Genomic DNA, 113,384 nt, shown 5'->3' on the forward strand with positions numbered 1-113,384 from the left:
GGCCTGAACCAGGCCCGCCCCCTCCGGGCGTCCCCCCGGACGCCCGGCCCGTACCACCCCTGACCGCGGTCAGGGACTCCCGCACCAGAGCAGAGAGAAGAGCCCCATGACCACGTTCGTCGACCGCGTCGTGCTGCACGTCGCCGCCGGCGACGGTGGCCACGGTGTCGCCTCGGTCAAGCGCGAGAAGTTCAAGCCCCTCGGTGGCCCCGACGGTGGCAACGGCGGTCGCGGCGGTGACGTGATCCTGCGGGTGGACCCCCAGGCCACGACGCTGCTCGACTACCACCACCACCCCCACCGCAAGGCGACGAACGGCAAGCCCGGCGCCGGTGACGAGCGCAACGGCGCCGACGGCACCGACCTCGTGCTGCCGGTCCCGGCCGGCACCGTGGTCAAGGACGGCTCCGGCGAGGTCCTCGCCGACCTGGTGGGCCAGGACGCGGAGTTCGTCGCCGCCCGAGGTGGCCGTGGTGGCCTGGGCAACAAGGCCCTGGCCTCAGCCCGCCGCAAGGCCCCCGGCTTCGCCCTGCTCGGCGAGCCCGGCGACGCCCTCGACATCGTGCTCGAGCTCAAGTCGCTCGCCGACGTCGCGCTGATCGGGTTCCCCTCGGCAGGCAAGTCCTCGCTGGTGTCGGTGCTGTCCGCCGCCCGGCCCAAGATCGCCGACTACCCGTTCACGACGCTGGTGCCCAACCTCGGCGTCGTGCAGGCGGGGGAGTTCCGCTTCACCGTCGCCGACGTGCCAGGGCTCATCCCGGGCGCCAGCCAGGGCAAGGGCCTCGGGCTGGAGTTCCTGCGCCACGTCGAGCGCTGCTCGGTGCTCGTGCACGTCATCGACTGCGCGACCCTCGAGCCCGGCCGCGACCCCATGACCGACCTCGAGGTGATCGAGCAGGAGCTGGCGCAGTACGTGCCGGACGAGAGCCTCGGTGGCCGCCCGCTCGCCGAGCGCACCCGCATCGTGGTCCTCAACAAGGCCGACGTGCCGGAGGCCCACGAGCTGGCCGAGATGGTCAAGCCCGACCTGGAGGCCCGCGGCATCGAGGTGTTCATCGTGTCCGCGGTGGCGCACACCGGGCTGCGTGAGCTCACCTTCGCCCTGGCCCGCCACGTCGGCGAGGCCCGAGCCGAGGTCGAGGCCGCCACCGCTGTCCCGCAGCGCATCGTCATCCGGCCCCGGTCGGTCGACGACAGCGGCTTCAAGGTCGTCAGGGAGAACACCGCCGACGGCGAGGTCTTCCGCATCGAGGGCGAGCGGCCCACCCGCTGGGTCCGCCAGACCGACTTCTCCAACGACGAGGCCGTCGGCTACCTCGCCGACCGCCTCGGGCGCCTCGGCGTCGAGGACGCCCTCTTCGCCGCGGGTGCGGTCGCCGGTGCGACGGTCCTCATCGGGCCGAAGGACAACGCCGTGGTCTTCGACTGGGAGCCCACCCTCGTCGCCGGCGCCGAGCTGCTCGGCCAGCGCGGTACGGACCTGCGCCTGGAGGAGTCCTCCCGGCCCACCCGCGAGGACAAGCGCGCCGACTACGCCGACCGCCGCGCCGCGCGCACCGCTGCCCGCGACGAGCTCGCCGCAGAGCGGCGCGCGGGCCACTGGGCCACGGCGAAGGACGAGGACGCCGACGCATGAGCGCGGCAGACCGCCGGCGCGACGTGGCTCGCGCCCGTCGCCTGGTGGTCAAGGTCGGGTCCTCGTCCCTGACCGCCCCGGGCGGGGGCTCGCTCGACGAGCACCGGCTGGTCGAGCTCGTCGACGCGCTCGCCGCGAGGCGTCTCGCCGGCCAGCAGGTCGTGCTCGTCTCGTCGGGCGCGATCGCCGCCGGTCTCGGACCGCTCGGCCTCGTACGGCGCCCGGGTGACCTCGCCACCCAGCAGGCCGCGGCCAGCGTGGGTCAGGGCGCTCTCGTGGCCGCCTACCAGCGAGCCTTCGGCGCCCACGGGCTCACCGTGGGGCAGGTGCTGCTGACAGCCGACGACGTGACGCGGCGGACGCACTACACCAACGCCAAGCGCACCCTCGACCGCCTGCTCGAGCTCGGCATCGTGCCCATCGTCAACGAGAACGACACCGTCGCGACGCAGGAGATCCGGTTCGGCGACAACGACCGGCTCGCCGCCCTCGTCGCCCACCTCGTGCACGCCAACGGGCTGCTCCTGCTCACCGACGTCGACGCCCTGTACGACGGCCCCCCGAGCCGGGCCGGCTCGGCCCGGGTGCCCTCGGTCGTCGGGGGACACGGGCTCGACCAGCTCGACATCGGCGGCACCGGGTCGAGCGTGGGCAGCGGCGGCATGCTGACCAAGGTCGAGGCCGCCACCATCGCCAACGCCGCCGGCATCACCACCGTCCTCACGAGCGCCGACCGCATCGGGCAGGCCCTGGCCGGCGAGGACGTCGGCACCGTCTTCGTGCCGGCCGGGGGGCGGCGGACGTCGCGCAAGCTGTGGCTGGCGCACGCCACCACGCCCCGGGGCCGGCTGCTGCTCGACCCGGGCGCGGTGCGGGCGGTGACCGAGCGCCGCACCTCGCTGCTGCCCGCGGGCATCACCGCCGTGGAGGGCACGTTCGCCGACGGCGACCCGGTCGACCTGTGCGGCCCTGAGGGGCACGTCATCGCCCGGGGCCTGGTCAACTACACCTCGGCCGAGCTGCCCGGCATGCTCGGGCGCTCCACGCGCGACCTGGCCCGGGAGCTCGGGCCCGGGTACGAGCGGGAGGTCGTCCACCGCGACGACCTCGTCATGCTCTAGCAAGACCGGTCAGCGCCACCACCAGCGCCGCCGCCCGGCGCCACGCTCAGCGGAGGCGGGTCACCTCGAACTGCATCCGCGGCTCGGCCAGCGCCTGCTGCGACTGCACCAGCTGGAGCTCGCGCTCGCCGGACTCCAGGGTGGTCTGCAGCAGGTCGAACACGCTGCTGGCCGTGCGGCCCAGGGCCACCCCGGGGTCGCCGGTCTCGAGCAGGTGGGCGGTGAACAGCGCCGCCGTCACGTCACCGGAACCGTTGGCCTTCATGGGAAGTCGCGGGGTCTGCACGATCCAGGCGCCGTCGCCCGTGACCGCCATCATCTCGATGGTGTCCTCTGCCGCGTCCGGCCGCTCGACGCTGGTGACCAGGACCGTGGACGGCCCCATGGCGCGGGCGAGCTCGACCGACTCGAGGGTCTCCTCGATGCTGCGGGGCTCGGTGCCGGTGAGGAACCCGAGCTCGAACTGGTTGGGCGTGATGAGGTCGGCCGCCGGCACGACGCGCTCGCGCAGCAGCACCGGGATGGCCGGGTGCACGAAGCAACCGCTCTTGGCGTTGCCCATCACCGGGTCGCAGGCGTAGATCGCGTCGGGGTTGGCCGCCTTGACCCGTGCCACCGCGTCGAGGATGACGTCCCCGATCTCCTCGCCGCCCTGGTAGCCGGACAGCACCGCGTCGACGGCCGGGAACGCGCCACGCTCCTCGACCCCCTGGATCACGGCCCGCACGTCGTCGGCCGGCATCAGCGGTCCGCGCCACTCGCCGTACCCGGTGTGGTTGGAGAAGTGCACGGTGTGCACCGGCCAGACCTCGACCCCGAGGCGCTGGAGGGGGAAGACCGCGGCGCTGTTGCCGACGTGGCCGTACGCGACGGATGACTGGATCGACAGGATGCTCACCCGCCCCATTCAACCAGTGCCCCGGAGACGGCGCCCCGGGGCGGCGGTGGCGCGGAATACGCTTGAGGCATGGCTGAGATCGACCCTGCTGCCGTCGCCCAGGTGGCCACGGCGGCCCGCGCTGCCCGTGGTGCCTCGCGCCGGCTGGCGCTGCTCACCCGCGCCGACAAGGACGCCGCCCTCACCGGGCTCGCGGACGCGCTCGACGCGGCCACCGACCGCATCGTGGCCGCCAACGCGCAGGACCTCGAGCGCGGGCGGGAGTCGGGTATGGCGCAGGGCCTGCTCGACCGGTTGGCCCTGGACCCGGCGCGCGTCGCCGCCGTCGCCCGGGCCCTGCGCGACGTCGCGGCCCTGCCGGACCCGGTGGGTGAGGTGGTCCGCGGCTCGACCCTTGCCAACGGCCTGCAGATCAGGCAGGTGCGGGTGCCGATGGGGGTGGTCGGGATGGTCTACGAGGCCCGCCCCAACGTCACCGTCGACGCCGCCGGGCTCGGCCTGAAGTCGGGCAACGCCGTCATCCTGCGCGGTGGCTCGGCAGCCGAGGCGACCAACCGCGCGCTGGTCGACGTGCTGCGTGAAGCCCTTGCCGCGCAAGGACTCCCGGCCGACGCGGTGACCCTCCTCGAGGGCGGCCGTGACGTGGTGCGGGCGCTGCTCACCGCCCGCGGGCTCGTCGACCTCATCATCCCGCGAGGGGGAGCGGGGCTCATCCAGACCGTCGTCACCGAGTCCACGGTGCCCGTCATCGAGACCGGTGTCGGCAACTGCCACGTCTACGTGGACGCGGCCGCCGACCTCGACGAGGCGCTCGCGATCGTGGTGAACTCCAAGGTCCACCGACCCAGCGTCTGCAACGCGGCCGAGTCGCTGCTGGTGCACGAGGCGGTCGCTGCCGACTTCCTGCCCAAGGTGCTGGCCGAGCTGTCCGGCGCCGGCGTCGTCCTGCACACCGACGACACCGCGGGCGCGGCGGCGGAGGGCGCCGGTGTCCCGCACGAGCGCGCGACGGACGAGGACTGGGCCACCGAGTACCTCGCCCTGGAGATGAGCGTGCGCGTGGTGCCGGACCTCGACACCGCGATGGAGCACATCCGCACCTACGGGTCCGGCCACACCGAGGCGATCGTCACCGAGGACCGCGCCGCGGCCCGCCGGTTCACCTCGGAGGTCGACGCCGCCGTCGTGATGGTCAACGCCTCCACGCGGTTCACCGACGGCGGCGAGTTCGGGTTCGGGGCGGAGATCGGCATCTCGACCCAGAAGCTGCACGCCCGCGGGCCCATGGCGCTGCCGGAGCTGACCACCACCAAGTGGGTCGTCGAGGGCGACGGCCAGGTGCGCGGCTGAACCCTCGCCTGAGGCGCACCTGAAGCGCGCCGTGGGCACCTCCGCGTATGGCGCGGCGGGCGCCTCGTCCCGTGGCAGGATGGGCGCTCGTGGAAGGCACTGAGGTCCGCAAGCTGGCCGCGCTCGAGGACGCCCACTGGTGGTACCGCGAGCGCCGGCACCTGCTGTCGCGCATGGTCGACGGCGTCACCCCCGGCACCGCGCTGGACATCGGGGCCGCCGGCGGCGGCAACACCCGGGTCCTGCAGGCGGCCGGCTGGTCGGTGGCCGCCCTGGAGTACGGCGCGGACGGTGCGGAGGTCGCGGCCGACCGGGGCCTCGCGGTGCTGCGCGCCGACGCGACCGCCCTGCCGGTCGCGGACGCGAGCCTCGACCTGGTCGTGGCGTTCGACGTGCTGGAGCACATCCTCGACGACGACGCCGCCGTGCGGGAGGTGCTGCGCGTGCTGCGCCCGGGCGGCCGGTTCCTCGTCGCCGTCCCCGCCGACCCGCGGCTGTGGTCCGAGCACGACGTCGCGGTCGACCACGTCCGTCGCTACACCCGCACCACGCTCGGCGGTGTCCTGGTGCGCAACGGCTTCGAGGTGACCCGGATGAGGTCGTGGAACGTCCTGCTGCGGCCCGTGGTCGCCGTGCGCCGCCGGACCTCGAGCGGCTCGGACCTCGACACCGTGCACCCGCTGGTCAACCTGGCCCTGCGCGGGGTCGTGGCGGTCGAGCGGGTGCTGCCGGTGAAGGCTATGCCTGGCGTGACTCTGCTGGCAGAGGCTCGTCCGCGGCGGTGACCGGCCCCGTCAGGGAGTCGTAGGCGACGAAGTAGGTGGGCCGGGCCTGCAGGTGGGCGTACATGCGCCCGACGTACTCGCCCAGGATGCCCAGGCAGAGCAGCTGCACCGCACCCACCCCGGCCACGGCCACCACCGTCGAGGTCCAGCCCGGCAGGGCCTGGCCGAGGGCGCTGGCGATGAGCGCGTAGGCCAGCAGCCCGAACGCGGCGGCACCACCGAGCAGCCCCAGCCAGGTCGCGAACCGCAGCGGGGCCGTCGAGAACCCCGTGACGCTGTCGAGCGAGAGGCGGATCATCGCCGCGAGGGGGTACTTCGAGCGGCCCGCGGCCCGCTCGTCGCGGCGGTAGGTGACCGAGTCCGAGGGGAACCCGAGCGCAGGCACGACGAACCGCAGCACACGGTGGTGCTCGGGCAGCGCGTTGACGGCGTCGACCGTGGCGCGGGACATGAGGCGGTAGTCGCCGGCGTCCACCTGGGCGCCGGTGCCCGACAGCAGTCGGATCACCCGGTAGAAGGCACGGGCGCTGGCCCGCTTGAAGGGGGAGTCGGTCGACCGGTCGGACCGCACGCCGTACACGACGTCGACACCCTGGCGGGCCCGCGCGAGCATCTCCGGGATGACCTCCGGCGGGTCCTGCAGGTCGGCGTCGAGGGTCACGACGTAGGCGCCGCGCGCGGTCGCGAGGCCGGCCGAGATGGCGGCCTGGTGGCCGGCGTTGGCGCGCAGCCGCACCACCCGCAGCTCCGGCCACTCGCGCAGCAGGCGCTGCAGGACGACGGGGGAGGAGTCGGTGCTGCCGTCGTCGACCGTGACGACCTCGTAGGTGGCGTCGAGGCCGTCCGCCACGGGGCGCAGCCGCTGGGCGAGCAGGGGCAGCACGTCCTCCTCGTTGTACACGGGGACGACGATGCTGAGCTCGGGACGCATGGGGCCAAGACTAGGCCGTGCGCCTGTGCCGGAGGTGTGGAGCGGAGAGGGGTCCCGCGAACGGGTGAGGGCCCGTCGAAGTATGAGTTCGACGGGCCCTCTCGGTGCTCCTCCGTGCCGGCGGACCGGCGGTGGAGGGGTACCGGGTGTGGGTCCGGCCACCGCCGGAGCGGGGGTGGTGCCCACAGGTGCAGCTCTGGTGCCGGCGAACCGGCGCCCTCCCTGCCCCTGGTCGACCGCGCACTCACCCGTTGGACGAGGTCGTGCCCACTGCGACGGTGGCTCCCCGGGAGCCGGCGGACCGGTGCCCGGGTCGTTGCGATCTGGTCAGTGGTCTCGGTGTTCCTCCGCGGCGTCGCCCGCGGACCCGGGGCCCGGAGGCCGTCAGGACCCCAGCCGGGCGAGCCCGGTCGGGGCGGTCCACCGTTATCCGGCTGACCTGTACTCCAGTTCTCGGGCCGGTCCGGGTCTCCCCGTACCAAGCCCTCCGAACCGGAGTGCGTGAGAGATGTCTAGCGACTGGATCGGTTGCGCCGCAAGGGTTTCGGAAAACCCGTCTTCGTCCACCGGTTGCCCACACCGTTGTCCACATGGCCCCCTGCTCAAAGACCGGGTTGTGCACACCCCTGTGCACAACATCCGTGGAGGAACTCACGGGCTGGTGACCGGTAGGCTGGGGCCCATGACGTCGTCTCTGTCCAACCTGTTCGCCGTTGCCGAGGAGCAGACCCGCGAGCTGCCCATGCCTCCCCAGGCGTTCGGGGCGCTGGCGTTCATCGGCTTCCTCGCGCTCCTCGGGGTCCTGTGGGGGTTCCGCAACACCGCCCAGAAGCTCGCCGGGCCGGCCCACCACGGCGACCACGCGGGTCACCAGGGCGGCCACCACTGAGCATGCGTCTCGGGGTGATGGGCGGGACGTTCGACCCGATCCACCACGGCCACCTCGTGGCCGCCTCCGAGGTGCAGGCCCTCTTCGGGCTCGACGAGGTCGTCTTCGTCCCCACGGGCCAGCCGTGGCAGAAGGACACCCGCGAGGTCAGCCCCGCGGAGGACCGTTACCTCATGACGGTCGTCGCGACGGCGTCCAACCCCCGGTTCACCGTCAGCCGCGTCGACATCGACCGGCCGGGGCCGACCTACACGATCGACACCCTGCGCGACCTGCACGCCCAGCGTCCCGATGACGAGCTGTTCTTCATCACGGGCGCCGATGCGCTCGCGCAGATCCTGTCGTGGAAGGACGCCGACGAGCTCTTCGAGCTGGCGCACTTCATCGGCGTCACCCGCCCCGGGTACGTCCTGTCCGAGTCCGGCCTGCCGGCCGACCGGGTCACGCTCCAGGAGGTGCCTGCCATGGCCATCAGCTCGACGGACTGCCGTGCGCGGGTCGAGCGTTCCGAGCCGGTCTGGTACCTCGTGCCCGACGGCGTCGTCCAGTACATCAACAAATACCGCCTGTACGCGGCCGGCACCCCCGCCGCCGCGACGGCACGAACGTAGGAGTGCAGTGCCTGCCACCGAACGATCCCTCGAGCTGGCCAAGACGGCCGCCGTCGCCGCCGACGACAAGCTCGCGACCACCATCGCCGGCATCGACGTCAGCGAGCAGCTCGCCCTCACCGACGTCTTCGTCATCGTCTCCGCGGGCACCGACCGCCAGGTCGGCGCCATCGTCGACGAGGTCGAGGACAAGCTCCGCGAGAAGGGCGCCAAGCCGATCCGCCGCGAGGGCGAGCGTGACGGCCGCTGGGTCCTGCTCGACTTCGGCGACATCGTCGTCCACGTCCAGCACGACGAGGAGCGTGACTTCTACGAGCTCGAGCGGCTCTGGAAGGACTGCCCCGAGATCGACCTGGGCGTGCCCAAGCGCCGCGACGCGTGAGCGGGGAGGGCGCGCAGGCGGCGTCCCCCGGGCGGCGCCGCGTGGTGCTGCTGCGGCACGGCCAGACCGGCCACAACGCCGCCGGCATCTGGCAGGGACAGCTCGACAGCGACCTGTCCGACCTCGGGCGTGAGCAGGCCCGGGTCGCGGGGAAGGCCCTGGCCGACCTCGGGCCCGTGGTCGTGGTCGCCTCCGACCTCACCCGTGCCGCCCACACCGGCGCGGAGGTCGCCTCGGCTGCCGGTGTCGAGCTCACGCTCGACCCCCGGTGGCGCGAGATCAACGTCGGTCGCTGGGAGGGCCTGACCGCCGAGGAGGTGCTCACGCAGTACCCCGAGGAGCGGCAGCGGCACTTCCGCGGCGAGGACTTCCCTCGCGGTGTGGACGGTGAGTCGCTGTCGGACGTGACCGCCCGCGTGCGGGCCGCGCTGGACGACCTCCTCGGCCGCCTCGTGCCGGGGGAGACGGCCGTCGTCGCGACGCACGGCGTCACCGCCCGCGTGGTGGCGGCAGCACTCGTCGAGCTCGACGTCGCGACGGTCTGGCGGGTGCTCGGCGGGTTCGGCAACTGCCACTGGGCCGAGCTCGTGGAGGGCCCCGGCGGGTGGCGGATCGCGACCTGGAACGCCTCGGCCTGAGGCCGCGGGAGCAGCGGCAGCACCCGATTTGGTGAAACGGGTGGGTCACTGGGTAAACTTCCGCAGTCGCCTCCGGGGGACACCCCCTCGGGGAGACTCGGGGCTGTGGCGCAGTTGGTAGCGCACTTCCATGGCATGGAAGGGGTCAGGGGTTCGAATCCCCTCAGCTCCACAACGCGAAGAAGGACCGGACACGCTTTTCGTCCGGTCCTTCTCCGCGTTCTGGATGTGTATGGGGGGATTCGGGAGGAGCGCCTCCCCGGCGCGCAGCGCCCCGCGGCCGACGGGTCCCCTCAGCTCCACCGGCGAGCACCGCGCGGAGCAGCGCGGTTGTTTGTCCCGAGAGCAGCCGGGTAGCAGCCACCCATGACGACCGACCTGCCGCTCAAGGCCCTGGCGATCACCTGCAGCCTGAAGCCGTCGCCCGCCCCGTCGAGCAGCGACCTGCTGACCCAGCAGCTGCTCGACGCCATGGCGGGCCACGGAGTCCAGACCGAGCTCGTGCGGGCTGTGGACCACGACATCCGGCCGGGTGTGGAGGCCGACATGGGCGACGGCGACGCGTGGCCGGCCCTGCGCGAGAAGCTGCTCGCGGCCGACATCCTCGTCCTGGCCACGCCGACGTGGTTGGGACAGCACTCCAGCGTCGCCCAGCGGGTGCTCGAGCGCCTTGACGCCGAGCTGTCCGACACCAACGACGACGGGCAGCCGCGGACCTACGGCAAGGTCGCGGCCGCCGTGGTGGTGGGCAACGAGGACGGCGCCCACCACATCAGCGCGGTCCTCTTCCAGGCGCTCAACGACGTCGGGTTCACCATCCCGGCCGGTGGGGTGACCTACTGGAACGGTGAGGCGATGCAGGGCACCGACTACAACGACCTCGAGAAGACCCCGGAGTCGACGGCCTCGACCACGGCGACGCTGGCGGCCAACACGGCGCACCTCGCGCGCCTGCTCCGCGACGCGGCATACCCGCCTGCCTGAGTGGACCCCGTTCCGTTGCGCCCGGCGCCGGGCGTGCCAGAGTGGGCCGGCGGGTATGCCGCTCCACCCACGTCCTCGAAGGAGCCCTGAGTGATCAACGCGGATGCCGTCGTCGTCGGCGCGGGACCGAACGGGCTCGTAGCCGCCAACGCCCTTGCGGACGCCGGATGGGACGTCGTCCTCGTCGAGGCCAACGACCAGGTCGGGGGCGCCGTGCGCAGCGCGGAGGTGACGGCGCCCGGCTACGTCAGCGACCTGTTCAGCGCGTTCTACCCCCTGGCCGCGGCGAGCCCGATCATCCGGGACCTCCACCTCGAGGAGCACGGCCTCGTGTGGCGCCGGGCCCCGCACGTGCTCGCCCACGCGCTCGAGGACGGCAGCGCCGCGGTGCTCTGCTCACGGGCCGAGGACACCGCCGAGGGGCTCGAGGCGCAGGCCGCCGGGGACGGCGACGCCTGGCTCGAGCTGGTCGCCGGCTGGGACCGCGTGCGCGACCCCCTGCTCGACGCCCTGTTCACGCCGTTCCCGCCGGTCACCTCGGGCGCCCGGATGCTGCGCCGGCTCGGCGCCGCGGGCACGCTCGACTTCGCCCGCCTCGGCGTGATGCCCGTCCGCCGGCTCGGTGAGGAGCGGTTCTCCGGCCGCGCGCCGGGGCTGCTGCTCACGGGCAACGCCATGCACTCAGACCTGGCGCCCGACGCCGCGGGCAGCGCGTTGTTCGGCTGGCTGCTGTGCATGCTCGGTCAGGACGTGGGCTTCCCGGTGCCCGAGGGAGGCGCAGGAGAGCTCGCAGCGGCCCTGCGGCGACGGGCCGAGAGCCTCGGCGTGCGCGTGCTCACCGGCACCCCGGTCACCACCGTGACCACCGCTGCCGGCCGGGCCACCGGGGTCCGGCTCGCCGACGGCACCGAGGTGCGCGCGCGCCGCGGGGTCCTTGCGGACGTCCCCGCCCCGGCGCTGTACGAGAAGCTCCTCGCCGACCACCCGCTGCCGCGACGGCTGCGCCGGGACATCGGCAGGTTCCAGTGGGACAACGCCACGATCAAGGTCAACTGGGCGCTCGACCGCCCGGTCCCGTGGACGGCGCCCGGGGCCCACGGCGCCGGCACGGTGCACCTCGGCGTCGACCAGGACGGGTTCGTCGACTTCTCCGCCGACCTCACCGTGGGGCGGGTCCCGCAGCGGCCGTTCATGCTGTTCGGCCAGATGACCACCTCCGACCCCACGCGCTCGCCCGCGGGCACCGAGTCCGCGTGGGCCTACACCCACGTGCCGCACGGCATCGACTGGAGCGGCCAGCAGCTGGCCGACCACGTCGACCGCATCGAGGCGGCGGTCGAACGCGTCGCCCCCGGCTTCCGCGACAGCGCCGTGGCGCGACACGTGCAGTCGCCGAGCGACCTCGAGTCGGAGAACCCGAGCCTGGTCGGCGGGGCGATCAACGCCGGCACGTCCGGGCTGCACCAGCAGCTCGTGCTCCGTCCCACTCCCGGCCTGGGCCGGCCTGAGACCCCTGTGCCCGGGCTCTACCTCGCCAGCGCCTCGGCCCACCCGGGCGGTGGCGTCCATGGGGCCTGCGGGTGGAACGCCGCGCGCGCGGCGATCGGGGCGAACGGCGCCACCGGGGGCGTGCGCCGGGCGCTCACCCGTACGGCGTGGGCCCGGCTCCTCAAGGACTGAGGCGGCCGAGCCGACCGGCTCGCCCGCCTCGAGTGGTGTGTCCGCTGGGGCCGGTCAGCCCTGGGCGACCCGCTCGCGGTGGCGCCCCTCGGCCAGGTAGGCGAGGCGGCGCAGCGCCTCGACGTTGCGCGGGCGGATCATGAGCTGCCGCAGGGGTTTCGGCACGAGCGTGCCTGGCCCGCGGACCGCATCCTCCTCGATGGTGACGGTGCAGCCGCTGCCCCGGGGAGTGATGGTCAGGACGACTCGCGCCTCGCCAGCCGGCCAGCCGCGCGCGGTCAGGACCAGCTCGGTGTCGGGCACCGAGCGCTCGACGTGCGTGGTGTCGCTGATGACCACCGGCCACAGGCCGAAGGAGTGGTGGATGCGCGCGCCCTCGCCGGGCCACGAGTGGTCGACGTCGCGGACCCTGGACGCACCGACGACCCACGTCGCGTAGGCCCACCCGTCCGAGAGCACCTCCCACACGGCCTCGCTCGGTGCGTCCACCTCGCGGGTCACGCTCACCACGCCGTCGTGGGCGCTCTGGCTGGTCTGCTCGTCCATGTCAGGTCCTTCGCTTCGTGGTGCTGCGGATGGCGCTGGAGGCCAGGCCGGCCCCGGCGGCGGCCAGGCCGGCTGCAGCGGCAACCGGTCGCAACCAGTGTCGTCCCCATCGCCCGTGCACCGCCTCACCCGCGGGGGTGGGGGTGAGGACGTTGCCGGGGGAGTCGACGGCCTCGTCGCGGGACAAGCCGCCCGCCTTCATCAGTGGTGTCACCAGCACGTCGAACACTGCCGGCAGCAGCCGGAACCCGGCCACGACGACCTGGTTGGCGATGCCGACCGAGGTCTCCCGGCGCGGACGCCACAGCGCCTCCACCACCGCCCGGGCCACCTTCTCCGGGGGGTCGACCGGAGGCGGGGGACGGCCGTGGCGCTTGAGGTAGGTGCCTGCCTGGAGGTAGACGGGGGTGTCGACGCCGCCCGGCCAGATGAGGCTGACCTCGGTGCCCGGGGTGCTCCTGGCCTCGATCTGCAGGGTGCGCACGAGCCCGTGCACGCCCCACTTCGGTGTGACGTAGGAGCTCATGTAGGGCGTGCTGATCTTGCCCAGCAGGGAGCCGAGCACGACGAGGCTGCCGCCGCCGGAGGCGGCGAACGAGGCCAGCGCGCAGCGGGCGACGTTCGCGGTGCCGCCCAGGGTGGTCAGGACCGCCTGGTCGAACACCTCGGGCGGCACGTCCTCGAACCGTCCGTAGGCCAGCGCGGCGGCCGAGTGCACGACGCCGTCGAGGGCGCCGAGCTGTCGCTCGGCCTCCTCGAACGCCGCCTCGACCGAGGCGCGGTCGCTGACGTCGGCGACGACCACGACGGCCCGCGCACCGCGCGCCTCGCACATCGCCTGCACCTCGGCCAGCGCCTGCGCCGACCGGGAGAGCAGCGCCACGGCTGCACCCTCCTCGGCCAACATCAGGGCGGTCGCACGCCCGATGCCGCTCGATGCTCCCGTGACCAGGACGGCCCTGCCGGAGGACTCCGTCACGGCTGCAGGACCACCTTCACGCAGCCGTCCTCCTTGGCCTGGAACATCTCGTAGCCACGGGGAGCCTCGTCCAGCGGGAGCAGGTGCGTCGCCAGGTCCTCGGTGCCGAGCGGGTCCGCGGGGTCGAGCACCAGCGGCAGGATCTCGTCGACCCAGCGCTTCACGTGGCACTGGCCCATCCGCATCGTGATGCCGCGGTCGAACATCTCCATCATCGGCATCGGGTCCACCTCGCCACCGTAGACGCCGCTCACCGAGACCGTGCCGGCCCGGCGGACGGCCTTGAGGCAGGTGTTCAGCGCATCGAGCCGGTCGATGGCCGCCCGGTCGATGAGGGGCTTGGCCAGGGCGTCGGGCAGGAGCCCGACCGCGGCCTGGGCCGCCTTGGCGCCGGGGGAGCCGTGGGCTTCCATGCCGACGGCCTCGAGGACGCCGTCCGGTCCGCGGCCACCGGTCATCTCGATCAGCGCAGAGGGCACGTCGTCGACCTCGCGCAGGTCCAGGGTCTCGATGCCGTGGCGCGCCGCGAGGGCGAGCCGCTCGGGCACGAGGTCCACACCGATGACGCGTCCGGCGCCGAGCTGCTTGGCGATGCGGGTCGCGAACTGGCCGACGGGCCCCAGGCCGATCACGGCCAGGGTGCCCCCGGGCTCGACGTCGGCGTACTTCACGCCCTGCCAGGCGGTCGGCAGGATGTCCGAGAGGTAGAGGAAGCGGGTGTCCGGCCCCTCGTCCGGCACCTTGACCGGGCCGAACTGGGCCTGCGGCACGCGCAGGTACTCCGCCTGCCCACCCGGCACCGCGCCGTACAGGCTCGTGTAGCCGAAGAGGGTCGCGCCCTTGCCCTGCTCGCGGACCTGGGTGGTCTCGCACTGGGCGTAGAAGCCGCGCTCGCACATCCAGCACGAGCCGCAGGAGATGTTGAAGGGGATGACGACGCGGTCACCGGGCTTGATGTGGGTGACCTCGGAGCCGACCTCCTCGACGATGCCCATCGTCTCGTGGCCGAGGATGTCCCCCGGCGTGAGGTAGGCGCCGAGGACCTCGTACAGGTGCAGGTCGGAGCCGCAGATGGCCGTCGACGTCACCTTGATGATCGCGTCGGTGGGTTCCTGGATCGTCGGGTCGGGGACCTCCTCCACCCGTACGTCGCGCTTGCCCTGCCACGTCAGTGCCTTCACGTGCGGTCCTCCCTGTCGCGGCCGCACTTCGGTGGGGGCGGCCGTCGTCTGTGGAGCCCCTGCCCCGTGGCCGGCCGTGCCAAACCCCCGCGCCGGGTGCCTCCCCTACGTGGGGACCGACACGGTGGCCACCGACGCGGGCGGCTGCCCGAGATGGGCCAGCAGCTCGTCGGCCGACTCGAACCGCCGGGTGCGGGGCAGGACGGACAGGTGCCAGAGGAGATGGCTCGGCGCGTGCTGGCGCAGCAGCGCCGCGACCAGGTCGTCGTGGGTGCCGGGGAAACAGGCGGCCGGGAGGTGGTCGACGAGGTCCTCCAGCCACGCCGGCGGCGGAACCGTGCCGGGTGCCGGGGAGCAGGGAGGGCGGAGCACGGTGTCGGTGGGCATGTGGCCTCGCTCGGGTCGTCGCGTCGTGACGCGGTCCGCGCGACCCCGTCGTCGCGCGCAAGAGGACCTCTACCCCGCATCGCCGCAGGTCAAACAGCCACGGCAGCACGCCACCCGGCCCACGCTTTTGGAGCCGGGTGACGTGCCGAGGGCTGACTACCCGGTGACGGCACGCGGAAACGGACAGTCCGGGCGTACCGGGCGCGATGTCCGGGGAGCGTCAAGAAAGCGTCAGACAAGCCTCAGGGGAGCTGGTGGCGGTGGCTGCTGTTCACCTTGCCGGCGACGTCGGCCAGCTTGGTGTTGGTGCGCGTCGAGGCGCTGCGCAGGATCTCGAAGGCCTCCTCGTCGCTCACCGAGTGCGCGGCCATGATCAGGCCCATCGCCTTGCCGATCTCGCGGTTGCTCGTCAGGCCCTTGCGGAGGTTCTCGGCGCTCGCCTTCTGCTCCGCGGCGGTCAGGGCGACGGAGGTGAAGGCCGCGAGGACGGCTCCGATGTCGGCCGACTGCTGGGTCAGGGCGCCCGGGGTGTCGGAGAACACGTTGAACGCCGACCGTGCGTCGCTGCCCTGCTGGAGGCGGTAGCCGATCATCCCGCGGACCGGGGTGCGCTCGAGGGTGAGCCGGGCCAGCTGCGGCCACGTGCAGCCGCGCGTGATGTCGGCGTCGCGCTGGACCGAGTCCTCCAGGATGCTGTCCAGGCAAGGGCCCTCGCCGGCTTCCGTCTCCAGCTCGTCCATGGTGCGGGCCACGTCGTCGCTGGCGGCCCGGCTCCGGAGTGATCGGTCCGGCTGCAGGGTCGAGATGGAGGTGTGGTCCGCACCGGGGATGATCTCCAGGGCTCGGCGGCAGATGGCGTCGAGGACCTCCTGGGCGTCCGACCCGGCATACACGAGCTGGGCGAGCGCCGCGAAGGCCTCGGTGGCCTCGGGCGGGATCGTCTCGGTCATGCCCACCAGTATCGCCGCCCGCCACGGGTGTGCGCACCGGTGCCCTGGCGCGAGATGCTGGACGGCGCGTAGGGCCGTGTCCCCTCGTGGACGGGCGGTGGCGGCGGGTCAGCCGACGTCGTCCACGCGGTAGTCGATGGGCTTGCACACGCCGCCGTTGGACTTCTCCGCGGAGCAGGCGGTGAGCCCCACGTGAAGGTCCATCTCGGCCCGGACCACGAACCGGTCACCGGCGACGGAGGTCGGCGGGTCGATGTGCAGCTCGCCGCCCGGCTCGGGCCAGACGTTCATGAAGATGTTGAGCGTCGTGCCGATCTGGTCGGCGACCGCCCCGAACGGCGCGAGGCCCGTCGCGAGGTTCTCCAGGCAGCTGGGGTGGTAGGCGCCCTCGAACTCTGGGTAGAGCAGGTCGAAGGTGTCCTGGCTGCACGGGGTGAGCAGGAAGTCGTGCCGGCCGCAGGTGTCCTCGACGATGGTGAGCATCGGCCGGCTGCGGTTGCTGTAGAGCGTGTGGCCGGTGGTGACGTAGATCGAGTTGGCGTAGTCGATGGTGCGCCCGCTCGACAGGCGCTCGTCGTGGTTGTCGGCCGCGAAGCAGTACAGGTCGCTGACCTGCCCACCGGTGGGGTCGAGGACGGTGAGCTGCTGGCCGGCGCGCAGCAGGAACCCCGTGCCCGTCTGCGGGGCCAGCGTCATCGTGCCTGCGGGTGCCTCGGTCGTGCTCATGCCGTCTCCTCGTCGTCGAAGCTCACCGGAGCCGTCCAGCTCTCCGGCACCAGGCGGCCGGAGTACTGGCGAGCCTCCGAGCTGCGCCCGTGGTCGGCGACCATGGGGTTCACCGAGCCCTGGAGGGCCTGGTCGCGCCGTCGGATCGTGTCACGCATGCGCTCGAAGCGCTCGGACTGCCGGAGCTCCTCGAACTGCTCGTGCAGGTTGAACACCAGTGTGGGCAGCGGCGTACGGCGTGCGATCCGGGAGGCCGCGGGGTGCAGGCCCACGACGAAGTACGCGGTGCCGGCGAGGCTGAACGCGAAGTGCGGGTCGGCCGGGTCCGGAGAAACGTCCGGGTTCCACTCGGCGGCGTCCGCCTCGTGCAGGAGCCCGAGCTGCTGCCAGAGCCGTCGCTCGAACTGCGCCTCGTCGGTCGTCGAGGCGCCGCGGAACACCGCCACCAGCGAGGCGAACCCCGCCGAGCGGTCGGTGGTGGCGGCGAAGGCGGTCAGGGCCTCGACCAGGGCGCTCGTCGACTCCGGGGTCGCGAGCTCGTCGAGGACCACGACCGTGGCGCGGTCGCGGTTGAACACCGACCGCGCCCCGAGGCACGGGTAGTCGGGGTGCAGCACCATCGCCTCGACCGCGGCGGCCACGTCGTCGGCGCTGCTGTCACGGCCCTGCTCCCCGGCCAGCCGGGAGAGCAGCTCCGGCAGCTCGGGGAGGTGGGGCGCCTCGGAGGGGCGGGGGAGCTCGGTGGTGCTCACGCTCAGGACACGACCGCGTCGACGGCCTTCTTGAGGGCGCTGGGCTGGGCCGGGGACCGCGGCGCGCGCTCCTTGGCCTCGAGCAGCTGGACGCCCAGGTCCCGCAGCTGGGTGCGGCTGAGCCCGTCGCGCACCTTGGGGAACCAGTCCTGCTCCTCCTCGTCCATGTGGTGCCGGACGTTCTCGATGAGCACCGTGGTCTTGGCGGTGAAGCGCTCGTCGGAGGGCTTCATCGCCGCGAGCTCCATGACCAGGACGTCGGCGACGTGGTGCTCCTCGTAGGACTCGAGCACGTCGTCCTCGAGGTTGGGCAGCAGCCGCCGCACCTCCGGGTACATGACCTCGTTCTCGATGTAGGTGTGGACCGTCAGCAGCTCGATGACCTTGGACACGATGGAGCCCTTGCGGGACTCGGTCGTCGTCGACTTCTCGAACTCGCGGAACAGCGCGCGAACCTCCTTGTGGTCCTCGCGGAGGATGACGATGGCGTCCTGGGACATGGGTTCTCCTGGGGGTCACGAAATGGCCCTGTGCGGGCGGAGTGAGATCGGTGGGATGCACGGGGCCTACCCGCTCTGGGGATGCGCCAAACGCCCCTGCGCGGGCCTTTGCAGCGGTTGCGGGTCCGGTATGGGGGTGGTTGTGTGGGTCAGGAACACGTGGTCCAGCAGCGGTGCCACCGTCTTCTCCTTCACGAGACGGGACCACCATGGGAACCCTTGCACCGCCGACCACCCGGCCGAACTTCACCGCCGTCCCCACCGTCCACGAGACCACCGTCCACGAGACCACCGTCCACGAGACCACTGTCCACGAGAGCACTGTCCACGAGGCCGAGCCGCACGCCCGGGCCGACGCGCTCCTGGCCGAGGCGCAGGAGTGCGCGGACCGCGACACGGCCCTCCGGCTCCGCCAGCAGGCCGTCGTCCTGACCCTCGACCTCGCCGACCGCATCGCCCGGCGCTACGCCGGCCGGGGCATCGACCTCGAGGACCTGGTCCAGGTCGGCCGGATGGCGTTGGTCAAGGCCGCGAACGGGTACCGCACCGGCTGCGGGCACGGCTTCGTGGCCTACGCGGGACCCACCATCGCCGGCGAGATCAAGCGTCATTTCCGCGACTGCGGCTGGGCCGTGCGACCGCCCCGCCGTCTTCAGGAGGTCAGGGCCGACCTGTCCTCAGAGCAGGAGCGGCTCACCCACGACCTGCACCGCGACCCGACCACCGCCGAGCTCGCCGAGGCGCTCGGCGTGGCCCCTGAGGAGGTCGTCCGCGCGCGTGAGTGCAGCGCCGCGTACCGCGCGGTGTCCCTCGACCTGCCGGTCGACCACGACAGCCACGCGGTGGAGGTCGTGGCGCGCGAGAGCCTGGACATCGACCGGATGCTGCGAGTGGACTCGGTGCTGCACGCCCTGCACGCGCTGACCGAGCGGGAGCGCCGCATCGTGCACCTGCGCTTCGTCGAGGACCGCACGCAGTCGGAGATCGGCGAGGTGCTGGGGGTCAGCCAGATGCAGGTGTCGAGGCTGCTCAGCTCGATCCTCGCCAAGCTGCGGCACGGCCTCGACGAGACCGAGCGCGCGGCCTGACGTTTGGGCCGACAGCCGCCGGGGCACGGTGGTCGCAAGGAGGTTCACCATGATCATGCACGACTCCCACCTGCGCCCCGACGGGACCACCTTCCCGCCGGTGACTCCCGACCCGCCCCCGCCGCCCGGCTACCGGTCTCCGGAGGTGGGCGACGCGCTTCCCGGGGAGGAGCCTGCCGCGTCGGACGAACCTGCCGCCGCGCAGGAGGCAGCCGACGAGGAGTCGGGCGCGCAGCCCGGCGAACGCACCGACGAGCCGGAGGCCGAGGAGCCGCCGGACTGACCCCGTGCCTGTCCGGCGGGCTGTTTTCACGAGGGTCGGAATACACCCCCAGGGGGTATGGTTGGACACGCCATGAGCGACTCAACGCACGCGCACCCCAACGGACTCACCGGCGTCTCCTGGCAGCAGGCCATGGCCGCGACCCTCCACTGCCTCACCGGCTGTGCCATCGGTGAGGTCCTCGGCATGGTCGTCGGGACGGCGTTCGGTCTGCACAACCTGGCGACCGTGGTGCTGTCCGTGGCGCTCGCCTTCGTCTTCGGCTACAGCCTGACCATGCGGTCGGTCCTGCGGTCGGGGCTCGACCTGCGGGCCGCGTTCGGGGTGGCGCTCGCCGCCGACACCGTGTCCATCGTCGTGATGGAGGTCGTCGACAACGGGTTCATGCTCGTCGTGCCCGGCGCCCTCGACGCCGGCCTCGCGACGACGCTGTTCTGGGTGTCGCTGGTCGTGTCCCTGGCCCTGGCCTTTGTGGTGACCGTGCCCGTGAACCGCTGGCTGATGTCCCGCGGCCGGGGCCACGCCGTGGTGCACGCCCACCACCACTGACCTGCAACCCGGTGCCGGGTCGTCAGCCCCTGCCCCGGGGTGGGCCACCGCCCCGGAGCGGGGGCGCTGCGCTACCGTAGGGGCCATGGCACGGCAGCTCCTCCTTCCCTAGCCGCGTCGGCCCCCGGACCACCGAGGCCGCCGCGGCCAGCCCCTCCCGCGCGAGGGGCTTTGTCATGAGCAGGCCCGGCCGGTGGACCGGCCCGGCGAGAGCAGCCACCGTCCCCCACGACGCACGACGACCCGAGGACACCATGAGCGAGACGCCGCACCGCTACACCGCCCAGATGGCCCAGCAGATCGAGCTGGCCTGGCAGGACCGCTGGCAGGAGGAGGGCACCTTCCACGCGCCCAACCCCGCCGGCCCGTGGGCTGAGCCGGAGAAGGTCGGCGACCGCGAGAAGCTGCTCGTGCTCGACATGTTCCCCTACCCCAGCGGGGCGGGCCTGCACGTCGGGCACCCCCTGGGCTACATCGCGACCGACGTGTTCGCGCGCTACCACCGCATGACGGGCAAGAACGTCCTGCACTGCCTGGGCTACGACGCCTTCGGCCTGCCTGCGGAGCAGTACGCCGTGCAGACCGGGCAGCACCCCCGCAAGACCACCGAGGCCAACATGGTCGTGATGAAGCGCCAGCTGCGCCGGCTGGGGCTGGGGCACGACGACCGTCGCACGATCGCCACGATCGACCCCGACTACTACACCTGGACGCAGTGGATCTTCCTGCAGGTCTTCAACTCCTGGTACGACGCGGACGCCGTCCGTCCGGACGGCGGCGTCGGCCGTGCGCGCCCCATCGACGAGCTGGTGCAGGAGTTCGCCTCCGGGGCCCGTCCGGTGCCCGGTGGTGCCGACTGGGTGTCGCTGAGCCCGCTCGAGCGGTCCGCGGTCCTCGACGACTTCCGCCTGGCCTACACCTCGGAGGCGCCGGTCAACTGGGCCCCCGGCCTGGGCACGGTGCTGTCCAACGAGGAGGTCACCAACGACGGGCGGTCCGAGCGCGGCAACTACCCGGTCTTCAAGACCAACCTGCGCCAGTGGATGATGCGCATCACCGCGTATGCCGACCGGCTGGCCGACGACCTCGATCGCGTGGACTGGCCGGACAAGGTCAAGGCCATGCAGCGCAACTGGATCGGGCGCAGCCAGGGAGCGCGCGTCGCGTTCCCCGTGGTCGGTCACGACGCCTCCATCGAGGTCTTCACCACGCGTCCCGACACCCTGTTCGGCGCGACCTTCATGGTCCTGGCGCCGGAGCACCCGCTCGTCGAGTCACTGGTCCCGGCGGGCGGCTGGCCCGAGGGCACCAACGCGGCGTGGACGGCGGGGGAGCCGTCGCCGCAGGCGGCAGTCGCGGCATACCGGCTCGCAGCCTCGCGCAAGAGCGAGATCGAGCGGCAGACCGAGGGCAAGGACAAGACCGGTGTGTTCACCGGCGCGTTCGCCACCAACCCGGTCAACGGCCAGCAGGTGCCGGTGTTCGTCGCCGACTACGTGCTCATGGGCTACGGCACCGGCGCGATCATGGCCGTGCCGGCGCAGGACGAGCGCGACTGGGACTTCGCCGCGAAGTACGAGCTGCCGGTGGTGCGCACCGTACAGCCGTCCGAGGGGCACCCGGAGGACCAGGCGTTCACCGGCGAGGGCGCGGCGATCAACTCCTCCAACGACGAGGTGTCGCTGGACGGGATGGCGGTCGCCGAGGCCAAGGCGACGATCATCGACTGGCTGTCGGCCAAGGGGCTCGGCGAGGGCACCGTGAGCTACAAGCTGCGCGACTGGCTGTTCAGCCGGCAGCGCTACTGGGGTGAGCCCTTCCCGATCGTCTTCGACGAGGACGGGGTCGCCCACGCGGTCCCGGACTCGATGCTGCCGGTCGAGCTGCCGGACGTCCCTGACTACTCTCCCAAGACCTTTGACCCCGACGACTCGTCCTCGCAGCCCGAGCCGCCGCTGGGCCGGGTGCAGGAGTGGGTGGACGTCGAGCTCGACCTGGGTGACGGGCGCGGCGTGCGCAAGTACCGCCGCGAGACCAACACCATGCCCAACTGGGCGGGGTCCTGCTGGTACTACCTGCGCTACCTCGACCCGGCGAACCACGACGCGTTCGTCGACCCGGCCAACGAGGCCTACTGGATGGGCCCGCAGGCCGCGCCCGTGGCCGGTGCACCCGAGGGGGCCAAGGACCCCGGCGGCGTCGACCTCTACATCGGCGGCGTCGAGCACGCCGTGCTGCACCTGCTCTACGCCCGCTTCTGGCACAAGGTGCTGCACGACCTGGGCCACGTCAGCAGCGAGGAGCCGTTCCGGAAGTACTTCTCGCAGGGCTACATCCAGGCGCCCGCCTACCGCGACCACCGCGGCCAGCCGGTCGAGGCGTCCGAGGTCGTCGAGGTACCGGACCACTCCGGTGGCGAGTCGTCGTACACCTGGCAGGGCCAGCCGGTCACGCGCGAGTTCGGCAAGATCGGCAAGTCGCTGAAGAACGTCGTCAGCCCCGACGAGATGTGCGAGCAGTACGGCGCCGACACCCTGCGTGTCTACGAGATGTCGATGGGCCCGCTCGAGCTGAGCAAGCCCTGGGAGACGCGTGCCGTCGTCGGAGCCCAGCGGTTCCTGCAGCGGTTGTGGCGCAACGTGGTCGACGAGGAGACCGGTGAGGTGCGGGTCGTCGACGCACCCCTGGGCGACGCGACGGCCCGGGCGCTGCACCGGACGATCGACGCGGTGTCACGCGACTTCCCGACGCTGGGGTTCAACACCGCCATCGCCCGGCTCATCGAGCTCAACAACGCGCTGACCAAGCTCGACGCCGTGCCCCGTGAGGCCGCCGAGAAGCTGGTCGTCATGGTCGCGCCGCTGGCCCCGCACATCGCGGAGGAGCTGTGGTCGCGGCTCGGCCACGAGGAGACGGTGACCTACGCACCGTTCCCCGTCGCCGACCCGGCGCTGCTCGTCGAGGACACCGTCACCTGTGTCGTGCAGGTCAAGGGCAAGGTGCGCGACCGGCTCGAGGTGCCGGCCGACATCAGCGAGGACGCGCTGCGCGAGCAGGTCCTGGCGCTGCCCAAGATCCAGGCAGCCACCGAAGGTGGCATCCGGACCGTCATCGTCCGGGCGCCCAAGCTGGTCAACGTGGTGCCGCTGTAGGTCTGGGCGGCTCGGTCGGGTGGCCGCGGAGTGGTGCCGCTCCGCGGCGCCGGCGACCGGTAGCCTGCGCTCGTGAACGTCGCGATCGTCACCGACTCCACGGCGTACCTGCCGCAGTCCGTCGTGGCCGAGCACGGCATCGAGGTCGTGCCGCTGCACGTCGTGATCGGCGGCACCGAGTTCAGCGAGGGCGTCGACGTCACGACCGCCGAGGTCGCGGTGGCGCTGCGCTCCTTCCGGCCGGTGTCGACGTCACGGCCGTCGCCGCAGGCGTTCCTGGAGGCCTACGAGCGGGCGGCCGCCGCCGGGGCGGAGGCCATCGTCTCGGTCCACATCTCGGCCGACATGTCCTCCACCGTCGAGTCGGCCCACCTCGCCGCACAGCAGTCGCCGGTCCCCGTGACCGTGGTCGACTCGAGGTCGCTCGGCATGGCGATGGGGTACGGCGTGGTGTCCGGCGCCGAGGCCGCGGCCAGTGGCGCATCCGCGGAAGACGTTGCGGGAGTAGTGCTCTCGCGCTCGGTGGCATCGAAGGTGGTGTTCTACGTCGACACCCTGGAGCACCTGAGGCGCGGTGGCCGGATCGGGTCGGCATCCGCGTTCCTCGGCTCGGCGCTGGCCATCAAGCCGATCCTCGAGCTCGCCGACGGGCACATCCGCCCGCTGGAGAAGGTGCGCACCTCCTCGCGCGCGCTGGCCCGGCTCGAGGAGATCGCGGTCGGTGCTGCGGAGGCCGCGGAGCACGGTGTCGACATCGCCGTGCACCACCTCGACTCGGCCACGCGCGCCGAGGATCTCGCCGCCAGACTGCGCGACCGCGTCCCGACGGCGCACGAGGTGACGGTCGTGGAGCTCGGTGCCGTCGTCGGCGCCCACGTCGGGCCCGGGACGCTGGCGGTCGCCGTGTCGCCACGGACGGCCTGAGGCGGGCGTGGTGAGCGTCGGTCACGCGTCGTTCTGGGAGCTGGCCGAGGTGCCCGTGGCATCGGCGGTCGCGTTCGTCGTCGGGGCGGTCAACCCCGCCACGATCCTCGCCCGGATCCTCGGCAAGGACCTGCGCCACACCGGCTCCGGCAACCCGGGCGCGACCAACGCCGGCCGGGTCCTCGGCCCTCGCTGGGGAGTCGTCGTCGGTGTCCTCGACGTCCTCAAGGGCCTGCTGCCCGTGGTCCTCGCGCAGCACCTCTTCGGCACCGTCACCGCCCTGTGCGTCGGGCTCGCGGTGGTGCTGGGACATATCTGGTCGCCGTTCCTCAAGGGCCAGGGCGGCAAGGGCGTGGCCACCTCGCTCGGGGCGATCCTGGCGGTCGAGCCGTGGTTCGGCCTGGTCATGGTGGTCGTCTTCGTGCTGCTCGTCTGGCGGCTGCGGTGGGTGGCTGGGGCGTCGGTGTCGGCGTGCGTGCTGCTGTTCGTGCTGGGGCTGCTCTCGTGGGCGCGGTGGGTGCCCTTCGGGTCCCGCGACACCGGGGCGTGGTGCGTCGTGGTGGCCCTGCTCGTGATCTACCGCCACCGGCGCAACATCGAGCTGTGGGTCTCCGCCCGGCGAGGGAGCTCCTCGGCCGCCTGATCGGTTCGCTCGCGCGGTGAGTCGACGCGGGGCCGGGGCCGTCCACAGCCGGCGCTGCGGGCGTTCGTCGTCCACAACGCCGGTCGGCGTCGTCGTTCGCCGGCGAGACCCTTTCCTAGCGTGCCGGTATGCCGTTGCGTCGTCGTCCGCCCGAGCCCTCACCCCGCGTCCGCCGCCTGCTCGACGGCTCGGCGACGGCACCCCCGACGCCACAGGTGGCCCAGCCGGGGCCGGGCGCCGCGGACTCGTCGCGCACGCAGCCCTCGCCCTCGCCCTTGCCCTCGCCACGTTCCGTCCCCGAACCGGGGTCGCCACGGCTCGTCCCCGAGCCGGGTGCGGAGGTGGTCCCGTGGCAGCCGGCTCGGTCATGGATCGAGGCGGTCGACCCGGTGGGGGAGGGCCCGAGCTCGGGCCCCCACCCGTCGCCCGGCCGCGGTCGACCCACCGCCCCGACCGAGCGACCACGTGACACGCGTTCGGGCCGCCACCGCCGGCCGATGCCGCCCGGGCCACGACTGCTCACCCTGCCGTCGTCGCTCGTCGGCGCCCGCCTCAGCGCACCGAGGGCCGCCGTGCTCGGCCTCGTGGTCGTCGTGGCGGTGGCGGCTGCCGGGTTCGGCGTCCGCGTCGCCTGGGCACGGGCAGCCAGTGCACCGCAGGTGGTGGCTCCTGCCCAGCCGGGATCCGCCCTGGTCAGCCACTCCGCGGGTGGCAGCACGGCGTTCGCGTCCTCGGCGACGGCGTCGGGAGGTGGCGGGCCGCCTGCAGGGTCCACCGGGTCCACGGGGTCCGCAGCTGGCGGCGTCACGGTGCACGTGGTGGGTCAGGTCAAGGAGCCGGGGGTGTTCCGGCTGGCCGTCGGAGCGCGGGTGGCCGATGCGGTGGCGAAGGCGGGTGGGGCACTCAAGGGTGCAGACCTGGCGTCCGTCAACCTCGCTCGGGTGCTCGCTGACGGCGAGCAGGTCCGTATACCCAAGCCGGGCGAGGTGGTGGCTTCTGCACCGGGCGCGGGTGGGCCGGGAGCAGGCTCCGCCGGAGGAGGCGGCTCCGCCGGCGGTCCTGCTGCAGCCGGTGGCGTGGGCGGCAGGCTCGACCTCAACTCGGCCACTGCCGCCCAGCTCGAGGAGCTGCCCGGAGTGGGTCCGGTGCTGGCCCAGCGCATCGTCGACTGGCGCACCGAGCACGGACGCTTCGCCTCGGTCGACGAGCTGGGTGAGGTGAGCGGGATCGGGGAGAAGATCTTCGCCGAGCTGCAACCGAAGGTGAGCGTCTGATGCCACCCGACGTCGCTCCCACCTCTGCGACATCCGGCACGGCGGCCGCCGACGGCCTGCCCGCCCCGGTCCTCGACCTGCGTCTGCTCCTGCCCGCCCTGGTCGCCTGGTCGGTGTCCGCCCTGACCCTCGGGCTGCGTCCACTGCTCCTCGTGGGACTCGCCGGCGTCTCGATGCTGGTGTCCGTCAGCGCGTTCGTGGTCGGGCCTCGCGTGCCCCGCCGCAGTCGTCCCGGATCGCAGCACCCGGGTGTGGTCGTTGCCCTGTCGGCGGGCACGGTCGCGCTGGCGCTGCTGGCCACGGCTGGGCACCAGGCCGTGCGGAGGGCAGGGCCGCTGGAGGACCTCGCGCACCGCCATGCCGCGGTTGTGGTGCGGGGCGTCGTCGCGAGCGACCCGGTGGTGCTGACCCAGGCCGGTCGCGACGGGGTCACCGTGCGCTTCCGGATGGAGGTGCACCAGGTCACCGCACGGGGCGCCACGGCCCGCGTGTCGACGCCCGTCCTGGTCGTCGGGGACGAGCGTTGGCGCTCGGTGGCCTGGCGGTCGGGTCTCGAGCTGCACGGCAAGCTCGTCGTGGCCGAACCCGGCGACGACGTCGTCGCGGTAGTTCACCCGTCAGGCAGCCCCGCCACGACCTCGCGGCCCGGGTGGGTCGCCCGAGGGGCCGAGCACCTGCGCGCCGGATTGCGATCCGCTGCGTCACCACTGCCTGCGGACGCGCGAGGACTGTTGCCGGCCCTGGTGATCGGTGACACGAGCCGTACGCCGCCCGAGCTCACGGAGGCCATGCTGACGACGGGGATGACCCACCTGGCGGCGGTGTCCGGGAGCAACGTCGCCATCATCCTGGCGTTCGCGCTCGGGGGTGCTGGTCTGCTCGGCGTACGTCGCCGGTGGCGACCGGTCGTGGCCGTGGTCGTCCTCGCCGGGTTCGTGGTGCTCGCCCGACCCGAACCGAGCGTCATCAGGGCGGCGACGATGGGAGCCATCGGGCTCATCGGGCTGAGCCGGTCGCGGCGGGCGGCGGGGATCCCGGTGCTGTCGGCGGCTGTCGTCGTGCTGCTGGTCGTCGACCCGTGGCTGAGCCGCTCGTTCGGTTTCGCCCTCTCGACACTCGCCACCCTCGGGCTGCTGCTCTTCACGCGCAGCTGGGGCGAGGCGATCGGACGACACCTGCCGGCGCGGATCCGTTCGTGGGGCCCGGCGTTCGCGATTCCCGTTGCAGCACAGGCGATGTGCGCGCCGGTGGTCGTGCTCCTGCAGGGGAGCGTCTCGGTGGTGGGCGTGCTGGCCAACCTGCTGGCAGCCCCCATGGTGGCTCCGGCCACGGTGTCAGGTGTCGCCGCGGCCGTGGTGGCTCCGGTGTGGCCGGGGGGCGCGACCGCTCTGTGCTGGGTCGGCGCGTTGCCGGCCCTGGGGATCGCCTGGGTGGCCCGGTCCTGTGCCACCCTGCCCGGTGGGACGCTGCCGTGGCCGGATGGTGCGCCTGGTGCCTTCCTGCTCACCGGCGTGACGGTGTTCGTCATCGCGTCCGGACGGTGGTGGGTGCACCGGGTGCGGTTGCGCCCCGTCGCCTCCTTGGCCGCCTGCGTGCTCATTGTGGCGGCCGCCGCGCCCACCTCGTCCGCGACGTGGCCCGCACCCGGTTGGCGCTTCGTGGCCTGCGACGTGGGCCAGGGCGACGGCCTCGTCCTCGCGACGCAGCCCCGCCACGCGGTGCTGGTCGACGCAGGGCCCGACCCGGCAGCGATCAACGCCTGCCTTCGCCGCCTCCACATCGCGGTGCTGGACTCGGTGGTGCTCACCCACCTGCACGCCGACCACGTCGACGGCCTGCCGGGCGCCATCGCCGGACGCGAGGTGCGTGAGGTGCTCACCACCCCCGTCCACGAACCCGACTACCAGTGGGAGGAGGTGCAGCGGTGGGCAGGGGCTCGCGGCATACCCGTCCGTGCGGTGTCCGCCGGCGACCACCTCGCCTGGACCGGTGTGACGGCCGACGTCTGGTGGCCGCAGCGGCGCATCTCGAGCGGGTCGGTACCCAACAACGCGAGCGTGGTCCTGGCGGTGCGGTCGGGCCCGGTCGACCTGCTGCTCCTCGGCGACGTGGAGCACGAGGCCGCCCACGCGGTCCTGCTCGAGCTGCGGCGCGACCCCGCGATGGAGTCCGAGGCGGGACGGTTCGACGTCGTGAAGGTGGCTCACCACGGCTCGGGCAACCTCGACGAGGACCTGCTCGCCGAGGTTGCTGCGCCCGTCGCCGTCATCAGCGTCGGCAAGGACAACGACTACGGCCATCCGTCACCGAAGGCGCTGGAGGTGTTGCGCCGCAACGGGTATGCCGTGTTCCGCACCGACCAGCGTGGCGACGTGGCCGTCGTGTCGCAGGACCAGGACGTGGGGGTGACCTGGCGACGACGGTGAACGGCGATCAGCGCCTGTGAAGGAGGGTTGGCGGTGTCCGGTCGGTCAGTTGCTGGCGAGGACCCGGGGCGTGGCCTTGGCCGCTTCGCAGAGCGCCTCGATGGTGGCCTGGACTGCGGGCACCCGCTGGAGGTCGGCGGTGGTGACGACGCTGATCGTGCGCCGGGAGGCGGGCGTCACGGGGAGTGTCACGACGTCGTGGTGGTGGGCAGTGCGCAGGATCAGGTCGGGGATCAGCGCCACGCCCAGGCCCTCGGCGACCAGGCCCAGCACTGCCACGTAGTCCTCGGTCTCGAACCCCACGTGCGGCGAGAAGCCCTCGTTGGCGCACATCTGCAGGAGGTGGCCACGACAGCGGGGACAGCCGGCGATCCAGTTCTCCTGCGCCAGGGCGGAGAGCTCGAGGCTGTCGCGGTCGGCCAGCGGGTGCGAACGCGGGAGCGCGAGCCGCACCTCGTCGTCGAGCAGCTTGTGGGTCACGAAGAGGTCCATGTCCTCCTCGCCACGACCCACGTCGGTGCCCTCGTAGGCGAACGCGACTGCGAGGTCGCACTCGCCGGCCTTGAGTGCGGCGAGGGACTCCGGGGGCTCGGCTTCGGTGAAGGTGACCTGCACGTCGGGGAAACGCTGCTTGACCAGGGCCAGGGCGCGTGGGACGAGGGTGGCCGAGCTCGACGGGAACGCCATCAGCCGCACCCGTCCGGCGCGCAGGCCCGCGATGGCGGCGACCTCCTCCTCGGCTGCGTCGAGGGCGGAGAGGACGGCCACGGCGTGGCGCGCGAGGACCTGACCGGCTTCGGTGAGCCGGACGTTGCGGCCGACCCGCTCGACGAGGACGGTGCCGGTGCGCTGCTCGAGGCGGCGCACCATCTGCGAGATGGCGGGCTGGGAGTAGCCCAGGGCCAGGGCCGCGCCGGTGAAGCTCCCCTCGTCGGAGATCGCCTTCATCACGCGGAGACCAGCAGCGTCGATCATGAGGCCAAGCATAACGGCCGGTTATCGCTGCACCTAGATCTCGCTGCAACCGTGATGGATCCGCTGCGAACGAGACGCCCCGGGCTCGGTCGCCGGTGGGCGGCTCGCCGGGCCACCTGCGTGAGGCCCACGTAACCTGTGCTGGTGACCGACGTGACGCAGGCGCACCCTCCGCAGCCCGGGTACGCGCTCGACGGCACCACCAGCCCGGCCGCCCTCGGTGCCGTCGCCGACCTCATCGAACGCCGTCGTGTCATGACGCTCACGGGCGCCGGCATCTCCACCGAGTCCGGCATCCCCGACTACCGCGGCCCCGACGGCAAGCGCCGGGTGACTCCGATGCAGTACGCCGAGTTCGTCCGCTCCTCCCAGGCCCGGCAGCGCTACTGGGCCCGAAGCTACGTCGGCTGGCAGCGCTTCAACCTGGCCCGGCCCAACGCCGGACACGAGGCCGTCGCCGCCCTGCAGCGAGCCGGCGCGCTGGGCCCGGTCATCACCCAGAACGTCGACGGGCTTCACCAGTCCGCCGGTGCCACCGACGTCACCGAGCTCCACGGCGCACTCGCCCGCGTGGTCTGCCTGACGTGTGGTGACCGCTCGAGCCGGTGGGACCTCGACGAGCGGATGCGGCTCACCAACCCGACCTTCGAGGTGACCAGCAACGAGATCCGGCCCGACGGCGACATCGCCCTCAACGAGCTCGACGTCGCCGACTTCGTGGTGCCGCGGTGCCTCGTCTGCGGGCAGGACACCCTCAAGCCCGACGTGGTGTTCTTCGGCGAGTCAGTGCCGAAACCGTTGGTGGAACACTGTTTTCGCCTCACCGAGGAGGCTGAGGTGCTGCTCGTCCTCGGGTCGAGCCTCAAGGTCATGAGCGGCTACCGGTTCGTGCGGCGGGCAGCCGCCCGGGGCATCCCGGTCGTCATCATCACCCGGGGGGCGACCCGCGGCGACGGCGAGGCGACCCTGCAGCTCGACGCCCCGCTCGGTCCGACGCTCACCGAGCTGGTCAGGCTGCTGGCCGCCTAGCGACGAGGACGGCGTCGATCGCGTCACCGCCCTCCGTGTGCCGCACGAGCTCCTCGCAGCGCTCGACGTGCAGGCCCTCGGACGCGGCACGCAGTTCGTCGAGGGTGTGGAGGAGTGCCGGGTCCTGAGGACCACCGACGCCGTCGGTGAGGTTCCGCAAGGCATGACCGACGACGACGAGGGCGCCGCCCGGCGCGAGCCAGCGCCGGCACCGACCGAGGACGTCCTCGGGCAGGTGGAGGTAGGCGACCAGCACCAGGTCGTAGAGAACGCCCGGCGACGGTTGCCACGAACGCGCGTCCGCGACCGCCCAGTCGACCGCGAGCCCGCGACGGGTCGCCTCGGCCTCGCCCTTGCCGAGCCCCACCGCGGAGAAGTCGACCGCCGTCACCCGCCAGCCCAGCGAAGCTAGCCAGATGGCGTGCCGCCCCTCACCGGCCCCGAGGTCCAGGGCTCGACCCGGCGGCCAGGGGGAGACGATCCGCTCGACCTCCGCGTTGGGGCCGGCGCTCCACACCCGGTCGCTGGCTGCATACCGCTCGTCCCACATCCGCTGCCGGTCCGTCATCCCCCTAGCATCGCCGATATGAGCCCGGCCGCCACCGCGATCACCGTCCGCGACGCCCTCGACACCGACGTGCCGGCGATGGCCGCGATCTACGACGAGCAGGCGCGCACCACGGTGGCGACGTTCGACACCGAACCGCGCGGCGCGGCATACCTGGGGGAGAAGGTCGCGGGCGCGGGGAGTGCGATCTCGTCCTCGTCGCGACTCGTGACGAGGAGGTGCTCGGCTACGCCTTCTCCGGGCCGTTCCGCCCTCGCCCCGCGTACGACGGGACCAAGGAGGTGTCGGTCTACCTCGCGGAGGGCGCGCGTGGCCTGGGCGTCGCGTCGCAGCTGTACTCCGCGCTGCTCGGCCGGCTCGACGCGCACCCCGGCGTGCACACCCAGGTCGCGGTCATCGCGCTGCCCAACGACGCGAGCATCGCGCTGCACCGCCGGTTCGGGTTCGAGCAGGTGGGGGTGCTGCGCGAGGTGGGGCACAAGTTCGGCCGCTACGTCGACACCGCCTGGTACCAGCGCCTGCTGCCTGAGGAGGGCGCCGGGCACACCGTGTCGGGGACCAGCGGCGAGGGCTGACAAAGGTCCACCTTGCCTCGGCCGAACGACCACTGGCGTGTCGCGGCGGGCCTTGGCACGCTCGTAGCAACCGAGCACACAGGGAGGCCGGTATGGGAGCTGCCGGAACAGGACCGTTCGAGAACGACGACGCGCTCGACTTCCTCGACACCCTCGAGGAGGCCGGACCCGACGAGCGCCGCGCCCAGGTGGAGCGAGCCATGGGGCGCGTGGTGCGGTCGGACGGCTACATCGAGGCGCCGGAGATGGCCGAGGCCATCGCGGCCGCGGTCGTCGTAGCCGCCTGCGACGACCCGGAGAGCGTCGTCGCAGAGCGCTACGTGCCGCGTTGGGTGGAGGAGGAGCCGCTCGAGGTCGACGAGCGCCTCGAGGACCTCGCCACCGCGGCGCTGCACCGGGCGCTGCGGCCGGATGACAACGAGTGGTGGGAGCTGTGGGACGAGGCCCGCGCCACCGACGACATCACCCAGCGCCTGAGCAGGTACCTCGAGACGCTGGGCGACTGACGCTGCTCAGACGCGGCGCAGGACCGCGGTGACCTTGCCCAGGATGGTGGCGTGGTCGCCGTCGATGGGCTCGAACGCCGCGTTGTGCGGCATGAGCCAGACCTTGCCGTCCTTCCGCTTGAACGTCTTGACGGTCGCCTCGTTGTCGAGCATGGCAGCCACGATGTCGCCGTTGTCGGCTGTCGGTTGCTGCCGCACGACGACCCAGTCACCGTCGCAGATCGCCGCGTCGATCATCGACTCGCCGACGACCTGGAGCAGGAACAGCTGGCCTTCGCCGACGATCTGGCGGGGGAGCGGGAAGACGTCCTCGACGGTCTCCTCGGCGAGGATCGGCACGCCGGCAGCGATGCGTCCGAGCACGGGGACGTAGGAGGCCTCCGGGCGCTGGTCGCCGATCCCGGTCTCGTCGTAGACGGCCGTCTCGTCGTCGACGCTCGCGCCGCCGCGGTAGCCGCGCATGTCGGCGGGGGAGTCGGGGGAGACGACCTCGATGGCGCGAGGGCGGTTGGGGTCGCGGCGCAGGAACCCCTTGCGCTCGAGGGTCGAGAGCTGGTGGGCCACCGAGCTCGGGGAGGTGAGCCCGACGGCCTCGCCGATCTCGCGCAGGCTCGGCGGGTAGCCGCGCCGGTCCACCGAGTTGCGGATGACCTCGAGGACCCGGCGCTGGCGGACGGTGAGCCCGTCGCCGTGGTCGCGGTCGGGGAGCTCCTTGACGTTGTCCTCGCTCATGCCGGTTCCTCGTTTCCGCAGGTCAGGTGCCGTGAGCCGGTCCTCCAGGGGTGGTCCGGCGACGGTGGTACGGGTGCGTTGTCAGTGGCCTCTGATGTGCTTGAGGCATGAACACAGCGTATGGCGTTCGAACGCCTGTGCCAAACATGTGTTCGACGCGTGTCTTGCCGCATTCGAACACGCGTGCTAGAAATCAGTCCAGAGGAAGTTCGCACACCCGTTCGAACGACCGCCAGACCCTGACCACCACGGAGGACCAGATGAGTGCAGCAGTCGCTTGGGACGTCGCCCCCGCACCTTTGCGGATGCCGACGCGACCGACCCGTCCGCAGCTCGTCTCCGTGCCCACGGGCGAGGACGTCGTCATCCGCCCCGTGGCGCCGGTGCACCTCACCCGCGCAGGTCGCCTCGCCATCACCCTGACGGTCCTCGTGGCCGCGGTGGTGCTCGCGACCACCCTGCTGTCCGGCGGGGCGTCGGCGACGGTCGTCGACCACGCCACGACCGTGCAGTCGGGCCAGACGCTCTCCGAGGTCGCGGCCACGCAGCTGCCGCAGCTCCCGCTGGCCGACGCCGTCGCCCGCATCCAGGTCGCCAACGACCTGGCCGGCTCGGACGTCCACGCCGGCCAGACGCTGCTCATCCCCGCCGTCGGCTGACGCGCCACGGCTCACCGGGGTGAGCCGGCCAGGGCCCTCAGAGAACCTGCTTGTCCTTGATGTGGGTCCAGTAGAGCGGGCTCGACGTCCCGGCCTTGTCGACGGCGACCTGGTCCACGAGCGTCGTGGGCTGCACGGTCCCGCCGACCTGGTCCCAGGAGTAGACGTAGTGGGCGATGCCGCCCTTCATCAGGTAGACCTTCTTGGTCGTGTACCCGCGCACGTACGACCCGTCCACCGGCCGGAACGACAGGTGGTTGTAGCGGGTGGCGCTCCCGGCCTTGTCGATCGCGTACTGGTCGACCGTCATCGAGGTCCGCTTGCCGCCCACGTTGTCCCAGTCGGTGACGATGACCGGCGCCCCACCGGCGACCTTGTAGACCTCACCGCGCTGGCCGCCCCGGATGAGGGTGCCCTCGGCGGGTCGTGACCGCAGGTGGTTCCAGTGGCCGCCCATCCCCGCCTTGTCGATGGCGTACTGGTCGACCTTGGTGGTTGCCTGCGTCCCCCCGAACGCCGCCCACGTGTAGACGTAGACCGGCGCTCCACCGATGACGCGGTAGACCTCGTTGCGCTGGGCGCCGCGGATGAAGGTGCCCTCCGCCAGCCGCGCCGGCATCGACGCCAGAGTCGCGGAGGAGATGAGGTGGGTCGGCTGGGTGCCCCCGAGACCGGTCCATGTCGAGGTGTAGATCGGCGCAGAGCCGACGAGGCGGTAGACCTCGTTGGTCTCGCGCACGCGCAGGAACGAGCCAGACCTCGGCGGCTGGTAGGCTTGGTCCTTGAAGTGGATGAAGTTGCTGGGCCAGTTGCGGTCACCCTTGTAGACGCGCCAGCGCGAGGAGTAGCCGCCACCCCAGGAGCTGTCGGAGATGGCGATGTAGGACGACGTCGCCTCCTCGACGTAGCCGACGTGCCCGGCGCTCGGGGCGTAGGCGCTGCCGTAGTTCCACTGCGCGATGGAGCCGGTGCGCGGCGTCCTGTCGACGACGTAGCCGCGCGACTTGGCGCTGGTGGCCCACTGACCGCCGTTGCCCATCCCGCTCTGCTGCTTCACCCCGTTGCGCGCCAGCCGGTAGGCCACGTAGTTGACGCAGTTGTTGCCGGAGGAGTTCACGGGGTAGCCCCACACGGACTTCCCGGCGTACCCGCTGAACGAGATGCAGGCGGTCGAGTAGGCCTTGCACTCGCTCACCAGCCCGGCGGCCTGGGCCGTCCGGGGGGCGACGGCGACCAGGGCGGTCGCCACGAGCGTCAGGGCGAGCAGGCGGAGTACGGCGTGGGCGGCGGCGCGGTGGAGGCGTGAACGCATGACTTCCTGGGGGTGGGGGGCAGGAACGGCGCCGAGGGCGCAGGCGGCGGTCCCCGGGGGACGCGCAACCTGGAACAGGTTGGACGTCCGGTGTCCGCTTTGTCATGCAGATCCGGATAAGTCCAACCGTGTAATTCATCAACCGGTCAGGGCGAGGTCATGACCTGTTAAAAGCAGACGGCCCGCATGGGTCCGCCGGGGCTCGGGCCAGGCGGTCGCGCTACCCCCACCAGATGTGCGGGGTGTGGTGGTCCTCGAGGTAGCGCAGCTCCAGCTCGAGGAAGCCGGCAAGCCGCTGTGCGGCCAGGCGTACTGCTTCGCGGCCCCGGTCGTCGACGCTGCGCGCGAGCCGCACGTCCACCTCCACCTCGCCCCCGCGGACCGTGCGCTTCCACAGCCCGACGTTCTGCTGGTCGAGGACGACCCGGGCCCAGAACGGATCAGGGTGCTTGGCGAAGGGATGGTCGGGCGCCGTGGGGAAGTTCACCGTGGGGTAGGTGAGGACCGCCTCGTCGTAGACGGGAAAGGGGTAGGCCGCGGGCGCGGCAGGGCTGCGCCGTGGCACCACCGAGGGGTCGAACCAGTGCGGGGTGCCGTCGACGTCCTCGCAGGCGAGCTCGCCGCCGAGCTGGGCCAGGGCCTCCTTGGTGCCGGCGACGGTCAGCGACGACCACCGGGTGAAGTCCTTGATGGTCGCGGGTCCGTGGCTGGTGAAGAAGCGGCGCACCAGCTCGACCAGCGCCTCGTCCTCGTCGCGCGCACGGGTGGGCGGGACGACCTCGTCGACCAGGGCGTAGGAGTGGTGGACGCCCTTCTGCGGTCCGGAGCAGACCAGCCCCTGGAGCTCGGCGACGATGAGCAGGTGCCCGAACTGCTGGCCGGGCTCGATGCTCGACCCACGCCCGACGAACGCCTCGCCGATCTCGGCCCGGGTCAGGTGGTTTCGTCCGGCGAGCAGCTCGGCCAGCAGCGACAGTCCCGAGTCGAGCCGGCTGGCGTCGTCGAGCCCGAGCTGGCGGTGGCGGCCAGCCATCGACGACAGCAGGCGCGGTGAGGTGAGCGCCAGGATCCAGCGCAGGTCCTCGGGCGCCACGAAGTGCCACGTCGGCCGCAGGATGTGGGTGCGCAGGAAGGTGCCGCTGTCGTGCTCGCGACGCACGGCGGCATACGTGCTCCGCCGGGTGCGCAGGCCGAGGGAGAAGAAGGCGTGGTCGCGCTCCTGGCTCTGGACGCAGGTGAGCAGGCGGACGGCGTCGGCAGCGCGGGGCAGCGGCGCCGAGCTGAGTCGCTGGGTGGCCAGCCGCTGGGCGAGGACGCGCGCGGAATCCATGCCCCGCATCCTCTCGAACTGCACCGACAGCAGGAGGACGATGTCGTGATGGAGCAGCACGCCACCGTCGACATCGCCGCCCCACCGGCTCGGGTGTGGGAGGTGATGACCGACGTCGAGCGCTGGCCGGAGTGGACCGCCTCGATGCGGTGGGCGCGCAGGCTCGACGAGGGACCGCTGCGCCCGGGCTCGAGCGCGAAACTGAGCCAGCCCCGCATACCCACCTCCGATTGGGTGGTCACCGAGCTGGAGCCGGGCGCGTCGTTCACGTGGGTGATGCGCGGGCCGGCGATCCTCACCAAGGCCCGCCACGTCGTGGAGCCGCTGCCCGGCGGCGGCAGCCGGGTGACCCTGAGCATCGAGCCGCACGGATGGCTGGGGGAGCTGTTCGGGCGGGTGTACCGCGCGACGACCGACCGCTACCTCGCGATGGAGGCGGCGGGACTGAAGACCCGCAGCGAGGAGGCTCAGCGGGCCAGGTAGCCGCCGTCGATCGGGTAGTAGGTGCCGGTCGCGAACGATGCGCCGTCGCTGGCCAGCCAGGCGACGAGCTCGGCGACCTCCTCGGGCTCACCGATCCGCTGCAGCGCGTGCTGGGTCGCGAGGAAGTCCAGCGTCGGCTGGTCCAGGTGGGCGTCCAGCAGGGGAGTGCGGATGAAGCCCGGGCCCACCGCGTTGACGCGGATCTTGTCGGCGGCGTGCTCCCAGGCGGCGGCCTGCGTCATGCCGACGACGCCGTGCTTGGCGGCGGTGTAGGCGCTCGCGGTCGCGAAACCGACAGCGCCGAGGATCGAGGCCATGTTGATGATCGAGCCCCCGCGACCGCTGGCCTTCATGGCGCGGATCGCCGCGCGCTGGGTGTAGAAGACGCCGTCGAGGTTGATGCCGATGACCTTGTGCCAGGCCTCGTCGGTGTAGTCGCCGCTGGCGAGGACGTCGCCGCCGATGCCGGCGTTGCAGACCGCGATGTCGACGTGGCCGAGGTGCTCGACCGCAGCGTCCATCGCCGCGTCGACCGCCCCGGAGTCGCTGACGTCGACCACGGCGCCGTGCGTCCGGCACTCGAACGCCTCGAGCTCCTTGAGCACCACGTCGATCGCGGCCTGGTCGAGGTCCCAGATCGAGACGTCCGCGCCGGAGCGCGCGAGGATGTGGGCGCAGGCGCGGCCGATGCCGGAGGCCCCGCCGGTGATGACGGCGACCCTGCCGCCGAGTCCGTAGCTGTTCATCTCTTCCTGCCTTTGTGTGTGCCTTCGTGGTGGCCCTGAGGGGTTCCCCGGGAAGGTCCCGCGGTCGTGCTCCCACTCTCGGGCGGCCGCCCACCGCCGGGTAGGGCCCAAGGGCCCGGTGCGGTACGGCGCAGGACCGGCCCGCATCAGCGGGACCGGTCCTGCGTGGTGGTCAGGGCGCGCGGTGGTCAGGGCTCTTGGGGTCGGTGCCCGTGGGGTCAGGGCTCGATGCGCGTGCCGGTGAACGTGCCCGTGGCGCTGAACAGCTGGGCGCCGGTCGCGTCGTACCCCGTGACCGCGAAGGTGCCGACGAGCTTGCCGCTGCGCAGGCGCCCACGCACCCGGATGCGTGCGCTGCCGGTATCCATGTTCGGGCCGACGTCGGTGCTGCCCCAGAACGTCGCCTTGAACCGGTCGCCGTCCATGGCCCACACACCGTTGCTGACCGAGCCGGCGGGACGGATGTCGTTGCTGACGATGATGCCGCCGGCGCCGATGCTGACGACGGTGATGCCGGGCTCCGGGTCGGCGGGTGGGTCGTTGGTGTGCTCGATCCACCAGGCGCCCAGGACGCCGCTGCTCGCGTCGGTCGCTGAGGCTGACGCGACCCCCGTCCCCGCGACCAGGACTCCACCTGCCGCCACCCCTGCCGCCGTGCGCACGAGCTGTCGACGGTCGATCCTTGCTGCTCCGCTCATGAGAACCTCCTCTGTTCCGGGTTCCCTGCGTCCTCGATCGTCCCGCCGGCGCGCCGGGGCCGGGTCACGCAGACGGCCTAGTCCTGTGCCCCAGCCCCCGACCTGCCTCAGTCCGACCCGGCGGTTACGGTGGGGAAGTGCTGGAAGCAGGGTTCTGGGGATTCGTCGGAGGAGTGGCTCTGCTGGTCGGCGCGGCGGCCGGGATCTGGCTGCCGACGTCCAAGCGCGTCATCGGCTGGGTCATGGCCGTCGGCTCGGGGGTGCTGGTCAGCGCCCTGACGTTCGAGCTGGCCGGCGAGGCCTACGACAAGGCCGGGGGAGTCTCGACCGTGCTCGGCCTGCTCGGCGGGTCGGTCGTGTTCTTCCTCGGCGACTGGTGGATCGACAACCGTGGCGGCCACCGGCGCAAGAGCCCCAACGGTCCCCAGGCCGGCGCGGCCGGGACCGCGCTCGCGCTCGGCGCGCTGCTCGACGGCATACCGGAGAGTGCCGCGATCGGCGTCTCCACCATCGGCGGGGGAGGCGTGGGGGTGGCCGTGGTCGCCGCCGTGTTCCTCTCCAACATCCCCGAGGGCCTGTCCTCCTCGGCGGGTATGCGTTCGGCCGGGCACAGCGCTCGCTCGATCATGGCGCTGTGGCTGGGTGTCACCGCCGCGGCGACCGTGGCGGCCGCGCTGGGTCGGGTCCTGCTCGACGGAGCGGACCCGTCGGTGGTGGCGACGATCCAGGCGTTCGCCGCCGGAGCCATCCTCACGATGCTGGCCGACACCATGGTCCCTGAGGCCGTGGAGCACGCCGGGCGGCTCGTCGGGCTGCTCACCGTGGTCGGGTTCAGCGCGGCGTTCCTGCTCTCCATGGCCTGAGCTCCCGCCCGCTCCCGCACACCCGCGCCGCGCGCCCCCGCTGTCCACAAGATGTGGGTGCGCGTGGGTCGTCCCGCACCAGATATGGTCGGCTCTCGAGTCACTCCAGCCACACCTGTACCACTTCGGGCGTGTCGGCCAGGTGCTTCGCAAGGCGCTGACCTGCGGCGATGCACACTCCACTACGGAGTTTGGAGGAGTTTCCGGGACTCGCTTGCGCCCTGGGTCACAGCGAGGCAGACTATCCCTACATCTAGTGGTTACACCGCTGTAGTTCGTCCACATGTAGTGCACAGGGCGAGGCTGGTTCTCCACACGTTGTCCCCAGCAGGTCCACAGTCTCGTCCCCAGCTCATCCCTGGACGGCGGGGCAACACCCCCTCGGAAGGAGCGCCGCCATGCACTGTCCGTTCTGCCGGCACACCGACTCCAGGGTCATGGACTCGCGCACGACCGACGACGGCAGCTCCATCCGCCGGCGTCGCCAGTGCCCGGAGTGCGGCCGCCGTTTCACCACGATCGAGACGGCCAGCCTCACGGTCACCAAGCGCTCCGGCGCGAGCGAGCCGTTCAGCCGGGGCAAGGTCCTCGCCGGCGTCCGCAAGGCCTGCCAGGGCCGCCCGGTCACCGAGGACGACCTCGCCCTCCTCGCCCAGCGCGTCGAGGAGTGCATCCGCCAGCAGGGGCAGGCCGAGGTCGAGGCCCACGAGGTGGGCCTGGCGATCCTCGGGCCGCTGCGCGAGCTCGACGAGGTCGCCTACCTGCGGTTCGCGAGCGTCTACCAGGCGTTCGAGTCGCTCGAGGACTTCGAGTCCGCGATCACCCTGCTGCGCGCCGAGCGCGAGGCCACCGGCACCGAGCCGGACTCACGCAGCACCGCCGGTTTGCCGCCGGGCTGAGCCCGCGCCGTACGGCACCACCGCACCATCCCGGCACTGTCAGTGCCAACACCCAGAATTGACACCAGAGCATCACCAGGGGCTAGGGAGGCCACCAGACATGACTGAAACCGCAGGCGCACGTGCAGGTGCCCGCAAGAACGCCGGCAAGGGCGCGTCCGGCGTCACCGTCGAGCGCATCTACACCACTCCTGGTGTGCACCCCTATGACGAGGTGACCTGGGAGAAGCGCGACGTCGTCCAGCAGAACTGGAAGACCGGCGAGACGATCTTCGAGCAGCGCGGTGTCGAGTTCCCCGACTTCTGGTCGGTCAACGCCTCCACCATCGTCACCACCAAGTACTTCCGCGGCGCCGTGGGCACCGAGGCCCGTGAGCAGGGCCTCAAGCAGCTCATCGACCGCGTCGTCCTGACCTACGTCAAGGCCGGCAAGGACCACGGTTACTTCGCCACCGCCGAGGACGCCGAGATCTTCGAGCACGAGCTGACCTACGCCCTGCTGCACCAGGTGTTCAGCTTCAACTCCCCGGTCTGGTTCAACGTCGGCACCAAGAGCCCGCAGCAGGTCAGCGCCTGCTTCATCCTCGCCGTCGACGACTCGATGGACTCGATCCTCAACTGGTACAAGGAGGAGGGGAAGATCTTCCAGGGCGGCTCCGGCGCCGGCCTCAACCTCTCCCGCATCCGCTCCTCCAAGGAGCTGCTGTCCTCCGGTGGCACCGCCTCCGGCCCGGTCTCCTTCATGCGTGGCGCCGACGCGTCCGCGGGGACGATCAAGTCCGGTGGCGCGACCCGTCGTGCGGCCAAGATGGTCGTGCTCGACGTCGACCACCCCGACATCATGGAGTTCGTCGAGACCAAGGCGCGCGAGGAGGACAAGATCCGCGCGCTGCGTGACGCCGGGTTCGACATGGACCTCGGTGGCAAGGACATCACCTCCGTCCAGTACCAGAACGCGAACAACTCGGTCCGAGTCTCGGACGAGTTCATGAAGGCCGTCGAGGCCGGCACCGACTTCGGGCTGCGCTCGCGCACCACCGGTGAGGTCATCGAGAAGGTCGACGCGCGTGACCTGTTCCGCAAGCTCGCCGAGGCCGCGTGGGAGTGCGCCGACCCGGGCATCCAGTACGACGACGTGATCAACGACTGGCACACCAACCCCGAGAGCGGCCGCATCACCGCGTCCAACCCGTGCTCGGAGTACATGTCGCTCGACAACTCCTCGTGCAACCTGGCCTCACTGAACCTGCTCAAGTTCCTCAAGGACGACGACACGTTCGACGCGGTCACGTTCCAGAAGGTCGCTGAGCTCGTCATCACCGCGATGGACATCTCCATCTGCTTCGCCGACTTCCCGACCGAGGCCATCGGCGACACCACGCGTGACTACCGCCAGCTCGGCATCGGCTACGCCAACCTCGGCGCCCTGCTCATGGCCACCGGCCACGGCTACGACTCCGAGGGTGGGCGCTCGCTCGCCGCGGCGATCACCTCGCTGCTCACCGGTGCCGCCTACAAGCGCTCGGCCGAGATGGCCGGGGTCGTCGGCGCCTACGCCGGCTACGCCCGCAACGCCGACGCCCACAAGCGCGTCATGCGCAAGCACCAGAGCGCCAACGACGCGATCCGTCCGCTCGACTCGATGGACACCTCGATCCACCGTGCGGCCACCAAGGCCTGGGACGACGTCGTCAAGCTCGGCGAGAAGAACGGCTACCGCAACGCTCAGGCCTCGGTGCTCGCGCCGACCGGCACCATCGGCTTCATGATGGACTGCGACACCACCGGCATCGAGCCCGACTTCTCCCTGGTGAAGTTCAAGAAGCTCGTGGGTGGCGGGTCGATGCAGATCGTCAACCTCACCATCCCGCGCGCGCTGAAGAAGCTCGGCTACACCGGCGAGACCATCGAGGCGATCGTCGAGTACATCGCCGACAAGGGCCACGTCATCGACGCCCCCGGCCTCAAGCCGGAGCACTACGAGGTCTTCGACACCGCCATGGGTGCGCGCTCGATCTCGGCCATGGGCCACGTGCGCATGATGGCCGCGGTCCAGCCGTTCCTGTCCGGTGCGATCTCCAAGACGGTGAACCTGCCCGAGACGGCCACGGTCGAGGAGATCGAGGACGTCCACATGCAGGGCTGGAAGCTCGGCCTCAAGGCGATCGCGGTCTACCGCGACAACTGCAAGGTCGGCCAGCCGCTGTCCGACGGTGGCTCCACCGCCAAGGACGCTGCCGCTGACAAGGCCGCCGGCGCTGCCGAGGCCAAGGTCGAAAAGGTCATCGAGTACCGCCCGGTGCGCAAGCGCCTGCCGAAGCGCCGGACCTCGCAGACCACGTCGTTCGCCGTGGGTGGCGCCGAGGGCTACCTCACCGCCGGCACCTACGAGTCGGGCGACCTGGGCGAGATCTTCCTCAAGTTCGGCAAGCAGGGCTCGACCCTGGCCGGCGTGATGGACGCCTTCTCGATCGCGGTCAGCATCGGCCTGCAGTACGGCGTGCCGCTGGAGACCTTCGTGGAGAAGTTCACCAACCTGCGCTTCGAGCCTGCTGGTTTGACCGACGACCCCGACGTGCGGATGGCGCAGTCGATCATGGACTACGTGTTCCGTCGCCTGGCGCTGGACCACATGGACTTCGACACCCGTTCGTTCATGGGCATCCACACCGCCGAGGAGCGCGCCCGCCAGCTCGAGACCGGCTCCTACGCCGCGATCGAGGCGGACAACGAGTCCGACGAGGAGCTCGAGGACGAGCTGGAGAACTTCAGCCAGTCCGCCCCGGTCTCCAAGCCCGCCGCGGCTGCCACCAAGGCGGAGCCTGCCCCGTCGGCTGCTGCCGAGGTGAAGTCCGGTGCTGGTGCCGCTTCGGCTCGGGAGATCTCGGTCGACGTGCACTCGTCCGCGGAGCTCATGGAGAAGTTCCAGGGCATCTCCGCTGACGCCCCGATGTGCATGACCTGCGGGACGAAGATGCGCCCCGCCGGCTCCTGCTACGTCTGCGAGGGCTGCGGCAGCACCAGCGGCTGCAGCTGATCTAGCCAGTGGGACGACGGTGGGCCCGGAGCGAATCTCGCTCCGGGCCCACCGTCGCTGCTCTCATGACAAGCGGACCCAACCGGCTGCCGATTAGGGCCAGCGACCACCGCGAGTCTGATTCACTGTGTCCATGGACGCGCTGGAGTTGGGGCAGCGCATCGTGGCGATTCTCGAGACTGGCCGGCGGACGGCAACGTATAAGTTCGCGCTGCTCATGTCGCTTGTCGACTATTGCGTCGAGAACTTGCCAGCTGAGGACGTGCCGCTCAGCGTGCCTCTTGAGGAGTTGGGCGAACGCGTTATCGCCCTCTACTGGCGACAGGTCCTCCCGTTGGCCGGAATCGGAGAGCTCAAGCAGTCTTCCCAGCCTCGGGTCCGCATCCTTGCTGCAGTCAGCCGGCTTCGTGAGTCCGCTTACCAGGCGAGGACCACGTCCCTCGATGTTGCCCGAGAACGCGTGCCCAATGACTACCGCAGAGCCGTAACCAACGTTGTGTTGACCCTGGTCCGCCAGCCACTCGCCCGCCTTCAACACTTACCTGGGCGGGAGCCGGGCCAGACGTTTCTCTATGACGACTCCTGGATGGGGGAAGGCGTCAACCAGAGCAAGATCGACCGGCACGGCGCAGTCGTCACGCTCTATCCAGGGGTCGCAACGAACCTCGCCAGACTGTCGGGTCTCCTGCGCCCGACGCTTGAGCTTCTGTGGGTTGAGGACGTCGTCCGACTGAACGCGAGCCTGCGGAACGAGCGCATCGACGTCGCTTCCCACCTCTTCGGTCAAGAACGCGTGGGACTCGCAAGAGTGCGCGCGGCCTACTTCGATGAGTTCGGCGCTAGCTGCTTCTACTGTGGTGCCAAGCTGGACGGTGCCAGCCCGATTGACCACCTACTGCCATGGTCGCGGGTGGGGCTCGATGGCTTAGCAAACCTCGTGCCGGCTTGCCGACCGTGCAACTCCTCTAAGTCGAGCGCCCTCCCCGTTCATAGGCACGTCACTCGGGCGCTTGACCGCGACATCGCACAGCTAGCACGGATCGGCGCTGAAATCGGTTGGCCGGTTCAGCGGGAACGCACGGTTGGCGCCGCCCGCGGCCTCTATCTATCCGCGCCCCAGGGCACACCACTTTGGGAGTCGCGGAGCGGATACTCCGTAGTGGACCTCAGGTGGGCTGAAACGCCGTGGTTGATGGAACCGGTCAGTCACAGATGAAACGCGCAGAAGCGCCCTTGTGCTACGGGGACCAAAGGCAGGAGATGGGCACCTCAGTCGATTGAGTCGCATGCCTTCGGGCAGGACAACGCTTCCGAGGACTCGCTCTCGTTGACAGAGGATCCCGCGCGTTCGCGAGGTTAGGCGCGGGTGAAGCCGTCTGGCCCCACTCTCGGCCCTCACGGGCTCCCGGCGGCGAGAGTCCGGCGCGGAGCTACGCCACAACGCTGGCCACAGCGAAGTCGGCCGCTGGCATGGGTGTGCGAAGCCGCCAGGTGATTGCGATCGGCCGCTCGCCACGGTGCTCGACGTAGTCCGCCTCACCGAGGCACAGGTACGGCGCTCCCGAACCAAACTCGCTGACCTTGTTGGCCCTCGTGAACAGGAGCACATGGCTTCCTTGCTCGCGGTGGTTGAGGTAGCGCTGACCCGTCCTGGATGCCACCGTCGTTCCTGACTGCGACTCCCAGTGGAAGAGCTCAGCGTTGATCGCATAGTCCTGGTACATGGTCGTGGGGGAGTAGTCAGCCTCAGACTTGTGCAAGGTGACCAGGAATGCGTCGGCGTTTGCGGCCGGCGCGAACAGCACGCCTTCGCGGAAGCTGTTGGGCTTGCGACCCTCGATGGACACGTAATCGAGCGCGGCGACCAGTTCCTCGCGGCTGTAGCGAGCATGAACCCGAAGCGGCCGAAGACCGAGCTCGCCGCCCAAACGCGAACTGAGCCTCTCTGCCCCAGCAAGGCCGAGAGCCACCACCTGGCGCAGGTCGTCGCGCGCAGCTGGTTCCGCTGCGAGCGACGCCAGGCCCGCTTCATAGGAGTCGAAACCTCCGCCGTCGGGCCAAAGGGAGAAGAAGAGCATGCGTCCGAACGCCTGGAGAGCGGGGTCGGCCTCGGCATAGCGAGGTGCGTCGTCACCCAACCACGCGAGATAGGCCGTAGCGCGGTCCGGATCATCGACGTGGGCGAACGCACGAACCCGTTTGAGAATCCCGTCCTCTCGGGGTCCCGGGGCGGCCAACGACAGTCCTGCGTCCCGGCGCAGACGCGACCACGACCGGTCTCCGCGGACAACATCTGCAAGGTCGACACCTGAATCGCCAAGGAAGGTGCCGAGGTCGTCTGTCGGGTGGGCCCGAAGCTCTGACGCGATGCTGGCCCACCGCTTCGCCACCTGGCTTCGGACGTTCTCAAGCACCAGCTCCTGACTTTGGCGGTCCAGTACGATCTGGGTCCCAGCAGGCAGGAATGGGAAGTCGTGCTCGATGTCGCGGACTAGCTCTGCGCGAGTGCTGCCCGTCATGGCACGGAACCGCTGGTCGAAGCGGAACTCCTTACGGTGGTGGCCGACAAAGTCGAGGGCGGTCAAGACTGCCTTGTTCTTGGCGCGACGCAGACCCCGACCAAGCTGTTGGAGGAAGACGGTTGAGCTTTCGGTCGGACGAAGGAAGAGCACCGTGTTGATGGCGGGCACGTCCACGCCTTCGTTGAAGACGTCCACCGTGAAGATCGCTTGAATCTCCCCTGTCCGCAGCCGGACGATGGCGGCGTCGCGGTCGTCTGACCGCGTGTCACCCAGGACCGCAGCGGCACGAATTCCCGCCTCGTTGAAGACCCGAGTCATGTAGTGCGCGTGATCACGTGAGACGCAGAAGCCGAGCGCCTTCATGGCGGACACGTCAGCGACCTTGTCTTGCACGGCGGTGAGGACGATGCGGGCTCGGGCGTCGTTGCCCGTGAACAGTGTCGAAAGCTCCGATGGGTCGTAGGCGCCCGACTTCCAGTCGACTCGGGTGAGATCCACACCATCTGCGATGGCGAAATAGTGGAAGGGCGTGAGGAGGTCGGCCTTCAGCGCATCCCACAGCCTGAGCTCGGCTGCCACCCTCCCGTCGAAGAAGGTTCGCACGTCGAGCCCATCGCCGCGCTCGGGGGTTGCCGTGAGGCCGAGCAGCTCGCGAGGGTTCAGATGGTCGAGGATGCGTCGATAGGTGCTGGCCTGCGCGTGGTGAAACTCGTCGACCACGACGATCTGGAACGAGCCAGGAGGGATGGTGCGGACGTCGTAGGCGGTGAGCGACTGCACTGAGGCGAAGACGTGTTCCCATCGCTCAGGTCGTGTGCCGCCGACGTACAGTTCGCCAAAGTCGGCATCGTTGAGCACCTCGCGATAGGTACGCAAGGACTGTTCGAGGATTTCGCGACGGTGAGCGACGAAGAGCAGGCGTGGACGCGTAGGGGCTGCCTCGGCAAGACGTCGGTAGTCCAGCGCCGCAATGACCGTCTTGCCCGTGCCCGTCGCTGCGACGACCAGGTTTCGATGGCGCCCGTGGAGAGCGCGCTCGACCTCGAGCTGGTCCAGCATCTCCTGTTGATAGGGATAGGGACGTACTTCGAGCCCTGACAACGTGAGCGTCACGCGATCGTGAGCCTTGGTGCCCCTGGCTTCGGCGAGTGCGTCATCCAGACGGTCACCGTCGGTGTCCGGGTGATAGCTCTCGAAGGTGGGATCGTTCCAGTAGCTGTCGAAAGTGGCGCTGAACTTCTGCAGGAGGGCAGGAGTCGCCACCGCCGACAGCCGAACATTCCACTCGACCCCGTCGAGCATCGCGGCACGCGAGAGGTTGCTGCTGCCGACGTACGCCGTGTCAAACCCCGTGTTGCGGCGGAAGAGCCACGCCTTCGCGTGCAGGCGAGTCCGTTGCGCGTCGTATTGAACCTTCACGTCGGCACCGAAATTGCGGACCAACCGATCAAGTGCCTGCCGTTCAGTCGCTCCCATGTACGTCGTCGTGATGACGCGCAGCGACACCCCGCGCTCGTGCAGGGCCACGAGCCGATCCTCGAACAGCCGTAACCCGTACCACTTGACGAAAGCCATGATCACGTCGACCTGGTCGGCGCTAGCGAGCTCGGCTCGGATCTCATGACCCATCCCGGGCTCGCCCTGGGCGTTCGTCAGGAGGGCAGCATCGGACAGGGGCGTGGAGGGCCGTTCCGAGAACTGCCGAGCGGGGTTTCCCGGACGTGCCACGTGCGCGACTGACAGCAGCTGGCTCGCAGCGGTGACGTGATCGCGTGGCGACTTAACGCGGGCGACCAGATCATTGACCAGTGCGAGCCGCTTCTCGGAGCTTCGTTCGCTTCTTAGCGTCCGAAGAACCACGTCACGGACGTGCCGCGCCAGGATCTCAGGTGCATCGGCGTCGTCGACCAGCCCGCTGTCTGCTGTCACGCTGCGCGCGGCGGCGAGCTGTGCCGCGAGTTCGGCCGTGATCAGTCGCTCGTACAGCCCCTCCAACAAGCTGTCGTCCGTCCCAGTCACGCGATGCAGCTTGCCAGGTCGAGGCGAGCGCTGGTGCCGATTCGGACAAACGTTGCGTAAGCGTGCGGGCTACGGCGCGGACGCGTCAGCTAACCAAGGTGCGCAGGAACTTCTGCGTCTCAGCGTCGGTGGAATAGAGGGTGACCCCGCGCATGCCCCGCGTCAGAAGCACCTTGTAGACGTTGCGCACGAGGCGTTCAAAGTCGGCGTCACTGACCTTCGCTGGGTTCTTGAAGTCCGGATCTCTGTTGGCGCTACGAATGGCGACCCAGCGGTCCTCACGCCACACGAGGTCTGGGCCAATGATGACGCCCGAGTAGTCGTACTCGAATCCTTGAGCGGTGTAGACGCAGCCCACTTGACCGAAGCCGGCCGGGTCGGTGGCCCAGAGCGCAGCGGCAGGAGCCCCACCCACCGAACGGTCGCCCTTGAGGTTCCATGGTTTGGCCCAGTCGCCCACCTGCACATCGGAAACGAGCGTGCCGTCGGGCCGCGGGTCGCTCCACGGCCAGCAATAGCCAGCGGCGATCCGCGTCGAGTAGCCGCCCTCGAGTTTGGTGGACAGGTAGGCCTCCATTTCGTAGGGAGAGTCAACCACCTCGACGTCGAAGTGAGGGTCACCGGTCCACTCCATAGGGCCGCCAGGCTCCAGGCCTAGAAGTCGCTTGGCCCAAAGCACATACTCTTCAGAACCGCCGCAACGGAACTGCGCGTCCAGGTCGATCTTCACGATGTCAATGCCGCGGTTGGCGGCATGTTTCTCAATATCCTCCACTGTGCCCTGCTCTCCGGGCCGCACGACCTGGAACTCGTCGAGCAGGAACACCGGAACGCGAGCGGCATCCAAGAGCTCTTCGACCTGTGGCTTTCCGGTGCGGTGTTCGGCCCGCGTCCACCGGGATGCCGAGGTCTCACGAATGCGATGGGCCTCGTCCAGGATCAGCGCGTCGAGGTCGTTGGGCTCCGAGGCGACGAACGAGTTGAAATACTGGAACATCTTCTGGACTCGGGGCGCGCGCTTGCCTGCGACCTTTCGCAGCGTCTGCGTAAAGGACCGCGAACCCGTGGCATGCAGCACCGAGCGGCCTTGGCGTGACAGCTCACCTAGTAGAGACAGGGCAATGACGCTCTTGCCGCTGCCTGGACCACCGGACACGATGACAGCCGTTTTGGTGTTGGCCCGACGTGCGCGCTCCACGGCGTGCAGAACGTAGTTGTAGGCGTCCCGCTGCTCATCGAGCAGCACGAACATCTCGCGATGCTGCACCTCGTCGGCCGCCACGGCCAGCAGTTGGCGCGATGGGGCGATACGACTGGAAAGCAGCTGGTCGGCATACGCTGCGCCGCTGACCCCCGGGGTAAACCGAGACTTGAGGAATGCCTGGAACTCGCCGCGCCGCTGTCCGCTGAAGACTGAGCCCAGCCGGTCAGCAGGTATGCGATAGAGGTCCTCGACGGCGGAGTCGGTGGCGTTGTGCAGGTATGCCGTCCCCGCGAGGGCCTCCGGCTGATCGGCCAGCACCGTTGTGAAGCCGAGCATGTAGTCGCAGTAGTCACGAACCTGCAGGGCTGGATGAGTCACGGGGCGACGGCCGTATTGCTCAATCTGGATGAGGCTGTCGCTGTCCTCGAATCGCTCTGCGTGACTCCATTGCTTGAGCTCGACCACCAGGTAGGAGGGCCCACCAGTCTGAGGATGCTGGCCGACGAGCACGACGTCGGCGCGCTTGCTGGTGAGCGGAAGCTGATACTCGAAGAGCATTTCCACCTCGTGGAGACCCGCAGCGACGAGGTCGGCGTGCAGTGCAGGCAGGCTGCGTTCCCACGAGCGGTACTCACCCGCGGAGGGCTTACGACCGGTGCGGTACGTCATCTGCTCAGCGAGAAGCGTGGCGAGTTGATTCTCGAGCGAGGAAAAGCCGGCAACCGATTGACGATACAGCGTCACAGAACAGAACCCCAGGCAGCACGAAGTGATCCGTGCGGGTGGGGGCTTGTCCTGAAGCGGAAGCCTGTCGGGCCGCAATTACGTCGGCGACTCTATCCCCGGGCAGTTGTCGTGTCCGGTTGTGGCGACATACTCGTAGCGTGTCTGATTTGACGGAGATCCGCGATGCGGCGAGGGCGTTCATCGCCGAGCGCGAATGGCAGCAATTCCAGGACCCCAAGTCGGTGATGCTGGCCCTGGTCGGTGAGGTGGGGGAGCTGGCTGAGCTGCTCCAATGGTTGCCAGCCGACGAAGCGCGCGCCCTCTCGCGCGAGGAGCCACTGCATACACGCCTGGCTGAGGAGATGTCGGACGTCCTGGTCTATCTCGTGGGGTTGGCGGACCAGTGCGGCGTGGATCTCGGCGAGTCTGCCTTGGCGAAGATCGAGGCTTCGGCTGCCAAGCACCCGGCTGAGGAGACTCGGGGCGTTGCGCCTCAGAAGTAGCCTGCGCAGGAACTCACTTGCATTGGGCCAGCGTGGCTGCCGAGACGACCTTGCTGTCAGCAACGCACCCGGCCGGAGGGCAACGCGTGAATTCATCTGTTCTTGTCGCTGCGGCATACGCGGTGAAATGCCCAGATCCTCCTCAGGGTCGTCCCTGAACTGCCCCTGAACGCCCACCTAACGCTGCCGAAATCCGTTGTCCCGACAGCCCCGCGCTCCCTACCGTCGTCCTGATGGGTGCCGTGCAGGGTGCGCACACCCGACCACGGTGAGAGGCAAGAGCGATGAGCGAGACACGGATCGGCGACGTCGGACGGCTGGCGTGGTTCCCCAGCGGCAAGGTGACGAAGTGGTTCGTCGTCGTCTTCTGGCTGGCGATCCTCGCGGCAGCGTTCGGCCCGGCCGGCAAGCTGCAGGGCGTCCTCAACAACGAGGCCGTCGCCTGGCTGCCCAAGGACGCCCAGTCGACCCAGGTCGTCACCCAGATCGAGGCGTTCCAGAGCAAGAACGAGTTCCCGGCCGTCCTCGTCTACGAACGCCCGGCCGGCATCACCCCAGCAGACCAACAAGCCGTCGCCGCCCAGGTCGCCAGGTTCGACGCGCTGGCCCCGGTCAAGAGCAAGACCGTCGGCCCGATCCCCGCGAGGGACGGCAAGGCACTGGAGGTCATCATCCCGGTGGACGCCGGCGACGGCGGCTGGGACACCCTGGGGGCGACGGTCGACGACCTGCGCTCGATAGCGAAGGAGCGCCCCGCCGGCCTGTCCATGCAGGTCACCGGCCCTGTGGGCTACGCCGCCGACTCGTCGGGGGCGTTCTCCGGCATCGACGGCAAGCTGCTCTACTCGGCGATGACGGTCGTGATCGTCATCCTCCTGCTGACCTACCGCAGCCCCCTCCTCTGGCTCATCCCCGTGGTCTCCGCCGGCACCGCGCTGTTCGTCGCTCAGGCGGTCATCTACTTCCTCGCCAAGGACGACACCCTCACCGTCAACGCCCAGAGCTCCGGCATCCTCACGGTCATCGTGTTCGGCGCGGGCACCGACTACGCCTTGCTGCTCGTCGCCCGGTACAGGGAGGAGCTGCGCAGGCACGAGGACCGGCACGAGGCCATGGCGTTCGCGCTCCACCGCGCTGGCCCCGCGATCCTCGCCTCCGGCGCCACCGTCATCGCCGGCATGCTCTGCCTTCTCGTCGCGACGATGAACTCGACCAAGGGTCTTGGTCCGGTCGCCGCCATCGGTGTCGCCGTCGGTCTCCTCGTCATGCTGACGCTGCTCCCGGCCCTGCTCGTGGTCTTCGGCCGCTGGATGTTCTGGCCGGTGCGCCCGACGTACGGCTCGGTCGACCACACCCGTGACGGGGTGTGGGCACGCATCGGACGTCGCATCGCCCGGGCGCCGCGGCGCACCTGGGTCGTGACGTCCCTGCTGCTGGCCATCGCCTCGCTCGGCATCCTGCAGCTCAACGCGGTCGGCCTGCAGAACAAGGACTCCTACTACGGCACCCCCGAGTCGGTGGTGGGGGAGCAGACCGTGGCCAGGCACTTCCCGGCCGGCGCCGGCTCCCCGGTGATGGTCCTCGCCAACGCCCCGCAGGCGGGTGCGGTCAAGACCTCCCTCGAGGGCGTGCAGGGCGTCTCCACCGTCGGCGACCCGGTCACCAAGGGCAGCCGCTCGCTCATCCAGGCGACGCTCACCGACGCCCCCGACTCCGACGCGGCCACGACGACGGTCGACCGCATCCGCGCGGCCATCGCCAAGGTCCCCGGTGCCGACGCGATCGCCGGTGGTGACACTGCCACCAGGGCGGACACTCTCAGGGCGTCCGCAGACGACAACCTGCGGATCATCCCGCTCATCCTCGGCGTCGTGCTGCTGATCCTCGTGCTCCTGCTCCGCGCCGTCACGGCACCGTTGGTGCTCATCGGCACCGTCGTCCTGTCGTACGGCGCCGCCATGGGCCTGTCCGCGCTGATCTTCCGGCACGTCCTCGGCTTCGCCGGCGCCGACTCGTCGCTGCCGCTGTTCGTCTTCGTGTTCCTCGTCGCGCTGGGCATCGACTACAACATCTTCCTCATGACCCGCGTGCACGAGGAGGCCAAGGAGCTCGGTACCCGGCGAGGGGCGCTCGTCGGCCTCGCCGCCACCGGTGGGGTCATCACCTCGGCCGGTCTGGTTCTCGCGGGCACGTTCGCGGTCCTCGGCACCCTGCCCGTCGTCACGTTCGCGGAGATCGGCATCGCCGTCGCCCTTGGCGTCCTGCTCGACACCCTGGTCGTCCGGTCGGTCCTCGTCACGGCTCTCAACCTCGACCTCCGCGGTCGCATGTGGTGGCCCAGCCGGCTCGCGAAGCAGGACGCCGAGTTGAGCCAGTCCACCCCCAGCGACGTCGAGGCGCAGGGCCCGACCCCCGGAGATGCCGAGGAGCGGCCGGCCCTCGAGCCCGCCCACTGACCGGGGTCACCAGCGCAGGCGGGAGGTATGCCGCGGAGCCGGGCTCCGCGGCATACCTCGCCGGTGTCAGTCGGGGACGACCGCCGTGGCCGGCCGATGCGCCGGGACGACCAGGTCAGCCCTGCTGGGAAGCCAGCGAACGGCAGCGGCGGTGGCCGGGTTGGAGCCGTAGGCGAGCAGGGCGAGGAACACGCCGTACACGGGCAGGTGGCCGACGAGCTCGGTCTGGCCGAACAGGACCAGGGTGGCGTTGAACGGCACCATGGCGACGAGCACCGCGACCTGCGGCAGGGCGCCCGAGATCACCAAGAGCCCGAACAGCAGCTCGATCGAGCCGGCGACCACGATGAAGACATCCGTGGGGACGTGCAGGCCGACCAGGCTGAAGACGTTGAGCGCGGGGAAGTGCGCGAGGGTCTCGCGGGCCATCGTCGGGTTGGTGAACTTCTCGGTGAACGCGAGGGCGATCAGGGCCACGCCCACGCCGACGCGCAGGACGAGCAGTGCCCAGCGCAGCTGCACGGCGGGCACCGCCACGGCGCCGTGACGGTCCGCCCCAGCGGGCGCGATGACGAGGAACGCTGCGACCGCGGCGAGGTTCGCGGATTCGAGCAGCGCCATGGGCCCGGTGAAGATCGCCATCAGGGGGCCGAGCACCAGCGCGAGAGCCGCTGCCGACCGCTGCTGCCACCCGGTGATGAGCCACACGCCCAGGGCGGCTTCGAGCAGCAGGAGTGCCTTGCCGACGACGCCGTCCAGGTCGTCCAGGCTCGGCGCGACGAACGAGCCGGACGCCGCCAGCGCCAGGAGAGCCACGCCCAGGTGGATGCCGAGCAGCCGCGGCACCCACGGCGCGAGGTCGCCGACCCGGCGCAGCACCGGCAGTTCCGGTCGGTCGAGGCGCAGCGCCAGCCGGCGCCAGACCAGCGTCACGACGACGACCAGGGCCGTCAGCGTGAGGGGGAGCGGCCGCAGGAAGAAGCTCCAATCGGCGGGTGCGGAGTCGACGAACCAGCGTTCGTGCGTGGGGAGGACGAGCCCTGCGCTCATGTGTTGACCTCTTTCTGAGGGCATGGAGGAGGCGCCGCGCAACGCTGCGACGCCTTGTCGGCCACCCGGCCGATGGCTCGACCCTAGGAACCGGACAGATGGTCCATCCGGGCCCAAAGTCCCTACTTCCCTCAGTTCCTGGGGCCCGGTGCTGGCTTCCGGCGGTTGTCCACAGGTCGCCCGCGAACGGCCGTGGGGCTCGGTGCCCTGTGGACAGTACGGATGGCGCTGTGGGTGCATTTGCGTAGACTCGCGGGCATTCGGCACGGGGTTTGGTGCCGTCACCGGGGAGGGGAGTCGTCGGGTGAGTGCACGACATCGGTATGGCGCCGCGGGGCTGGCGCTGCTGGTCCTGACGGTCAGCGCGTGCTCGGACGGAGGGGGAGAACCGGGGAAGACGTCGTCGTCGCCGCCGTCTCCGAGCACCTCGTCTGCGGGCAGCGGGACCACAACTCCGTCGTCGAGCCCACCGTCCTCTGCGACGGCGACCGTCGATCCTGCCGATCTGCCAGCTGACGCCAGGAAGCACACCCCCGAAGGCGCCGCCGCCTTCGTCAAGCATTACGTCAACGAGACCAACAGGGCTGGTCGGGCAGCAGACCCAGAGATTCTGCGCCCATTCGCCGACCCTGGGTGCAAGTCCTGCGCAGCGATACAGGCGACCATCGAGACACTCCAGAATCAAGACCGCCACTACACCTCGGATCCTGTCGAGGGAGTGAAGGTCAAGCCCTTCTCGGGGGGTCCCAAGGGGCAGCAGTTCGTGCGACTTCAGATGTTGCAGAGGGGTGCAGACATCGTGGACAAGTCGGGGAAGGTCGTCGACTCGGACAAGCGAATGAACGTGGCGCGCACGGTGAGCGTCGTTTGGCGGGGGGACTCATGGATCGTCTATGGAATCGCTTAGCACTCGCGGCGCTGGGGATTGTCGTTGCGTTGCCCGTGTTGCCAGGAGCAGCCACAGCCGCAGGCGGTGACGGAATCTGGGGAGGCTCAACGCGGCAAGACTCGCTTCGGATGTCGTACCACGACCGCAAAGAGATGAAGCAGATCGCGGTCGAGGCGGCCGTGGCCAAAGCGCAAGCTGCGAAGGCGCAGGCCCACTGGGAGTACACCTCCGTGGTGAACTGCCCGGGCAACGCACCAGGCTCAGCGACTGGCAACGACTTTTGCGCTCAGGCTGCTGCCGCCTGCGAAGGCAACACTCCGGCACAGGGTCTAGGACCGAGTGTGCGGATCTTCCGGCGCCTCGTGGCTGGGGACGGCACACCGCGAGGAGCCTGGCAGGACCGCGGCATCACCTGCTTCCCGGAACAGGCTCCTAACCCGGCGAGACCAGCGTTGACCATGCAGATGGTCGTGGCGGCGTTCCACGACACGGACTTCACGAAGGCTCAGCTGTCCGTCCAGCCGAAGGGCAACGTGACCCTGGTGACCCTGCCGACCTACTTCGAGGTGGCGTGGCCGAGTTCAGGGTTCCAGCCCGGCGAGATCGACCGACCGAACCCGGCGCGGATGGCGGGCTTCCAGGTCGAGATCCGCCCGACGATGCGCTCGGTGACCTACGTCTACGGCGACGGCACGACCAGCGGGCCGACGAGCTCGTTGGGTGGGCCCTATCCCACCGGTGACGTGTCACGCGCGTACGCGAAGGCCGGGACGTTCGCGGTCCGCGCCGACGTGACGTACGGCGGTCAGTTCCGGGTGGCAGGCGGCGCCTGGGTCGACATCCCAGCCCAGGTCGTCGTTCGCGGCGCAGACGAGCCGCTCGAGGTCCGGACCGCCGAAGCCAGGCTCGTCTCCAACTGAGCCCAGGGGCCGCTATCGGACGCCGGGAGCCTTCTCGTGACGTCCGGGAGGGGCGACGGGAGTGCCGTCGGCGTACTGCTGGGCCAGCGCCCGGAAGTCCGACGGCATGATCGCGAGCAAGTTGCAGCGCACCCGCACGGACTCCTTCACTAGTCCTCGGGGAGTCGTGATGCGGCCGTGGACGATGAGGTCGTCCGGCTTGTTCGGATACCACATGGCGCTCATCGACTTGTTATCCACGCGGCCGAGGTCCGACCACGCCAAGCGCCACCGCGGGCGACGACGGCGCCACATGCCCGAGTGGTCCAGGCACAGCTCGTAGGTCCGCGTCCACCACCACAGCACCGCCATGGCCCCGGCGCCCACCAGGACGACGCCACCCTGGATCGGAAGACCGTCCTCCGACATGCCCCACCCGGTGAGCAGCATCAGCACGACCAGCAGTCCCGGTGTCACGCGGATCGCAGCTCGCGGTCGCAGCACCACCCCGCCCTCCAGCGGCTCGGCGCCGAACGGCAGGGCTGGCACACCGAGCGCCCTCGCCTCCTCGGCGTCGGCTGTCACCGCTCGTTGCCAGGTGCTGCCGACCCACTTGAGGCCAGCCAGGCAGGCGCCGATGATGACCACGCCAACGACCAGGATCGGGATGCCCCGCGGGTTGTCCTGGCGCAGCCAGATCGTCAGTCCGCGCAGGACGAAGGGGAGACCCACGACGAGCCCGACGGCAGCCAGCCCGCCGATCGCCCTGCGGCGACCCTCGCGGCGGTGGATCTTCCGGATCTTCACGGCAACGAGCTAACCAGCGCAGCCTCTTGATGTGGACGAATCGGACAGCAGCGCAAGACGTGCGCCACACCTCAGCGTGGTGGCGGCAACGTCACCCCAAATCCGGCCACCGCCAGCCGCAGCAGGACCTGACCGGGCGCCAGCAAGTCGGCGATGCGGGCGGCGCTGAGCACCTCGAGCTCGCCCAGCCGCGCGCGATACGCGTCCTCGCCGACCAGTCGAGAGGCCTGGAGCTCCATCGTGTTGTGCCACACCTTCTGTCGCGCCTCGCGCAGGAATCGCTTGGAGCTCAACCGGTTCAGCGGTTGGAGGAGCCGGTCGGCGAACGATGGCGGGGACACCGTTCCGAGCTCCGAATCCTCCGCCGCGACGCGGCCGGAAAGGACCCCGTCGATGCGTTCGTGGTCGCGGGACCGTCGGGCCACCAGCACCGGGTCGGCGAACTCGTCGTCACTGATCACGGCCAGCAGCGCCTGCGGAAGGTCGTAGTTGATGTGCGCGTTGATGCCCAGCAGCACGTGCCGCAGGGCGGGGAGGCCGGCGGGCGCGTCGAACGCAAGGCGCCACGGACGAGGCACGTCAGGGCTGCCTTCGAGGTCGAGGTCGAGCGCCGCGAGGTACAGGTCGGCGAACACCACGTCCCACCTCTCGACCCACTCGGGGTCCTCGAACTGCGCGTCGTCGACGGCCTTCCCGACGGCCAGGGTCGTCCGGCGGTAGGTCTCGAGGAACAGCCTTTGCGCGGCGCGTTCGGGAGGCATGCGGACGAGCCGGGCATCCATGGCCGCGACGACGTCGCCGATGTCGCGACCTGGCACGTGGTGGAGCATCCGACCCCCTGACGAGGTGTCCCTGCGCGACTAGTATCCGACGTGGGGCCGGCGCTGTCAGCGGCTGTCACGGTCGCGGCCGGCCGGGAAGCCAGGTGCGCGGTGCCCGGTCGCCGTAGTGGGAGTGGCCACGGCTTGCGTCGTCACAGTCCGCGAGACTTCGACGCAGTCGCCCTGGGGCACCTCGAGACGAGAGCGTGGGCGGCCTACTACCGCCGCGAGTGGTGGCCCGCGCTGAAGGCGTTCGTCGGCATGGTCGACGCGGGTTTCGGCCTCGGTCCGCGGCTGACGTTGGTCGCGGCCTGGCACGTGCTGCGAGCCAACCAGGCGTGGGCTCCCTTGCCGCACAACGACCCTGACGCCGCGCGCGCCGCGATGCTGCGCTTCTACCGGCTGGTCCTTGCCCACTCCGACCTCACCTTCGACCCGGTCCGCGCCGCCGAGCTCGAGGTCGAGTGGTGGCGCATCCACCGAGCCCACCAGCGCGGCACCGCGGCTGACGGCGCACCGACGCGTGACGACCTCGAGCGTGCCCTCGTCGACCTCTACTCCCACGTCTACTCCGCGCCCCGCGAGTCCATGGCGGTTGCGGCCAGGTGTCGCGCCGAGGCCATGGACCACTCGGACGCCTGGGTCGCCGCCGGTTGTGACCTCGCCGACCCGCGACTCGCCGCCGAACGCCGAGCCCTCGTGGCCTCGTACGCGGCTCTCCTCGACGCGGTCTCGCGTTTCCCGACAGGAGCATGACCATGGCTACCGACACCAGGCGCGACGACCGGGTACTCACCACCACGCGAGCCCTCGCGGCCTTCATCGCACCCTTCCTGCTCGTGGCGTTCGTGGTGCTCTACGGCTTCCCGGGCTCGACGGCGCGCCTGTGGGCGTGGCCGATCCAGTCGCACATGACCTCGATGCTGCTCGCGTCCGCCTACCTCGGCGGCTGCTGGTTCTTCCTGCGTGTGCTCCTCGTCGAAAGGCGTTGGGCTGCAGTGCGAATGGGCTTCGTCTCGGTGGCTTTGTTCGCGACGCTGCTGGGTGTCGCGACGGTGCTGCACTGGGACAAGTTCTCCCACGGCAAGCTCTCCTTCTGGCTCTGGGCCGGGCTCTACTTCACCGCGCCGGTGCTCGTCGTCTGGGCCTGGTTCGCCAACCAGCGGTATGCCGCCCAGCCGCGGCCCGACGAAGCCCGCCTCGAGCGGGTGCCCCGGGCGGTCGTGGCCGGCCTGGGCGCGCTGTCGGTCGTGACGGGCGTCCTGATGTTCCTCGCGCCTGCGCGGGCTGTCACCGTGTGGCCGTGGCTCCTCACCCCGCTGACGTGCCGGGTGGTCGGCGCCGTCTTCTGCCTCGGCGCGGCCGGGATCGGTGTGCTGGTCGACGACCGCTGGCAGACGGTCCGGCTGATGCGACGGGTCCTGCTGGTGATGTTCGCGCTGATGCTGGTGGCCGCGGTTCGGGCCCGGCGCGAGTTCCTCACCGACCGCCCGCTGACCTGGGTCATGGGTGCCGGGTTCGTCCTGCTCTTCGCCATCTCGGTGGCCTCCGAGCTGCGGGACGCCCGTCCGCGGCACACCGGGCGCCACACGCTCCGTGCGCAGGCTCACTGAGAGGCGCAGCGCTGAATACGGTCGCAGGGGGTTGCCCCGGGGTCTCCCCACGCGGTCGACTGTCTTCTGTGGGTCACGCCCACCCGGGGCGCGGCCACGCGGACGGAGGTCTCCCATGAGCAGTGAGCCCGACACGGTCGCCGACGACACCGACGACTCCGACCTGGAGGCCGGCGTGCACGCCAGCCACGCGGTACCCGCGCCGGCCGTCCAGGTCTGGCAGCACCTGATCAGCCCCGCCGGCACCGAGGCGCTCCTCGGCGAGGGCGCGCGCATCGGCAACAAGGGCGAGCCGTGGCGGGCGGGGGACGGGTCGTACGGCGTCGTGCGCAGCGTGCACCCCGTCGAGCAGCTCCGTGTCACGTGGCACCCGCACGAGGACGGGCCGCTCAGCATGGTCGACGTGCAGCTGCGTCCCGATGGTGACCGCACGAAGGTCGAGCTCTTCCATGAAGGTCGCGGCATCGCCGGTGACCCGCGGGGCGACCAGCAGCACTGGGAGGACGCGCTCGGCCGGTTCGCCGGGGGAGTGCCGAGCAGCTGACGGCGGGGGAGTGTCGAGCGGTCTGGGCCTTGCCGGGTCGTTCTCCTGGTCCTCATGCGGTCGCGAAAGGCCCTGCCGCATGGCGTGATTCGTCGTCCGCGGGCGTTGTCAGTGGTCGCCGATAGGTTGTTCGTATGGCGATCAGTCCGGGGGCCGTGACCCTCACCGCGAGCGGCCTCGGCCGCCCGGTGGTGGGTAGCGCGACGCTGGCCCGCGGCGTCCTGCACCAGGGCACCCCGGAGCGGTTGTGGGCGCTGCGGGACGAGGAGGTCGCGCAGGCTCTGACGGTCCTGGGCGACGTCGCCGCCACCGTGAGGGCACAGATGGTCCTCGTCCTCGCCGAGGCGAAGCGGCGCAGCCTCGGCAGTGGCGACGGGTGGGGACCGGTCGACTGGGCGCGGGCGATGGCGCCGCTGTTGCCCATGCGCGACCTCCTGGAGGCCGACGAGGTGGCAGGCGCGGTGGCCTCGGACGAGCGACGCCTGGACGACGTCGTGGAGGCGGTCGTCGCGGCCACGTCGAGCTGCCCCGACGAGCGGTCCGAGGCCCTGCCGGTGGGCAAGGCCGCCCAGATCGTGCGGTTCCACACGTCGATCCGCGGCCTCACGGATGCCGAGTCGTTGGCCGATGGGACGGCACTGCTCGTCGACGCGGCCCGGGGTGCCAGCGGGCTCAGCGACCAGGCGCTCGCACGGGCCATCCGCCACGCCGGCGAGGTGGCTCGACCCGACCGGCTGGTCGAGCGCGACGCCGAGCTGCGCCGTGCCCACCGGTCCCTGGTCAAGGGCCGCGGGCCCGTCGGTATGGCGCGCTACGTCCTGGTCCTCGACGAGGAGGGCGCGGCCATCGTCGATGCCGCTGTGGATGCGCTGGCCAAGCCGCGTCCCGACGAGGACACCGGCGAGCACGACCCACGGACTCCTGCTGCTCGCAGGGCAGATGCGTTGCTGGACCTCGTCTCGCGCGCCGTGGGCGCCCCGGCCGGCGTTCCGCGTCAGGCCAAGGTGAGCCTCGTGGTGACCGTCGGCCTCGACGTCCTGCAGGAGCACTGCCGTGGTGCCGGCGTGACCATGGCAGGTGAGGTGCTCACGGCGGGGACGCTTCGGCGGCTTGCCTGCGACGCGCAGGTCGTCCCGGTCGTGCTCGGCACCGACGGCGAGGTCCTCGACCAGGGCGTGGCGAGGCGGCTGTTCGACAGGGCGCAGATCCGCCACCTGTGGTTGCGCGACCAGCACTGCACGTTCCCCCGGTGCTCGAAGCCGGCGACCTGGACGGACGCGCACCACCTCGTGCACTGGGCCGACGGCGGTCCCACCGATGTCGACAACGCAGCCCTGCTGTGCCGCGCCCATCACAGCGTCGTGCACCGTCACCGCTACGGCGGACGGGTGCGTCGTGCCGGGGGACGGGCGAGGGTCGAGTGGGACCTGACACCCGACTCGTACGACACCGCCGTCGCCGAGTGGCGGACCGAGCGCCGACCGCTGCCTCCTCGACCATGAGCCCGCTCCGTACCCGCCGTTGACCTCGGCGGGTCCCAGCCATGCGCTGGGCGGGGGCCCGCCGCGCGGCTGTCGGCCGGGCGGCATACGGTTGAAACATGGAATTCCGATACCTCGGCAACAGTGGTCTCAAGATCTCGGAGATCACCTACGGCAACTGGCTCACCCACGGCTCGCAGGTCGAGAACGACGTCGCCACGCAGTGCGTGCGCGCGGCGCTCGACGCGGGCATCAGCACGTTCGACACCGCCGACGTCTACGCCAACACCAAGGCGGAGACGGTCCTCGGCGACGCCCTCAAGGGCGAGCGGCGCGAGAGCCTGGAGATCTTCACCAAGGTCTACTGGCCGACTGGCCCCGGCGGGAAGAACGACACCGGCCTGTCGCGCAAGCACATCATGGAGTCGATCAACGGCAGCCTCCAGCGGCTCCAGACCGACTACATCGACCTCTACCAGGCGCACCGCTACGACACCGAGACGCCGCTGGAGGAGACGATGACGGCGTTCGCGGACGTCGTCCGCCAGGGCAAGGCGCTCTACATCGGCGTCAGCGAGTGGACCGCCGACCAGATCCGCGAGGGCGTTAAGCTCGCCAAGGAGCTCAACATCCAGCTCATCTCGAGCCAGCCGCAGTACTCCATGCTGTGGCGCGTCATCGAGGACGAGGTCGTCCCCACCAGCAAGGAGCTCGGCGTCAGCCAGATCGTGTGGAGCCCCATCGCGCAGGGCGTGCTGACCGGCAAGTACCAGCCGGGCCAGAAGCCGCCGGAGGGTTCGCGCGCCGCCGACGAGAAGGGCGGCGCCGACATGATCAAGCGGTTCATGAACGACGACGTCCTCACCCGCGTGCAGAAGCTCAAGCCCATCGCCGACGAGGCAGGCCTGTCGATGGCGCAGCTCGCCGTCGCCTGGGTGCTGCAGAACGACAACGTCGCCGCCGCGCTCGTCGGCGCCTCGCGTCCCGAGCAGGTCGCGGAGAACGTCAAGGCCGCCGGCGTGAAGCTCGAGGACGCGCAGCTCAAGGCGATCGACGAGGCCCTCGGCGACATCGTCGTGCGTGACCCCGGCATGACCAAGGAGACCGCGCCCCAGACGCGCGTCGCCTGATCTCTCCCGCTGGTCCAACCAGCACGGGCATGCCGCGGGGCGGCCGGACACAGGTCCGGTCGCCCCGCGGCTACGCGGTGAGACCGTCCGACGTGGTGAGACCGCTCGCTACTTGGTGAAGCAGCGCCCGACGCCGAGACGTCGCAGACCCTCCAGGTCGCCCTTCCCGAAGGTCGTCCGCCCGTTGTTGTCGGAGTACATCAGCTCGTCCGGCTTCTGCACGTGGGTCAGGCCGACCATGTGTGACAGCTCGTGCATGACGATCGCGCGCGCCTGCGCCCAGCCGTCGCTGCGGCGCAGGATGTCCACGAAGGTCGGCCCGTCGAGGAAGACGATGCCGCTGACCCAGTGCTTGTCGACGTTCTTGGCGTAGGTCGCGCCGCGGGGGCCACCGATCCCCGCCACGCGGCCCGCCAGCTCGGGCACGACCGCCGGGGTCGTCCAGGCGACCAGGGCGGGTGACCACCGGTTGCCGTACCGCGCGCTGTCGACGGGTTGGCGGTCGGAATGAGGCACCTCGTCGGTCGGGCCCTCGATGACGAACTGCAGTCCCGTGGCCCGGCTCACCTCGCTCGCCGCCTCGAGGAGGAGCCGATCAGCGCCTGCCGGCGCCTCGGCCGCGTTGACCACGAGGTGGATGGGTCGGCACGGGTCCCAGGCCACGGGGGCGCTGGTGGGCCCGCTGGTCTGCTGCATGAACGCGTAGTCGGTCGACGTCGAGCGGCTGAACGGTGGACGCCCCAAGGGCTCGTCCTTCGCGTCCGCCGGCACCGGCGGCCACATGGCCCTGATGCCACCACCGACGTCGACCTGGACCGGCGCCGGCTGCGCGAAGTCGATGCCATGGCTGCCGACGGTCACGCCCGTGATCGCCGAGGTGCTCGGCACGTCGTGGAAGAGCAGGGGGCGCCCCCACAGCGCCAGCTCGACGACGAGTGCGGTGACGAGGAGGGTGATGGCGGTCCGCGGGCCCCCGCTGGACCGGGTACGCCGCGTGCGCCGCTCCCTGCCACGGCGCGCGTGGACGAGGTCGGTGACCGACGACGGCACGGGGGAGGAGCCCGGAAAGGCCGCTCGGGTCGTGGTCTCCCACTGCTGGGTGCCCTTGCGACGCGCCGGGCGCGGCCGTCCCGCCTGCAGGTCGGCCAGGCACCACAGGCACGTCGGGGCGGGGTCGTCGCCGACCAGTCCTGCGCGTTCGCCTGCTCTCAACGGCTCACCGCAGCGGCACTGCGTCGGCCCCTCCACGTGGATCATCTCCACGGGTTCCTCGATCCCCACCGCACCTGCCCCCACGTCCCAGCCATTCGTCAGCGCGATGCTAGAGCGCGACGCGCCTTCGCACCGGTGAATCCGGACAGATCGGTGATCGGAAACACCGTGGGACTTGTCCGAAAGCGCCCCCGGGACCTGGGCCGTCGGGGCACCATCGTCCGCGTGGGAACGCCCGGGGGAAGTGCCGACGAGCAGGCCAGGAAGCTGACGGACGAGGCGGCGCGCTGGGCGGCGGGTGCCGAAGGCGAGCGTCGCGTGGCTGCCGCACTGTCGTCCCTGCCCGCCGGGTGGACTGTCGTGCACGACCGCCTGCTGCGTCCGGGCCGATCCCAGGCCAACCTCGACCACGTCGTCGTCGGCATGACGGGTATCTACCTCGTCGACGCCAAGAACCGGGCCGGCAGGGTGACCGAGCACGACGGCGGTCTCTTCCAGCACCGGCACCGCAACGGCCGGGTCGAGAGCGTCAGCCTCGCCGCAGAGTTGACCAAGGTCCACGGCATGGCCGCCTACATGGCCGCCGAAACCGACCGCCCCGTGACCCCCGTGCTCTGCCTAGCCGGCGGGCACGCCGACGACTTCGGCGAGCCCCGAATGGTGCGCGGCGTCTGGGTGGTGCCCGTGGCGGCCCTGCCCGGCTGGCTGCGAGGGCGGCCCGTGACCATCCCCGCCGAGGTCGTGCCATCCGTGGCGACGAGGGTCATCACGGACTTCCCGTCGACGACCACGGACCCGGCCCTGCTGTCCGCCATGGCCGGCGCCGCCGCGCCCAGGGCAGGACGCCGTCGACGCGGTCGGCCGTCGGGGGCAGCTGCCCAGCCGGTGACCGGTGGCCACGTGCCGACCACGACACGGGCGTCAGGGTCCTCGCGGGCCTCGGCGCCCACCGTCGTGCCTCTCCGCCGTCCACGCAGGATCCGTCGCCGGCTGGCGAAGGTGGTCATGGCTGGTTCACTCGTCACCGGTGGTCTGCTGGTGTTGTCCCACCTGCCGTCGATCATCGAGTCGGTCGTCGAGGACCTCACGCGTGCGGCAGTCCCTGGAGGGGCGCCGTCGGTTCAGCCGCCGGCCACTGCCGCTCTAATCACGAAGGCTGCGCAGGCATCCAAGAACACGTCGGGTGGGGCACCGAAGAGCACCGCGAAGAAGACGGGCGCCCTGAAGCCCGTCCCCGTCAGGCCATTGGGGCCACCGGACTGCGCGAACGCCTCAGCCGCGGAGATCAAAGCGATCATCCATCGCACCGTCCAGCCTGTGGTGACGAGCAGGGGCTGTGCGTGGGGGACCCGCCTGGACGACCCGTCGACCCTGCTCGTCACCATCGTCATGACCGCAGACCACGACTCCTGGGACAGGAACCTCACGACGTCGGTCAACCAGAAGCGGGTCGTCTTCAGTGGCAGCCTCGACTCCACCTACCGCCCGGCCACGCAGGCGTCGGTGGCGACAGGGCAGCCGATCATCAGAGGTGCCAGACCGGTGTCCGCCCGGGCCGACACGGTGGTCGTCGTGGCCACCACCAAGCTCGGCATCTCGGACGACCGAGCCCGCGAGATGGCTGTGAAGATCGCCGCAGCCGCCAACGGCTGACCTTCGCGCGGGCAGGATCTTACGCATCTCAGCGGGCGTCGCGGATGATCGCGAGGGCGTCGCCGACCGGACCGAGGTGGCCGAGCTTGTCGGGATTGACGATCGAGTGGATGCCGGTGACCTGGCCGTCCGCGACATCCAGGGCCCACACGCCGAGGACCCGGTCCTGCCCGTCACGGAAGACGGCACCGGCGGCACCGTTCACCTCGGCGGGACTCATGGTCACCTCGGGGAAGCGGGCCAACGCGTGCAGCCAGTTCGCCAGCGTGTGCGCCACGCGGCTGCGCCCGTGGAGCGAACGGCCGAGGGCCGGCACCTTGCCACCACCGTCGCCCCGCAGCTCGACGTCGTGGGCGAGCAGCGACTCCAGTCCCGCCAGGTCCCCGGCCCGCGCGGCTGCGAAGAACCGCTGTGCCAGCGCCTGCTGCTGCTCCCGCGAGGTCTGGAACCGGGGCCGCCGTTCCGTCACGTGGCGACGCGCTCGGGCTGCGAGCTGCCGCACGTTGTCCTCCGACTTGCCGACGATGGCAGTGATCTCGCCGTACCCGTACCCGAACACGTCGTGCAGCAGCAGCACCGCCCGTTGCTCGGGGGACAGGCTCTCGAGCAGCACCAGCATCGCGAGCGAGAGCGAGTCGGCCGTCTCGGCGTGGCTGGCCGGGTCGTCGGTGGAGTCCGCGACCAGCGGCTCGGGCAGCCAGTCGCCGACGTAGCGTTCGCGCCGTACGCGAGCCGAGCGCAGCTCGTTGATGGCGAGGCGCGTGGTGACCGTCGCGACGTACGCCTTGGGCGAGGCGATCTCCTCACCGGACTGCAGCGACTGGTGCACCCGCAGCAGCGACTCCTGGACCACGTCCTCCGCCTCGGACACGCTACCCAGCATCCGGTAGGCGATCGCGAACGCGGTCGGTCGCAGCTCGTCGAGCAGCCCCTCGTCAGTCGAGTCGCCGGGCCTCACGCGCGCAGCTCCGTGAACCCCTGGCGCCAGCTCGGGTGGGCAGGAATCCAGCCCAGCTCGCGCCGCGCCTTGGCGTTGGACGCACCGCGCAGCTCGGTCATCATCCCTGCGCCGACCTCGCCCGTCAGCAGCCGTCCGAGGGCCAGGGGGACGTGCATCGGCTTCCTGGCGCCGAGGGCGCTGGCGAGGGCCGGCAGCCACTCCGCCACCCGTGCCGGCTCGTCGTCCACGATGTTGTAGACCCCGCGGGTGCCGTGCTCGACCGCTGCCACCGTCGCGTCGGCGGCGTCGCCGATGTGGATGAACGACCAGACGCCACCACCGTCACCGACGACGGGGAACCGGCGCCGGCGCACGGCCTCGGTCTGCTCGCCGTCGGGGCCGAGGGACGTCCCGGGCCCGTAGAACCCGCCGTAGCGCAGCACGACGCCCTCGGTCCAGGTCGCCGCGAGGACGGACTGCTCGACATGGCGGATCGCGGCGACGGTCTCGCGCATCTCCTTGGCGGGGTGCGGCCCGAACGAGTCCTCCTCGCTCTTGACCGGTCCACCCGTGCGCTCGTACCCCGCGAAGAAGCTCTGCGCGACGAACCGCCCCACCCCGGCTGCCTGGGCAGCGGACAGGAGGTGGTCGGTGCCCTCCGTGCGCAACCGGTTGGTCGTGGCGAACGCCCTGTCGAAGTGCCGCAGGTCCACCGCCCCGATCGACGTGAGCTGGTGGACGACGACATCCGGCTGGGCGGTGCCGACCGCCTCGGCGACCTGCTCCGCGTGCAGGGCGTCGGCCACCACCGGCTTGGCCCCCAGCGCGGCCAGCGCGTCCTGCTTCGCGACGTCGCGCGTCATGGCGACGACCTCGTGCCCTGCGCGGACCAGCCGCGGCACCAGCTGCCGACCGATCGCGCCCGTTGCTCCAGCGACGAAGACCCTCATGAGCCCACTCCATACCCTCGGTGAATGCGTGCACCAGTGAAGACAAGGCACACGTCGTCTCTGTGACACCTCGCCGGTGGGCAGCTCACTTGTGCGGCAGCGAGCGGGCGAAGTCGACGCTCCGCTCCACCCACCCCCGGAGCTGGTCGTCGGTGGCATACCCCGCCTCGGTGACGCGCAGCCAACCCCTCATCGGGCTGCCCCGCATCTCCATGGGCGTGACCACCGAACCGTCGAGCAGCGGATCGGCGTCCTCGGGGTCGAGGCGCACCAGGAGGCCGCCGGAGCCGCTGGCCGCGACCGACATGTTGCCGTTCACGAGGAACGCCAGGCCCCCGAACATCCGCTTCTCCGTGACGTCGAGCTCTCCCTGCACCAGCTCCCGGATCCGCTGCGCCACCCCCTCGTCGTACCCCATGCGGACCATGGTGGCACCGAGCCCCGACTTCAGCACCGACATCCGGTCGGGTTCAGGGTCGTCCACTGCCGGGCGGAGGACGAGGTCCGTCGATCGTCGGAGGCGGAGCCCGCGTCGGCGGCGGACGATCGCGGTATGGGTGCGGTGGACCGGATCGAGGCTGGCGACACCTGGGTGAGCGACGACGGACCGACGACCGTCGACCCGCTGGAGGGGCACACCGGGATGTTCGTCGACGTGTGCGCGGCGTTGACCGAGGCCGAGCTGGAGGAGCTGTGCCGCCACTGGGAGGAGCGCGCGGACGTCGCCGCCTGCGAGATCGACCGGTGGTGGTGCTGGACCGTGGTGCGCTTCGGCCGTCGGCTGCTTGCGGCGCGGCGGGAGGAGCGGGAGCGCCTCCTGAGGTGGTTCTGACCGAGGGCTCTCGGTGCAGGGTTGCATATGAAGGGTCGCGGTCCGGTGGTCGCGAGGGTCAGTGGTTGCGCGGGACCACCGACGGTCGGGGGAGGCGGACGGACACCGCAGTCAGGCCCAGGCGCAGGTCCGCGCGACGAGCCAGCCGGTGGGTGACCACGGCCGTCACGACCGCGGGCACCGCGCCCGAGGCCAGCAGTGCGATGCGGGCGCCGTGGGCCTCCGCGAGCCAGCCGACCACGGGACCGCCGATGGCCCCACTACCGATGAACACGAGCATGTAGATCCCGACGACCCGGCCGCGCAGGTGGTCGACCGCGGCCAGCTGCACGAGCGACTGCGCCTTGGTGAGGAACCCGAGGTTGGCGGCGCCCACGAGGACGAGGACCAGGGTGAACAGCAGCTGGTACCGCGCCCCGGCGGCGAGCAGCAGGGCGACGGCCAGTGCCCACGCCGCGTACCCCACCGTGCGCAGGCGCAGCGGCCGGGTGCGTCGCGCCGTGGCCAGGGCTCCACCGAGGGCGCCGACGGCGACCATGGCGTTGAGCAGGCCGAGTCCGCTGGCACCGGTGTGGAACTCGTTCTTGGCGAACGCAGCCAGCGTCACCGGCAGGCTGATGGTGAAGAAGCCGAACGCGCCGACCATGACGACGGGCCACAGGACGTTCGGCGTGTGCAGGGCGTAGGCCAGCCCGTCCCGGACGCGCGGGCTCGCCGGGACGTCGCTCGCGGCGACCTGGCTCGCGGACACCTGGACGGTCTGGGCGGTGTCGACCCCGGTGGCGGGTGCGGTGGCGGCACCGGCCGCGGTGGCGGCTCCGGGACGGTGGCCGGTGTCGCGCATGAGCGACAGGGCCACGATCGGGCCGACGAACGTGGCGGCGTTGACCGCGAACGCGTAACCGGCTCCCATGGTGCTCATCAGCACCCCGCCGATGACGGGCCCGGTCATGGCCCCGATCTGAAAGGTGCAGGAGACGAGGCTGATCGCGTTGGGCAGCTGGGGCCCGGTGACGACCTCGGAGACGAACGACTGGCGGGTCGGGTTGTCGACGGCCGCGACGACGCCCAGGACGAAGGCGAGTCCGAACACGTGCCACACCTGCACGGCGCCCGAGAGCGTGAGGGCGGCCAGCGCCGCAGCGGTCAGCGCCATCGACACCTGCGTCGCGAGCAGGATGGTGCGCTTGGGGAACCGGTCGGCCAACAGGCCGCCGTGCAGCCCGAGCAGGAGCGTCGGCACGAACTGGAAGGCCGTGACCACGCCGACGGCGGTGGGGCTGTCCGTCATGGTCAGGACGAGCCAGTCCTGGGCGATGCGCTGGATCCAGCCGCCGGTGCCCGACACGAGGAGGCCGGAGAGGAGGAGGCGGAAGCTGCGGTTCTCCAGCGAGGGGAACGTGCGCGAGATGCCCTGGGGGAGAGTGAGTTTGGGAAGGTGGACCGAGTGGAAGGCGGCGGAGCTCATGTCGTCCTGGCGAAGAGGTGCGTTCGGGTGGCGTCGTGGGTGGCTGGGTACCGGCACATCCGTGGCTGGTACCGGTCAAGTCTGACGCCTCCGTCATGCCGCTCGCGCTATTCTGGGACAGAATCAGTCGTATAAGTGCCATTGCGTTTCGCAATGAGCCGGACCTGACCGAGGCGAGGGGCGACCAGCGTGTACGAGCCCGAACAGCTGCGCACGTTCGTGGCCGTGACGCAGACCCTGAGCTTCACCCGGGCGGCGGAGTCGCTGGGCATCCGCCAACCGACGGTCAGCCAGCACATCAAGCGGCTCGAGGAGTCGGTGGGCCGGCCGTTGTTCCTGCGCGACACCCGCAGCGTCACGCTCACCTCCGACGGTGAGGTCATGGCCGGGTTCGCGCGCGAGATCCTGGCGGCGCAGGAGCGGGCCGTTGGCTACTTCACCGGGTCGCGGCTCAAGGGGCGACTGCGGTTCGGCGTCACCGACGACCTCGCCCTCACCCCGCTGCCGAGGATCCTGCGCGACTTCCGCCAGCTCTACCCCCGCATCGACCTCGAGCTCGCGGTCCTCCAGAACGACAGCCTCATCCGGCGCATCGAGTCGGGCCACCTCGACGTCGCGTTCGTCAAGCGCAGCGCCGGGATGCCGACGCCGACCCGCGGGCAGCTCGTGCGGCGCGACCACCTCGTCTGGGTCGGCACCGACGGCACGAGGCTCGACCCGGAGCTGCCGGTGCCGCTCGTCGTCTACCAGGCGCCCAGCCTGAGCCGTGCCGTCAGCGTCCAGGCCCTGGAGAAGGCCGGGCGTCGCAGCCGCATCACCTGCACGGTCCGCGGGGTCAACGGCGTCCTGGCCGCGGTGCGCGCAGGGCTCGGGATCGCAGTCATGGCAAGGACGCTCACTCCCGCCGACCTCGTGGAGCTGCCGCCCAGCCACGGGCTGCCCAAGCTGCCCCACCTCGACCTGGTCCTGCTCACCACCAAGGCGGCGCCGGCGGAGGCGGCCAAGGCGCTCACGTCGGCGATCCTGGCCAGCGGCTCACCCCTCAAGCCCGTCACCGGCGGCTGAGGCCCCCGGCGGAGCGGCCGGGCCAGCAGCTGGGTCAGCCGACGGGTCAGGGGCTGGGTCAGCCGTCGGTCGCAGGACGGCGTCCACCACGTCGTCGACGCCCGGCGAGCGGCCGCCCAGCACCAGGGGAGCGATGCGACGCACGATGTCGGCCGTCTCGCGGTGCACGGCGACGACGAGCTCGCGCTCGTCGTCGCCTCGGGACACCAGCGCCACGGCCGAGTCCGGCACCCCCGTCACGGGGACGAACCTGAAGGCGCCGCTGCCGTACATCCGCGCGACGGACACCGGACCCACGGCGACGCCATACCCGGCCTCGACGCGGTCGGAGGTCTCCAGCGGGCCGTCGGCGGCGGGTCCGCGCCGCTGCGCCTTGAAACCGTTGGCGAGGTGCTCGAGCCCCCAGTGGCTGGTGATCGCGCGCGGGACCGCGTCAGAGGTGCGCACCATCGGGCAACCCATGACGTCGTCGAGGGAGAGGCTGTGCGCGTCGGCCTCGGAGAACGAAGCCGGCACCGCGACGCCCACGCCCTCCCGCAGCAGCTCGGTCGCCACGACCTCCGAACCCGGGAAGGGCTCGCGGGTGACCAGCAGGTCGACCTCACCGAGGATGCCGTCGTGCCAGGCCGTCATCGGCACGGGCCGGTAGGTGAAGGTGACGCGCGGGAAGCGGCGGGCCAGCTCGAGCAGCAGTGGGCGGGTGAGCTCCGCTGCACCACCCGGCATCACCCCGAGCGTGAGGCGGCCGGTGTAGGCCAGGAGCTCGACCCCGCGCCGTACCGCCCGGGCGTTGTCGAGGGTTCGTCGCGCAGGCTGGACGAGGGCCGCACCGACCGCGGTGAGGGCAGCGCCCTTGCGGTTGCGCTCGAACACCCTCGCGCCGAGCTCCTGCTCGAGCTCGTGGATGCGGGCGGAGACCGCCGACTGGCTGAGGTAGAGGTGGGCCGAGGCGCGCCGGAAGCCGTGGTGGTCCACGACCGCGAGAAACACCTCGAGGTGCCGAAGCTCCATGCGCCCTGCCCTGCCCTGACCTGCTGCCCGAAGGCCCATGGTCACCCCAGAGCCGAGGCGCGTCAACCCGTTTGCGCAGGTCAGGGGCGTGTGAACCGACCTGTGGGCGTTTGCCGGGGGAGAAGGTGAGGTCGCTGGAGGCGAGGCAGGCCGGTGGCACAGGCAGGCCGGTGGCACAGGCAGCCGGCGCGAGGGACGAGCTGGGGGCGCCTCCCGCGCGTCGCTCCCGCCCCTGGTGAATCAGGGAGCGAACCCCTCGTCCTCGAGGCGCCTCCACCAGCACGTCCCTCGGCGCCGGCAGGCCTCACGCTAGGCCGGGGTGGAGCCGCTGTCAGCGGCACCGGAGACATTGCTGATCGCCGTTCCCGATCACCCGCCGGATGCGCTGTCGGGCAGGTCAGCGCACCCCGACGATCATCGTCGTCGAGCCCCACGGCGCCTTGAGTGCCTTGCCCGTGGTGAACGTGCCCTTGCCCGTGCCGGGGAAGACCGTGTTGGCGTTGGCGGCGGTGCGCGCGATGAGGTCCGCGCGGCCGTCGCCGGTGAGGTCGCCGGTGGAGAAGACGGTGTTGTAGCCCTTCCAGCCGTAAGAGATCCGGCTCTGCCAGCCATACGCGCGGCCCGTGGTCGACCCGGTGCCGGCGTGGAGGTAGAGGCCGCCGGCGGGGGTGCGCCCGAGCAGGTCGGCCTTGCCGTCGCCGGTGACGTCACCGGGCGTGACGACCTGGGTGTAGGTCTGCCAGCCGGTCCCCAGCTTGCGCCAGGTGCCGGTGAAGCCCCCTTTGCCGTTGCCGGCGACGAGCCAGAGCTCGCCGTTCGCCTTGCGCGCCAACAGGTCTGGCTTCTTGTCACCGGTGAAGTCGCCGGGTGTCAGGACGTCGGCGTAGGACGCCCACGTGGTCGACAGGAGGGTGCGCCCGGCGAGCAGGCCGCCCTTGCCGTTGCCCTGGTAGAGGTAGACGGCGCCAGCGGAGGTCGTGGCGATGACGTCGGAGAACCGGTCGCCGTTCCAGTCGCCGGGGGAGACCACCTGGCGGAACGACCCCCAGCCGCTGCTGATCCTCACGGGCGTCCCGATCGTGCTGGTGCCGGCCGGGTAGTAGTACAGGTCACCCGCGCCGGTGCGGCCGAGCACGTCCCCGCGACCGTCGGCGTTGAAGCCGGCGATGGGCGTCACGACCGTCGGCGCCGGGGGAGCGAGCTTCGTGTACGCGAGGCCGGACAGGGCCTTCCAGTCGTTGGAGGCCACCGTGCCGGTGACCACGAGCTGTGCCGCCTTCTGGAAGGCGCTCACCCCGCTGGCCGTCATGGGCCCGAAGTCGCCGTCGGCCGTGCCGACCGGGTAGCCGCGACGGTTGAGCTCGGTCTGCAGGTCCCGCACGGCAGTGCCCGTCGAACCGGTCTTCAACGTGAGCGAGCCGTAGGTGGCATACAGCTGAGAGGTCGCCACGGGCACCGCGCCTGCGGTGTTGGAGTACTGCGCGTAGTTGGCTGCCTTGGTGCGGATGGTGTCCATCTGCGGGTAGAGGTACTTGCCGGGGCACAACGTGTAGGACGTGTTCTGGTGCGCGTTGATGGTCGGCAGCGTCACGGTGACTCCGGCGGCGTACCTGGCGCCGGTGCCGCCCTGGGAGGTGAGGCGCGTCGTCGCGGTGGGGCTCACGCCGTACTGCGAGAGCTTCCACCCCGCGACCTTGGCGATGGAGTCGACCATGACCGAGGGCGCGGTCGCCGTCTCGTAGTTGCCGATCGCGGAGATGCCCATGGTGTCGGTGTTGAAACCCATGGCGTGGGCCCCGCGGACCGGTTCGGTGATCGAGCCCGCGCGTCCCTCGTAGACACGTCCCCACTTGTCGACCAGGAAGTTGTACGCGATGTCGGCCCAGCCGAGCCCTTGGGTGTCGTAGGCGTAGATGCCGCGCACCTGGGCCGCCGCGGTCTCCGGCGTGTAGTCGTTGGTGCCGGCGGTGTGGTGGATGACGATGGCCTTGACCGTGCTGCTCAGCGTCTTGCTGCCGCGCAGGCTCTCGTCGGCGCCCCACTGCGCCCGCGTGATGATCGTCGGCTGGATCGCGGCCGCCGACGCGCTGCCCGCCGGCTGGGCGGGGGTGAGGTTGTCGTCCGCCGAGGACGTGCCGGGGTCGATGGTGGTGACCTTGAGGTCGGGGAGGGTGCGCCCGTCGGGGGTGTCCACCCGCACCTGGATCCCGGTCGCGCCCTCGCTGACGATGGGCGTCGTACCCAGCCGGGCACCGACCGCCTCGGGGGTGCCGGGCTGCGGTCCGTCGTCGGGGAGGGGCAGCGCCTCCCAGCCGGTCCAGCCCTGGTCCTCCTTGAGCCGCACCTCGACGGTGACGTCGTCGGCGGTCAGGTCGGTGGTGCCGGCCCACGAGATGCCGGCGACGGTGAAGCGCTTGCGGGCCTGCTCGCCGGTGAGCACGGAGGTGACGCGGGTGCCGGCGCGGGAGTGGCCCGAGAGGGCGAGCCCGCGGTGGCCGGGAGCGGTCTCCCGCGCGGCGGCGGGTGCGTCGATCCCTGAGATGGGCGTGCTGACGACCGACGGGCGGACCGGGTGCGGCGCGTCCGTCGAGGCGAAGGACACCGTCGGCAGGGCCACGAAGACGGGCGTGAGGGCAACGGCGAGGGCAGCAGAGATCAGTCGCATCAGTGAAGTCCGGGGGGAGGGCGAAAGGGGCAGGTGTGACGCCAGTGAAGGGTGTCACCTGCTGTGACCCGATGTCTCCCTCGTCCGCGAGAACCATCCGTTCGGACGATCTGTCCACGGCGTGTCGCGCTGGCCACGCGGGGGCGCGGGTATGCCTCCGGTCAAGTACCGCCGAGAACGCCATGAGCGAGACCATTGCGACGTTCACCTCCTCTTCACCCCCTGGGGGTTCGCCTGGAGTGCGGCGAGCCGGGGCCCGACCTAGCCTCGAGGAGTGAAGAGGGAGCACGTCGCCGTGACGACGCCGGCAGCCGTGTCGAACGCAGCCGTGTCGGGTGCAGCCGTGGCAGGTGCAGCAGGGTCGAGCCCCGCAGTGTCCGACCCTGCAGCAGCGGTGCGTGCCGCCCTCGAGGACGTGCGCTCCGCGCCGTCGATCCTGCGCGGGCTGAGGGCGGTGGAGGTCCTGACCCTCGCCGCGGCCCGTGACGTCGAGGCGACAAGCCTCGAGGTGCTGCGCGCAGCCGTGCACGAGGCGGGTGACGGCGTCGTCGCGCTCGGCGCCATCCACGCCCTCGCGGCCCTGCCCCAGCCTGACGCGGAGACGTTGGTGCCGTTGCTCCACAGCGGCACTGCCTCCACCACCGAGCACACGGCCTGGGCCCTCGCGGACGCGCCGCCCCTCGACAGGGCGATCGAGCCCCTGGTGGAGCTGGTGGCCGCCGGGGGCTTCACCGGCATGCTCGCCCAGCGGACCCTCGAGCGCTGGGCCCCCTCGGTGCCGGATCGGGTGCTCGAGGTGCTCGTCGGCACGGTGGAGCGTGCGCGGGTGGGCTCCTCACGCGCCGACCTCGCGGCGACGACCCGGCTCGTCGAGACGATCGGACTGGTCCCCGGCCATGCGGCGACCGCGGTGCTGGTCGGCATGGTGCAGCCTGCGCAGCTCCCGGCTCCGGCTGCCCTGGCTGCTGCCGCGGCGCTGGGGGACCGGTTCATCGCGCCACGCCTGGCCCCGCGCCGACACGTGACGGGCTCCGGGGGCGGCCCCGGGGCGGGGCGGACCGTGGCCCAGCTCTTCCTCCACGCCGACATCGACGGCCGGCTGACCAGTGCGGGCAAGGGGGACACCGGCGGCATCGCGACCCTGCTCGTCCAGCTGGGGGATGCCCTGCTCGAGGACGACCGCGGCGTCGACCGCGTCATCACCATCTCCCGGGGCGGCCCCGACAGCGCGCCCGTGCCCACCGACCTCGCCGCACCGGGTCACCACTACGCCCCGGTGCCCCTGTGGGGGCCGCCGGTGGGGATGGCCGACGCGTGGGTGCACCGCGTCGCCGTACGCCGCGGGGTGCGCCGGATCCTGCAGGCCGCCGGCCGGGTCGACGCGATCCACCTGCGGATGGCGGATGTCGGCTCGCTGGCCGCCGCCGAGGCGGCAGCGGAGCTCGGTGTGCCCGTGGTCTTCACGCTCGCCCCCGACCCGCACGTGGTGCTCGCACGCCGGGAGGCGGCGGGCACGCTGACCCGCGCGACGTTCGCGGAGGCCGACGCGGTTGAGCACCTCGCCTACCGCGACCGGCTCGTGCGCGACCTCGCCGAGCGTGCTGAGCAGCTCGTGCTGTTCCCCCGGCCGGACCTCGCCCGCGACACCCGTGAGCTGCTGGGCGTCGACCTGGACCGGAGCCGCGAGCGTGCGCGCTCGACGGTCGTGGCCGAGGGCATCGACTTCCGGGCCGTGGACCGCGCCGGCGCCGCCCTCCGTCAGGCGGCGACTGCCGCAGGCTCCTCGCGCCGGGCGCCTGCCGAGCTCGACGAGCTCGACGCCCTGCTCGCCACGCTTCCCGAGGAGCGGCGCGGGCTGCCGCTCGCGATCTCGGTCGGGCGGCTCAACCGGGTCAAGGGGATGGCGACCCTGGTGCGGGCCTGGTCGACCACCCCCGAGCTCCACGACGCCTGCAACCTCCTGGTCGTCGGTGGCGACCTGGTGGCGCCCTCGCCGGAGGAGGCCGCCGAGCTCGGCCAGGTCTTCGACGCCGTACCGCGTGACCGGGCCGCCACCCACGGCCTCCTGCTCTCCGGGCACCGGCCCCACGACACGGTCGCCACGTGGCTGGCCGCCACCCTGCGCGGGCGGCCCGGTCTCAGCGCGCCCGGCGGGGTCTACGTGTCCGCCAGCCTCAAGGAGGAGTTCGGGCTGGCCATCCTGGAGGCCATGGCCGCCTCCCTGGTCGTCGTCGCGCCCGACGGCGGGGGACCGGCCACGTACGTGGAGCCCGGTGTCACCGGCATCCTCACCGACACCTCGTCCGCGCAGGCGCTGGCCTCTGCGGTGGTCGAGGCGCTGGCCCTGGCGCGTTCACCGCAGACCCTGATGGCGCAACGGCGTGCCCTGGCGAGCCTGCGCGACCGCTTCAGCATCGACACCATGGCCGACGCCCTCGCGTGCGTCTACGCAGGAGCCTCCAGCCGGACCGGGGCGGCCCACACCGTCTGCGAGGGCGATGACCACCGCGGCTGCGCGGTGGCGACGGAGTCGGCGAGCAGCCTGGCGAACGGGGCCGCGTCGTGACGCTGCTGGTCATCAGCCCCGACTACGCCTCCCACCTCTACCCGCTCGCCACCCTCGCCACGGCGTGGCAGGCCGCTGGCGAGCGCGTCGTGGTCGCCACCGGACCGGCCACCGACGACATCGTGCGCGGCTTCGGGTTCGAGCGGGAGCACCTGCAGCTGGGCCGTGGCTCCAACCCCGGGGTGATCCGCGCCGAGGAACAGCCGACCGGGGAGGACGATGCGCTGCGCGGGTTCTTCGACGCCACCCGACGAGGAGCCGTGGAGACGCTGCTCTTCCAGGCGCGCGCCCGTCGCGACGACCTGCTCTGGGAACCCGTGCAGGTCGGGCGGGAGGTGCTCGACGTGGTCGACCGGGTCCGCCCGGACGCCGTCGTGGTCGACCACCTCGCCTTCTCCGCCAGACTCGCCCTGGCGAGCGTCGGTGTGCCCCACGCCGACGTGGTCCTCGGCCACCCCACGGCACTGCCGGTCGGCGACGAGGTCTACGGGTGCCCACCGACCTTCCCCCGCGCCCTGGTGCCGAACCCCGACGCCCTGGCAGGGCTCCGTACGGTGTGCGAGGAGGTTCGCGACGCGTTCACCGACGAGTGGAACGCCGCGGCCCGGGTCCTCTCACCGGGCGTCACCGAGGTCGCGGACGCGTTCGCGGTGACCGGTGACGTGCTCCTGCTCAACTACCCCGAGGCGCTGCACGACCCGCAGCGCACCGCCCTGCTGCCGTCGCACCGCTTCCTCGGCTCCGCGGTGCGGGTCGAGGCCCCGGACGCGGGCGTCGACGCCTGGGTCGCAGGGAGTGGCGCGCCGCTGGTCTACGTCAGCCTCGGCAGCTTCCTGTCCGTGCGCGGTGACGTGCTCGCGCGGCTCGTGGAGGCGCTGTGGGGCCTCGACGTGCGGGTCGCCCTGGCCCACGGGTCGACCCCGCGTGCGGCGTTCGGCGCGCTGCCCGGCTCGTGGTTGGTGAGGGAGTCGCTGCCTCAGGTCACCCTCCTGCGGTCGGCAGCACTCGCGGTGACCCACGGCGGCAACAACAGCGTCACCGAGTCCCTCACGGCCGGGGTGCCGATGCTCGTGCTGCCCTTCTCGACCGACCAGTTCGCGGGAGCCGCCTCGCTCGAAAGTGCAGGGCTCGCAACGGTTCTCGACCCCAACACGGCATCCACCGCGAACCTGCGCGAGGCGTTGGCCGCCCTCCTGGGCGATGCCGCCACGGCCGAGCGCGTGCGAGCCGTGGCGTCGTCCCTGCAGGCCTCACCCGGCCCCGACCGCGCCCACGAGGCCCTCACCGGCGCCGCCGTGGCAGGGTGGTGACGACCGCAGTCCCACCGCCCCCGCCGAGGAGCAGACCCTTGATCTTCATCACCGCCAAGTTCCCCGTGAAGCCCGAGCACGCCGACGCGTGGCCCGAGCTGAGCCGTGAGTTCACGCAGGCCTGCAGGGCGGAGGGGGGCTGCCTGTGGTTCGACTGGTCACGCAGCGTCGACGACCCGCACGAGTACGTCCTCGTGGAGGCGTTCCGGGACGACGCGGCGGGTGCGGCGCACGTGCAGTCGGACCACTTCGCCACGGCGACGCGCGAGCTGCCCCGCTACCTCAGCGCGACCCCGAAGATCGTCAACACGACCGTCGAGGGCACCAGCTGGTCCGAGCTGGGGGAGATGGCGGTCGAGGGCGCCTAGGCCTGCCCGCCGACCGGCGGCACGGGGCCGTCGAGCCCCTGCAGCTCGGCTGCCAGGGTCCCCAGCGCCTTGATGGCGAGCAGGCGGTTGACCAGCAGGTCCGCCTGCCGTGCGACCGCGCGCGAGTGCGACCGGGTGCCGACAGCGGGGACGCTCGGCTCGGGTGAGGTCAGTCGGTCGGTGTCCACGGCACGGGACGGTATTGAGCGCTGCCGGCCGCCGGGCCGCATTGGCGCCTCTACCCACCGTTCGTCCGATGCCCCACCGGGAAAGGGACGATGCGGCTGGGGATAACCCGACGGCGTCCAGTGCGGTTCGGGGCAGCATGCCGGTCATGACCTACCAGGACCTCCCGGACGACATCAGGACCACCCCGCTCACCGACGCGGCTGTGCAGGCCGACGTCGTCGACCTCATGGTCGGCATCGACGAGCGCCGCGCAGGCGCAGTGGGTCTCATGGTGTGCGACGACGGCGACCGCGGCATCCAGCCCATCGTCGTCACCGACCTCCCCGAGGGCGCAGGGGAGGACGAGCTGCTGCGCCTGCTCGACCTCGTCCTGCCGTTCGTCGGCGAGAGGGACGGTGCCCTGCTGGTCGGCCGGGGCCGGCGTCGCGGCCTGCTGCCCACCGACCACGACCGGCGCTGGCACCGGGCGACGGTCGAGGCCTGCAGCCGCCACGGGGTCCGGCTGCTCGGGTTCCACCTCGCCTCGCCCGACGGCGTGGCACCGATGCCGCACCCCCTCGAGGCCGCCTGACCGGGATGCGCCCCGGCGTGGCCGCGTCGCGGACCCTGCCCGCAGCCCTCGGGTCGATCTAGGCTGCCGCCATGTACGAGTACAAGGTGGTCCAGGTCCGTGAAGGCCTCATCGGCGGCAAGATGTCGGCCGACAAGCTGGAGAAGGTGCTCAACGAGTGGGCCGGCAAGGGCTGGCAGCTCAAGGCGGTCACGGCCGTGGAGGTCAAGGGGCGCGTCGGACCCGGCGGGACCGAGGGCGTGCTGGTGACGTTCGAGCGCCGGACCGCCTGACCGGCTCCACAGCAGTACTCACTGGGAACAGCCCGAACGGACGAGGCCACAGGCCGCACACAGGACGGATACTGGACTGGTGCTGGGGACCGCATTCACACGCACGCTGCGTGACGCCCAGGCCGGGGACGAGGCTGCCTTCGCCCGGCTCTGGGGCGATGCCAACCCCCTGATGGTGCGCTACCTGCGGGTCATCGGCGTCGACGACCCCTACGACGCAGCCTGCGAGGGCTGGATCACGGTGGTCCGTGGGCTGCCGGGGTTCACTGGCGACGAGCTCGCCTGGCGTGTCTGGATCCTCGCCTGCACCCGGATGCGGGCGGAGGAGAGCAGCCCGCGCCACGGGTGGGGATCGGTCACGGCGCTCCCCGGTGTCCCGCTGCCCGGTGGCAACCCGTCCGGTGCCACCCTGCCCGGTGCCACCCTGCCCGGTGGCGACGCGATCGAGGCCGAGGACCTCGTCGAGGACGACATCGCCGGCGACCCGGTGCACCGCGGGCTCGGCGACACCATCGCCGCACTGCGCGCCCTGCCCCTCGGCCAGGGCGAGATCCTCATGCTGCGGCTCGGAGGTGGTCTGCCCGTGCAGTCGGTGTCCGACGTGGTCGGAGCAGACGTGGCGACCGTGCGGCGATCCGAGGCCCGCGCCCTCGAGCGGGTCGGCGCCGGCGCCGAGCTCCTGTCCTGGTCTCTCGCCGCCCCGGCGACGGCGGCCGAGCTCGCCGACGAGCGGGTCGCCACGGCAGCCTTCCGCAGCATCCCCCGGCCGCCGGCGTGGTCGGTTCCCCGCACGAGGGTGGTCGCCCTGGGCGGTGTGCTCACGAGCTCCTCCCGCACCGCCGGGCGCAGCCACGGCATCGCCAACGCCGCCGGCCGCTCGCGGACCGCGCTGCTCGGCATAGCCGTGCTGTCGGCATCGGCCATGTCGCTCGGTGGCATCGGTGCCGCGGCCTACGTCGGCGCCCTCCCGGACCCCGTCCAGAAGGTCATGCACGACACCATCGGGGCGCCTGCGCCGACCCGCCACGGTGTCCCGGCCCCACGCACCGGCAGCGCCAGCGCCTCGCGCACCGGGCGCGGCTCCACCGTCGGGCCGACGGCTCCCGCCAGCCCCGCCCTCGGGCTGTGCCGCGCCTGGGCGGCCGACAAGAGCAAGGGCACGCCCCGCCAGTCCTCGGTCGCCTTCCGCAACCTCGCGGCCGCGGCCGGTGGCGCCGACCGGGTCGACGGCTACTGCGTGACGGTCCTGGCGACCGCACCGGGGGCGCCCGTCACCGTGCCCGCGACCATCGTCCCCACCGCCGAGGGGCCCAAGACGACGCAGTCCTCCGGCACCCCGTCCGGCACCGGGTCGCCCACGACCACCACCGCGCCCACGCCGGCCACGACCACGACGACCGAGGGCACGACGACGGGTACCCCCGACCCGTCGACCACCTCGACCACGACGACCAAGACGCCCAACCCCAACTCGCCGACCTCCAAGGGCAGCGCCCCCAAGCCGACCAAGTCCGCCCCCTCGAAGACGGCGCCGGTCAAGGGCTCGCCCTCGAAGACGGCGTCGCCGAAGACCTCCCCGCCCAAGGGAGGAGGCACGTCGACCCCGGCTCCGTCACCCACGAGCGGGTCGCTCGCGGAGTCTCCGCTGCCCACCCCCGTGACCACCGGCTAGGTCGGCTCCCGGCCCGCAGGGCGACGGTGCTGCTCGCGTACGCTTCCCGCTGTGCTCCTACCCCTGACCGTGCTCGTGTTCGTGGTGGCCCTGCTCCTGCTGGCGCTGTCCGGCTGGTACGCCGCGCGGTCGCGGCTCGTCGACGACCGCCTGCTGCTCGTCGGGGCGGTGCTCGAGCTGGGGGTGCTGGTCCAGGCCGTCGTGGCGCTCGTCCACCTCGGCTCGGTGCCGGGTGACGACGCCGAGACGGCGACCTTCGCGGCGTACGCCTTGACGTTGCCGTTCCTGCCGCCGGTGGCGGTGTTCCTCTCCCTCAAGGAGAAGACGCGCTGGTCCATGGGCGTGGTCGCGGTGGCAGCCTTCGCCGTCGCCGTGATGACCGCGCGGCTGCAGCAGATCTGGAACCTCGGTGGCTGAGGTGACCCCCGCTACCGACCACGGCGCGCCACGCTCGACCCGCTCCGGGCCCGGCGTCGTCCTCGTCGCCGTCTACGGCCTGCTCGCCCTCGCCGCGACGGGGCGCTCGGTCCTGCAGATCACCGAGTACTTCTCGCGGGCGCCGCTCGCCTACGGCCTGTCGGCCGTGGCCGCCGTCATCTACGTCGTGGCCACCGTCGCGCTGGCCCGGGGCGACCGGACGTCGCGCAGGGTGGCCCTTGTCGCGATCTCGGTGGAACTGGCCGGGGTGCTCGTGGTCGGCCTGTCGTCCTACGTGGCCAAGGACGCCTTCCCGGACAAGACGGTGTGGTCGCACTTCGGGTCGGGCTACGGCTACGTGCCGCTCGTCCTCCCGGTGCTCGGGCTCCTCTGGCTGCGCCGGACAGCCCGCAGCGGCCCCGACCGGGCCTAGGCCTCGACCGGCTCGAGCAGGAAGACCGGGATCAGGCGGTCCGTCTTGGTCTGGTACTCCGCGTAGGGCGGGAAGGCGGCGACGCAGCGTTCCCACCAGACCTCGCGCTCCTCGCCCTCGATCTCGCGGGCCCGCACGGTCCAGGTGCGGTCGTCGTCCTGCAGGTCGAGGACCGGGTTCCTGCGCACATTGGCGTACCACGCGGGGTGCTCGGGCGCTCCGCCCTTGCTCGCGACTGCGGCGTAGACGCCGTCGTGCTCGACCCGCATGAGGGGCACCTTGCGGACCTTGCCGGAGATGCCGAGCATCGTGAGCATCACGACCGGCCGGTCCTGGATGCTGACCGCGCGGGTCGTGCCCTTCGCCTCGATCTGCTCGACCTGGTCGCGGACCCACTGGGCGGTGCTGGGGACGTACTCACCCTGAATCGTCATGAGGCCCATGCAAACACGGCCCGCTGACACCCGCCACGCCGGGACCATGTCCGCAGCGGCCCCGGAGCGGCCCCGGAGCGGCCTCGCAGCGGCCCAGGGGTGGCCCAGGGGTGGGCCAGGGGTGGGCCAGTGGTGGCCTTGGGGGGCCTGTGGACAACCGGTGGGCGGTGTCCGGGCGCCCGCCTAGCCTTCCGGGCATGAGGATCGAGGTGGCGGGTGACGAGCTGGTCGCGCTGGGGGAGTCGATGGGCCACGTGGCCGCAGACCTCGCGTGGTGCGCCGACAGCGCCGCGTCCCGGGCCTGGGCGCTGGGCCACGGCCGGTCGCGGGGCGCGCTCGCCGGGGTGCTCGGGGACTTCGAGCACCAGCGGCTGCTCCTCGGACGGAGGCTCGACGAGCTCGGGGCGTCGCTGCGCCGGGCGGGGGCCGTCTACGTCGAGGTCGAGCAGGACGCGGCGTCGCTGTTCGCCGGCGCAGGCGGTGACGCCCCGTGAGCGCGGACGTCGCGCGGGCTGTGCAGCCGCGAGCCCTGGCCCCGCTGCCGGGGGACCCGGTAGAGGTGCGCGCGCTGGCGGACGTCCTCGCGCGGCAGGGGGAGGGGGTCGCCGCCCTCGGCCGGACGGTGGGCGGCCTCGGCGACCCGGGTCTGGTCGGCTGGTCGAGCCCGGCAGGCAGCGCCTTCGCCCGGCGGGTGGGCGCGGTGCCTGCAGTGCTGGCCGCGGTGGCCAACCGGTACGGCGTCGCGGCGTCGGCGCTGCGGGGGCTGGCGGACGGGCTGGCCGTGGCCCAGGCCGAGGTGGCCTGGGCGCAGCGGGTGCTCGCCGAGGAGTGGGGCCCGTTCCTGGCCGCGGGGGACCGGATGGCCCTGGCCGAGGCCAGCCCGGACCCCACCGAGCGGGCCGCGGCAGTCGTGCACCGTGCGGAGATGGTGGCCCACGGCGAACGGGTGGAGGAGGCCCGCCGACGGCACCAGCTCGCCTGGGACGCCTTCGAGGTGGCTGACCGGCGCTGCGCCACCACCCTGCACGCGCTGCTCGACGACGGCCTGGCCGACAGCGCCGTCTACGACGCGTTGACGGGGGTGAGCCGGGCTGGCGGCGCGGTGGCGGCGGTCGCCGGCACGCTCTCACTGGCTCCGCCCCTCAAGGTGCTCGCTCCCGTGGCGTCCGCGGCCGAGGGCGTCCGGCTCGCGGCCGACGGGACCGTGCTCGCCGCCTACGGCGACGGTGACGCGACCGACCTGCTGCTGCGCGGCGGCGCGGCCCTGGCCGGGGGAGCGGCGCCCCTGCTCAAGTCCGGTGCCCGCGCGACCAACGCGGAAGCCGTGCGTGCCGCGACCACCCGGGCCGAGCGCCGCGCCGCCGCCCTGACCACCCGCGACCGCCTCGCCGCAGGCACCCGCAGCCGGCTGGCCGACCTGCGCGGGGCCCGGGGTGGTGCCCTGGGCGGTCTGGGTGGTGGCTCGGGTCGCGCCCACACGGCAGGGGCCACCGCCACCGCGGGAGCGGTCAACCGGGTCCGGCCGCGGGGCATGGCCCAGACCCGGGCGTGGCTGGCCGAGCAGGCGCAGGTGCGCGCCACCGCCTGGGCGCGCCGGCGCTGGCTCGACGACCTCGACGTCGTCCTGCGCACCGAGGGCTCCTCGCTGCGGATGCACGTCACGTCGGTGGCCGTGGAGCGCACCGGCGCCGACCTCGGGCGTGCTGCGTCGGTCCGCGAGCACGTGACCAGCGGCGATGAGGACAGGAGGCGCCACGCCGCCGTTGAGCGGCACCGTTGACCTGTCCGCAATGCCGGAAATAAACTCCGATCAGCAGAAGCCTGTTTCCGCGATGTGGAATGGTGAGGCGGTTCTGATCGATGGACACTGACGTCCTGGCAGCACGGCTGCGGGCCCTGGTGGGTGACGCGGCGGTGATCACCGACCGCCAGCGCCTGCGCACCTACGAGTGCGACGGGCTCGCGCAGTACCGCGTCGTGCCGGCCGTCGTCGTCCTCGCCGCCTCGACCGAGGACGTCGCCGCGGTGGTGCGGGAGTGCGCCGCCCAGCGCGTCCCCTTCGTGGCCCGCGGCTCGGGCACCGGGCTGTCGGGAGGCGCGCTGCCGCACGCCGACGGCGTGCTCATCGTGATGTCGACGATGCGCCGGATCCTCGAGGTCGACCGCGACAACCAGCGCGCCGTCGTCGAGCCCGGCGTCATCAACCTGCAGCTCAGCGACGTCACCCGGCCCGACGGCTACTACTACGCGCCGGACCCCTCGAGCCAGCAGGTCTGCTCGATCGGCGGCAACGTCGCGGAGAACTCCGGCGGGGCGCACTGCCTCAAGTACGGCTTCACCAGCAACCACGTCACCGGGCTCGAGCTGGTGGCACCGACGGGGGAGGTCGAGCAGATCGGGGGGAAGGCGCCCGACGCCCCGGGCTACGACCTTCTCGGCGCGCTCGTCGGCTCCGAGGGCACGCTCGGCGTCGTCACCGCCGCGACGGTGCGCCTGACCCGCACCCCGGCCGACGTGCGCACCCTGCTCGCGGCGTTCCCAGGGACCGACCAGGCCGGAGCGGCCGTGTCGGCCGTCATCGGGGCCGGGGTCATCCCCGCGGCCATCGAGATGATGGACGCGCTGGCCATCGAGGCGGCCGAGGCGGCGGTGCAGTGCGGCTACCCCGAGGGAGCGGGGGCGGTGCTCATCGTCGAGATCGACGGCCCGGCCTCCGACGTCCAGCAGGTGTTCGAGGAGGTCGAGGGGCACTGCCGGGCGCACGGGGCGTTCGAGATCCGGATCGCCGCCGACGACGCAGAGCGCGCCCTGTTCTGGAAGGGCCGCAAGTCGGCCTTCGCGGCCGTGGGCCGGATCAGCCCCGACTACATCGTCCAGGACGGGGTCATCCCCCGGACAGCGCTGCCGGAGGTCCTCAGCAGCATTGCCCGGCTGTCGGCCGAGTCGGGCGTCCGCGTCGCCAACGTCTTCCACGCCGGTGACGGCAACCTGCACCCGCTCGTGCTCTTCGACGACAGCGTCGAGGGGGAGTCCGAACGGGCGGAGGAGGTCTCGGGAGCGATCCTCGACCTGTGCATCCAGCACGGGGGGTCCATCACCGGCGAGCACGGTGTCGGGTCGGACAAGGCGAAGTACATGCCCCGGATGTTCACCGACGACGACCTCGACACCATGCAGCTGGTCCGCTGCGCCTTCGACCCGTCATCGATCTCCAACCCCGGCAAGGTCTTCCCCACACCGAGGCTCTGCGGTGAGCGCCCGGGCCGGCACCAGGGCGTCCACCCGCTCGCGGAGGCCGGCGTGGCGGAGGTGTTCTGATGGCGGGCACCGTCACCGCAGCCGCGCGCGAGGCGCTCGTCAGGGCGTGCGCCGGCCGCGTCGAGGACGCCACCGACACCGACCTCGTGGGTGCCACGGCCCCGCGCTGGGTCGTGCGCCCCACCTCCACCGAGGAGGTCTCGGCGGTGCTGCACTCGGCGACGGAGCACGACCTCGCCGTGGTCGTCCGGGGTGCCGGCACCAAGCTCGCGTGGGGCCACGACCCCGAGCGGCTCGACGTCGTGCTCGACACGAGCGGTCTCGACACGCTGGTCGAGCACGCCGCAGGTGACCTCATCGCCGTCGTCGGCGCGGGACGGCGGCTCAGCGACCTCCAGGCCGACCTCGCCGGGGCGTCCCAGCGCCTCGGCGTCGACCCCGCGCGCTCCGGCACCGTCGGCGGTGCGGTCGCGACCGCGGTCACCGGGCCGACGCGGCTGGCCCACGGCGCGGTCCGCGACCTGGTCATCGGCATGACCATCGTCCGGGCCGACGGCGTCGTGGCCCACAGCGGCGGCAAGGTGGTCAAGAACGTCGCCGGCTACGACCTCGGCAAGCTCCTCACCGGCTCCTGGGGCACGCTCGGCGTCGTCACGCAGGTGGCCTTCCGGCTGCACCCGGTGCCGGCTGGGCGCACCTGGGTGACCGGCGCGCCCATGAGCCAGGTGGTCCTGCGCGAGGTCGTGCGGTCGCTGGTGCACAGCCAGGTCGTCCCGTCGGCCGTGGAGCTCGACCGGCCGGTGGGCGGGGGCGACGCCGTCGTCTCGGTGCTGCTCGAGGGCCACCCCGACGGGCTCGACGACCGCGCGGCCGAGGTCGCGGCCCTGCTCGGGCACGGCGCCCAGCGGCAGCAGGAGCCGCCGCCGTGGTGGGGGCGCGAGCCGGTCGCAGGCGGGGGAAGCACCGGTGACCAGGACGCCCTGCTCAAGGTGACCCACGAGCTCGCCGCCCTGTCGCAGCTGCTCGATGCCCTCGCGCGCGCGGAGTCCGTGTCGGGCTGCCGCGCCGCCCTGCGGGGGTCGGTCGCGGTGGGCACGGCCACGGTCGCGGTGGGGGGTGGCGCCGACGAGGTTGCCGCGTTCACGACGGCCCTGCGCGCGTCCGCACCCGGCTTCGGTGGTTCGGTGGTCCTGCTCGAGGGGCCGCCCGGCACCACCGACCTCGTCGACCCCTGGGGGCCGGTCGGCGGCCTGTCCCTGATGCAGGCGGTCAAGGTCCAGTTCGACCCCGGGCGGCTGCTCGCCCCCGGCCGTTTCGTCGGAGGGATCTAGCGTGACCACCTCGCCACCCGAACCTCCGGTGTCCTCGCCTGCAGGCACGCTGGGCACCGACGCGCGGCTTTCGCTCACGGGAGTGCAGCCGGGGGAGCCGGCCTTCGACGACCACCACCCGCCCTCGGCCGAGCTCGTCAGCGACTGCGTGCACTGCGGCTTCTGCCTGCCGTCGTGCCCCACCTACGTCCTGTGGGGGGAGGAGATGGACTCGCCGAGAGGGCGGATCTACCTCATGAACGAGGGGCTGCAGGGCGAGCCCATGACCGACTCGATGGTCGAGCACTTCGACGCCTGCCTGGGCTGCATGGCATGCGTGACGGCCTGCCCGTCCGGGGTGCAGTACGACCACCTCATCACCGCCACCCGCGCGCAGGTCGAGCGACGGCACGAGCGCAGCCGCGCCGACCGCGCGCTGAGGTCGGCGATCTTCGCGCTGTTCCCCTACCCCCGGCGGCTCAAGGTCCTGCGCGGACCGCTGCGCCTGCACCAGCGGACCGGCCTGTCGAGGCTGCTGCGCCGCAGCGGGCTGCTCGAGCGGCTCTCACCCCAGCTGGCCAGCATGGAGGCGCTCGCCCCACGGCTGGGTCGGCCCCAGCCGGTGCCGGAGCGGGTCGCCGCCCGGGGCACCAGGCGCGGCACCGTGGGCATGCTCCTCGGCTGCGTGCAGCGGGAGTTCTTCCCCGGCGTCAACGCGGCCACCGTGCGGGTGCTCGCGGCCGAGGGGTTCGACGTCGTGGCCCCGGCAGGTCAGGGCTGTTGCGGCGCCCTTTCCGGGCACAGCGGCCGCGAGGCAGAGGCGCGGCGCTTCGCCCGTGAGCTCATCGACACCTTCGAGGCGACCGGGGTGGAGACCGTGGTCGTCAACGCCGCCGGGTGCGGGTCGGCGATGAAGGAGTATGCCGAGCTGCTCGCCGACGACGCGGCGTACGCCGACCGGGCCCGCGACTTCGCCGCGCGCGTCCGCGACGTCAGCGAGCTGCTCGCGGAGGTGGGGACGGTCGCACCGCGGCACCCGCTCCCGGTGACCGTCGCCTACCACGACGCCTGCCACCTCTCCCACGCCCAGGGCGTCCGGACCCAGCCCCGTGAGCTGCTGCGCGGCATACCGGGCCTGGAGGTGCGGGAGATCGCCGAGGGGGACCTGTGCTGCGGCTCTGCGGGGGTCTACAACCTGCTCAACCCCGAGCCGGCCCGGGAGCTCGGCGACCGCAAGGCGCGCAACGTCCTCGCGACCGGGGCCGACCTGCTGGTGACCGCCAACCCGGGGTGCCTCATGCAGGTCGCCTCGGCACTCGAGCGTGCCGGCACGGCACTGCCGATGGCGCACACGGTCGAGGTGCTCGACGCCTCGATCCGCGGCCGCTCGCCCGACGTCTTCGGCGCCGACAGGAGGCGCGAGACGGGCTGAGCCCACCACCCCTGCTGGCACGACAACCGCACGTCCACCGACGTGCACCGTCCATGTAGTCCCACCGCCCTCCCACCCCGAGGTGACCACCATGTACAGACCCGTGCTCGACGCCGTCGCCGGCTCCCTGACGATCACCGCACTCGTCGCGATGCTGCCCCTGCTGACCCTGTTCGTCCTGCTGGGCGTGCTGCGCCTGGCCGCGTGGAAGGCCGCCCTGGTCTCCCTCGCGGTGTCCCTCGTCGTGGCCGTGGCTGCCTACTCCATGCCGGTCGGGAAGGCGGTCTCGTCGGGGCTCGAGGGCGCGGCCTTCGGCTTCTTCCCGATCCTGTGGATCGTCATCAACGCGATCTGGCTCTACAACATGACCGTCGAGACGGGGCACTTCGACGTCCTGCGGCGCTCGTTCGCCAAGGTCAGCGACGACCAGCGGATCCAGGCGGTCATCATCGCGTTCTGCTTCGGTGCGCTGCTCGAGGCGCTGGCCGGCTTCGGCACGCCCGTCGCCATCACCAGCGTCATGCTGATCGCGCTCGGCTTCCGACCCATGAAGGCCGCCGTGGTCGCGCTCGTCGCCAACACCGCCCCCGTCGCGTTCGGTGCCCTCGCGGTGCCGATCACGACCCTGGCCACCGTCAGCGGCCAGTCCGAGCACCACCTGGCGCAGATCGTCGGCCGGCAGACCCCGCTGCTCGGCGTGTTCGTGCCCATGGCCCTCGTCTACATCGTCGACAAGGGCAAGGGGGTGCGGGCGACCCTGCCGGCCACGCTGGTCTGCGGTGTGGCGTTCGCGCTGGCGCAGTTCGCGACGTCGAACTTCCTGTCCACCCAGCTCACCGACATCGTCGCCGCGCTCGTCGGTGCTCTTGCGGTCGTGCTGCTGCTGCGTGTCTGGCAGCCCGCGACGGCGTACGTCGAGACCGAGACCGACGACGACCTCGTCGGCGCCCGCAGCGGTGGCTCGGCCCGCGCTGCTGCCCGCGGCGGCGCCACCGGAGCCGGTGGGCACCGGACGCGCGACCACCGGCACGACGAGCCCGTCCCCACGACGACGGCCGGCGACCTCGCGTCCCGGGATGCGAACCGGACCGACAGCACCGCCGACGTGGTCCGCGCCTACGCGCCGTACCTCATCATCATCGCGCTGTTCATCGTCGCCCAGCTGCCCGGCGTCAAGGACCTGCTGGACGCCCCCAGCAAGGCCTTCCACTGGCCCGGCCTCGACGGCCTCAAGACGGCCTCGGGCAAGGACTCCACCCTGCCGGTGTTCAAGCTCAACTGGCTCAACGCCGCAGGCACGCTCATGCTCATCGCGGGCCTGCTGACCATCCCGGCCATCGGCATCTCGCCGCGCAAGGCGCTCACCGCGTACGGCGCGACCTACCGCCAGCTCGCCTCGGCGATCCTCACCGTCATGGCGGTCCTCGGCCTCGCCTACGTCATGAACGCCTCGGGCCAGACCGCGTCGCTCGGGTCCTGGATGGCCGGCGCGGGGGCGGCGTTCGCCGTGCTGTCACCGATCCTCGGCTGGCTCGGCGTCGCGGTGACGGGGTCCGACACCTCCTCCAACTCGCTCTTCGGCGCGCTGCAGGTCTCGGCGGCCAAGGACGTCGGGCTCAGCCCCGCGCTCATGGCCGCGGCAAACTCCTCCGGCGGCGTCCTGGGAAAGATGATCTCGCCGCAGAACCTCGCCATCGCCGCGGCCGCCGTCGGCCTCTCCGGTCGCGAGGGCGACCTGTTCCGGCGCGTGGTCGGCTGGAGCCTGGGCTTCCTGGCGTTCATGTGCGTGCTGGTCTACCTCCAGTCCACGTCGGGGCTGGGCTGGATGCTGCCCTGACGGGGTGGCACGGGGCGGCCACGAACCCCCCCCACGGGGCGGCCACGCGGCCGCCACGGTGCGGACCGCCCGGTCCGCCATGAGAGACGGGTATGCCGCGTCGGTGACGACGCGGCATACCCTCGTCACAGGTCATGAGCGCCAGCGTCAAGCCCCGGCTCGCTGGCCGGCAACCCTCCTCCGCGGTGGGGTGCCCCGGGTGAGGACCAGGCGCACGGCACCTGCCGTGCGCAAGCGCGGGAGGCCCAGCGACACCCAGGTGTCCCGCACCGTCCTCGACGGTGGCGACCTGCACCACTCCACCGTCGGCGACGGACCACGCCGACGCCGCGCTGTCGCGGCCACGAGAGTGAAGGTCACCGAGATGAGCAACGCCAACTGGTCGTTCGAGACCCGCCAGGTCCACGTGGGGCAGGAGCCCGACGCGGCCACCGGGGCTCGCGCCCTGCCGATCTACCAGACGACCTCCTACGTCTTCAAGGACACCGAGCACGCGGCGAACCTGTTCGCGCTCAAGGAGTTCGGCAACATCTACACCCGGATCATGAACCCGACGCAGGACGCCGTCGAGCAGCGGGTCGCCTCGCTCGAGGGAGGTGTCGGCGCCCTGCTCGTCGCCTCCGGGCAGGCGGCCGAGACGCTGGCGATCCTCAACATCGCCGAGGCGGGGGACCACGTCGTGGCGAGCCCCAGCCTCTACGGCGGCACCTACAACCTGCTCAAGCACACGCTGCCGAAGTTCGGCATCCAGGTGAGCTTCGTCGCGGACGCCAACGACGTCGAGTCATGGCGGGCGGCGGTGCAGCCCAACACCAAGCTGTTCTTCGGGGAGTCCATCTCCAACCCCAAGTCCGAGGTGCTGGACATCGAGGGCGTCGCCGCGGTGGCCCACGAGGCCGGGGTGCCGCTCGTCGTCGACAACACCATCGCGACGCCCTACCTCATCCGCCCGCTCGAGTGGGGCGCCGACGTCGTCGTGCACTCGGCCACGAAGTACCTCGGCGGCCACGGCACGTCGATCGCCGGCGTCATCGTCGACGGCGGCACCTTCGACTACGCCGCCGACCCGGAGAGGTTCCCCAACTACAACACGCCCGAGGAGAGCTACCACGGGCTCGTGTTCGCCCGGGACCTCGGCGTCGGCAGCCCGCTGGGGGCCAACCTCGCGTTCATCCTCAAGGCCCGCGTGCAGCTGCTGCGCGACCTCGGTCCGGCGGTGGCGCCGTTCAACGCGTTCCTCATCGCCCAGGGCATCGAGACGCTGAGCCTGCGGCTCGACCGCCACCTCGAGAACACGCACAAGGTCGCCGCGTTCCTCCAGGCGCACGACCAGGTCGAGAAGGTCGTGTGGGCCTCGCTGCCCGATCACGAGTCCTACGAGAAGGCGAAGAAGTACACCCCGCGCGGTGCCGGTGCGGTGCTGGCCTTCGAGATCGCGGGTGGGGTCGAGGCCGGTCGCCGCTTCGTCGAGGCGCTCGACCTGCACAGCCACGTCGCCAACATCGGCGACGTGCGCTCCCTGGCCATCCACCCCGCCTCGACGACGCACTCGCAGGGCCCTGACAGCGACCGCCTGGCGGCGGGGGTCACGCCCGGGCTGGTGCGGCTCGCCGTCGGCATCGAGCACATCGACGACATCCTCGCCGACCTCGAGCAGGGCTTCATCGCCGCGAAGGGCGCCTGACAGCCCGTCCCGGGGAGTCGCCAGTCCACCTGCGCGGCGCCCGCGGCCCCTACCCGGTCACCCGGAGGAGGCCGTGGGCGCCGCGCTCGGCGTCGACCATGACGTGCGACAGGAAGGGGTAGTGGCCGGTCTGGGAGAACGTCAGCTCCACGAATCCCCCCTGGGCAGGTTGCAGTGCCAGGGCCTGCGCACCACCGACCGTGCCCGGTGAGCCGGGCCGGGTGAGGTAGCTGCCCTCGAGGAACACCGTGTCGAACTGGGATCCCACGACGTGGAACGAGCTCGGCCGGTTGGGTCCTGCGTCGAGGACCCACACGCGCACCCGCTCGCCGACGCGTGCCGGCAGCTGGTCGTGGTCGTACTGGTTCGCGAAACCGTTGAACACCACGGCATCCGGCCGCTCGGCCGCGACCTTTGCCGGGTCGGCGGTCCCGCCCTGCACACCGAGGTAGAGCTCGGACTGCACCAACAGGTACTCACGGTCGACGCGGGGCAGCCCCGGCGGGTCGATCACCACCGCGCCGAACATGCCGTTGGCGATGTGCAGCGACATCGGCATCGAGCTGCAGTGGTACATCCAGATCCCGGCCCGCTGCGCCGTGAAGGAGAACGTCAGGGACTCGCCCGGCGCGAGGGTCCGCATCGGTGTGTCGGGGGCCAGGGCGCCGGCATGGAAGTCGACGGAGTGGCCCATGCCGGCGTCGTTGCGCAGCGTCACCTCAAACCGGTCTCCGACGTGTCCGCGCAGCACGGGGCCGGGGGCCGTGCCGTTGAAGGTCCACAGTCGTTGCCGCACACCCACGACCACCTCGCGCACCACCTCCCGTGCGACGAGCGAGATGCGGTGCACTTGTGCGGTGCTCGCCGGTGCGAGCCGCGCGTCCCGGGCAGCGAACCCGGCGGCCGGCGTCGCCAGGAAGTCCGGGCGAGCCGCGTCACCGGTCGCCGCCTGGTGCTGCAGGGTGCCCTTCTGGGCGAGCACCCCATGCGGGGTGCCGGGTTGGTGCGCAGCAGCCGGTGCCGCTGCGCCGATGACCTTGACGGAGAACACCATCCCCATCTGCCGGTGCCCGACGACCGTGCACCAGCCGTCGAGGTCGCGGCCCACCACGTCGACCGGCAGCCGCCCGGTCTGCCCGGTGGAGAGGCGACCGCTGCTCTGGCCCGTCTCCAGGGCGAGGTCGTGCACGTCGCTGTCACGGTTGACGACCTCGATGACGAGCCGGTTTCCAGCCGGGACGTCGACGGAGTCGGGGTGGAAGCGCATGCCGCGCGCCTCGACGTGCACGGTCGTCGTGTGGCCGGTGGCGGCGATCCCGGCGGAGGACGCGGACGAGCCCGTTCCGATGGCGGTCGGGTCGACCGCGGTTCCCAGTGCCACGGCCAGCACCACCGCCGAGAGTCCGGCCATGGCCCATCCGGTATGCCGCGCGCGCACCTGTGCGCGCGGCTCGGGCTGGTGTCGTGCCGGGGTGGGGGCCCTCGTCCCGTCGGGGCCCGGTGCCGCTGCCCGGTCAGCACGGCGGGCGGTCCTGAGCGCCGACGAGAGCAGCACGAGGAAGGAGGCGTAGGACGCCAGCACCAGGGCCGAGACCAGCACCCGCACGACGCTGGGGGCGGGAAGCAGGAGGAGCGCGAGGCCCGCGTTCGCCACCACGGCCCGCAGCGCCGCCGCACGCTCGAGCACGTCGGTGGTGGCCCGCACGGCCGACGGGCCGCCGCCGCGCACCACCGGCAGCAGGTAGGTCAGGGCCCCGAGCAGCACCTGCGCGCCGAACCCGGCAGCGAGGGGCACGGCGACGCGGTGGGTGGCCTCGCCCGCGGCGCCCCAGTCGGGGGCGAGGAGCACGAGCACCGCGAGCCAGCCGAGCGACACCGCGAGCCAGCCGACCGCGGCCAGCACGGACCACGCGGCATACGTCTGGGGTGGTCTGGCCCGCGCGGCCCCCAGCATGGGCTGCAGCGACCAGAGCGCGGCGACGAGGAAGGCGAGCAGGCCCACCGCGGTGACGGTGCGGGCACCGGCCAGGGCGGCCGTCACCACGACGGTGAGGGAGGTCACGAGGGCCGGCAACGCCTGGCGTGACCGGCGCTCGGCGCCTTCGGCGATGCGGGTGCGCAGGATGGTGGGCCACAGGGTCAGGAGCGTTCCGAGCACCGTGAGGCCGACCCAGCCGAGGACGTTGACGGCCACGTGGGCCAGCACGACCCGGCCGTGGAGCAGCTCGCCGGGGTGGCGTGCCAGCAGCGTGCCCAGCGCGGCGCCGACGGGCAGGCACGCCGACGCCGCTACGTAGTAGCGCACCGAGGCGCCGAAGCGGGAGGGGAGCGCGCGGTGGGCCTGCAGGGCGATGGCGGCACCGTGGGCGGCAGCCGCGGCCCCCACCCCGACCGCTCCGACAAGGGTGAGCGACCACGTGCCCGTGACGATCCCGGCGACCACGGCCACCACACCGGCGTTGAGGACGACCAGCCGCACGACCTGGCCGCGACGGGAAGGCGAGGGGTTCTTCAGGAGGGCGTCGGCGAAGTGGGCGCTCCAGACGAGCACCGCGTTCGTCACCGCGCCCAGCAGGAGCAGGTGCACCAGGAGCCAGCGGGACTCGGGCAGGAACGGGTGCGCCAGCGAGACGCCCACCAGTCCCACCAGCCAGGCGAGCACACCGCTGTTGGCCGCCAGGTGCCAGCGCAGCCGCGGCCGCGTGCGTCCCTGCGTGGTGGTCATCGGGCGGCTCCCGCCGTGGACGTCGGGTGTGTGTCTGCACCCCGGGGTGAGGGAGCCGGGGGCGGGGGAGCCGGATCTGCTGCGCGGGCCGTCGGGCGAGGGCGGTCGGGCTGGCGGTGCACCGACGCCGACCACACCGTCACGCCGAGGAAGAGGAGCACGGCGACCGCGTTGCCGATGCCGCCCGCCGTCCGTGCGGCGTCGACGCCCCAGGCGTCACCGACCAGGGCGCGCAGGACGAGGGAGGCCTGGAGCAACAGGACCGGCGCGTACATGGCGGGGCGGTAGCGGAGCCGCACCTTCAGGACCGCGGGGAGGATGACGGGCGCGTGGGCCATGATCATCGACAGGGTGAAGCCGAGGAACACGCCGTGCACGGCCGCGTCGTAGGCCGGTCCCTCGAGCACCGGTCCGGCGAGGAGCCAGGTGCCGCCGGCCACAGCGAGCCACGCGTAGCCCACCAGCAGGCAGACGGCGATGAAGCGGGGCAGCCCCGTGCCGCGGACCGTCCTGCGCGCGACGTCGTGCAGGGCGAGCCAGCCCACGAGGACGAGCATCGAGGCCCCGAACAGCGGGAACCCGGCCGTCGGCCACAGCAGTGAGGCGACGGCGAACACCGCCACGGCGGCCGCCGTCAGCCCCAGCGCCGCAGCGCCACGTGAGCTGAGGAGCTGCAGGCGCGCCAGCTCGAGCCGCTCACCGGCGATGGTGAGGACGACGAAGCCGGCCAGCCATGGCAGCAGGCGCGGCACCGGCACCGATCCGAGCCAGAGCAGGGCGCCGCCGGTGGCCAGCACCGCCCCCAACGCCTGCACGAGCACCGCGTCGTCACGCTGCCGGCGCCACAGGCCGACGTAGACGGCGGTGAGGGCGGCGGCACCGGCCACCAGGAGGAACTGGCCCACGCGCAGCGGCACGGGGGTCACGAGGAGGAGTCCGCCGACCCCGAGCAGGGCGGGCGCGGCATACCCGCCAGGTCGGCGCAGGGCGACAGCCCGCTCCAGCGCGACCAGGGTGCCCACGAAGCCCAGCACGAGCAACGGTCCGTGCACGACGGGGAGCCGCTGGGAGAGCGGCAAGGCCGGGGCGCCGAGCAGCCGTAGCCCGGCGTCGATCCCCAGGAGCAGGGCCAGGCCCGCCGGGAGGAGGAAGGGCAGCCGGCGCCAGCTCACGGCTGGTCGCCGCCGGTGCGGGCCGTGGCTCCGGTGAGGTGGAGGAGGCAGGCGCCGGGCTCGGCGAACGGCACGAGCGAGGTTTCGTCGCTGCGGGTGTCCCAGGTCTCGAGCGCGCCCCGCACGATGCCGAGATGCACCGAGCAGACCACCTCCGGCTCCTCGCGGGCCGCGGCGATGAGGGGACACTGGCGCAGCCGCACGGTCTGGACGCGCCTGTCGGCGGTGGGGTCGAACCCCAGGCCGGTGAGGAGGTCGACCACCTCGCGTCGCGCGCCGGCGGGGGAGGAGGGTGGAGTGCGCTCGCCGGCCAGCTGCTCGCCCCACACCCGGCCCGCCTCGACGGCGTCGTCGCGCGGGTGGAGGCTCGTGCGGGCCAGCTGCATGGCGAGGGCCGTTGCGAGACCGGCGTACTCGCGCACCACCGGCTGCTGGAGCTCGGTGGCCGCGTAGAGCCACGCGGGCCGTCCCCGGCCCAAGGACTCGGCGCGCTCGCGCGTCGCCAGGCCGGCGTCGACCAGGGCGTCGAGGTGCTCGCGCACCGTGTTGGTGTGCTGGCCCGAGCTCGCCGCCAGGGCAGCCGCCGTGACCGGATCTCGGTGCGCAGCCAGCAGCTCGAGCACCACCCCGGCGGCGCGGCTCGGAGCCGTGCCCGCAGTGGCCGACGCGGAGGCCGGACGTGGACCCAGTCCGGGGGTCGAAGAGCGTTCCTCGAGGGTGGTTGGAATATTCACGGAAATGAGTGTATTAAATAATCAGACGCCCTGCCACAGGGCAGGACCGCACCGGGAGGACATCGTGGACACCCTCGTCATCGCATCGACCGAGCAGGACGCCTCCGCCGTCGAGGCGGTCAGGACCCATCACACCGAGATGGCCGGCAAGCTGACGGCGCTGGCTCGCCGGGTGGCCTCGGCCCCGGACCCCGCGACGGCGCTCGCCGCCCGCGACGACCTCGTGCAGTGGTCCGAGCACGACCTCGTGCCGCACGCCCTCGCCGAGGAGAAGGCGATGTACCCGCTGGCCCACCGCGACGAACGGGCCCGCCTGCTCATCGACGCGATGCTCGCCGAGCACCAGCTGATCCTCGGGCTCGTCGAAGGGCTGAAGGCAGCCGGGTCGCAGGTCGACGCCGCCGCCGAGGCCCGCGCGCTGGCGGTGACCTTCGAGAGCCACCTCGCCAAGGAGAACGAGCAGGTGCTGCCGCTGCTGGCCTCCACGCCGGAGGTCTCGCTCGCGGGCGCACTCGAGGGCATGCACGAGCTGCTGGGCGGGCACGACCACCACGACGACACCGGCGACCACGGGCACGGCCACGGCCAGGGGGAGGCCGCGGAGGGTGCCGGCTCGCGCGAGGGCGGCTGTGGTGGAGCGTGCTCCTGCGGCGAGACCGACGGTGCCGAGCTGCCCGAGCTCGACGCCCGGACCGTGCCGCACGCCATCCGCCACGCGACCATCTTCGGCGCCCTCGACGCCGTCCGGACCGGCTCAGGCATGGTGCTCGTCGCGCCCCACGACCCGGTGCCGTTGCTGAAGCAGCTCGAGGACCGCGCGCCGGGGGCCTTCGCCGTGGACTACCTCGAGCGCGGACCGGAGTCCTGGCGCCTGCGGTTCACCCGCGTCGCCTGACGCCTCCTGCCGAGGCCCCCGAACCGGCCGGGCATGGTCACCCCCTGGACCGTGCCCGGCCACTCGCACCCACCTCCGCGTGGGACGGTCGCAGGCGCCAGGCTGGGAAGTGGGCTGAGGCGGAGCGAAGCGAGGACCCCGGGACCGTGTCGGCCCCGGGGTCCTCGCTCTCCCGTGTCAGCGCAGCTTGACGATCGACCCGGTGCCGGTCGGCATGCCCTGGTCGTCCATCGGCGCCATCGTGGCGGCGTACAGGTGGCCGTTGCCGTACTCGACGGCGAGGGCGCCGGGCAGCTCGGCGGCCAGGCTCTTGTGCCCGTTGCGGACCGCGGTGACCTTGCCACCGAAGAGCTCGGCGACGTAGAGCGTGCCGTCCGGTCCCTGGGTCACGCTGGTCGCGCCGGCGAACCCGGTGGCCACGCGGGTGGCGTCGCCGTTCCACGGGTTCACCTTGTAGACCGAGCCGCGCGCGCCGGCCGACGGGTCCTCGGGACCGCCGGGCAGCGTCGAGACGTAGAGCATGCCGTCCCTGCCCACCTCGACGTCGGTCGGCACCGGCTCGAACTTGTAGCGCTGTCCCGCGCAGTCCGGGATGCCGTTGGCGTCGGCGAACTCCGTGCTGACGAGCAGCGGCTGGGGCGGCAGCAGCGACAGCAGCGACATGTGGCCGTTGTCGTCGACCTTGACCAGGTCGTTGCCACCGGCGTCCGCGACGACCCAGGCGCCGTTCCACCGGGTCACCGCGTAGGCGTGCGAGTCCACCCGGCCGGTGTACCCGGCGTCCTCACCGAGCGCGCCGTTGGCGCAGGACGGGTCCTTGAAGCCGTAGTGCACCTTCTGGTCGGGGTTCCGCTTGGCCTCGAAGTCGGACAGCTTGGCTACCATGGTCTTGCTCCCGCGCTTGACGGTCAGCGTGGCCGCGCCGGTGGTGTAGTCGAGCGTGGTGTAGGCCAGCGCGTTGTCGGTCTTGGCCACCCCCGACACCTCGCCGGGCATGGGCCCGGTCGCCATCGTCGTGAGGGAGCCGTCGCCGTTGACCCTCGAGACGGTGCTGGTCCCGCCGTCCGCGACGTAGAGGCGGCCGTCGTTCGTGGCCAGGTGGAACGGTGCGATGACCTCGGAGTTGAGGACCTTGGGGGTCCAGGGGGCGCGGGCTGAGCCCGCGTGGGCGGACGCGGCCGGTGCGGCGACGAGGGCAGCCGCGGACGCGACCGCGACGGCTGTGGACCAACGACTGGAGCGCATGGTGGTGGGTCTCCTCCCAGGATCAGCCCCGTGGTGCGTCACAGGGCACTGTCAGCCACGCTAGGGACGCGTCGATCCGGGCGGGTACAGCAATGGGGTGACCGGGGCACGGGCGTCGGTGGTCCACCCGACGTAGGCACCCGGCCAGGAGCAGCGGGCTCGAGCCGTGCACCCGTCCGAGTTGCGGTGGCGGCGGGGTCAGCCGCGGCCGGGGCGCGTCAGGTCGGCGTACGTCGCCCGGTCCCACGTGTGCTTGAAGTTGGGGTCGGGGTGGCGCCACCCCTCGCCGTACAGGCGCTCGAGGTAGACGAGCGGGTTGCGCGGCAGGGGCACGGGCACCCCGAGCAGGCGGCCCTCGGAGGCCGGGAACATCAGGTCCCGGTCGAGGGCGCCGCGGGTCCCGGGGTACCAGCTGATGGTGTCGCCCTCGAAGAGGCCGACGAAGACGTCGACCTGCTTGGAACCGTTGCGCCGGACCTGGCGGTGCGCGGTGAAGTTGCCGGTGACGGTGTAGCCGAGCGGGCGCAGGCACTGCTCGACCAGCGCCAGGCCCTCGCCGAGCGTCCCCGCCTCGTGCGGGTCGAACCCGATGATGATGTCGAGGTCGTCGTCGTGGGGGATGAGGTCGCCGTCGCGCACGACGCACAGGGCCGCACCGAAGCCGAAGCAGACCTGCGGCGTCAGGGAGGCCAGCGCCTCGGCGACCTTCGCGGCGAACTCGACGTAGGTGACCTTCTCGGTCTCGTCCCAGAACCGGAAGCAGCGCTGCGGGCCGTGCACGGTCCACTCGAGCTCGCGGTCGGCAAGCAGGCCCGAGGTGACGGCCGCCCGGAAGGCGCTGCGGTCCGCCGTGCTGATCTCGGTGTGGGCGTCCAGCGCCTGCCGCGCGTCGGCGTACGCGCCCTCGAAGGTCTGGGCGAGCAAGGGGAGCAGGGCGGTGATGGTGGGGTCGCCGCCGAGCTCGGTACGGTGCGTGAGCAGTCGGCGCAGCTCACCCGCGCGGGCCGCGTGGTCGTAGGCCACGAGCCAGGTGCCGCCGGTCTGCACGAGCACGCGCAGGCCGCGGGCGCGCACCGCGGTGGGCCCGTCGACGTTGCGCAGGCGCAGGCGCTCGATGTCGATGGGGGAGTCGAAGACCAGCTCGAGCCAGGCCGGCTCGTCGGCACCGGTGTGGACGACGGTCCCGGTCGGGTGCTCGAAGTCGAGCAGCCTCTGCAGGTCGAACCGCTCGCCGTACGACTTGTACCAGGAGCTCACCTCGACGCGGGCGCGGGCAGTGCGCCCGTCGTCGGGGGCGTCGACGCCGATGCCCTGCAGGTGCAGGAACTGGCCGGGCGGCAGCTCGACCCTGATGCGTTCGACCCCGTGCCGGCGCACGGCCAGCTCGAGGACGCCGCCCGGGGCGAGGAACTCGAGGTCGGGGAAGAGGGTGCGCGCGGACAGGATGACGTCGTCCAGCGCGCCGAGGGCGCGGTCGTCGACCATGGGTCAGCGGCGGGTGAACAGCTCGCGGGCGCAGTACGCGTCGTCCTGCTTGTACTTCGCGAAGCCGAAACCCTCCGCGGCGTAGGTGACCTCGAACCCGCTGGCGAGGGCGTTGGCCTGGAAGCTCGACGGGGCGACGAAGCGGCGGTAGTGGGCGTCCGTCACCTTGGCCCCGCTCTGGTCGCGGACCGTGCGGTACTCCACGGCCAGCATGTCGCCGGGGGAGGTCAGCGCCGTCGCGAGGGCGAAGAACTCCTTCTCCTCCTCGTCGGTGATGGCGTGGACGAAGAAGCGGGCGTAGATCATCAGGGGTCGGTCCTGCCCGCCGTCGGCGCGCAGCCGGCCCGGCAGCTCCGGGTCGTCGATGCTCGACTGGAGGAAGCGGGCGTCGACACCGAGGGCCTCGGCGAGGGTCTGGCAGGCCTTGACCGCCGACTCCGACCCGTCGACACCGGTCACGTCGTGGCCGTAGGAGGCGAAGAAGATGGAGTCCCGGCCGTTGCCACAGCCCAGCTCGACGACGCGGGACGGCCCGGAGAGCTCACCGGCGACGAAGGTCGCGAACTGGGACGGCAGCGGCCTGGCCACCGACGAGCGGGTGGCGTAGTAGTCGTTCCAGTAGCCCGTGCGGTCGCCGGGGGCCGCTGCTGCGGTGGAGGGGTGGGAAGCAGTCATGTCGAGGAGGACCTGTCTTCGGGTGGCCGAGCGTTCACCGGGAGTTCATGTCCGGGACACCCTAGACGAACCGGCGTCGCGCGCGTGGTATCCGCGTGTCCGCGCGTGAGGGGTCGTCGTGGGCGCACCTGAGGGGACGGCTGTCGGCGTGCGTGAGGGCGGCCCCGGGCGCTCCGGTGCGCCCCCGGCCCGCACGTATGCTGACGTGGTGTCCAGCCCCGCCCCCGACTCCCCGCGGCGGAGGGGGCGCAGGAGCCGCCCCGGAGGCAGGGGCGACCACCGGGCATCCGGTCGGCCGACGAGTCGTCCCCCCAGGCGGCCGGACATCCCGGTGCCCCCGCTCAACTACCCCGAGCAGCTGCCGGTCGTCGCGCGCAAGGACGACATCGCTGCCGCCATCCGCGACCACCAGGTCGTCATCGTCGCGGGCGAGACGGGCTCGGGGAAGACCACCCAGCTGCCGAAGATCTGCCTCGAGGTCGGGCGCGGCCGGGAGGGGCTGGTCGGCCACACCCAGCCCCGGCGCATCGCGGCCCGGTCGGTAGCCGAGCGCATCGCCGAGGAGCTCGAGGTCGACCTCGGCACGGCGGTCGGCTACCAGGTGCGGTTCACCGACGAGAGCAGCGACGACACCCTCGTCAAGGTGATGACCGACGGCATCCTGCTCAACGAGATGCAGCGCGACCGGCTGCTGCGCAAGTACGACACGATCATCATCGACGAGGCGCACGAGCGCAGCCTCAACATCGACTTCATCCTCGGCTACCTCAAGCAGCTGCTCCCGCGCCGCCCCGACCTCAAGGTCGTCATCACCTCGGCCACCATCGACCCCGAGCGCTTCGCCGAGCACTTCGCCGACGCACGCACGGGGGAGCCGGCGCCGATCATCGAGGTGTCGGGGCGCACCTACCCGGTCGAGCTGCGCTACCGGCCGCTCGTCGACCCGGACCGTCCCGACGACACCGAGCGGGACCAGGTGACCGGCGTCTGCGAGGCGGTCGAGGAGCTGTGGACCGAGAACCGCGAGGGCGACATCCTCGTGTTCCTCTCCGGGGAGCGGGAGATCCGCGACACCGCCGACGCGCTGTCGTCGATGGGCCTGCCGCAGACCGAGGTCCTGCCGCTCTACGCGCGCCTGTCCGCCGCCGAGCAGCACCGCGTCTTCGGCCGAGCCACGGGCCGGCGCATCGTCCTGGCCACCAACGTCGCCGAGACGTCGCTGACCGTGCCCGGCATCCGGTACGTCGTCGACGCGGGCACGGCACGCATCTCCCGATACAGCCAGCGCACCAAGGTGCAGCGGCTGCCCATCGAGCCGGTGTCGCAGGCCAGCGCCAACCAGCGGGCCGGCCGGTGCGGGCGCGTGGCCGACGGCATCTGCATCCGCCTCTACTCGGAGGAGGACTACGACAGCCGTCCCGAGTTCACGGAGCCGGAGATCCAGCGCACGAGCCTCGCCGCCGTCATCCTGCAGATGACGTCGCTGGGGCTGGGCGACGTGTCGCGCTTCCCGTTCGTCGACGCCCCCGACCCGCGCCAGGTGGCCGACGGTGTACGGCTGCTCGAGGAGCTCCAGGCGTTCGACAGCGAGGACGGCGCCGGCGAAGGGGCGGACGGGGCCACGCGCGACCGGCCGCGGAGGGGACGTGGGCGCGGCCGTCAGCTGACGCCGTACGGCCGCTCGCTCGCCCGGCTGCCCGTGGACCCGCGGCTCGGCCGCATGCTCATCGAGGCGGGCCGCCTCGGGTGCACCCGCGAGGTGCTCGTCGTCGTCGCCGCCCTGTCGATGCAGGACCCGCGCGAGCGGCCGGCCGACAAGCAGACGCAGGCCGACCAGTCGCACGCGAGGTTCAAGGACGAGCACTCAGACTTCGTGTCGCTGCTCAACCTCTGGGGCTACCTCAAGGAGCAGCAGAAGGCGTTGTCGCACAGTGCCTTCCGCCGCATGTGCCGCACGGAGTTCCTGCACTACCTGCGGGTGCGCGAGTGGCAGGACCTGCACAGCCAGCTGCGCAAGGCGTGCCAGGACGTCGGCATCGACCCCAGGCAGGCGACGGCCGCGCCGGGGGAGGCCCCGAACGCCGACCTCGTACACCAGGCCCTGCTCGCCGGCCTGCTGTCACACATCGGGCTGCGCGACGAGGCCAAGCGCGACTACCTGGGCGCTCGGGGCGCCCGGTTCTCCATCTCGCCGGGGTCGACCCTGTTCCGGCGGCAGCCGGCGTTCGTCATGTCGGCCGAGCTCGTGGAGACCACACGACTGTGGGCCCGCACCAACGCGCGCATCGACCCCGTGTGGGCCGAGCGGCTGGCCCCGCACCTGGTCAGGCGCACCTACTCGGAGCCGCGCTGGTCACGCAAGCAGGGGGCCGCGCAGGCGACCGAGCGGGTCACCCTGTACGGCGTGCCGCTGGTCGCTGCGCGCACCGTCAGCTACGCGCGCATCAACCCCGAGGAGTCGCGCGAGCTGTTCATCCGCCACGCGCTCGTCGAGGGCGACTGGGACACCCACCACGCCTTCTTCCGCGCCAACCAGGCTCTCCTGCAACGGTTGTCGGAGCTGGAGGAGCGCGCCCGGCGCCGCGACATCGTCGTCGACGACGAGGACCTCGTCACGTTCTACGAGCAGCGCGTGCCGGCCGAGGTCGTCTCGCAGCGGCACTTCGACCGTTGGTGGAAGGACGCCCGCAAGCAGACGCCCGACCTGCTCACCTTCACCGAGGAGCTGCTGACCCGCGACAGCGCCGACGAGGTGTCGGCCAGCGACTACCCGCGGGTGTGGCGCCAGGGCGGCCTCGAGCTCGCCGTGACCTACCAGTTCGAGCCGGGCGCAGCCGCCGACGGCGTCACCGTGCACATCCCGCTGCAGGTCCTCAACCAGGTCGTCGACGAGGGGTTCGACTGGCAGGTGCCGGGCCTGCGGGCCGACCTCGCGACGGCGCTCATCCGCGCGCTGCCCAAGGCGACCCGTCGCCACTTCGTCCCCGCGCCCGACCATGCGGCGACCGCCCTGGCTGACGTCCAGCCCGGGGGAGGGCGACGCCTCGACGAGGAGCTGGCCCGGGTGCTGCACGCGCAGACCGGCACCCGCATCCCGCCGGAGGACTGGGGCGTCGAGCGGGTCGCCGACCACCTGCGCATCACCTTCAGCGTCGAGGACGACCGCGGACGGGTCGTCGGCAGCGGCAAGGACCTCGCCGCGCTGCAGGAGCAGCTCGCCGGCCAGGTGCAGCGTCGCATGTCACGAGCCAGCGCCTCCGTGGAGCGAAAAGGGTTGGTGCGCTGGGACTTCGGGCACCTGCCGGAGACCTTCGAGGCGCGGTCCGGGGGCCAGGTCGTGCACGGCTACCCCGCGCTCGTGGACCGGGGCACGTCGGTCGACCTGCAGGTGCTGGCGGGGGAGCGGGAGGCCCACGCCGCGACGGTCCTCGGGGTGCGGCGGCTGCTGCTGCTCAACACGACCGCGCCGTGGAAGCGAGTCCTCGCCCGGCTCTCGAACACCCAGAAGCTGGTGCTCGCCGACAACCCGCACGGATCGGTGCCGGCGCTGCTCGAGGACTGCCTCGCCTGTGCCGTCGACGCGATCGTCGCCCAGCACCCAGGAGGCGCCACCGCCGTCCGCGACGAGGCGCCCTTCGAGGAGGTGCTCGCGGCGGTGCGCACGCACGTCGCCACCCGGGTGCTGCAGGTCGTGGACGAGGTGGAGCCCGTGCTCGCCGCTGCTCGCGAGGTCAGGGCCGAGCTCGCCCGGCTCACGGCACCCGCGACCGCCGCGCTCACTGCGGACGTCCGGGCCCAGCTCGACAGCCTCGTCTACCCGGGCTTCGTCGCCGACACGGGCCTGGACCACCTCGGGCACCTGCGCCGCTACCTGCGCGCCATGGTGCAGCGCCTGCAGAAGTCGACGTCCTCGCCCGCGGCGCTGGCGCGCGACGCCGCCAGCCAGGAGGTCGTGGACCGCGTGGAGGTCGCGTACGCCGACCTGCTCGACTCCCTGCCGCCGGTGGACCGCCGCTCCGGCCCCGTGCGCGCCGTGGGGTGGATGGTGGAGGAGCTGCGGGTGAGCCTGTTCGCCAACGGGCTCGGCACCGCATACCCCGTGTCGGAGAAGCGGATCCGCGCCGCCATCGCGGCCCTCGACGCCTGACTCGACCCTCACAACGCGTTTGGGGGCGCCGGGGTGACGTATGGGTCACTCCGGCGCCCCCAAAGCGGGTAGGGCAGCTCGGTCAGGCGAGGTGCACGTTCTCGTGGCCCTCGGTCGAGAGCTTCTCGTGCTTGACGTTGAGGAACGCGAAGGTGATCGCGGCCGCGACGAGGATCATCGAGGCGCCGACGAGGTAGGCGCGGCCCGACCCGTAGGTCTGCGCCTGCAGGCCGATGAGGGCCTTGGCCTGGCCGATCTGCTCGGGCGTCATGCCACCCGCAGCCGCCTTGGCCTGCAGGGCACCGCCGAGCTCGCCGGCCCGGTCGGCCAGCGCGCTGGCGAACACGGTGCTGAGCGTGGCCAGGCCCAGCGAGCCACCCACCTGCTGCATGGTGTTGAGCACCGCTGAGGCGACACCGGAGTCCTCCTGCGCGACACCCGCCACCGCGGTGAGCGTCATGGGCACGAACACCAGGCCCATGCCGAACGCCATGACGACGATGAACGGCAGCAGGTGACCCGCGTAGGAGCTGTCGACCTCGAGCCGCGAGAACCCGAACATCGCGGCCGAGGCGAGCACTGCACCGGTGCCGGAGATCCAGCGGGGGTCGACGCGCGTCATCAGGGCAGAGGCGACCTGGGCGGCGATGACGATGCCGAAGGAGAACGGCAGGAACGCGAACCCGGCCTTGAGCGGCGAGTACCCGAGGACCTGCTGGATGTAGAGGCCGAGGAAGTAGAACATCGAGAACATCGCCGCGCCGACGACCAGCATGACGACGAACGACGTACCGCGGGTGCGGTCCTGGAGGATGCGGACCGGCAGCAGCGGGTGCTCCGAGCGCGACTCGACGAGCATGAAGACCCCGAGCAGGACGACACCGGCGAGGAGCGTGCCGACGGTGACCGCGTCGCTCCACGAGGTGCTCGCGGCGTGGGTCAGGCCGTAGACGAGCGAGGCGAGGCCCAGGGTGCCGGTGACGGCGCCGGGGACGTCGAGGGTGCCGCGTCCGCGCTCGGACTCCTTCAGCACGCGCGGGGCGAGGAAGACCACGAGCAGGCCGATCGGGACGTTGATGAAGAACGTCCAGCGCCAGGAGGCCTCGGTCAGGGCGCCACCGAGGATGAGGCCGATCGCGGCACCGGCACCGGACATCGCGGCATACACGCCCATGGCGCGGTTGCGCGCCTGGCCGGCCGGGAAGGTCGTGGTGATCAGGGCCAGCGCGGTCGGCGACGCGAGGGCTGCGCCGACTCCCTGGAGGGCGCGCGCGCCGAGCAGGATGGCCTCGGTCTGGGCGATGCCGCCGAGCAGGGAGGCGAGGGCGAAGACGATGACGCCGGTCATGAAGACCTTGCGACGGCCGAAGAGGTCGCCGAGGCGCCCGCCGAGCAGCAGCAGCCCGCCGAACGCGAGGGTGTAGGCGTTGACGACCCAGGACAGGTTGTCCGGGGTGAAGCCGAGGTCCTTCTGCAGGTGCGGCAGGGCGATGTTCACGATGGTGCCGTCGAGCACGACCATGAGCTGGGCGGCGCTGATGACCGTCAGGGCCAGGCCGAGGCGCTGCGGTGCCTTCGACGGCGCCGGCACGCTCTCGGGCGTCGAGGCGTGCTCGAGCGCAGAGGTGGAAGACATGGGTGTCCTAGGTGTGTGGGTGGAGCGGGATGAGTGGGGTTGGGGCCGGGTCGGGTCGTGCGGGCCCCGTACGGGTCGGGTGGTTCAGTCGCGCTGCACCGTGGCCGCGCATGCCGGGAGGACGACGCTGTCCACCAGGGTGACGAGGCGGTCCTGCGACGGGTGCGAACCCGTGAGCATCGCCTCGTGGATCGAGATGGCCGGCAGCAGGCGCGCCAGCAGGTCGAGGTCGGCCCCGAGGCCGACCTCACCGCGCTGCTGGGCAGCGCGGAAGACGTGGACGGCCGCGACCATCTTGGGGGCGATGAGCCGCGTCATGATCGCGTCGTGGAGCTCGCGGTCGCGGTGCATCGCGTTCATCAGCGACCCGAAGACCTTGACCGGCTGGTCGTCGGCGAGACCACCCTTGGCGCAGGCCTGGGAGATGAGGTCGCCGCGCAGGGTCCCGGTGTCGGGGAAGCGGTCGGCCTCGACGCCGAGCATGAGCTCGAGGGCGTCGACGACCAGGTCGACCTTCGCAGGCCAGCGGCGGTACAGGGTCGCCTTGGACGCCTTGGCGGCACCGGCCACCGCGTCGAAGCTGAGCTTGTCGTAGCCGAGCTCGACGAGGGTCTCCAGCGTCGCCTCGAGGATCTCGCGCTCCCGCTCGCCCTCGACGCGTGGCCGGGAGCGCACGGGCTCCTCGGTCGCGGAGGAGGTGGTGGCGGAGGGGGGAGTCACGGGAGGCCTTCTGTCGATGGTACGAAACTGTTTCGTTTCATCCGAACCATACGACGCGGCCCGGCATTCCCGCAACGCAGTTCGGGACCTACCGTCCCCGGTGGATCCGGCCGCAGGAATCCCCTGTCATGCTGAGGCGTTGGGACTGTGGAACGACCGAGAACCACCACCGCTGGAGTCATCGTGCTGAACCCATCCGAGCTCTACCACTTCGAGACCGACACCGACCCGCAGGAGCTGCGCGCGTCCGTCATGCTCGTCGCGCTGGGCGGCTTCATGGACGCCGGCCACACCCAGCGCCTCCTCACCGACCACCTCCTGGCCTCGGGGGAGTCCACCGTGGTGGCGTCCTTCGACGCGGACCAGCTCGTCGACTACCGCGCCCGCCGCCCCGCGATGGTGTTCGACGCCAACCGGTGGATCAGCTACGACGACCCGTGCCTCGCCCTGCACCGGCTCACCGACCGTGACGGCACGCCGTACCTGCTCCTCACCGGTCCCGAGCCCGACTTCCAGTGGGAGCGCGTGGTCGAGGCGGTCCGCCAGCTCGTCGTGCTCCTCGGCGTCGACCTGGTCGTGTCGGCCCACGGCATCCCCATGGCCGTGCCCCACACGCGCCCCATCGGGCTCACCTCGCACGCCACCGACCCGCGGCTGGTTCCCTTCCAGGACAACCCGTTCGGCCGCGTCGAGGTCCCCGGCAGCCTGGCCTCGCTGCTGGAGCTGCGGCTCGGCGAGTCGGGTCACGACGCCCTCGGCTTCGCGGTGCACGTGCCCCACTACCTCGCCCAGGCGGAGTTCGCGGACGGTGCCGTCACCGCGCTCAACGCGGTCGTGGCGGCCACCGGCCTCGACCTGCCGACCGACGACCTCGTGGCCCAGGCGGGGCTCAACCGGGCCGAGATCGCACGCGAGATCGAGGGGTCGGAGGAGGTCTCGCAGGTGATCGCCGCCCTCGAGCGCCAGTACGACACCTTCAGCGAGGGACGTCAGAAGCCGAGCCTGCTGGCCACCGACGTGAGCGAGCTGCCGTCGGCCGAGGAGATCGGCGCCGAGTTCGAGCAGTTCCTGCGCGACGTGTCCGACGAGGGCCCGTCGGCCGGTCCGGCTGGTCCCACCGCCTGACCCCGTCCGCACACACCGGAGCCGGGCCGCCCTGACGGGTGGTCCGGCTCCGTGTCGTGGTGGTCCCGGCTCAGACCTTGGCGTGCCTCGCCCGGGCGAAGCTGTAGAGGCCGAACGCGGCGAAGCCGAGCGCCATCACGACGAGCAGCGTCGTGCCGAACGGCTGGTCGCGCAGCGACTTCAGGGCGCCGTCGAGGCCGCTGGCCTCCTTGGCCTTCTTGTGCAGGCCCGCGGCGACGAACAGGATGCCGACGATGGCGAGGGCGACGCCCTTGGCGATGTAGCCGACCTGTCCCGCCCGGGTGGCCCAGGTGCCGGGGTGGCTCTCCAGGTCCTGCAGGAACTTCTTCTTCGCGCCCTTGTAGACGTGGTACGCACCGACACCGATGACGACGAGCCCGACGATGACCACGAGGATCCGGCCGCCCGGCTTCTGCAGCAGGCTTGCGGTGAAGTCGATGCTCTGGCTGCGGCTGTTGCTGCTCGACTTGCCGCGGGCGAAGCCGAACGCCGACCAGGCCAGCGCGAGGTAGACGACGGCCTTGCCGCCGGCCTTGGCCCGACCGCCCCAGGCGTCCGCGTCGTCACCGGGGTGGCCGACGATGGCGTCCGCGACCTGCCACAGGGCCAGCCCGACGAACCCGACGACGCCGATCCACAGGAGCGCCTTGCCGAGGCCGTTGCCCGCCAGCGAGGCCAGGGCGCCGCTCTGGTCGGCGTTCTTCCCACCCCCGCCGAACGCGACCTGCAGCGCGATCCACCCGATCAGCAGGTGGAGCAGGCCGCTCGTGGCGTAGCCGACCCGGGCGAGGCCCTCGATGGCCGGGTGGTCCGAGGCCTCCGAGGCCGCCTGCTTGACGTCGTTGCCATCCATGGGGGACACCTAACCACCAAACGCCGCAGGTCACGGCCGGCTCGGCCGAAGGTCCGCCACAATCCTCGCCGCCAGTCCGGCCAGCGGTGCGGCCGCCGGTCCAGGCCGTCAGTCCAGGCCGTCCGGTCCAGGCCGTCCGGTCCAGGTCCTCAGTCCTTGGCCTCGGACCACCGGTGGATGACCGAGGCGTCGGCGACGAAGCGGACCTGCGTCGAACCCGTCCACCGGCGGGCGCTGTCCTCCAGGGCGGTCGCCACCCGCCGCATCGTCTCCTCGGCGTGCTCCTGCGGCACGTGGACGAGCAGCTCGTCGTGCAGGCACAGCACGATCTGCGCGCCGAGGTCGCGGGTCGTCGCGCGGACCGTCGCAGCCCAGGCCTTGAACAGCTCGGCCGCGCTGCCCTGGATGACCGCGTTGCGCGCGAACCTGCCCCGCGCCGAGTCGTACGCCGCCGCACCCTCGGCCGGCACGTCGGCCAGGACCGTGTCGAGCCGGATGAGGCGGCCGCCATAGGTGCGCAACGGTTCTCGACGCACCCCTGCGGCATACGCCTGGTCGAGGAAGCCCATCGCGACCGGGTACGCGCGCTCGAGCCCCTTGAGCGCCTCGCCGGCGGCGCCGCTGCGCTGGCCGTACATCGCCGCGAGGACGGCGACCTTCGCGACGGGGCGCTCGACGCCGAGGGTGGCGGCCACCGGGGCGTAGAGGTCGTCGGCGCGGGTCGCGGCGGCGAACGCGCCGTCGCCGGCGACGACGGCGAGCACCCGTGGCTCGATCTGGCCGAGGTCGGCGCGGACGAGGACGTGACCCGGGTGGGCGGCCACCGCCGGCCGTAGCGCCGTAGGAAGGTTGTGCAGCCCGTTCTGCGCCGTCATGCGTCCGGCGGCACCGTCGCAGGCCGACCACCCGCCGCGGAGCCGGTCGTCGGGACCGACGTGGGCGTCGAGCCAGTGGTGGCCATAGGTCGTCGCGATGCGCTCGGCCTTGCGCCACTCGAGCAGGGCCCCGACGACGGGGTGGGTGTCGCGGAACGGCTCGAGCACCCACTTGCGCGTGTTGGGGACGACGACGCCGACCGAGGCCAGGAGCTCGCGGACCTGCACCGGGTTGCGCAGGTCGGTGGACCCTCGTCCCGGCGCGTGCGCCAGGACGGCGGCGTCACGCTCGGCGCGGATCCGCCTGGCGTCCGCCTCGTCGACGGGGCGGCGCCCCGCGCTCGCGGTGATGAGCTGCTCGGCTGCCGCCCGGTCGATGGGCAGCCCGTCCCTCTCCAGCTCCACGCAGAGGTAGGCCGCGGCGGACTCCGAGTGGGCCGCGGCGAGGCTGCGCGGCCCCACGTCCGAGAGTGCGGCCGCCTGCGCCACGGCACAGTCGAGGGCCGCCTGTCCCCAGGCCAGGAGCGCGTCGTCGGTGGGGCGCCAGGACGTGGTGCCGGCGTCCGCGACGAGGTAGCCGTCCGGCCGGACGACGGCGTCGCCGGGCGCGTCGTCCGCGGCGTGGAAGTCGAAGAGGTCGCCCCGCGACGGAGCCGGTATCCCGCCGGGGTCGAGCCCCTGCGCCGTGGCCCACGCGAGCGGCGGGGCAGCCTCCCACCCGCCGGCGAGCAGGCGGTGGGCCTCGGCGACGTCCCAGCACCGGGCGACCGGCACCCCCGCGGCGACCAGGGCCACCGCGTCCCGCGCCGCCGCCCACCACACCAGCCGCGCACCGGAGGCGGCGAGCGCGCCCGCCCTCGCGACGGCCTGCTGCGTCGGCAGGCACTCGCGGACCCCGTCACCCACGACGGCGGTCCGGCCGTCCGGGGCCGCGACGACGGCGACGAGGGGCTGTGGCATGGCAGGGCCATCCTGTCAGGCGGTCCCGACGGGCCGCCGTCCCGTACGCGGTCATGACGGCTCGCCGTCCGCGTCCCGGCGCGTCCCGGGCCCCGGCGCGGGCAGTGAACAAGTGAAGGGTCGCCAAGGCCCCGTTGGCCGACGGGATCGGGCACAGTGCCAAGACGTGCCCCACCGCAGGGTACTGGCAGCAAACCCCCACACCAGGAGGACAAACCATGACCTATCGCCCCCACCGCCTGCGCGGCGTGGCGTTCGCCGCGTCGGGCGCCCTGCTCGCGGCCACGATGATGGTCGCCGGGACGGCGGCCGCGTCGACGACCGCCCAGGACGCCTCGACCCCCGTGCCGGTGTCGACCCCCGACGGCTACCTCATGAGCTACGTCGTCAACGCCAAGGTCGCCAACCCCGGCCAGACCCGCCTCGTCGAGCGCGCCGTGCAGGCCTCCGGTGGGGTGGTGGTGCAGTCGTGGCCCGAGATCGGCGTGGTCGTGGCCCACTCCGACCGCCAGGCCTTCCGCGCCGACGTGGTCAGGAACGGCGGCAACGCCGTCGAGTCCGTGGCAGCGACCCGCACCGCCGCCGTCAGCGAGGGCACGCCCACCGACCTCAGCCCGTCCTGGGGCGGGGGCGCCTCCGGCTACCAGGAGGGGCACGCCAAGCCCGCGAACGGTGACCTCTCCACCGGCGACGCCCGCCTCGACGCCGTGGTCGCCGACCCGCGCGAGGGCGAGCAGTGGGACAACGCCCAGATCAAGGCCGACCAGGCCCACCGCGTCACCGACGGGTCGCGGGACGTCCTCGTCGGCGTGCTCGACAGCGGCATCGAGGCCAGCCACCCCGACCTCGCCGCCAACGTCGACGCCGCCGACTCGGTCAACTGCACCGCCGCCGGCCGTCCCGACCTGACGGCGGGCGCCTGGTACCCCACCACCTCAGGACACGGCACCCACGTCGCCGGCACCATCGCCGCGGCCCGCAACGGCGTCGGCATCGTCGGGGTCGCCCCGAACGTGCGCCTCGCCTCGGTCAAGGTCGTCAACGACAACGGCTTCATCTACCCGGAGTACGCCATCTGCGGCTTCGTGTGGGCCGGCCTGCACAAGATGGACGTGACCAACAACAGCTACTACATCGACCCGATGGAGTTCTGGTGCGACGACCAGCCCGACCAGGCTGCGGTGCGCACCTCGGTCGAGCGGGCCGTGAGCTGGTCCACCAAGCAGGGTGTCGTGCACGCCGCGGCCGCCGGCAACTCCGCCAAGGACCTGGCCAACAAGGCGACCGACACCGCGAGCCCCAACGACACCACGCCGATCGCGCGCTCGATCAACAACGGCTGCAAGGACATCCCGACCGAGCTGCCGGGTGTCGTGACGGTCTCGGCCACGACGCAGTCCACCTCGTTGGCGTCGTTCTCCAACCGCGGTCTCGGCGTGATCGACGTGGCTGCCCCGGGCCGGTCGATCCTGTCGACCTACCCGGGCGGCACCTACGCCAAGCTCAGCGGGACCTCGATGGCCTCGCCGCACGTCGCGGGGGTCCTGGCCCTGATGAAGTCGTCGCACCCGTCGTGGACGCCGGCCCAGCTCATCGACGCGCTGCGCGCCCAGGCCGACGACCACGTCTGCGCACCGGCCGAGAACAACGGCGGCCCCGCCTGCACCGGTCCCGTCAAGGACAACAGCTACTACGGCCAGGGCATCGTCGACGCCCTCGACGCGGTGGGCTGAGCCTCGAGGACCGTCACCCCGTACGGCGCGAAGCCGCGGTCCCCGGGAGGGGGCCGCGGCTTCGTGGTGCCCGGGCGCCGTATCCATAAGTGGGAGCGGTCGGCGAGCGAGAAGTGTTGCTACGACTGCGACTTCAGCGCAACCTGGCGCTTGATCCGGTTGAGCATCCCCACCATGCCGCGCAGACGCAGCGGCGAGACCGCCTCGCCGAGGGAGAACTGGTACGGCGCGACCTCGGGTACCGCGAGCACCTCCTCGACGGTCAGCCCGTCGAGCCCCTCGTGCAGGATGCCCGCGAAGCCGCGCGTGGTGGGTGCCTCCGGCGGCGCGGAGAAGAAGAGGTGCACCGGGCGTCGACCCGGCTCGTCGGCGGGCTCGTCGGCGACCTCGACGGCCAGGAAGATGGGCGACTGGCACTCGTGCACCTGCTCCATCGCGTCGAGCGACCCGGCATACCGCTCCGGCAGCTCGGGGAGGCCCTCGCTGAACTCGAGCAGCAGCTGCAGCCGCTCGGGGGCGGTCAGCTCGGCGAAGTCGTCGGCGATCTCGCGCAGCGCGGCCGGCAGCTCGACGGTGTCGGTCACTTCGGGGCTCCCTGCTCGACCGGCACGCGCACCGAGTTGCCCCACTCGGTCCACGAGCCGTCGTAGTTGCGGACGTCGTCGAAGCCGAGCAGGTGGGTCAGGACGAACCAGGTGTGCGACGAGCGCTCACCGATGCGGCAGTAGGCGATCGTGGCGTCAGAGGGGGTCAGGCCCTGCTCGGTGAGGTAGATGGCTTCGAGGTCCTCGCGGGACTTGAAGGTGCCGTCGTCGTTGGCCGCACGGGCCCACGGGACCGACCGGGCGCCGGGGATGTGGCCGCCACGCATCGCCCCCTCCTGCGGGTAGTCGGGCATGTGCAGCAGCTCACCGCTGAACTCGCCGGGGGAGCGGACGTCGACGAGCGCGCCGCCGAGGTGGGCGAGGACGTCCTCCTTGAAGGCCCGGATGGGGGCGTCGTCGCGCTCGACGACCGGGTAGGGAGCGCGGGCGGAGGTGTCGACCGCCGGCACCTCCCTGGTCAGCTCGCGGCCCTCGGCGACCCACTTGGCGCGGCCGCCGTCGAGCAGGCGCACGTCCTCGTGGCCGAACAGGCTCATCACCCACAGGGCGTAGGCGGCCCACCAGTTGTTCTTGTCGCCGTAGATGACCACGGTGGTGTCGCGGCCGACGCCGCGGGCGGTCATCACGGCGGCGAACTGCTCGGGGTCGACGTAGTCGCGGACCACCGCGTCGTTGAGGTCCTGGTGCCAGTCGAGCTTGAGGGCCCCGGGGATGTGCCCGGTGTCGTAGAGCAGGACGTCCTCGTCGGACTCGAGCACGACGATGCCGTCGGGGGCACCGACACGGTCCGCCTCGATCTGGCCCGCGAGCCACTCGGTCGACACCAGGCGCTCGGGGTGCGCGTAGCCGTCGGAGGAGCTGGTGGTCGGGTCGGTGTGCTCAGCCATG

Annotated in this window: 101 protein-coding genes, 1 tRNA gene and 1 riboswitch; of the genes, 59 read left to right on the top strand and 43 right to left on the bottom strand. The window is 71.9% G+C overall.

Translation table 11 applies throughout. The features are described 5' to 3' along the window. Window positions 1–106: 106 nt before the first annotated feature. Both obgE and proB read left to right on the top strand, forming a co-directional pair. Entirely contained in the window at window positions 107–1,636 is a 1,530-nt protein-coding gene (gene obgE, locus AB4Z02_RS06875) for a GTPase ObgE (RefSeq protein WP_056883714.1), read from the top strand. Next, window positions 1,633–2,757, top strand: coding sequence for a glutamate 5-kinase (gene proB / locus AB4Z02_RS06880; RefSeq protein ID WP_441970125.1), 1,125 nt, complete (start codon window positions 1,633–1,635; stop codon window positions 2,755–2,757). Before obgE ends, proB begins: the two co-directional genes overlap by 4 nt. 46 nt (window positions 2,758–2,803) lie before the next feature. Here the strand turns inward: proB and pdxY are convergent, their stop codons facing one another. After that, the gene (pdxY, locus tag AB4Z02_RS06885; protein WP_441970126.1) at window positions 2,804–3,655 is read right to left on the bottom strand and encodes a pyridoxal kinase PdxY; all 852 of its coding nucleotides are present in this window, start codon (window positions 3,653–3,655) and stop codon (window positions 2,804–2,806) included. A 69-nt stretch (window positions 3,656–3,724) separates the two neighbouring features. Here pdxY and AB4Z02_RS06890 point away from each other — a divergent pair, with 69 nt between their 5' ends. Continuing rightward, the gene (locus AB4Z02_RS06890; RefSeq protein WP_441970127.1) at window positions 3,725–5,005 is read left to right on the top strand and encodes a glutamate-5-semialdehyde dehydrogenase; all 1,281 of its coding nucleotides are present in this window, start codon (window positions 3,725–3,727) and stop codon (window positions 5,003–5,005) included. A gap of 89 nt (window positions 5,006–5,094) precedes the next feature. Next, the gene (locus AB4Z02_RS06895; protein ID WP_056883717.1) at window positions 5,095–5,790 is read left to right on the top strand and encodes a class I SAM-dependent methyltransferase; all 696 of its coding nucleotides are present in this window, start codon (window positions 5,095–5,097) and stop codon (window positions 5,788–5,790) included. On the opposite strand, the gene AB4Z02_RS06900 is transcribed toward AB4Z02_RS06895, so the two are convergent. Next, the gene (locus tag AB4Z02_RS06900) at window positions 5,744–6,721 is read right to left on the bottom strand and encodes a glycosyltransferase family 2 protein (protein ID WP_441970128.1); all 978 of its coding nucleotides are present in this window, start codon (window positions 6,719–6,721) and stop codon (window positions 5,744–5,746) included. The two genes, AB4Z02_RS06895 and AB4Z02_RS06900, sit on opposite strands and share 47 nt — an antisense overlap. Window positions 6,722–7,403: 682 nt before the next feature. On the opposite strand from AB4Z02_RS06900, the gene AB4Z02_RS06905 reads away from it, so the two are divergent. The 7 genes from AB4Z02_RS06905 (at window position 7,404) to AB4Z02_RS06935 (ending at window position 11,905) form a co-directional block, all read left to right on the top strand. Beyond that, on the top strand, window positions 7,404–7,610 hold the full coding sequence (locus tag AB4Z02_RS06905) for a hypothetical protein (protein ID WP_056883719.1): 207 nt from the start codon (window positions 7,404–7,406) through the stop codon (window positions 7,608–7,610). Between the two features lie 2 nt (window positions 7,611–7,612). Further along, on the top strand, window positions 7,613–8,221 hold the full coding sequence (gene nadD / locus AB4Z02_RS06910; protein ID WP_082590458.1) for a nicotinate-nucleotide adenylyltransferase: 609 nt from the start codon (window positions 7,613–7,615) through the stop codon (window positions 8,219–8,221). 7 nt (window positions 8,222–8,228) lie between these two features. Continuing rightward, on the top strand, window positions 8,229–8,603 hold the full coding sequence (rsfS, locus tag AB4Z02_RS06915) for a ribosome silencing factor (RefSeq protein ID WP_056883720.1): 375 nt from the start codon (window positions 8,229–8,231) through the stop codon (window positions 8,601–8,603). Further along, window positions 8,600–9,241, top strand: coding sequence for a histidine phosphatase family protein (locus AB4Z02_RS06920; RefSeq protein ID WP_441970129.1), 642 nt, complete (start codon window positions 8,600–8,602; stop codon window positions 9,239–9,241). Before rsfS ends, AB4Z02_RS06920 begins: the two co-directional genes overlap by 4 nt. Before the next feature lie 99 nt (window positions 9,242–9,340). Continuing rightward, window positions 9,341–9,413 (top strand) — tRNA-Ala (locus tag AB4Z02_RS06925). Between the two features lie 194 nt (window positions 9,414–9,607). After that, window positions 9,608–10,225: a flavodoxin family protein gene (locus tag AB4Z02_RS06930; RefSeq protein WP_056883722.1), complete on the top strand. Its 618-nt coding sequence runs from the start codon at window positions 9,608–9,610 to the stop codon at window positions 10,223–10,225. Between the two features lie 90 nt (window positions 10,226–10,315). Continuing rightward, window positions 10,316–11,905: a phytoene desaturase family protein gene (locus AB4Z02_RS06935; RefSeq protein ID WP_441970130.1), complete on the top strand. Its 1,590-nt coding sequence runs from the start codon at window positions 10,316–10,318 to the stop codon at window positions 11,903–11,905. A 54-nt stretch (window positions 11,906–11,959) separates the two neighbouring features. Here the strand turns inward: AB4Z02_RS06935 and AB4Z02_RS06940 are convergent, their stop codons facing one another. From AB4Z02_RS06940 to AB4Z02_RS06975, 8 genes are all read right to left on the bottom strand, one after another. Beyond that, the gene (locus tag AB4Z02_RS06940; RefSeq protein ID WP_441970131.1) at window positions 11,960–12,451 is read right to left on the bottom strand and encodes an SRPBCC family protein; all 492 of its coding nucleotides are present in this window, start codon (window positions 12,449–12,451) and stop codon (window positions 11,960–11,962) included. Window position 12,452: 1 nt separating this feature from the next. Next, window positions 12,453–13,430, bottom strand: coding sequence for an SDR family NAD(P)-dependent oxidoreductase (locus AB4Z02_RS06945; protein WP_441970132.1), 978 nt, complete (start codon window positions 13,428–13,430; stop codon window positions 12,453–12,455). Beyond that, the gene (locus AB4Z02_RS06950; RefSeq protein WP_441970133.1) at window positions 13,427–14,611 is read right to left on the bottom strand and encodes a zinc-dependent alcohol dehydrogenase; all 1,185 of its coding nucleotides are present in this window, start codon (window positions 14,609–14,611) and stop codon (window positions 13,427–13,429) included. Before AB4Z02_RS06950 ends, AB4Z02_RS06945 begins: the two co-directional genes overlap by 4 nt. Window positions 14,612–14,716: 105 nt before the next feature. Continuing rightward, a complete protein-coding gene (locus AB4Z02_RS06955) occupies window positions 14,717–14,998 on the bottom strand; it encodes a DUF2795 domain-containing protein (protein WP_441970134.1) in 282 nt (93 codons plus the stop codon). A gap of 242 nt (window positions 14,999–15,240) precedes the next feature. Beyond that, on the bottom strand, window positions 15,241–15,948 hold the full coding sequence (locus AB4Z02_RS06960; protein ID WP_441970135.1) for a GAF and ANTAR domain-containing protein: 708 nt from the start codon (window positions 15,946–15,948) through the stop codon (window positions 15,241–15,243). 108 nt (window positions 15,949–16,056) lie between these two features. Beyond that, window positions 16,057–16,674 carry a DUF1989 domain-containing protein gene (locus AB4Z02_RS06965; RefSeq protein WP_441970136.1) on the bottom strand — a complete coding sequence of 206 codons (618 nt, stop codon included), beginning with the start codon at window positions 16,672–16,674 and terminating at the stop codon, window positions 16,057–16,059. After that, window positions 16,671–17,426, bottom strand: a complete 756-nt coding sequence (gene gntA / locus AB4Z02_RS06970) for a guanitoxin biosynthesis heme-dependent pre-guanitoxin N-hydroxylase GntA (RefSeq protein ID WP_441970137.1) — start codon at window positions 17,424–17,426, stop codon at window positions 16,671–16,673. The genes AB4Z02_RS06965 and gntA overlap by 4 nt, the downstream gene beginning before the upstream one ends. Before the next feature lie 2 nt (window positions 17,427–17,428). After that, window positions 17,429–17,926, bottom strand: a complete 498-nt coding sequence (locus tag AB4Z02_RS06975) for a hemerythrin domain-containing protein (RefSeq protein ID WP_441970138.1) — start codon at window positions 17,924–17,926, stop codon at window positions 17,429–17,431. Between the two features lie 209 nt (window positions 17,927–18,135). Between AB4Z02_RS06975 and AB4Z02_RS06980 the strand changes: the two genes are divergently transcribed. From AB4Z02_RS06980 to AB4Z02_RS07015, 8 genes are all read left to right on the top strand, one after another. Then, on the top strand, window positions 18,136–19,014 hold the full coding sequence (locus AB4Z02_RS06980) for a sigma-70 family RNA polymerase sigma factor (RefSeq protein WP_441970139.1): 879 nt from the start codon (window positions 18,136–18,138) through the stop codon (window positions 19,012–19,014). Window positions 19,015–19,063: 49 nt separating this feature from the next. After that, a complete protein-coding gene (locus AB4Z02_RS06985) occupies window positions 19,064–19,297 on the top strand; it encodes a hypothetical protein (protein ID WP_441970140.1) in 234 nt (77 codons plus the stop codon). A gap of 72 nt (window positions 19,298–19,369) precedes the next feature. Beyond that, window positions 19,370–19,846, top strand: coding sequence for a DUF4396 domain-containing protein (locus AB4Z02_RS06990; RefSeq protein WP_235531441.1), 477 nt, complete (start codon window positions 19,370–19,372; stop codon window positions 19,844–19,846). A gap of 254 nt (window positions 19,847–20,100) precedes the next feature. Continuing rightward, on the top strand, window positions 20,101–22,998 hold the full coding sequence (gene leuS, locus AB4Z02_RS06995; protein ID WP_441970208.1) for a leucine--tRNA ligase: 2,898 nt from the start codon (window positions 20,101–20,103) through the stop codon (window positions 22,996–22,998). Window positions 22,999–23,070: 72 nt separating this feature from the next. Beyond that, the gene (locus tag AB4Z02_RS07000) at window positions 23,071–23,922 is read left to right on the top strand and encodes a DegV family protein (RefSeq protein ID WP_056883733.1); all 852 of its coding nucleotides are present in this window, start codon (window positions 23,071–23,073) and stop codon (window positions 23,920–23,922) included. Window positions 23,923–23,932: 10 nt separating this feature from the next. Further along, a complete protein-coding gene (gene plsY / locus AB4Z02_RS07005; RefSeq protein WP_441970141.1) occupies window positions 23,933–24,565 on the top strand; it encodes a glycerol-3-phosphate 1-O-acyltransferase PlsY in 633 nt (210 codons plus the stop codon). 497 nt (window positions 24,566–25,062) lie between these two features. After that, window positions 25,063–25,839, top strand: a complete 777-nt coding sequence (locus AB4Z02_RS07010; RefSeq protein ID WP_441970142.1) for a helix-hairpin-helix domain-containing protein — start codon at window positions 25,063–25,065, stop codon at window positions 25,837–25,839. After that, window positions 25,839–28,265: a ComEC/Rec2 family competence protein gene (locus AB4Z02_RS07015; protein WP_441970143.1), complete on the top strand. Its 2,427-nt coding sequence runs from the start codon at window positions 25,839–25,841 to the stop codon at window positions 28,263–28,265. The genes AB4Z02_RS07010 and AB4Z02_RS07015 overlap by 1 nt, the downstream gene beginning before the upstream one ends. Before the next feature lie 45 nt (window positions 28,266–28,310). On the opposite strand, the gene AB4Z02_RS07020 is transcribed toward AB4Z02_RS07015, so the two are convergent. Then, on the bottom strand, window positions 28,311–29,240 hold the full coding sequence (locus AB4Z02_RS07020) for a LysR family transcriptional regulator (protein WP_441970144.1): 930 nt from the start codon (window positions 29,238–29,240) through the stop codon (window positions 28,311–28,313). Window positions 29,241–29,495: 255 nt separating this feature from the next. Here AB4Z02_RS07020 and AB4Z02_RS07025 point away from each other — a divergent pair, with 255 nt between their 5' ends. Continuing rightward, entirely contained in the window at window positions 29,496–30,269 is a 774-nt protein-coding gene (locus AB4Z02_RS07025) for an NAD-dependent protein deacetylase (protein ID WP_441970209.1), read from the top strand. Here AB4Z02_RS07025 and AB4Z02_RS07030 read toward each other — a convergent pair. After that, on the bottom strand, window positions 30,250–30,837 hold the full coding sequence (locus tag AB4Z02_RS07030) for a class I SAM-dependent methyltransferase (RefSeq protein WP_441970145.1): 588 nt from the start codon (window positions 30,835–30,837) through the stop codon (window positions 30,250–30,252). The genes AB4Z02_RS07025 and AB4Z02_RS07030 overlap by 20 nt on opposite strands. A 149-nt stretch (window positions 30,838–30,986) precedes the next feature. On the opposite strand from AB4Z02_RS07030, the gene AB4Z02_RS07035 reads away from it, so the two are divergent. Beyond that, window positions 30,987–31,412 carry a GNAT family N-acetyltransferase gene (locus AB4Z02_RS07035; protein ID WP_441970210.1) on the top strand — a complete coding sequence of 142 codons (426 nt, stop codon included), beginning with the start codon at window positions 30,987–30,989 and terminating at the stop codon, window positions 31,410–31,412. Window positions 31,413–31,504: 92 nt separating this feature from the next. Further along, the gene (locus tag AB4Z02_RS07040; protein ID WP_056883737.1) at window positions 31,505–31,918 is read left to right on the top strand and encodes a DUF4259 domain-containing protein; all 414 of its coding nucleotides are present in this window, start codon (window positions 31,505–31,507) and stop codon (window positions 31,916–31,918) included. Window positions 31,919–31,924: 6 nt separating this feature from the next. Here AB4Z02_RS07040 and lexA read toward each other — a convergent pair whose 3' ends face one another. Beyond that, the gene (gene lexA, locus AB4Z02_RS07045; RefSeq protein WP_056883738.1) at window positions 31,925–32,650 is read right to left on the bottom strand and encodes a transcriptional repressor LexA; all 726 of its coding nucleotides are present in this window, start codon (window positions 32,648–32,650) and stop codon (window positions 31,925–31,927) included. Between the two features lie 260 nt (window positions 32,651–32,910). Between lexA and AB4Z02_RS07050 the strand changes: the two genes are divergently transcribed. After that, window positions 32,911–33,309, top strand: coding sequence for a LysM peptidoglycan-binding domain-containing protein (locus tag AB4Z02_RS07050; RefSeq protein ID WP_441970146.1), 399 nt, complete (start codon window positions 32,911–32,913; stop codon window positions 33,307–33,309). 37 nt (window positions 33,310–33,346) lie between these two features. On the opposite strand, the gene AB4Z02_RS07055 is transcribed toward AB4Z02_RS07050, so the two are convergent. Together AB4Z02_RS07055 and AB4Z02_RS07060 are read right to left on the bottom strand one after the other, a co-directional pair. Next, the gene (locus AB4Z02_RS07055) at window positions 33,347–34,621 is read right to left on the bottom strand and encodes a CHAP domain-containing protein (protein ID WP_441970147.1); all 1,275 of its coding nucleotides are present in this window, start codon (window positions 34,619–34,621) and stop codon (window positions 33,347–33,349) included. 220 nt (window positions 34,622–34,841) lie between these two features. Beyond that, on the bottom strand, window positions 34,842–35,951 hold the full coding sequence (locus AB4Z02_RS07060) for a winged helix DNA-binding domain-containing protein (protein ID WP_441970148.1): 1,110 nt from the start codon (window positions 35,949–35,951) through the stop codon (window positions 34,842–34,844). 48 nt (window positions 35,952–35,999) lie between these two features. Here AB4Z02_RS07060 and AB4Z02_RS07065 point away from each other — a divergent pair, with 48 nt between their 5' ends. Next, window positions 36,000–36,434 carry an SRPBCC family protein gene (locus AB4Z02_RS07065; RefSeq protein WP_441970149.1) on the top strand — a complete coding sequence of 145 codons (435 nt, stop codon included), beginning with the start codon at window positions 36,000–36,002 and terminating at the stop codon, window positions 36,432–36,434. Here the strand turns inward: AB4Z02_RS07065 and AB4Z02_RS07070 are convergent. Both AB4Z02_RS07070 and AB4Z02_RS07075 read right to left on the bottom strand, forming a co-directional pair. Continuing rightward, on the bottom strand, window positions 36,419–37,180 hold the full coding sequence (locus tag AB4Z02_RS07070) for an SDR family NAD(P)-dependent oxidoreductase (protein WP_441970150.1): 762 nt from the start codon (window positions 37,178–37,180) through the stop codon (window positions 36,419–36,421). The two genes, AB4Z02_RS07065 and AB4Z02_RS07070, sit on opposite strands and share 16 nt — an antisense overlap. A gap of 218 nt (window positions 37,181–37,398) precedes the next feature. After that, the gene (locus AB4Z02_RS07075) at window positions 37,399–37,878 is read right to left on the bottom strand and encodes a hypothetical protein (RefSeq protein ID WP_156399927.1); all 480 of its coding nucleotides are present in this window, start codon (window positions 37,876–37,878) and stop codon (window positions 37,399–37,401) included. 137 nt (window positions 37,879–38,015) lie between these two features. On the opposite strand from AB4Z02_RS07075, the gene AB4Z02_RS07080 reads away from it, so the two are divergent. The 4 genes from AB4Z02_RS07080 (at window position 38,016) to AB4Z02_RS07095 (ending at window position 43,893) form a co-directional block, all read left to right on the top strand. Continuing rightward, window positions 38,016–38,741 carry a ZIP family metal transporter gene (locus AB4Z02_RS07080; RefSeq protein WP_441970151.1) on the top strand — a complete coding sequence of 242 codons (726 nt, stop codon included), beginning with the start codon at window positions 38,016–38,018 and terminating at the stop codon, window positions 38,739–38,741. Window positions 38,742–39,139: 398 nt separating this feature from the next. After that, entirely contained in the window at window positions 39,140–39,640 is a 501-nt protein-coding gene (nrdR, locus tag AB4Z02_RS07085; RefSeq protein ID WP_441970152.1) for a transcriptional regulator NrdR, read from the top strand. A gap of 100 nt (window positions 39,641–39,740) precedes the next feature. Next, a complete protein-coding gene (locus AB4Z02_RS07090) occupies window positions 39,741–42,677 on the top strand; it encodes a vitamin B12-dependent ribonucleotide reductase (protein WP_441970153.1) in 2,937 nt (978 codons plus the stop codon). Window positions 42,678–42,810: 133 nt separating this feature from the next. Further along, window positions 42,811–43,893: an HNH endonuclease gene (locus tag AB4Z02_RS07095; RefSeq protein ID WP_082590671.1), complete on the top strand. Its 1,083-nt coding sequence runs from the start codon at window positions 42,811–42,813 to the stop codon at window positions 43,891–43,893. 214 nt (window positions 43,894–44,107) lie between these two features. Here AB4Z02_RS07095 and AB4Z02_RS07100 read toward each other — a convergent pair whose 3' ends face one another. Together AB4Z02_RS07100 and AB4Z02_RS07105 are read right to left on the bottom strand one after the other, a co-directional pair. Next, on the bottom strand, window positions 44,108–47,197 hold the full coding sequence (locus tag AB4Z02_RS07100) for a DUF3427 domain-containing protein (RefSeq protein WP_056884148.1): 3,090 nt from the start codon (window positions 47,195–47,197) through the stop codon (window positions 44,108–44,110). A gap of 106 nt (window positions 47,198–47,303) precedes the next feature. Next, window positions 47,304–49,166 (bottom strand): DUF2075 domain-containing protein, encoded by a 1,863-nt coding sequence (locus AB4Z02_RS07105; RefSeq protein ID WP_056883748.1) that lies wholly within the window; start codon window positions 49,164–49,166, stop codon window positions 47,304–47,306. A gap of 140 nt (window positions 49,167–49,306) precedes the next feature. On the opposite strand from AB4Z02_RS07105, the gene AB4Z02_RS07110 reads away from it, so the two are divergent. Continuing rightward, the gene (locus AB4Z02_RS07110) at window positions 49,307–49,651 is read left to right on the top strand and encodes a nucleotide pyrophosphohydrolase (protein ID WP_056883749.1); all 345 of its coding nucleotides are present in this window, start codon (window positions 49,307–49,309) and stop codon (window positions 49,649–49,651) included. Window positions 49,652–49,935: 284 nt separating this feature from the next. Next, the gene (locus AB4Z02_RS07115) at window positions 49,936–52,107 is read left to right on the top strand and encodes an MMPL family transporter (RefSeq protein WP_441970154.1); all 2,172 of its coding nucleotides are present in this window, start codon (window positions 49,936–49,938) and stop codon (window positions 52,105–52,107) included. 66 nt (window positions 52,108–52,173) lie between these two features. Here AB4Z02_RS07115 and AB4Z02_RS07120 read toward each other — a convergent pair whose 3' ends face one another. After that, on the bottom strand, window positions 52,174–53,157 hold the full coding sequence (locus tag AB4Z02_RS07120) for a hypothetical protein (protein ID WP_441970155.1): 984 nt from the start codon (window positions 53,155–53,157) through the stop codon (window positions 52,174–52,176). Window positions 53,158–53,179: 22 nt separating this feature from the next. On the opposite strand from AB4Z02_RS07120, the gene AB4Z02_RS07125 reads away from it, so the two are divergent. Continuing rightward, window positions 53,180–54,064, top strand: a complete 885-nt coding sequence (locus tag AB4Z02_RS07125; RefSeq protein ID WP_441970156.1) for a DUF6318 family protein — start codon at window positions 53,180–53,182, stop codon at window positions 54,062–54,064. Window positions 54,065–54,504: 440 nt separating this feature from the next. Beyond that, window positions 54,505–54,966 (top strand): hypothetical protein, encoded by a 462-nt coding sequence (locus AB4Z02_RS07130; RefSeq protein WP_441970157.1) that lies wholly within the window; start codon window positions 54,505–54,507, stop codon window positions 54,964–54,966. Window positions 54,967–54,978: 12 nt separating this feature from the next. Here the strand turns inward: AB4Z02_RS07130 and AB4Z02_RS07135 are convergent, their stop codons facing one another. Next, window positions 54,979–55,752: a hypothetical protein gene (locus tag AB4Z02_RS07135; RefSeq protein ID WP_441970158.1), complete on the bottom strand. Its 774-nt coding sequence runs from the start codon at window positions 55,750–55,752 to the stop codon at window positions 54,979–54,981. Between the two features lie 71 nt (window positions 55,753–55,823). After that, complete coding sequence (locus tag AB4Z02_RS07140; protein ID WP_441970159.1) at window positions 55,824–56,570, bottom strand: DUF5995 family protein; 747 nt, start codon at window positions 56,568–56,570, stop codon at window positions 55,824–55,826. Between the two features lie 147 nt (window positions 56,571–56,717). Between AB4Z02_RS07140 and AB4Z02_RS07145 the strand changes: the two genes are divergently transcribed. The 5 genes from AB4Z02_RS07145 to AB4Z02_RS07165 all read left to right on the top strand — a co-directional run bounded on the left by AB4Z02_RS07145 (window position 56,718) and on the right by AB4Z02_RS07165 (window position 61,341). Next, window positions 56,718–57,329, top strand: coding sequence for a hypothetical protein (locus AB4Z02_RS07145; RefSeq protein ID WP_441970160.1), 612 nt, complete (start codon window positions 56,718–56,720; stop codon window positions 57,327–57,329). A gap of 2 nt (window positions 57,330–57,331) precedes the next feature. Then, window positions 57,332–58,186: a hypothetical protein gene (locus AB4Z02_RS07150; RefSeq protein WP_441970161.1), complete on the top strand. Its 855-nt coding sequence runs from the start codon at window positions 57,332–57,334 to the stop codon at window positions 58,184–58,186. A 115-nt stretch (window positions 58,187–58,301) separates the two neighbouring features. Beyond that, on the top strand, window positions 58,302–58,730 hold the full coding sequence (locus tag AB4Z02_RS07155) for an SRPBCC family protein (RefSeq protein ID WP_441970162.1): 429 nt from the start codon (window positions 58,302–58,304) through the stop codon (window positions 58,728–58,730). 134 nt (window positions 58,731–58,864) lie between these two features. After that, window positions 58,865–60,232 (top strand): DUF222 domain-containing protein, encoded by a 1,368-nt coding sequence (locus tag AB4Z02_RS07160; RefSeq protein ID WP_441970163.1) that lies wholly within the window; start codon window positions 58,865–58,867, stop codon window positions 60,230–60,232. A gap of 98 nt (window positions 60,233–60,330) precedes the next feature. Next, window positions 60,331–61,341 carry an aldo/keto reductase family protein gene (locus AB4Z02_RS07165; protein ID WP_441970164.1) on the top strand — a complete coding sequence of 337 codons (1,011 nt, stop codon included), beginning with the start codon at window positions 60,331–60,333 and terminating at the stop codon, window positions 61,339–61,341. A 108-nt stretch (window positions 61,342–61,449) separates the two neighbouring features. Here the strand turns inward: AB4Z02_RS07165 and AB4Z02_RS07170 are convergent, their stop codons facing one another. Further along, window positions 61,450–62,598, bottom strand: a complete 1,149-nt coding sequence (locus AB4Z02_RS07170; RefSeq protein WP_441970165.1) for a peptidase — start codon at window positions 62,596–62,598, stop codon at window positions 61,450–61,452. Between the two features lie 180 nt (window positions 62,599–62,778). Here AB4Z02_RS07170 and AB4Z02_RS07175 point away from each other — a divergent pair, with 180 nt between their 5' ends. Beyond that, the gene (locus tag AB4Z02_RS07175) at window positions 62,779–64,206 is read left to right on the top strand and encodes a nuclease-related domain-containing protein (RefSeq protein ID WP_441970166.1); all 1,428 of its coding nucleotides are present in this window, start codon (window positions 62,779–62,781) and stop codon (window positions 64,204–64,206) included. A gap of 28 nt (window positions 64,207–64,234) precedes the next feature. On the opposite strand, the gene AB4Z02_RS07180 is transcribed toward AB4Z02_RS07175, so the two are convergent. The 3 genes from AB4Z02_RS07180 to AB4Z02_RS07190 all read right to left on the bottom strand — a co-directional run bounded on the left by AB4Z02_RS07180 (window position 64,235) and on the right by AB4Z02_RS07190 (window position 66,580). Further along, window positions 64,235–65,164, bottom strand: a complete 930-nt coding sequence (locus tag AB4Z02_RS07180) for an RNA polymerase sigma-70 factor (RefSeq protein ID WP_441970167.1) — start codon at window positions 65,162–65,164, stop codon at window positions 64,235–64,237. Beyond that, entirely contained in the window at window positions 65,161–66,096 is a 936-nt protein-coding gene (locus tag AB4Z02_RS07185) for an NAD-dependent epimerase/dehydratase family protein (RefSeq protein WP_441970168.1), read from the bottom strand. Before AB4Z02_RS07185 ends, AB4Z02_RS07180 begins: the two co-directional genes overlap by 4 nt. 85 nt (window positions 66,097–66,181) lie before the next feature. Then, a complete protein-coding gene (locus AB4Z02_RS07190; protein WP_441970169.1) occupies window positions 66,182–66,580 on the bottom strand; it encodes a TfoX/Sxy family protein in 399 nt (132 codons plus the stop codon). A 69-nt stretch (window positions 66,581–66,649) separates the two neighbouring features. Between AB4Z02_RS07190 and AB4Z02_RS07195 the strand changes: the two genes are divergently transcribed. Then, a complete protein-coding gene (locus AB4Z02_RS07195; RefSeq protein ID WP_441970170.1) occupies window positions 66,650–66,928 on the top strand; it encodes a hypothetical protein in 279 nt (92 codons plus the stop codon). A gap of 58 nt (window positions 66,929–66,986) precedes the next feature. On the opposite strand, the gene AB4Z02_RS07200 is transcribed toward AB4Z02_RS07195, so the two are convergent. Further along, window positions 66,987–68,396, bottom strand: a complete 1,410-nt coding sequence (locus AB4Z02_RS07200) for an MFS transporter (RefSeq protein ID WP_441970171.1) — start codon at window positions 68,394–68,396, stop codon at window positions 66,987–66,989. Window positions 68,397–68,585: 189 nt separating this feature from the next. Between AB4Z02_RS07200 and AB4Z02_RS07205 the strand changes: the two genes are divergently transcribed. Beyond that, a complete protein-coding gene (locus tag AB4Z02_RS07205) occupies window positions 68,586–69,461 on the top strand; it encodes a LysR family transcriptional regulator (protein ID WP_441970172.1) in 876 nt (291 codons plus the stop codon). On the opposite strand, the gene AB4Z02_RS07210 is transcribed toward AB4Z02_RS07205, so the two are convergent. Together AB4Z02_RS07210 and AB4Z02_RS07215 are read right to left on the bottom strand one after the other, a co-directional pair. Beyond that, window positions 69,432–70,472, bottom strand: coding sequence for a LysR family transcriptional regulator (locus tag AB4Z02_RS07210; RefSeq protein WP_441970173.1), 1,041 nt, complete (start codon window positions 70,470–70,472; stop codon window positions 69,432–69,434). The two genes, AB4Z02_RS07205 and AB4Z02_RS07210, sit on opposite strands and share 30 nt — an antisense overlap. A gap of 397 nt (window positions 70,473–70,869) precedes the next feature. Continuing rightward, window positions 70,870–73,137 (bottom strand): FG-GAP-like repeat-containing protein, encoded by a 2,268-nt coding sequence (locus tag AB4Z02_RS07215; protein WP_441970174.1) that lies wholly within the window; start codon window positions 73,135–73,137, stop codon window positions 70,870–70,872. A gap of 274 nt (window positions 73,138–73,411) precedes the next feature. Between AB4Z02_RS07215 and AB4Z02_RS07220 the strand changes: the two genes are divergently transcribed. The 3 genes from AB4Z02_RS07220 to AB4Z02_RS07230 are packed head-to-tail and all read left to right on the top strand — an operon-like array spanning window position 73,412 to window position 77,381. After that, window positions 73,412–75,703, top strand: coding sequence for a glycosyltransferase (locus tag AB4Z02_RS07220; RefSeq protein ID WP_441970175.1), 2,292 nt, complete (start codon window positions 73,412–73,414; stop codon window positions 75,701–75,703). Next, window positions 75,700–77,013: a glycosyltransferase gene (locus tag AB4Z02_RS07225; RefSeq protein ID WP_441970176.1), complete on the top strand. Its 1,314-nt coding sequence runs from the start codon at window positions 75,700–75,702 to the stop codon at window positions 77,011–77,013. The genes AB4Z02_RS07220 and AB4Z02_RS07225 overlap by 4 nt, the downstream gene beginning before the upstream one ends. Before the next feature lie 38 nt (window positions 77,014–77,051). Then, a complete protein-coding gene (locus AB4Z02_RS07230) occupies window positions 77,052–77,381 on the top strand; it encodes a putative quinol monooxygenase (protein ID WP_441970177.1) in 330 nt (109 codons plus the stop codon). Here AB4Z02_RS07230 and AB4Z02_RS07235 read toward each other — a convergent pair. Further along, entirely contained in the window at window positions 77,378–77,569 is a 192-nt protein-coding gene (locus tag AB4Z02_RS07235; RefSeq protein WP_441970178.1) for a hypothetical protein, read from the bottom strand. The two genes, AB4Z02_RS07230 and AB4Z02_RS07235, sit on opposite strands and share 4 nt — an antisense overlap. A gap of 146 nt (window positions 77,570–77,715) precedes the next feature. Here AB4Z02_RS07235 and AB4Z02_RS07240 point away from each other — a divergent pair, with 146 nt between their 5' ends. The 5 genes from AB4Z02_RS07240 (at window position 77,716) to AB4Z02_RS07260 (ending at window position 80,935) form a co-directional block, all read left to right on the top strand. Continuing rightward, a complete protein-coding gene (locus AB4Z02_RS07240) occupies window positions 77,716–78,141 on the top strand; it encodes a hypothetical protein (RefSeq protein ID WP_441970179.1) in 426 nt (141 codons plus the stop codon). Window positions 78,142–78,212: 71 nt separating this feature from the next. Further along, the gene (locus AB4Z02_RS07245) at window positions 78,213–78,413 is read left to right on the top strand and encodes a DUF4177 domain-containing protein (RefSeq protein ID WP_056883775.1); all 201 of its coding nucleotides are present in this window, start codon (window positions 78,213–78,215) and stop codon (window positions 78,411–78,413) included. 79 nt (window positions 78,414–78,492) lie between these two features. After that, window positions 78,493–80,085: a hypothetical protein gene (locus tag AB4Z02_RS07250; protein ID WP_441970180.1), complete on the top strand. Its 1,593-nt coding sequence runs from the start codon at window positions 78,493–78,495 to the stop codon at window positions 80,083–80,085. A gap of 51 nt (window positions 80,086–80,136) precedes the next feature. Continuing rightward, window positions 80,137–80,502, top strand: coding sequence for a hypothetical protein (locus AB4Z02_RS07255; RefSeq protein WP_441970181.1), 366 nt, complete (start codon window positions 80,137–80,139; stop codon window positions 80,500–80,502). Next, window positions 80,495–80,935: a hypothetical protein gene (locus tag AB4Z02_RS07260; RefSeq protein ID WP_441970182.1), complete on the top strand. Its 441-nt coding sequence runs from the start codon at window positions 80,495–80,497 to the stop codon at window positions 80,933–80,935. Before AB4Z02_RS07255 ends, AB4Z02_RS07260 begins: the two co-directional genes overlap by 8 nt. Here AB4Z02_RS07260 and AB4Z02_RS07265 read toward each other — a convergent pair. Further along, window positions 80,932–81,369, bottom strand: coding sequence for a nitroreductase family deazaflavin-dependent oxidoreductase (locus AB4Z02_RS07265; RefSeq protein ID WP_441970183.1), 438 nt, complete (start codon window positions 81,367–81,369; stop codon window positions 80,932–80,934). The two genes, AB4Z02_RS07260 and AB4Z02_RS07265, sit on opposite strands and share 4 nt — an antisense overlap. Window positions 81,370–81,566: 197 nt before the next feature. Here AB4Z02_RS07265 and AB4Z02_RS07270 point away from each other — a divergent pair, with 197 nt between their 5' ends. From AB4Z02_RS07270 to AB4Z02_RS07300, 7 genes are all read left to right on the top strand, one after another. Further along, window positions 81,567–81,863 carry a hypothetical protein gene (locus AB4Z02_RS07270; RefSeq protein WP_056883778.1) on the top strand — a complete coding sequence of 99 codons (297 nt, stop codon included), beginning with the start codon at window positions 81,567–81,569 and terminating at the stop codon, window positions 81,861–81,863. Next, on the top strand, window positions 81,860–83,149 hold the full coding sequence (locus tag AB4Z02_RS07275; RefSeq protein ID WP_441970184.1) for a hypothetical protein: 1,290 nt from the start codon (window positions 81,860–81,862) through the stop codon (window positions 83,147–83,149). Before AB4Z02_RS07270 ends, AB4Z02_RS07275 begins: the two co-directional genes overlap by 4 nt. Before the next feature lie 80 nt (window positions 83,150–83,229). Beyond that, window positions 83,230–84,687, top strand: coding sequence for an FAD-linked oxidase C-terminal domain-containing protein (locus tag AB4Z02_RS07280; protein WP_441970185.1), 1,458 nt, complete (start codon window positions 83,230–83,232; stop codon window positions 84,685–84,687). Continuing rightward, complete coding sequence (locus AB4Z02_RS07285) at window positions 84,687–85,958, top strand: FAD-binding oxidoreductase (protein WP_441970186.1); 1,272 nt, start codon at window positions 84,687–84,689, stop codon at window positions 85,956–85,958. Before AB4Z02_RS07280 ends, AB4Z02_RS07285 begins: the two co-directional genes overlap by 1 nt. 1 nt (window position 85,959) lies before the next feature. Continuing rightward, on the top strand, window positions 85,960–87,369 hold the full coding sequence (locus AB4Z02_RS07290) for a (Fe-S)-binding protein (protein WP_441970187.1): 1,410 nt from the start codon (window positions 85,960–85,962) through the stop codon (window positions 87,367–87,369). A 91-nt stretch (window positions 87,370–87,460) separates the two neighbouring features. Next, complete coding sequence (locus AB4Z02_RS07295) at window positions 87,461–89,206, top strand: L-lactate permease (RefSeq protein WP_441970188.1); 1,746 nt, start codon at window positions 87,461–87,463, stop codon at window positions 89,204–89,206. A 130-nt stretch (window positions 89,207–89,336) separates the two neighbouring features. Then, window positions 89,337–89,449: riboswitch (SAM riboswitch) on the top strand. A 121-nt stretch (window positions 89,450–89,570) separates the two neighbouring features. Further along, window positions 89,571–90,890 (top strand): bifunctional o-acetylhomoserine/o-acetylserine sulfhydrylase, encoded by a 1,320-nt coding sequence (locus tag AB4Z02_RS07300; protein WP_441970211.1) that lies wholly within the window; start codon window positions 89,571–89,573, stop codon window positions 90,888–90,890. 49 nt (window positions 90,891–90,939) lie between these two features. Here the strand turns inward: AB4Z02_RS07300 and AB4Z02_RS07305 are convergent, their stop codons facing one another. Genes AB4Z02_RS07305 through AB4Z02_RS07315 form a run of 3 tightly spaced genes read right to left on the bottom strand, consistent with a single transcriptional unit; the run spans window position 90,940 to window position 95,521 of the window. Next, window positions 90,940–93,615, bottom strand: a complete 2,676-nt coding sequence (locus AB4Z02_RS07305; protein ID WP_441970189.1) for a multicopper oxidase domain-containing protein — start codon at window positions 93,613–93,615, stop codon at window positions 90,940–90,942. Next, on the bottom strand, window positions 93,612–94,787 hold the full coding sequence (locus AB4Z02_RS07310) for a hypothetical protein (RefSeq protein WP_441970190.1): 1,176 nt from the start codon (window positions 94,785–94,787) through the stop codon (window positions 93,612–93,614). Before AB4Z02_RS07310 ends, AB4Z02_RS07305 begins: the two co-directional genes overlap by 4 nt. Further along, window positions 94,784–95,521, bottom strand: a complete 738-nt coding sequence (locus AB4Z02_RS07315; RefSeq protein ID WP_441970191.1) for a helix-turn-helix transcriptional regulator — start codon at window positions 95,519–95,521, stop codon at window positions 94,784–94,786. Before AB4Z02_RS07315 ends, AB4Z02_RS07310 begins: the two co-directional genes overlap by 4 nt. 64 nt (window positions 95,522–95,585) lie before the next feature. Between AB4Z02_RS07315 and AB4Z02_RS07320 the strand changes: the two genes are divergently transcribed. Then, entirely contained in the window at window positions 95,586–96,416 is an 831-nt protein-coding gene (locus AB4Z02_RS07320; protein ID WP_441970192.1) for a DUF2249 domain-containing protein, read from the top strand. 177 nt (window positions 96,417–96,593) lie between these two features. On the opposite strand, the gene AB4Z02_RS07325 is transcribed toward AB4Z02_RS07320, so the two are convergent. From AB4Z02_RS07325 to AB4Z02_RS07335, 3 genes are all read right to left on the bottom strand, one after another. Continuing rightward, the gene (locus tag AB4Z02_RS07325; RefSeq protein ID WP_441970193.1) at window positions 96,594–97,661 is read right to left on the bottom strand and encodes a ScyD/ScyE family protein; all 1,068 of its coding nucleotides are present in this window, start codon (window positions 97,659–97,661) and stop codon (window positions 96,594–96,596) included. A 198-nt stretch (window positions 97,662–97,859) separates the two neighbouring features. After that, window positions 97,860–99,146 (bottom strand): hypothetical protein, encoded by a 1,287-nt coding sequence (locus tag AB4Z02_RS07330; RefSeq protein WP_441970194.1) that lies wholly within the window; start codon window positions 99,144–99,146, stop codon window positions 97,860–97,862. A gap of 3 nt (window positions 99,147–99,149) precedes the next feature. Beyond that, window positions 99,150–99,821, bottom strand: a complete 672-nt coding sequence (locus AB4Z02_RS07335; protein WP_056883787.1) for a class I SAM-dependent methyltransferase — start codon at window positions 99,819–99,821, stop codon at window positions 99,150–99,152. Window positions 99,822–100,152: 331 nt separating this feature from the next. Between AB4Z02_RS07335 and hrpA the strand changes: the two genes are divergently transcribed. Beyond that, window positions 100,153–103,968 (top strand): ATP-dependent RNA helicase HrpA, encoded by a 3,816-nt coding sequence (gene hrpA, locus AB4Z02_RS07340; RefSeq protein WP_441970195.1) that lies wholly within the window; start codon window positions 100,153–100,155, stop codon window positions 103,966–103,968. 82 nt (window positions 103,969–104,050) lie between these two features. Here the strand turns inward: hrpA and AB4Z02_RS07345 are convergent, their stop codons facing one another. Next, window positions 104,051–105,604 (bottom strand): MFS transporter, encoded by a 1,554-nt coding sequence (locus AB4Z02_RS07345; RefSeq protein ID WP_441970196.1) that lies wholly within the window; start codon window positions 105,602–105,604, stop codon window positions 104,051–104,053. An 84-nt stretch (window positions 105,605–105,688) separates the two neighbouring features. After that, window positions 105,689–106,324 carry a TetR/AcrR family transcriptional regulator gene (locus tag AB4Z02_RS07350; RefSeq protein WP_441970197.1) on the bottom strand — a complete coding sequence of 212 codons (636 nt, stop codon included), beginning with the start codon at window positions 106,322–106,324 and terminating at the stop codon, window positions 105,689–105,691. A gap of 183 nt (window positions 106,325–106,507) precedes the next feature. On the opposite strand from AB4Z02_RS07350, the gene AB4Z02_RS07355 reads away from it, so the two are divergent. Further along, window positions 106,508–107,449, top strand: coding sequence for a PAC2 family protein (locus AB4Z02_RS07355; RefSeq protein ID WP_056883791.1), 942 nt, complete (start codon window positions 106,508–106,510; stop codon window positions 107,447–107,449). Window positions 107,450–107,519: 70 nt separating this feature from the next. Here AB4Z02_RS07355 and AB4Z02_RS07360 read toward each other — a convergent pair whose 3' ends face one another. Then, complete coding sequence (locus AB4Z02_RS07360) at window positions 107,520–108,323, bottom strand: DUF1206 domain-containing protein (RefSeq protein ID WP_082590481.1); 804 nt, start codon at window positions 108,321–108,323, stop codon at window positions 107,520–107,522. A 149-nt stretch (window positions 108,324–108,472) separates the two neighbouring features. Continuing rightward, a complete protein-coding gene (locus AB4Z02_RS07365) occupies window positions 108,473–110,158 on the bottom strand; it encodes a DNA polymerase (RefSeq protein ID WP_441970198.1) in 1,686 nt (561 codons plus the stop codon). A 218-nt stretch (window positions 110,159–110,376) separates the two neighbouring features. Here AB4Z02_RS07365 and AB4Z02_RS07370 point away from each other — a divergent pair, with 218 nt between their 5' ends. Further along, the gene (locus AB4Z02_RS07370; protein WP_441970199.1) at window positions 110,377–111,891 is read left to right on the top strand and encodes a S8 family serine peptidase; all 1,515 of its coding nucleotides are present in this window, start codon (window positions 110,377–110,379) and stop codon (window positions 111,889–111,891) included. Window positions 111,892–112,010: 119 nt separating this feature from the next. Here the strand turns inward: AB4Z02_RS07370 and AB4Z02_RS07375 are convergent, their stop codons facing one another. Continuing rightward, complete coding sequence (locus AB4Z02_RS07375; protein ID WP_056883794.1) at window positions 112,011–112,475, bottom strand: SufE family protein; 465 nt, start codon at window positions 112,473–112,475, stop codon at window positions 112,011–112,013. Next, on the bottom strand, window positions 112,472–113,383 hold the full coding sequence (locus tag AB4Z02_RS07380) for a sulfurtransferase (protein WP_441970200.1): 912 nt from the start codon (window positions 113,381–113,383) through the stop codon (window positions 112,472–112,474). The genes AB4Z02_RS07375 and AB4Z02_RS07380 overlap by 4 nt, the downstream gene beginning before the upstream one ends. Window position 113,384 lies beyond the last annotated feature (1 nt).

Origin of the sequence: Pedococcus sp. 2YAF34, assembly GCF_052114585.1 — a bacterium.
Lineage (GTDB): Bacteria > Actinomycetota > Actinomycetes > Actinomycetales > Dermatophilaceae > Pedococcus.

Bases quoted from the DNA above. Each gene is read 5' to 3' on its own strand.
- obgE (WP_056883714.1), top strand. From the start codon at position 107: ATGACCACGTTCGTCGACCGCGTCGTGCTGCACGTCGCCGCCGGCGAC.
- proB (WP_441970125.1), top strand. From the start codon at position 1,633: ATGAGCGCGGCAGACCGCCGGCGCGACGTGGCTCGCGCCCGTCGCCTG.
- AB4Z02_RS06890 (WP_441970127.1), top strand. From the start codon at position 3,725: ATGGCTGAGATCGACCCTGCTGCCGTCGCCCAGGTGGCCACGGCGGCC.
- AB4Z02_RS06900 (WP_441970128.1), bottom strand. From the start codon at position 6,721: ATGCGTCCCGAGCTCAGCATCGTCGTCCCCGTGTACAACGAGGAGGAC.
- AB4Z02_RS06905 (WP_056883719.1), top strand. From the start codon at position 7,404: ATGACGTCGTCTCTGTCCAACCTGTTCGCCGTTGCCGAGGAGCAGACC.
- nadD (WP_082590458.1), top strand. From the start codon at position 7,613: ATGCGTCTCGGGGTGATGGGCGGGACGTTCGACCCGATCCACCACGGC.
- AB4Z02_RS06930 (WP_056883722.1), top strand. From the start codon at position 9,608: ATGACGACCGACCTGCCGCTCAAGGCCCTGGCGATCACCTGCAGCCTG.
- AB4Z02_RS06940 (WP_441970131.1), bottom strand. From the start codon at position 12,451: ATGGACGAGCAGACCAGCCAGAGCGCCCACGACGGCGTGGTGAGCGTG.
- AB4Z02_RS06955 (WP_441970134.1), bottom strand. From the start codon at position 14,998: ATGCCCACCGACACCGTGCTCCGCCCTCCCTGCTCCCCGGCACCCGGC.
- AB4Z02_RS06960 (WP_441970135.1), bottom strand. From the start codon at position 15,948: ATGACCGAGACGATCCCGCCCGAGGCCACCGAGGCCTTCGCGGCGCTC.
- AB4Z02_RS06965 (WP_441970136.1), bottom strand. From the start codon at position 16,674: ATGAGCACGACCGAGGCACCCGCAGGCACGATGACGCTGGCCCCGCAG.
- AB4Z02_RS06975 (WP_441970138.1), bottom strand. From the start codon at position 17,926: ATGTCCCAGGACGCCATCGTCATCCTCCGCGAGGACCACAAGGAGGTT.
- AB4Z02_RS06980 (WP_441970139.1), top strand. From the start codon at position 18,136: ATGGGAACCCTTGCACCGCCGACCACCCGGCCGAACTTCACCGCCGTC.
- AB4Z02_RS06985 (WP_441970140.1), top strand. From the start codon at position 19,064: ATGATCATGCACGACTCCCACCTGCGCCCCGACGGGACCACCTTCCCG.
- AB4Z02_RS06990 (WP_235531441.1), top strand. From the start codon at position 19,370: ATGAGCGACTCAACGCACGCGCACCCCAACGGACTCACCGGCGTCTCC.
- leuS (WP_441970208.1), top strand. From the start codon at position 20,101: ATGAGCGAGACGCCGCACCGCTACACCGCCCAGATGGCCCAGCAGATC.
- AB4Z02_RS07010 (WP_441970142.1), top strand. From the start codon at position 25,063: ATGCCGCCCGGGCCACGACTGCTCACCCTGCCGTCGTCGCTCGTCGGC.
- AB4Z02_RS07015 (WP_441970143.1), top strand. From the start codon at position 25,839: ATGCCACCCGACGTCGCTCCCACCTCTGCGACATCCGGCACGGCGGCC.
- AB4Z02_RS07020 (WP_441970144.1), bottom strand. From the start codon at position 29,240: ATGATCGACGCTGCTGGTCTCCGCGTGATGAAGGCGATCTCCGACGAG.
- AB4Z02_RS07025 (WP_441970209.1), top strand. From the start codon at position 29,496: ATGACGCTCACGGGCGCCGGCATCTCCACCGAGTCCGGCATCCCCGAC.
- AB4Z02_RS07030 (WP_441970145.1), bottom strand. From the start codon at position 30,837: ATGACGGACCGGCAGCGGATGTGGGACGAGCGGTATGCAGCCAGCGAC.
- AB4Z02_RS07040 (WP_056883737.1), top strand. From the start codon at position 31,505: ATGGGAGCTGCCGGAACAGGACCGTTCGAGAACGACGACGCGCTCGAC.
- lexA (WP_056883738.1), bottom strand. From the start codon at position 32,650: ATGAGCGAGGACAACGTCAAGGAGCTCCCCGACCGCGACCACGGCGAC.
- AB4Z02_RS07050 (WP_441970146.1), top strand. From the start codon at position 32,911: ATGAGTGCAGCAGTCGCTTGGGACGTCGCCCCCGCACCTTTGCGGATG.
- AB4Z02_RS07055 (WP_441970147.1), bottom strand. From the start codon at position 34,621: ATGCGTTCACGCCTCCACCGCGCCGCCGCCCACGCCGTACTCCGCCTG.
- AB4Z02_RS07060 (WP_441970148.1), bottom strand. From the start codon at position 35,951: ATGGATTCCGCGCGCGTCCTCGCCCAGCGGCTGGCCACCCAGCGACTC.
- AB4Z02_RS07065 (WP_441970149.1), top strand. From the start codon at position 36,000: ATGGAGCAGCACGCCACCGTCGACATCGCCGCCCCACCGGCTCGGGTG.
- AB4Z02_RS07070 (WP_441970150.1), bottom strand. From the start codon at position 37,180: ATGAACAGCTACGGACTCGGCGGCAGGGTCGCCGTCATCACCGGCGGG.
- AB4Z02_RS07075 (WP_156399927.1), bottom strand. From the start codon at position 37,878: ATGAGCGGAGCAGCAAGGATCGACCGTCGACAGCTCGTGCGCACGGCG.
- nrdR (WP_441970152.1), top strand. From the start codon at position 39,140: ATGCACTGTCCGTTCTGCCGGCACACCGACTCCAGGGTCATGGACTCG.
- AB4Z02_RS07090 (WP_441970153.1), top strand. From the start codon at position 39,741: ATGACTGAAACCGCAGGCGCACGTGCAGGTGCCCGCAAGAACGCCGGC.
- AB4Z02_RS07095 (WP_082590671.1), top strand. From the start codon at position 42,811: ATGGACGCGCTGGAGTTGGGGCAGCGCATCGTGGCGATTCTCGAGACT.
- AB4Z02_RS07115 (WP_441970154.1), top strand. From the start codon at position 49,936: ATGAGCGAGACACGGATCGGCGACGTCGGACGGCTGGCGTGGTTCCCC.
- AB4Z02_RS07120 (WP_441970155.1), bottom strand. From the start codon at position 53,157: ATGAGCGCAGGGCTCGTCCTCCCCACGCACGAACGCTGGTTCGTCGAC.
- AB4Z02_RS07125 (WP_441970156.1), top strand. From the start codon at position 53,180: ATGGAGGAGGCGCCGCGCAACGCTGCGACGCCTTGTCGGCCACCCGGC.
- AB4Z02_RS07130 (WP_441970157.1), top strand. From the start codon at position 54,505: ATGCAGATGGTCGTGGCGGCGTTCCACGACACGGACTTCACGAAGGCT.
- AB4Z02_RS07150 (WP_441970161.1), top strand. From the start codon at position 57,332: ATGGCTACCGACACCAGGCGCGACGACCGGGTACTCACCACCACGCGA.
- AB4Z02_RS07155 (WP_441970162.1), top strand. From the start codon at position 58,302: ATGAGCAGTGAGCCCGACACGGTCGCCGACGACACCGACGACTCCGAC.
- AB4Z02_RS07160 (WP_441970163.1), top strand. From the start codon at position 58,865: ATGGCGATCAGTCCGGGGGCCGTGACCCTCACCGCGAGCGGCCTCGGC.
- AB4Z02_RS07165 (WP_441970164.1), top strand. From the start codon at position 60,331: ATGGAATTCCGATACCTCGGCAACAGTGGTCTCAAGATCTCGGAGATC.
- AB4Z02_RS07170 (WP_441970165.1), bottom strand. From the start codon at position 62,598: ATGATCCACGTGGAGGGGCCGACGCAGTGCCGCTGCGGTGAGCCGTTG.
- AB4Z02_RS07185 (WP_441970168.1), bottom strand. From the start codon at position 66,096: ATGAGGGTCTTCGTCGCTGGAGCAACGGGCGCGATCGGTCGGCAGCTG.
- AB4Z02_RS07195 (WP_441970170.1), top strand. From the start codon at position 66,650: ATGGGTGCGGTGGACCGGATCGAGGCTGGCGACACCTGGGTGAGCGAC.
- AB4Z02_RS07200 (WP_441970171.1), bottom strand. From the start codon at position 68,396: ATGAGCTCCGCCGCCTTCCACTCGGTCCACCTTCCCAAACTCACTCTC.
- AB4Z02_RS07210 (WP_441970173.1), bottom strand. From the start codon at position 70,472: ATGGAGCTTCGGCACCTCGAGGTGTTTCTCGCGGTCGTGGACCACCAC.
- AB4Z02_RS07215 (WP_441970174.1), bottom strand. From the start codon at position 73,137: ATGCGACTGATCTCTGCTGCCCTCGCCGTTGCCCTCACGCCCGTCTTC.
- AB4Z02_RS07240 (WP_441970179.1), top strand. From the start codon at position 77,716: ATGACCTACCAGGACCTCCCGGACGACATCAGGACCACCCCGCTCACC.
- AB4Z02_RS07245 (WP_056883775.1), top strand. From the start codon at position 78,213: ATGTACGAGTACAAGGTGGTCCAGGTCCGTGAAGGCCTCATCGGCGGC.
- AB4Z02_RS07265 (WP_441970183.1), bottom strand. From the start codon at position 81,369: ATGACGATTCAGGGTGAGTACGTCCCCAGCACCGCCCAGTGGGTCCGC.
- AB4Z02_RS07270 (WP_056883778.1), top strand. From the start codon at position 81,567: ATGAGGATCGAGGTGGCGGGTGACGAGCTGGTCGCGCTGGGGGAGTCG.
- AB4Z02_RS07280 (WP_441970185.1), top strand. From the start codon at position 83,230: ATGGACACTGACGTCCTGGCAGCACGGCTGCGGGCCCTGGTGGGTGAC.
- AB4Z02_RS07285 (WP_441970186.1), top strand. From the start codon at position 84,687: ATGGCGGGCACCGTCACCGCAGCCGCGCGCGAGGCGCTCGTCAGGGCG.
- AB4Z02_RS07295 (WP_441970188.1), top strand. From the start codon at position 87,461: ATGTACAGACCCGTGCTCGACGCCGTCGCCGGCTCCCTGACGATCACC.
- AB4Z02_RS07300 (WP_441970211.1), top strand. From the start codon at position 89,571: ATGAGCAACGCCAACTGGTCGTTCGAGACCCGCCAGGTCCACGTGGGG.
- AB4Z02_RS07305 (WP_441970189.1), bottom strand. From the start codon at position 93,615: ATGACCACCACGCAGGGACGCACGCGGCCGCGGCTGCGCTGGCACCTG.
- AB4Z02_RS07325 (WP_441970193.1), bottom strand. From the start codon at position 97,661: ATGCGCTCCAGTCGTTGGTCCACAGCCGTCGCGGTCGCGTCCGCGGCT.
- AB4Z02_RS07330 (WP_441970194.1), bottom strand. From the start codon at position 99,146: ATGGTCGACGACCGCGCCCTCGGCGCGCTGGACGACGTCATCCTGTCC.
- AB4Z02_RS07335 (WP_056883787.1), bottom strand. From the start codon at position 99,821: ATGACTGCTTCCCACCCCTCCACCGCAGCAGCGGCCCCCGGCGACCGC.
- AB4Z02_RS07345 (WP_441970196.1), bottom strand. From the start codon at position 105,604: ATGTCTTCCACCTCTGCGCTCGAGCACGCCTCGACGCCCGAGAGCGTG.
- AB4Z02_RS07360 (WP_082590481.1), bottom strand. From the start codon at position 108,323: ATGGATGGCAACGACGTCAAGCAGGCGGCCTCGGAGGCCTCGGACCAC.
- AB4Z02_RS07365 (WP_441970198.1), bottom strand. From the start codon at position 110,158: ATGCCACAGCCCCTCGTCGCCGTCGTCGCGGCCCCGGACGGCCGGACC.
- AB4Z02_RS07370 (WP_441970199.1), top strand. From the start codon at position 110,377: ATGACCTATCGCCCCCACCGCCTGCGCGGCGTGGCGTTCGCCGCGTCG.
- AB4Z02_RS07380 (WP_441970200.1), bottom strand. From the start codon at position 113,383: ATGGCTGAGCACACCGACCCGACCACCAGCTCCTCCGACGGCTACGCG.